61 protein-coding genes and 1 pseudogene (1 of these 62 cut by a window edge) are annotated in these 91,832 nt (G+C 36.5%); 23 read left to right on the forward strand and 39 right to left on the reverse strand.

What is annotated here, in order from left to right; genetic code table 11:
* The 3 genes from B2Z27_RS12225 to B2Z27_RS12235 form a co-directional block, all read right to left on the reverse strand.
* On the reverse strand, positions 1-151 hold the start of the coding sequence (locus B2Z27_RS12225; RefSeq protein ID WP_071340437.1) for a geranylgeranylglycerol-phosphate geranylgeranyltransferase. 755 nt of this gene lie to the left of the window's left edge; only the first 151 of its 906 coding nucleotides appear in the window; the start codon lies at positions 149-151; its stop codon lies beyond the left edge, outside the window.
* A gap of 12 nt (positions 152-163) precedes the next feature.
* Positions 164-1,102: a mevalonate kinase family protein gene (locus tag B2Z27_RS12230; protein WP_286813854.1), complete on the reverse strand. Its 939-nt coding sequence runs from the start codon at positions 1,100-1,102 to the stop codon at positions 164-166.
* 146 nt (positions 1,103-1,248) lie between these two features.
* Complete coding sequence (locus B2Z27_RS12235) at positions 1,249-2,331, reverse strand: diphosphomevalonate/mevalonate 3,5-bisphosphate decarboxylase family protein (RefSeq protein ID WP_286813855.1); 1,083 nt, start codon at positions 2,329-2,331, stop codon at positions 1,249-1,251.
* 81 nt (positions 2,332-2,412) lie between these two features.
* Between B2Z27_RS12235 and B2Z27_RS12240 the strand changes: the two genes are divergently transcribed.
* Positions 2,413-2,886, forward strand: coding sequence for a TspO/MBR family protein (locus B2Z27_RS12240; protein WP_286813857.1), 474 nt, complete (start codon positions 2,413-2,415; stop codon positions 2,884-2,886).
* On the opposite strand, the gene B2Z27_RS12245 is transcribed toward B2Z27_RS12240, so the two are convergent.
* The 7 genes from B2Z27_RS12245 to B2Z27_RS12275 are packed head-to-tail and all read right to left on the reverse strand — an operon-like array spanning position 2,883 to position 11,323.
* The gene (locus B2Z27_RS12245) at positions 2,883-3,422 is read right to left on the reverse strand and encodes a DUF1697 domain-containing protein (protein ID WP_286813859.1); all 540 of its coding nucleotides are present in this window, start codon (positions 3,420-3,422) and stop codon (positions 2,883-2,885) included. The genes B2Z27_RS12240 and B2Z27_RS12245 overlap by 4 nt on opposite strands.
* Position 3,423: 1 nt before the next feature.
* Positions 3,424-4,704 (reverse strand): NAD(P)/FAD-dependent oxidoreductase, encoded by a 1,281-nt coding sequence (locus B2Z27_RS12250; protein WP_286813860.1) that lies wholly within the window; start codon positions 4,702-4,704, stop codon positions 3,424-3,426.
* Positions 4,704-5,396, reverse strand: a complete 693-nt coding sequence (locus B2Z27_RS12255) for a glycerophosphodiester phosphodiesterase (RefSeq protein ID WP_286813861.1) — start codon at positions 5,394-5,396, stop codon at positions 4,704-4,706. Before B2Z27_RS12255 ends, B2Z27_RS12250 begins: the two co-directional genes overlap by 1 nt.
* 58 nt (positions 5,397-5,454) lie before the next feature.
* Positions 5,455-7,230, reverse strand: a complete 1,776-nt coding sequence (locus tag B2Z27_RS12260; protein ID WP_286813862.1) for an alpha-amylase family protein — start codon at positions 7,228-7,230, stop codon at positions 5,455-5,457.
* A gap of 38 nt (positions 7,231-7,268) precedes the next feature.
* A complete protein-coding gene (locus B2Z27_RS12265) occupies positions 7,269-9,572 on the reverse strand; it encodes a glycoside hydrolase family 65 protein (RefSeq protein WP_286813863.1) in 2,304 nt (767 codons plus the stop codon).
* 52 nt (positions 9,573-9,624) lie between these two features.
* Positions 9,625-10,287, reverse strand: a complete 663-nt coding sequence (gene pgmB, locus B2Z27_RS12270) for a beta-phosphoglucomutase (protein ID WP_286813864.1) — start codon at positions 10,285-10,287, stop codon at positions 9,625-9,627.
* 13 nt (positions 10,288-10,300) lie between these two features.
* A complete protein-coding gene (locus B2Z27_RS12275) occupies positions 10,301-11,323 on the reverse strand; it encodes a LacI family DNA-binding transcriptional regulator (RefSeq protein WP_286813865.1) in 1,023 nt (340 codons plus the stop codon).
* Between the two features lie 323 nt (positions 11,324-11,646).
* Between B2Z27_RS12275 and B2Z27_RS12280 the strand changes: the two genes are divergently transcribed.
* Both B2Z27_RS12280 and B2Z27_RS12285 read left to right on the forward strand, forming a co-directional pair.
* On the forward strand, positions 11,647-14,769 hold the full coding sequence (locus tag B2Z27_RS12280) for a SusC/RagA family TonB-linked outer membrane protein (RefSeq protein WP_286813866.1): 3,123 nt from the start codon (positions 11,647-11,649) through the stop codon (positions 14,767-14,769).
* Between the two features lie 19 nt (positions 14,770-14,788).
* A complete protein-coding gene (locus B2Z27_RS12285; protein WP_286813867.1) occupies positions 14,789-16,399 on the forward strand; it encodes a RagB/SusD family nutrient uptake outer membrane protein in 1,611 nt (536 codons plus the stop codon).
* A 503-nt stretch (positions 16,400-16,902) separates the two neighbouring features.
* Here the strand turns inward: B2Z27_RS12285 and B2Z27_RS12290 are convergent.
* Positions 16,903-18,555, reverse strand: coding sequence for a solute:sodium symporter family transporter (locus tag B2Z27_RS12290; protein WP_286813868.1), 1,653 nt, complete (start codon positions 18,553-18,555; stop codon positions 16,903-16,905).
* 275 nt (positions 18,556-18,830) lie between these two features.
* Between B2Z27_RS12290 and B2Z27_RS12295 the strand changes: the two genes are divergently transcribed.
* The 5 genes from B2Z27_RS12295 to B2Z27_RS12315 are packed head-to-tail and all read left to right on the forward strand — an operon-like array spanning position 18,831 to position 28,537.
* On the forward strand, positions 18,831-22,187 hold the full coding sequence (locus B2Z27_RS12295; RefSeq protein WP_286813869.1) for a VCBS repeat-containing protein: 3,357 nt from the start codon (positions 18,831-18,833) through the stop codon (positions 22,185-22,187).
* Positions 22,177-25,428, forward strand: coding sequence for a VCBS repeat-containing protein (locus B2Z27_RS12300; protein WP_286813870.1), 3,252 nt, complete (start codon positions 22,177-22,179; stop codon positions 25,426-25,428). Before B2Z27_RS12295 ends, B2Z27_RS12300 begins: the two co-directional genes overlap by 11 nt.
* 4 nt (positions 25,429-25,432) lie before the next feature.
* Positions 25,433-26,782 carry a vanadium-dependent haloperoxidase gene (locus B2Z27_RS12305; RefSeq protein ID WP_286813871.1) on the forward strand — a complete coding sequence of 450 codons (1,350 nt, stop codon included), beginning with the start codon at positions 25,433-25,435 and terminating at the stop codon, positions 26,780-26,782.
* Between the two features lie 5 nt (positions 26,783-26,787).
* On the forward strand, positions 26,788-27,687 hold the full coding sequence (locus tag B2Z27_RS12310; RefSeq protein WP_286813872.1) for an AraC family transcriptional regulator: 900 nt from the start codon (positions 26,788-26,790) through the stop codon (positions 27,685-27,687).
* A complete protein-coding gene (locus B2Z27_RS12315) occupies positions 27,680-28,537 on the forward strand; it encodes a hypothetical protein (protein ID WP_286813873.1) in 858 nt (285 codons plus the stop codon). Before B2Z27_RS12310 ends, B2Z27_RS12315 begins: the two co-directional genes overlap by 8 nt.
* A gap of 9 nt (positions 28,538-28,546) precedes the next feature.
* Here B2Z27_RS12315 and B2Z27_RS12320 read toward each other — a convergent pair whose 3' ends face one another.
* A complete protein-coding gene (locus B2Z27_RS12320) occupies positions 28,547-32,269 on the reverse strand; it encodes a metallophosphoesterase (protein WP_286813874.1) in 3,723 nt (1,240 codons plus the stop codon).
* 55 nt (positions 32,270-32,324) lie between these two features.
* On the opposite strand from B2Z27_RS12320, the gene B2Z27_RS12325 reads away from it, so the two are divergent.
* Positions 32,325-33,542, forward strand: a complete 1,218-nt coding sequence (locus B2Z27_RS12325) for a Pycsar system effector family protein (RefSeq protein ID WP_074670166.1) — start codon at positions 32,325-32,327, stop codon at positions 33,540-33,542.
* Here B2Z27_RS12325 and B2Z27_RS12330 read toward each other — a convergent pair.
* Complete coding sequence (locus B2Z27_RS12330) at positions 33,531-35,903, reverse strand: GAF domain-containing protein (RefSeq protein WP_286813875.1); 2,373 nt, start codon at positions 35,901-35,903, stop codon at positions 33,531-33,533. The genes B2Z27_RS12325 and B2Z27_RS12330 overlap by 12 nt on opposite strands.
* A gap of 111 nt (positions 35,904-36,014) precedes the next feature.
* Here B2Z27_RS12330 and B2Z27_RS12335 point away from each other — a divergent pair, with 111 nt between their 5' ends.
* The 9 genes from B2Z27_RS12335 to B2Z27_RS12375 all read left to right on the forward strand — a co-directional run bounded on the left by B2Z27_RS12335 (position 36,015) and on the right by B2Z27_RS12375 (position 44,939).
* The gene (locus B2Z27_RS12335) at positions 36,015-36,914 is read left to right on the forward strand and encodes a metallophosphoesterase (RefSeq protein ID WP_058104982.1); all 900 of its coding nucleotides are present in this window, start codon (positions 36,015-36,017) and stop codon (positions 36,912-36,914) included.
* 1 nt (position 36,915) lies between these two features.
* Positions 36,916-38,091 (forward strand): helix-turn-helix domain-containing protein, encoded by a 1,176-nt coding sequence (locus B2Z27_RS12340; RefSeq protein WP_286813876.1) that lies wholly within the window; start codon positions 36,916-36,918, stop codon positions 38,089-38,091.
* A 75-nt stretch (positions 38,092-38,166) separates the two neighbouring features.
* Positions 38,167-39,288: an acyltransferase family protein gene (locus tag B2Z27_RS12345; protein WP_058104980.1), complete on the forward strand. Its 1,122-nt coding sequence runs from the start codon at positions 38,167-38,169 to the stop codon at positions 39,286-39,288.
* A 122-nt stretch (positions 39,289-39,410) separates the two neighbouring features.
* Positions 39,411-40,106 carry an aquaporin Z gene (gene aqpZ, locus B2Z27_RS12350; RefSeq protein WP_286813877.1) on the forward strand — a complete coding sequence of 232 codons (696 nt, stop codon included), beginning with the start codon at positions 39,411-39,413 and terminating at the stop codon, positions 40,104-40,106.
* A gap of 97 nt (positions 40,107-40,203) precedes the next feature.
* Positions 40,204-41,520: a gluconate:H+ symporter gene (locus B2Z27_RS12355; RefSeq protein WP_286813878.1), complete on the forward strand. Its 1,317-nt coding sequence runs from the start codon at positions 40,204-40,206 to the stop codon at positions 41,518-41,520.
* A gap of 10 nt (positions 41,521-41,530) precedes the next feature.
* Positions 41,531-41,998: a RidA family protein gene (locus tag B2Z27_RS12360; protein ID WP_286813879.1), complete on the forward strand. Its 468-nt coding sequence runs from the start codon at positions 41,531-41,533 to the stop codon at positions 41,996-41,998.
* A gap of 5 nt (positions 41,999-42,003) precedes the next feature.
* Positions 42,004-43,116: a D-TA family PLP-dependent enzyme gene (locus tag B2Z27_RS12365; protein WP_286813880.1), complete on the forward strand. Its 1,113-nt coding sequence runs from the start codon at positions 42,004-42,006 to the stop codon at positions 43,114-43,116.
* A 2-nt stretch (positions 43,117-43,118) separates the two neighbouring features.
* Positions 43,119-44,183 carry a dipeptidase gene (locus tag B2Z27_RS12370; RefSeq protein ID WP_286813881.1) on the forward strand — a complete coding sequence of 355 codons (1,065 nt, stop codon included), beginning with the start codon at positions 43,119-43,121 and terminating at the stop codon, positions 44,181-44,183.
* Between the two features lie 108 nt (positions 44,184-44,291).
* Positions 44,292-44,939, forward strand: a complete 648-nt coding sequence (locus tag B2Z27_RS12375; RefSeq protein WP_058104974.1) for a hypothetical protein — start codon at positions 44,292-44,294, stop codon at positions 44,937-44,939.
* A 31-nt stretch (positions 44,940-44,970) separates the two neighbouring features.
* Here the strand turns inward: B2Z27_RS12375 and B2Z27_RS12380 are convergent, their stop codons facing one another.
* Genes B2Z27_RS12380 through B2Z27_RS12395 form a run of 4 tightly spaced genes read right to left on the reverse strand, consistent with a single transcriptional unit; the run spans position 44,971 to position 52,859 of the window.
* Positions 44,971-48,609 (reverse strand): ABC transporter permease/M1 family aminopeptidase, encoded by a 3,639-nt coding sequence (locus tag B2Z27_RS12380; RefSeq protein WP_286813882.1) that lies wholly within the window; start codon positions 48,607-48,609, stop codon positions 44,971-44,973.
* 32 nt (positions 48,610-48,641) lie between these two features.
* Positions 48,642-49,529 carry an ABC transporter ATP-binding protein gene (locus tag B2Z27_RS12385; RefSeq protein ID WP_286813883.1) on the reverse strand — a complete coding sequence of 296 codons (888 nt, stop codon included), beginning with the start codon at positions 49,527-49,529 and terminating at the stop codon, positions 48,642-48,644.
* A 57-nt stretch (positions 49,530-49,586) separates the two neighbouring features.
* Positions 49,587-51,767 carry an acylase gene (locus B2Z27_RS12390; protein ID WP_286813884.1) on the reverse strand — a complete coding sequence of 727 codons (2,181 nt, stop codon included), beginning with the start codon at positions 51,765-51,767 and terminating at the stop codon, positions 49,587-49,589.
* A gap of 48 nt (positions 51,768-51,815) precedes the next feature.
* On the reverse strand, positions 51,816-52,859 hold the full coding sequence (locus tag B2Z27_RS12395) for a TPM domain-containing protein (RefSeq protein ID WP_286813885.1): 1,044 nt from the start codon (positions 52,857-52,859) through the stop codon (positions 51,816-51,818).
* Positions 52,860-53,044: 185 nt separating this feature from the next.
* Here B2Z27_RS12395 and B2Z27_RS12400 point away from each other — a divergent pair, with 185 nt between their 5' ends.
* Positions 53,045-54,784: an ABC transporter ATP-binding protein gene (locus B2Z27_RS12400; protein ID WP_286813886.1), complete on the forward strand. Its 1,740-nt coding sequence runs from the start codon at positions 53,045-53,047 to the stop codon at positions 54,782-54,784.
* Between the two features lie 118 nt (positions 54,785-54,902).
* Here B2Z27_RS12400 and B2Z27_RS12405 read toward each other — a convergent pair whose 3' ends face one another.
* The 5 genes from B2Z27_RS12405 to B2Z27_RS12425 all read right to left on the reverse strand — a co-directional run bounded on the left by B2Z27_RS12405 (position 54,903) and on the right by B2Z27_RS12425 (position 58,173).
* The gene (locus tag B2Z27_RS12405) at positions 54,903-55,235 is read right to left on the reverse strand and encodes a 2Fe-2S iron-sulfur cluster-binding protein (protein ID WP_286813887.1); all 333 of its coding nucleotides are present in this window, start codon (positions 55,233-55,235) and stop codon (positions 54,903-54,905) included.
* A gap of 40 nt (positions 55,236-55,275) precedes the next feature.
* The gene (locus B2Z27_RS12410) at positions 55,276-55,623 is read right to left on the reverse strand and encodes a four helix bundle protein (RefSeq protein ID WP_058104968.1); all 348 of its coding nucleotides are present in this window, start codon (positions 55,621-55,623) and stop codon (positions 55,276-55,278) included.
* A 35-nt stretch (positions 55,624-55,658) separates the two neighbouring features.
* Positions 55,659-56,717 carry an NAD(P)/FAD-dependent oxidoreductase gene (locus tag B2Z27_RS12415; RefSeq protein ID WP_286813888.1) on the reverse strand — a complete coding sequence of 353 codons (1,059 nt, stop codon included), beginning with the start codon at positions 56,715-56,717 and terminating at the stop codon, positions 55,659-55,661.
* Positions 56,718-56,788: 71 nt separating this feature from the next.
* Positions 56,789-57,028, reverse strand: a complete 240-nt coding sequence (locus B2Z27_RS12420) for a NifU family protein (protein ID WP_058104966.1) — start codon at positions 57,026-57,028, stop codon at positions 56,789-56,791.
* A 2-nt stretch (positions 57,029-57,030) separates the two neighbouring features.
* Positions 57,031-58,173, reverse strand: a complete 1,143-nt coding sequence (locus B2Z27_RS12425) for an Mrp/NBP35 family ATP-binding protein (RefSeq protein WP_071340475.1) — start codon at positions 58,171-58,173, stop codon at positions 57,031-57,033.
* Positions 58,174-58,388: 215 nt separating this feature from the next.
* On the opposite strand from B2Z27_RS12425, the gene B2Z27_RS12430 reads away from it, so the two are divergent.
* Positions 58,389-60,065 carry an amidase gene (locus tag B2Z27_RS12430; RefSeq protein ID WP_286813889.1) on the forward strand — a complete coding sequence of 559 codons (1,677 nt, stop codon included), beginning with the start codon at positions 58,389-58,391 and terminating at the stop codon, positions 60,063-60,065.
* A 150-nt stretch (positions 60,066-60,215) separates the two neighbouring features.
* Here the strand turns inward: B2Z27_RS12430 and B2Z27_RS12435 are convergent, their stop codons facing one another.
* The 12 genes from B2Z27_RS12435 to B2Z27_RS12490 all read right to left on the reverse strand — a co-directional run bounded on the left by B2Z27_RS12435 (position 60,216) and on the right by B2Z27_RS12490 (position 84,590).
* Complete coding sequence (locus tag B2Z27_RS12435; protein WP_286813890.1) at positions 60,216-60,881, reverse strand: ABC transporter ATP-binding protein; 666 nt, start codon at positions 60,879-60,881, stop codon at positions 60,216-60,218.
* Between the two features lie 65 nt (positions 60,882-60,946).
* Positions 60,947-63,400, reverse strand: a complete 2,454-nt coding sequence (locus tag B2Z27_RS12440; protein WP_286813891.1) for an ABC transporter permease — start codon at positions 63,398-63,400, stop codon at positions 60,947-60,949.
* Between the two features lie 12 nt (positions 63,401-63,412).
* Entirely contained in the window at positions 63,413-65,830 is a 2,418-nt protein-coding gene (locus tag B2Z27_RS12445) for an ABC transporter permease (protein ID WP_286813892.1), read from the reverse strand.
* Between the two features lie 39 nt (positions 65,831-65,869).
* Positions 65,870-68,254: an ABC transporter permease gene (locus B2Z27_RS12450; RefSeq protein WP_286813893.1), complete on the reverse strand. Its 2,385-nt coding sequence runs from the start codon at positions 68,252-68,254 to the stop codon at positions 65,870-65,872.
* Positions 68,255-68,264: 10 nt separating this feature from the next.
* Positions 68,265-70,664, reverse strand: coding sequence for an ABC transporter permease (locus tag B2Z27_RS12455; RefSeq protein ID WP_286813894.1), 2,400 nt, complete (start codon positions 70,662-70,664; stop codon positions 68,265-68,267).
* 254 nt (positions 70,665-70,918) lie between these two features.
* On the reverse strand, positions 70,919-73,348 hold the full coding sequence (locus B2Z27_RS12460) for an ABC transporter permease (RefSeq protein ID WP_286813895.1): 2,430 nt from the start codon (positions 73,346-73,348) through the stop codon (positions 70,919-70,921).
* 36 nt (positions 73,349-73,384) lie between these two features.
* Positions 73,385-75,817, reverse strand: a complete 2,433-nt coding sequence (locus B2Z27_RS12465) for an ABC transporter permease (RefSeq protein WP_286813896.1) — start codon at positions 75,815-75,817, stop codon at positions 73,385-73,387.
* Between the two features lie 153 nt (positions 75,818-75,970).
* Positions 75,971-78,445 carry an ABC transporter permease gene (locus tag B2Z27_RS12470; RefSeq protein ID WP_286813897.1) on the reverse strand — a complete coding sequence of 825 codons (2,475 nt, stop codon included), beginning with the start codon at positions 78,443-78,445 and terminating at the stop codon, positions 75,971-75,973.
* A gap of 23 nt (positions 78,446-78,468) precedes the next feature.
* Complete coding sequence (locus B2Z27_RS12475; protein ID WP_286813898.1) at positions 78,469-80,886, reverse strand: ABC transporter permease; 2,418 nt, start codon at positions 80,884-80,886, stop codon at positions 78,469-78,471.
* Positions 80,887-81,033: 147 nt separating this feature from the next.
* On the reverse strand, positions 81,034-81,729 hold the full coding sequence (locus B2Z27_RS12480) for an ABC transporter ATP-binding protein (RefSeq protein ID WP_058104953.1): 696 nt from the start codon (positions 81,727-81,729) through the stop codon (positions 81,034-81,036).
* Between the two features lie 171 nt (positions 81,730-81,900).
* Positions 81,901-83,229, reverse strand: coding sequence for an efflux RND transporter periplasmic adaptor subunit (locus B2Z27_RS12485; protein WP_339630938.1), 1,329 nt, complete (start codon positions 83,227-83,229; stop codon positions 81,901-81,903).
* Between the two features lie 8 nt (positions 83,230-83,237).
* Positions 83,238-84,590: a TolC family protein gene (locus B2Z27_RS12490; RefSeq protein WP_286813899.1), complete on the reverse strand. Its 1,353-nt coding sequence runs from the start codon at positions 84,588-84,590 to the stop codon at positions 83,238-83,240.
* Between the two features lie 202 nt (positions 84,591-84,792).
* Here B2Z27_RS12490 and B2Z27_RS12495 point away from each other — a divergent pair, with 202 nt between their 5' ends.
* Together B2Z27_RS12495 and B2Z27_RS12500 are read left to right on the forward strand one after the other, a co-directional pair.
* A complete protein-coding gene (locus B2Z27_RS12495) occupies positions 84,793-86,157 on the forward strand; it encodes a sigma-54-dependent transcriptional regulator (RefSeq protein WP_286813900.1) in 1,365 nt (454 codons plus the stop codon).
* Positions 86,157-87,503, forward strand: coding sequence for a sensor histidine kinase (locus B2Z27_RS12500; protein ID WP_074670227.1), 1,347 nt, complete (start codon positions 86,157-86,159; stop codon positions 87,501-87,503). The genes B2Z27_RS12495 and B2Z27_RS12500 overlap by 1 nt, the downstream gene beginning before the upstream one ends.
* A 2-nt stretch (positions 87,504-87,505) precedes the next feature.
* On the opposite strand, the gene B2Z27_RS12505 is transcribed toward B2Z27_RS12500, so the two are convergent.
* The 5 genes from B2Z27_RS12505 to B2Z27_RS12525 form a co-directional block, all read right to left on the reverse strand.
* Complete coding sequence (locus tag B2Z27_RS12505) at positions 87,506-87,850, reverse strand: MGMT family protein (protein WP_058104949.1); 345 nt, start codon at positions 87,848-87,850, stop codon at positions 87,506-87,508.
* Positions 87,851-87,863: 13 nt separating this feature from the next.
* Positions 87,864-88,490 (reverse strand): LysE family transporter, encoded by a 627-nt coding sequence (locus B2Z27_RS12510; RefSeq protein ID WP_286813901.1) that lies wholly within the window; start codon positions 88,488-88,490, stop codon positions 87,864-87,866.
* 4 nt (positions 88,491-88,494) lie between these two features.
* Positions 88,495-89,163, reverse strand: coding sequence for a tRNA (guanosine(46)-N7)-methyltransferase TrmB (gene trmB, locus B2Z27_RS12515; RefSeq protein ID WP_286813902.1), 669 nt, complete (start codon positions 89,161-89,163; stop codon positions 88,495-88,497).
* Positions 89,164-89,215: 52 nt separating this feature from the next.
* Positions 89,216-90,154: a sensor histidine kinase gene (locus tag B2Z27_RS12520; protein WP_394332431.1), complete on the reverse strand. Its 939-nt coding sequence runs from the start codon at positions 90,152-90,154 to the stop codon at positions 89,216-89,218.
* Positions 90,155-90,286: 132 nt separating this feature from the next.
* Entirely contained in the window at positions 90,287-90,973 is a 687-nt protein-coding gene (locus B2Z27_RS12525) for a response regulator transcription factor (RefSeq protein ID WP_058104945.1), read from the reverse strand.
* A 217-nt stretch (positions 90,974-91,190) separates the two neighbouring features.
* Between B2Z27_RS12525 and B2Z27_RS12530 the strand changes: the two are divergent.
* Positions 91,191-91,832: pseudogene (locus B2Z27_RS12530) on the forward strand (hypothetical protein); the annotation flags it as partial.

The following is a 91,832-nucleotide window of genomic DNA, read 5'->3' on the forward strand; positions in this document are numbered from 1 at the left end:
ATACTACTCTACGTACCGGAAGTTCAGGAGCAAGTATATAAATAGATGCCAAATATTGAGCTAGAGCTATAACTAAGATATTATACCCCCTAACTACTGAAAACAGACTCAATACCTTTAACAGTAAGAGTTTATTTTTTCTATTAAGCATTATGGAAATTACCTAAAAATTATAAACTACTTCCAGTTTATAATCTTTTAACGCAGTTTTAGCTTTTTCCAAATCTTCTGTAAACCCTAATATGTAGCCACCACCACCTGAACCACACAATTTTAGGTAATAGTCATTGGTGTCTATACCCTTTTTCCATAAATCATGGAACTTTGCCGGTATCATTGGCTTAAAGTTATCCAATACTACGTGCGATAGCTGTTTTAAATTACCGAACAGGGATTTTATGTTGCCATTTACAAAGTCTTCTACACAAGCATCCGTATGCTTTATAAATTGGTTTTTCAACATACTTCTAAATCCATCATTCTTCATTTGCTCCATGAAAATCTGAATCATAGGAGCGGTCTCACCAATAATACCGCTATCCAATAAAAATACAGCTCCTTTACCTTCTGCATTCTGTGATGGAATACTTGTTGATTCAATATTATCCTTAGAGTTAATGAGAATGGGCAAACTTAAATAACTGTTCAAAGGATCAAGGCCAGAGGACTTACCATGGAAGAACGACTCCATTTTACCGAATATCGTTTTTAGTTTCAACAATTTCTCTCTGGTTAAATTTTCAAGAACGGTAATTTTATGTTTAGCATACTTATCATAGATTGCTGCAACCAAAGCACCACTACTACCTACGCCATACCCCTGTGGTATTGAACTATCAAAATACATACCCGCTGCAACATCCGACTTTAAAGTATCCAAATCAAATGATACCAATTTAGGCTCATCTATGGTCAACTTTTCCAAATACAGGGCAAAAGCCTCTAAACTCTTGTTAGATTTTGTTGCTTCTTTAGAAACACTTGCGTCAGATTTTAAGGCCCCTTTATAAAAATTATAAGGTATGGATAAGCCTTTGGAATCTTTAATAATGCCATACTCCCCGAAGAGAAGAATTTTTGAATAAAATAAAGGTCCTTTCATTTTTAATAACTAAGCAAGCATTGAACTTATATAAATATAGTCAAAGAAACACATAAAGTTGAACGTTTTACCCAAAAAGGTTAAACAAAATAGTAAAACCGTTCTTTTTACAAACGTAGGTTGCACACAAATAGTGTGCAAATCATTTACAACTTCTTAGCACCCAGACCAATTCGATCACAAATATACTGCCCATTTTGACAAAAAGAAATTAACTTCTCTTTAATAAACGGAAAAACGATATCTTTTTCATTTTCAGGGTATAGCACATGTACATTTGCCCCTGCATCTAATGTAAAACAAACATGGGTATTGGATGTTTGTCTAAACTTCCAAATTTCATTTATAATAGAAAGCGTATTGGGTTTCATTAAAATAAAATAAGGATGACTAGTCATCATCATAGCATGCAAAGTAAGTGCCTCGCTTTCTACTATACTAATAAAATCATTTAAGTTACCCTCTGCCAATATTGTACGCAGCTTATCTAAATTCTCATGAGCTTGTTCAAATCTTTGCGATGCAAACGGATGACCATGCATAAGCTCATGACCAACTGTACTACTTACTTGTTTCTCCCCTTTGTCTACCAACAAAATGGTATCATGAAAATTATTGAAAATATCATGTACTTTGTAGGGATATTTAACCCCAAACAAATTTGAACTACCTTCAACCGAAGAGGTTTCTCCCCACTGCACCAAAGGACCTTCAATACTTCGGCATGCACTTCCAGACCCTAAGCGTGATATAAAGGATACCTTATTGTTGAAAAAATCATCAGTAATTGGTGCCGAAAAAGTCCTTTCCATTTCCATAAAACATAAAGCTAAAGCAGACATTCCACTGGCAGATGAAGCAATACCACTACTATGCGGAAATGTATTTGATGTTTTTATGACCAAATGATATTCTTTTAAGAAAGGTAGATATTTTTCTATCCTTTTTAAGAATGTTTTAATCTTTGGTTTAAACTCTTCTTTTGGCTGATCTTCAAAAAATAGATCAAAAGAGAATTCGTTATCCTTTCTTATTTTTTTCTTGTATTCTACACTGGTTTTGGTCATACAAGCGGCCAGCGTAAAACTTATAGACGGATTGGCAGGTATTTGATTCTCCCTTTTTCCCCAATATTTAACCAATGCAATATTGCTAGGTGATGTATACCCAACAATACCTTCTTCTTTCAATGTAATGTATGATGATGGAATAAAATCTTTTTCTGACATTGAATTTTCAATTTGTGCAAATATAGTTTTTAGGGCTATCAATTAAAATAAATCCTTATTTTAGAGCTAAACACCAGCCAATTGAAAAGAAAGCTTACCTACATATTTATCGGCATTGTAATATGTTCTACTATAGGTTTCTTGAGTAGTGTAGTTACGCAGAGCTCTGTAAATTGCTGGTATTTAACACTGAACAAGCCAAGTTTTAATCCACCTAATTGGATTTTTGCCCCCGTTTGGAGTGTACTCTACATTATGATGGGTATTTCTGCTGGTTGGGTCTGGGCAAAAGGTTTTCACCATAAATGGGTTAAGACCGGACTTTATCATTTTGGATTTCAATTACTCTTAAACGGTTTATGGAGCATTGTTTTTTTTGGACTTAAACAGCCCTTATTGGCCCTATTGATCATTGTTGCGCTATTAATTGTTCTGGCACTTACTATAAAATGGTTTAAGGTAGTCAGTAAATTTGCAGCATATCTATTGACCCCATATTTCTTATGGGTATGCTTTGCTACGGCCCTAAATTTTAAAATATGGGAATTGAACTAATTGGACAGTTCTAACAGCTTATTCATTGTCCTGTAATTTCTAGTAGTTGCCTTAACTTTCAACTTACGCTCAACAAGATTATTATTCAATTTCGCTTTACCATAACCTGCTGTACATTTTAGATACATACAGTCATTGGTAACTAAAAAATCTTCAGTTTTAAATGTCTCTTTGCTTAACTTATCTACAGCTTCTACGTTTGGTATCTCATTCAGCAGAACAAAGTAATTTTGTTTTTGCAAATTCTCATCATCTGATTTAAACGGATTCCGATCTAATATTTCTTTTAATTTAGAAATGGTCATCACTATGACAGGAACGTTAAAATTAAAATAGCTGAGAATTGCCTTAGATATCAGATTTTCTAATTCTTTGGAATTTTCCAATCCACTTTTAAATACCACGTTACCACTTTGTATGTACGTTTTAACATCTTCCAATTTTTGCTTGGAGAGCAATTCTTTTAACTCGGCCATTTGAATCTTATGCTTGCCACTTACATTAATGCCTCTTAAAAATGCAATATAGGTGTTCATATTATTCAATATTTGTATTCAGATCGTTAACTACACCTTGGGCCGCAATATAACCTCCAGTCCACGCATTCTGAAAATTGAATCCGCCAGTAATAGCGTCCACATTTATAATTTCACCAGCAAAATAAAGATTAGTTAGTATTTTACTTTCGTAAGTCTTAAAGTTGATTTCCTTTAAATCTACACCACCTGCCGTTACAAATTCTTCTTTAAAAGTGCTTTTTCCATTTACTTGAAATATACCCGCTGTTAATTGTGCCGCCAAATTTGACAACTGTTGTTTTGAAACTTCGGGCCATGTTAAGGTATCACCTATATTAGAGGCTTTCACTAAATTAACCCACAGGCGCTTAGGTATATCCAGTACCTTGGTTCTTATAACGGTTTTCTTTTCTACCTGCTTTACCTTAAGAAATAATTCCAATAACCCATCATGATGATACTCCGGGGCCCAATTTACCTGTATTTTAAACTGATAATTGTACTGCTCTAAAATTCTTGCTCCCCAAGCGGATAATTTTAAAATAGCGGGTCCGCTCATACCCCAATGTGTTATTAACAAAGGTCCTTCTGAAGTTAAAACGGCAGTATCTAGTTTTAGTTTTCCTTTCTTTTTGCTAATATTCTTTTTAGGTATCACTTTGACCTCTGCATGTGTAGCCACACCAGGAATATCCAAAATACGCTCATCTTTAATATTAAAAGTGAATAACGAAGGAACCGGCTGAACAATACTATGCCCTAACGCTTGTACATAATTCCACATTTTTGGATTGCTCCCAGTAGCTAAAATGAGCTTTTTACAATACATATGACCATCACCAATGGTAACCTTCCATATTATTCCTTCCTCCTCTTTAATTTGCTCTATACCCGTTACAGAACAAAGTGTTTTTACCTGAACACCTAATCTATCCGCCTCTGAAAGAAAACAATCAATAATGGTTTGTGAGGAATTGGTGACCGGGAACATTCTACCATCTTCCTCAATTTTTAGGGCAACGCCACGTTTCTCAAAAAATCCGATAGTATCTCCACTTGCGTAGGTATGAAAAGGACCCAATAACTCTTTTTGGCCCCGTGGATAGTTTTTGCTTAGATCTACAGGATTAAATTCAGCATGGGTTACATTACAACGCCCACCACCAGAGACTTTTACCTTTGTGAGTACTTCCTTACCTCGCTCTAAAATTGCAATTTTGGTTTGCGGTCTACTCTCAGCTATATGAATGGCTGCATAAAAACCGGCTGCACCGCCACCAATGACCAGAACATCATGCATTAATTTACTCGTTCAGGAAAGTTGGTAATTATGCCATCTACACCTACATTTTTCATTGCTTCAATATCTGCAGGTTCATTTACCGTCCATGTATAAATTTTAAACCCGGCATCATGTATTGCTTCGGCCTTTTCCTTATCTAATTTCTTGAAATACGGATTAATGGCCACAGCATTCAACTCTTTTGCTACTGGTATTGCTTCTAAAGGGTCTTCTTCCGTTAATACAGCAATGGCAACATTAGAATTATATTTGCGCATATCTTTCAACTCATCCCAATTAAAGCTGGAAATAATAAAATTATCGGGCGACCAATTTTTCTGCTCAATGTAATACTTCATAATATGATTTACCCTATCTGCCGTACCAGCACCTTTTAGCTCTATGTTTAATGCCACTTTATTATCAATGAGTTTTAATACCTCTTGCAGCATGGGTATTTTATGCCCCCCATCAACAATTACCTGCATTAAATCTACTATATAATAATCTTCAATGTTGCCAGGTGCATTAGTAATTCGATCAAGCTTATCATCATGAAAAACTACTACTTCCCCACTTTTTATTTTAAAAACATCGATCTCTATCATATCAACCCCAAGATCCAATGCCTTTTGAATGGATGGCAAGGTATTTTCAGTTTCGTGGCCCATGGCTCCTCTATGACCAATGACTAAAGGTTCTTTTTTCATATGACATGATGCTAAGGTTAAACAAATAAAAGCCAGGATAGTTCTATGAAGCATGGGTTTATGATTTTAATTCAAAAATAAAGGATTCTAAAGGATTTAGGTTAATTGAAATATGACCTTCACCATTTTCTATACGTAAAGAATTCACATGACCATAAAGAGCATCGTGCAGTGGATAAATTCCTTCTTTTAATTTCCACAGATTCACCAAATCTACAGGTACTTTTAAGTCGAACGAAAAATGGTCGTTTACATCAAAATTTGAGACTATTATTAATTTTTGATTTTCCGACCAACGAACATAGGACAATACACGGTGATTATAATTTTCGGTAATTTCTTTATTGTAGAAATGAATCTCTCTGTACGCACCCATTAAAGCCTCACTATTGATGGTAAAGCTCAACAAACGTTTGTAAAAATCTCGCAAAGCGGCTTCTTTGGGGCTAGATTGGCCGCCATCAAATTTTTTATCATTGACCCACCTTTGGTGATGCGGCACACCTATATAATCAAAAATAGAAGTTCTTGACGGACTACCAAAACCTGCATGTTCTGCTGCCGGCTCACCTACTTCTTGACCAAAATAAATCATAGTAGGCGATGTACTTATGGTAGCGGAAACAACCATTGCCGGTCTCCCAATTTCTGCATTACCAACAAATTCTGGACTAGCAATACGTTGCTCATCATGGTTTTCTAAAAAGTGGAGCATATGATGCTCTATATCTCGTAAACCATTTTGTACAACCGGTAAGTGATCAGACCAACCATAGCCTTTCATAATATGTTTAAGTCCATCATAAAAATCCACTTTATCATATAGATAGTCCATTTTTCCCTTATGAATGTATGTTCTATACAAATCTGGATTATAGACTTCTGCCATTAAAAAAGCATCGGGATTTTTCATTTTAATAGATGAGTTCATATAACTCCAGAATTCTACAGGGACCATTTCTGCCATATCATACCTAAAACCGTCAACACCCATATGTAACCAATACAAAGCAATATCCTTAAATTTTCTCCAAGAACTTGGCACTACTTTTTTCTTCCAATACTCAAAATGTTCTTTATGGTCTTTTTCTCCATAATCGTTTGGCAGCATATCAAAATCCAGTCCACCATCTGGTCTTACCCCATAATTGATGCGTACAGTTTCATACCAATCGTTCATATCCGGTTGCGGACTACGAGAACCATTACCGGTCCACTTTGCAGGAATTTCTTTTAATTTTGGATAGGAAAAATTTGGAGCATCACCACCTAAGGGAATATAACCATCTTGCCATTGTGGGGTTTTAAATTCCGTCCCCGGGATGTAATAAAAGTTATTGTCCTTTTGATACTCTACGGATGTATCATCTCCAAATCCAAAATCAGAAACACCCTTTGGATTAGTTTTCCCCTCATACTTTCTAGCTACATGATTAGGCACAATATCTATAATCACCTTCATGCCGGCCTTATGTGTACGCTCAATAAGTGACTTGAACTCTTTTAACCTATTTGATGGATTTTTAGCCAAATCTGGGTTAACATTGTAATAGTCCTTAACAGCATAAGGAGAACCAGCCCTGCCCTTGACTACATCTGGATCATCATTTGATATTCCTATTTCAGTATAATCATTTATTACGGCATGATGCGGCACCCCGGTATACCAAATGTGGGTAACACCCAAATTCTTAATTTCCGTTAGTGCCTTTTTATTAAAATCAGCAAACTTGCCTACTCCATTCTCCTCAATAGTGCCCCAAGGCTTATTATTGGTATTCGTATTTCCGAACAACCTGGTAAATACATGGTAAATAACAATTTTATGATTCATGGGGCATTTTAATTTTTAGTACTAACTTCAACAAGAAATTATACGGTGATCAACTCATCTGGAAACAACTCTACTTTTTTACCATTGACACGAATAGAAACTTCTTTTGTTCCAATTAATTGAAAAGTGGTACAATCAGCGGTTACGTTCACTTTTATGATCCGATTTCTAAAATTAACCTTAAATGAATATGCATTCCACTGATTTGGAATCTGAGGTTTAAACGATAATTTATCGTTTACCACACGCATACCACCAAAACCTTCAACAATACTCATCCAAGTACCGGCCATAGACGTAATGTGCAAGCCTTCTTCTACCTCCTTATTATAATCATCTAAATCTAATCTAGATGTTCTTAAATAAAAATTATATGCTTGCTCCATTCTTCCCAATTTAGCTGCCTGAATACTGTGCACACAAGGGGACAAGGAAGATTCATGAACGGTAAAAGGTTCGTAGAAATCAAAATGTCTCTCCAGGTCCTCTGTAGAGAAATCCTCTTCAAAGAAATAAAAACCTTGCAGCACATCTGCCTGTTTTATATAAGGTGATCTTAAAATACGATCCCAACTCCATTTTTGGTTAATAGGTCTTTCAGATTTTGGCAAATCATCCACTTTAACCAATTCTTTATCCAAAAAGCCATCTTGTTGCAAGAAAACACCATATTCCTTTGAATAAGGGAAATACATTTTATTGGCAACCTTCTTCCACTTTTCACATTCCCTATCGGTAAGTTTGGTTTTGCCCACAACCCTATGGTAATCATCCGGATAACCGCTCTTAACCTTATCTAATTGGGTCAGCGTATAGTTTATACACCATTTTGCCAAATAGTTGGTATACCAGTTATTATTGACATTATTCTCATACTCATTAGGCCCCGTAACCCCTAACATTACATATTTATTCTTGTCTTTTGACAAATTAACACGCTGATGCCAAAACCTTGAAATGCCTATTAAAACCTCTAAGCCCATTTCTGGTATGTAGCTATAATCACCGGTATATCTAAAATAGTTGTGAATTGCAAAGGCTATGGCTCCATTTCTATGTATTTCCTCAAAGGTAATTTCCCATTCATTATGGCATTCCTCACCATTCATAGTCACCATTGGATATAATGCCGCACCGTTTGAAAAGCCTAATTTCTTAGCATTTTCAATAGCCTTTTCTAAATGATTGTAGCGATACTTTAATAGTTTTCTAGCCACTTTATCATCTTTGGTAGCCATATAGAAAGGAATACAATATGCCTCTGTATCCCAATACGTACTACCACCATATTTTTCACCGGTAAAACCTTTAGGTCCTATATTTAAGGTAGAATCGGTCCCCAAGTACGTTTGGTTCAATTGAAAAATATTAAAACGAATTCCTTGCTGCGCTTTTATATCACCTTCAATGACAATATCACTCATTTCCCAAATTGCCGCCCAAGCCTCTTTCTGTTTTTGTAAAAGCCCTTCAAAGCCAATTTCACTTACTTCACTGAGTTTATTATAAGCAACTTGCTTCAACGCGTCGTTTGGGTGATTTCGTGTAACGGTATAACCACCAAACTTTGTTAAAGTTACAGTTGTGTTAGAATCTACCTCTTGTTCAAATTTCAATGAAACGAAATTATCCGTCTTTTCCGATGCAACACCTACAACTGTGGCACCCTCATAATCTAAAGAAGCCTGCATAAAGGTGCAGGTCTTAAATTCCGTTTTCATAGTGTGCGCTTCAATAAACCCACGATTTTCCTCGATACTTACATTTGTGGTATTCCAAAATTTGTCGTCCCAATTACTGTCCTCATTGGTAATACCACTGTCAAGATATGGCTCAAACACCAAGGATGCATTGGCATTCAATACTTTGATTTGATATGAAATAGCACCTACTTCATCTATCTCCAAACTCAAAAATCGTTTTACCACCACTTCAATTTCCACATTATTTGAAGTTACCGCCAAAAAGCTACGTGTATACACGCCTTCTTTCATATTTAACTCCCGTCTAAAATTCGAAACTTTTTTGCAAGTGGCTAAATCTAATTCTTCGCCATTTATTTTAATGTTGATGCCAATCCAATTAGGTGCATTTAAAACCTTGGCAAAATACTCCGGGTAACCATTTTTCCACCAACCTACCCTGGTCTTATCTGGATAATAGACCCCGGCAATATAACTACCTTGAAAAGTATCTCCTGAATAGGTTTCCTCAAAATTGGCACGTTGCCCCATGGCGCCGTTACCGATGCTAAAAATACTTTCAGAGGATTTGACATTTTCCTTATCAAACCCTTCTTCAATAATGCACCATTTATCTGGTTTTATATAATCTTGATTCATTAGTTTCTTGTTGTGTTACGATCAAAAATAAAGCAACTAGCTATAGCTATCTTTATTTATTTTTATTTAATAATAATTCCAAAAACTGATTATCTATTTCTGTGAAATCCTTAAAATTATACTGTGCTTCCTTAAGAATATCTGGATCCCCAATTCCAATGCTGACCATATCTGCCGCATTAGCCGCTTGAATACCCGCTACGGCATCTTCAAAAACCACACATAATTCCGGTTTAACTTTTAGGTTGTCCGCGGCAATTAAAAACACTTCTGGGTCTGGTTTTGCTTTGGTAACGTTGTTACCATCTACAATGCTATCAAAATATGATAACAGACCTACTTTTTCCAATATAGGTTTCGCATTTTTACTGGCAGAACCCAAGGCAATAGGAATATTTCTTTCCTTTAAAAAATTTAATACCCTTGGTACGTCTGGTAGAATTTCACTAGCGTCCATCTTTTCAATATAGGCGAGGTAATCTACATTCTTCTCTATCATCCAAGTATCGAATTGTTTTTGTGTTGCCTTGACATTTCCTATATCCAAAAGAATTTCCAAACACCTTTTTCTACTTACGCCCTTAAAAAGTTCATTTTGTTCTTTGGTAAATTCAAAACCCAATTCGTTTGCCAGCTTACGCCATGCCAAATAATGATATTTAGCGGTATCCACAATAACACCGTCCAAATCAAATATAAAACCTACTTTACCCATTGTATTATAACTATTAATTAATTGTTGAACCCCGTTTTACCAAAGTTGCATTAATAACTTCTGTCTTAAATGGCTCCTCTACTAATTCTACAGATTCCATTCTTTGGATCAATAGTTTGGCCGCTAGTTCTCCCATTTTCTCACCATGCTGCGCCACAGTACTTAATTTAGGGGATGAAAACTTTGAAAGAATTCCGTCAGTAAACCCTATGATCGATATATCTTCAGGTATATTAAAACCAATTTGTTGAAGAATACTCATACATTGAATAGCAAATATCTCATTAACACATAATACTGCATCAACATCGTTATTCTGAAAAAATTCGGTTATTAAATTTGTATTATCCCGATCATGGGGAAGTGTTAAAATTAAACGATCATCTAATGCTATATTATTTAATTTCAAAGCTGCTAAATAACCTTCCTTTCTACTTTCGCTTACATTAAAATATTTTTCTGTGGTTATTAAAGCTATTTTTTTTGCACCAGCCTTAACAAAATGTGTTACGGAATCACCGGCAGCTTCAAAATCGTTTAAAATAACTTTATCACAATCTATTTCAGAAGTTATACGATCAAAAAGTACTATTGGGATCCCTTGATCAAGCAATTCTTTTAAATGGGTAAAATCGTTCTTTTTTTGTGTTTCAGCGCTTAATGAAAGAATAAAACCATCAATACTTCCATTTGCCAACATTTCCATATTTATGACCTCTTTATCATAAGACTCATCGGAAATGCATACTATGACATTATACCCCATAGCATTCGCATATTTCTCAATACCCCTAAAAACCGTAGTAAAAAAATGATGCACTATATCTGGAATAACAACACCAATATTCTTTGTTCTTTTATTCTTTAAACTAAGAGCAATATTATTTGGTCTATAATTATAGAATTTTGCAAAAGCCTTTATTTTATCCTTAGTTTCCTTACTGATTTCCTTGCTATTCTTTAACGCTTTGGAAACTGTAGAAATAGATACGTCTAGCTCTCTAGCAATGTCTTTTAAAGTAATTTTTGGTTTCAAGATAGAAGGTTTAAAAATTTAAGATAAGAACTTAATCTTTTCTAAAAGCTAAAGTTTACTACGGAGATGAAAACGGTAAATATATTCAAAAATCTATTTTTTATATATTTGCAGGATAATCATATTTTCACATTAATACAGATATATAATTATGAATATAATAAAAACCCCCCTTTGACATTCATTATACTCGCAAAAATTAAAAGTTATCAACACGAAACCGTTTTCGTAACTATTTAGCTTTACACTTTACATTAACAACACGCCTTTTTGCATATTTTTAACAATTGAAATTAAATTAACTCAACTTAAATTAACAATTTATGAAGATTACATTCCTAAAAAGTCTGTTGGTTCTTGGAGCATTTTTATGCTTCGGATTCTTGCAGGCACAAGAAGTATCTGGAACTGTTTCAGATGCAAGTGGACCTTTACCAGGAGCTAGTGTTCTTGTAAAGGGGACTACGAACGGTACACAAACCGATTTTGACGGTAATTATACTTTGACCGCTGAAGAAGGTGCAGTACTTATTGTAAGTTATATTGGCTACAAGACTCAAGAAGTAGCGGTAAACGGTAGAACTTCAATCAATTTTACTTTAGAAGAAGATGCTGAAGCATTGGAAGAGGTTGTAATTATTGGTTATGGTACAACTACCGTAAAAGATGCAACCGGATCCGTAACAGCGGTTACTGCGGAAGATTTTAACGGTGGTAACATTGCTTCACCAGAACAACTGATACAAGGTAAAACTGCAGGTGTCAACATTCAAGAAACAAGTGGTGAGCCTGGAGCCGGTATTCAAATTAACATTAGAGGTTCTAACTCTGTACGTGCCAATAACAACCCATTATTCGTGGTAGATGGTGTTCCATTGGGTGGAGGAGATACATCTCCACAAGGTGAGACCGGTTTTGGTCAAAGTGCCGTTAAAAACCCATTGAACTTTATTAACCCAAATGATATTGAAAGCATCAGTATTTTAAAAGATGCATCAGCAACGGCAATCTACGGTTCGCGTGGTGCTAACGGTGTTGTTATTATTACTACTAAGAGTGGTAAAGGAAGTAGCCAAGGCGTGTGGGACTTCTCTAGCTCTTTAAGCATATCTAAGGCTGCCAATACTTTTGATCTTTTAGATGCATCTGAATTTTTATCTGGTGTAACTTCTGTAGGTGGTGATGCGAGTGCGGTAAATTTTGGAGCTAATACAGATTGGCAACAAGTGGTATTGAGATCAACTGCTTCTCAAAACCAAAACCTTTCTTATTCTAAAAACTACGGTAGTGGTAACGTAAGGGCTACTTTTGGATACGGCAAGCAATTTGGTATCGTTGAAAATTCCGATTTAGAAAGAATTACAGGTAGATTAAATCTTAACCAAAGATTTTTAGAAGACAAATTAGTTTTAGGACTACAAATGTCTATTGCACGTATTAATGATTCTCAAGCACCAATTAGTGCACAGGCAGGTGCTGCAGGTGATGTTTTAGGTGGTGCTTATGCCGCTAACCCAACATGGCCAGCTAGCTCAAACTTTAATGCAGGTGGTTTAAATGTTAACCCGCAAAATGCACTTGACAATACTCAGAACATCACCAATACAAACAGATACCTTTTAAACGGTTCTGTTCAATACAATTTTACCCCTGAAATTTCTGCCAAATTAAATGCAGGTTTGGACATTTCTGAAGCTTCTAACACATCTGTTATCTCAAAGGACATCAACAACATTAATGGTGTTACGGATATAGGACGTGGAAACTATGGTGTTTTAGAAAGAAACAATAAAACTTTAGAGGCAACTGTGAACTACAACAAAGAATTTGAAAATTCTAGTTTAGAGGCATTAGTTGGTTTTGGCTACCAAGATTTCCAAACTTTTGGTTTTAATGCAGGCGGTAGAGGTTATTCTACTAGTGACTTAAATGCTATGGGAAGAGATTTAAGAAGTGCGGTTAACGACTTACAGAATGCAGTAACCGGATCTTACCAACAAGCGTATTATGCTCCCAACACTAATGGAGTTTTAATCAATAGATTATTACCAACGGTTGTAGCTCAAGAAGAATTAGGAAGAAGCCTTAACAGCGCTGTTACTTCTGTCTTTACAAATTCTTTTGACAATACCGATGAGCTACAGTCTTTCTTTGCAAGATTGAATTATACGTTGAACGATAAATATTTATTTACAGCAACAATGAGAGCTGATGGTTCTTCCAGATTTGGTCCTGAAAATCAATACGGATATTTCCCTTCCGGTGCATTTGCATGGAAAATGAACGAGGAAGATTTTGTTGGCGAAAACGTATCTACCCTTAAATTACGTTTAAGTGCAGGTATCACTGGTAACCAAGATGGTTTAGGTTACGGTAACTTCGTAGCAAGACAACGTTTCTCAGATTTAACAGTTCAACAAAATCTTGAAATTAACGCAAATGGTACAGCAATTGTTGCTACAGATAGACCAGACTTAAAATGGGAATCTTCTTTTAACTTAAATGCTGGTTTGGATTTTGGGTTCAACAATGATCGTTTAAGTGGTAGTATTGATATCTATAGAACTGAAACTACAGATGTTCTTTTACAGACTCCACCAGCCGCACCTGCAGTTGACCCGTTCCAGTTCCAGAATGTTGATGCCAGTATCATTAACCAAGGTATTGAATTTGCATTGGCTTACGATTTTGTAAGAACTGATGACGCTACTTTTTCCGCAGATTTTAATATTGCCTATAACGACAATGAGGTTCAAAATTTTGATGGACTTATTGACACGGGTGAAATTAACGGTCCTGGTTTAACAGGTGCATTTGCACAGCGTTTTGCTTCAGGACAATCATTGTATTCTTACTTTTTACCAATCTTCACTGGTTTTGATAGTGCAGGTACTCCAACATACCAAGACATAGATGGTAATGGTGTTGGTGATCCTTTCCAAGACAAGACCTTTGTTGGTGAAGATGCTTTACCAGATATTACTACAGGTTTAAGCTTAAACTTAAAAGTTAAGGATTTTGATGCTTCTGTATTCTTCCAAGGTCAGTTTGGATTCTCAGTATACAATAACACTGAAAACGCATACTTTACAGCCGGTGCACTTTCTAACTCTAGAAACGTAACACAAAATGTATTGACTAGTGGTGAAGACCCAGGAGCTTCTGCAGATGCTTCTACACGTTTCTTGGAAAAAGGTGATTTTGTACGTTTCCAAAATGCTAGCATAGGTTATAACGTACCATTATCTGGCGAAGGAGCATTAAATTCTTTACGTTTTTCAATTACCGGGCAAAACCTTTTCTTGATCACTGATTATAGTGGTTTAGACCCAGAGGTTACAGCTAATACTGGTGATTTAGGTTCTGGTGTACCATCAAGAGGAATTGATTATGGTTCTTACCCAAGACCAAGAACATTCACTTTTGGTATTAATGCATCATTTTAATTAAAAAAAATTGTATATCATGAAAAATAATTTTAAAATCTTAACACTTTCTATTCTATCGTTGGTAGGGGTTTCTTCCTGTACCGACCTAGAAATAGAAGAAACAGATTCGATCATTTCAGAAGGATTTCAAGGCTTGGCCGATCCTTCTTCTACGGTTACGAATCTATATGGATCACTTGCCGGACAGTATGCTGGTCAAGACAACTATTTTGCACTTCAAGAAGTAACTTCAGATGAGCATTTGATTCCTACGCGTGGAGGTGACTGGGGTGATAATGGACTTTGGAGAGTTCTACATACACATGATTGGAACGGTCAGCACTCTTTTATTGTAAACGTTTTTCAATTATGGAATGGAAACCAATTACAAGCTTCTCAGGTTTTAGATTCAAGAAGTAACCCATCTACCACCAACATTGGAGATGCTAGCTTCATAAGAGCGTATAGCATGTGGGTTATATTGGACAACTTTGGTCAAGTTCCTTATAGAGATACCGAATTACCATCTTCTTCTGTACCTGAAGTACTTGCGGGTCAAGCAGCATTGGATTTCATTCTTGCCGATATAGATACGGCTATTGCAAATGCCCCTGCTACACCTGCAGGTAGTGGCGAAGCTAACTTAAGAGCAAGTAAAGCCGCTGCAAGATATTTAAAAGCTAAAGTTCTTTTGAACAAGCATATTTATCTTGGCACAGCTCCAGAAGCTTCAGATATGGCAGAAGTAATCTCTTTAGTTGATGAAATTACAGCTGAAGGTTATGCACTGCAAGAAGGCTACTTTGACCTTTTCTTACCAGATGCAGACACTGAAACTATTTGGGCTTTAGAAGCAAATACCATTAACAAAATTGTTATGGGACTTCACTACAACAGTACAAGCATACAAGGTGGTGGCTGGAACGGTTTTAGTACACTTGCTGAGTTTTACGACCTATTTGAAGGTGATGCAGAATCAAATGAATTAGATGCAGATCAAAATCCTGTTGACGGACAAGAAGAACGTAGAGGTGGTGTACCAACTATAGGTACTCCTTTTGCAGGTCAACCATACGCATCTGATAACAACGGATTTGTAGATGGGTCAAATGTTGGATATGGTTTTCTTATCAACCAACAATATGACCTAGACGGAACTCCATTACAAGATAGACAAGGAGCTCCCCTTACTTTCAAAAGAGACTTTAAAGATGGTGCGGGTAACGTAAACTTTATTAACAATGATGAAACTACAGGTATACGTATTCAGAAGTATGCTGCTAGAAATGGAGAAGCTTCTATTAGTCACCAAATCGTATTTAGATATGCTGATGCTCATTTGATGAAAGCGGAAGCTATGTTTAGAAGTGGTGGTGACCCTACGGCAATGATCAATGAGTTAAGAACTATACGTAACACTCAAGAATTATTAGGTACTGTATCTGAGCAAGATATTTTAGATGAAAGAGGTAGAGAATTGTACCAAGAAGCTTGGAGACGTAATGACCTAATTCGCTTTGGTCAATTTGGTAGAGATTGGTTATTTAAAGCCGAAGGAACCATCAATAATGATGATTACAATGTGTTCCCAATACCACAAGCTCAATTGCTTGCAAACCCTAACTTAGTACAGAACCCAGGATACTAAGCAAACATAATTTTTAGTTTAAGTTGAAAAGGCCTCCAATTTCATATTGGAGGCTTTTTTTATTTATATAATACGCTATTTGAACAAATTGAGCTGTAAGATTTCTTTAGCTAATATCTAATTACAAACCAGGTTGGCTAAATTCAATGGAAATATTACTCACTACACCAAAAAAAAGATCTTTCCCTATTATTGCCTACAGTTATATTTGCTATTACATAGCATTCTATCTCGACAAATTATTTCTTTCTCATACCGATAACAATGGCTCACAAGAACTTATTGCAGAGAGGACTTGAATTTAGCACCAGCCATTTGCCACAAAATATGGTACGGTTTTTAAAGTATTTTCGCGTTATACAACCTATCATATCATTTACAAGAATACTTTCTATTCTACACTAATCAAGAAATAGAATGAAACATAGGTCAGCTACCAAATAAATCAAAATAGCCACATCAAATACTTGATGTGGCTATTTAACTCATGAGTTGTAAAATTCTTACTTTGCAAAGAACACGTAAATGCCGATTACAATACAACAAATAGCTATACCTGCCTGATTCACATACTTATACGGTGTAATGGATACTTGATCCGTATACTCCAAAACAAAAGGTGCTTTTCTTGGTTTAATAGCACCAATAATTAACATAATAACAATATTGGTCACAAACAATATCGCCATTATGTGTAAGAAATGAGGATACGCATCAGCCTCAATCAATTTCAATTGCATAGGGTCTGTAATACCTTTTGCATTAGCATCTGCCAATGCTGCATCTACAAATTTATTCTTCAACCAAAATTGACTAATTATATATAATGCAGAACCTGATAGAATACCTACTTTGGCGGCAATAGCCGGAACTCTTTTAGTCAAATATCCAACAACTATTATGGTGAAAATAGGTATGCTATAAATACCGTTGATTTCTTGCAAATAATTGAACAAGCTTCCTGCATTTGCTATAAGCGGAGCTATGAACATAGCCGCTAACGCCAAACATATCCCGAAAATCTTACCGTATTTTACCACCGTAGTTTCTGGTGCCTCTGGGTTAATATGTTGTTTGTAGATGTCAATACCAAATAGGGTTACAGAACTATTAAGTACACTATTAAAAGAACTTAAAATTGCACCGAACAATACAGCTGCAAAGAAGCCAACTAATGGCTTAGGTAAAACCGCTCTTACCAATTCTGGGTAAGCCAGATCACTTGAAGCTAAACCACCATCAAAATAATGATATGCGATCATGCCCGGTAAAACCAAAATTAATGGTCCTAATATTTTTAAAAATGAAGCCAACAATAATCCTTTTTGACCTTCGGCCAAGTTTTTTGCCCCTAATGCCCTTTGTATAATTTGTTGGTTGGTACCCCAATAAAACAACTGTACCAACATCATTCCTGTAAAAATAGTTGCAAAAGGTACTTCTTGACCTGGATTTCCCGTAGAATCAAATCTTTCAGGATTCGCACTTACCAAAATATCAAGTCCGCCGAAAACACTTCCATCCCCAATGGCCATTAATCCGAATATCGGAATCAACAATCCACCTATCAATAAACCAACTGCGTTTATAGAATCTGAAACAGCCACAGCCTTCAATCCGCCAAAAACCGCATATACGGATCCTATCAATCCAATTCCCCATATACAAATTACTAATGCCGTACTATCAGAAACCCCCAATAATGTGGGCACATCAAACATACCGCTAATCGCCACCGACCCTGAATACAGTATTACAGGCAACAACACTACGACATACCCTGTTAAAAACAGACCAGAGGTAATGGTCTTTGTTGTAACATCAAACCTTTTGGCCAAGAATTGCGGTATGGTTGTCAACCCACCTTTTAAATATCTTGGCAACAGAAAAATGGCTGTTACTACAATTGCGATCGCCGCTAAGGTTTCCCATGCCATTACAGATAAACCATCTGTATATGCACTACCGTTTAGCCCTACAATTTGCTCTGTAGAAAGATTGGTCAATAATAATGAACCAGCTATTACGCCTGCCGTTAAACTTCGACCCCCTAGAAAATAACCATCTGAGGTTTGCTCATCTGTTGTTCTAGTTGCTAAATATGAAATTACGGCTACCAATATGGTGAAGCCTAAGAAAGAAAATATGCCTATCATCTGTTGAGTTGTTTGTTACTTAGTCAAGGTTAAATATATTGGATTATTTTCATTACTTCTAAAAAGATGCGGCAAAATCTCATTATTCGCATTTTACAACGAACACTATAACGATTTCTTTAAATTTTAACGTCTACTTTTGGCAAATAAACCTAACAAATATTAGGTATTTGGCTATATTGCAAATCATTTTTGAATAACCTATTACACAGGTGACTAACTCAATTTTTACAGCGCATATTATTACTCAAAAATCCATTTCAAACATAAAAAGAATGAACTTCAATTTTCTTAAGCTATGCTTGCTTGGCTTATTTTTTTTACTAATACAATCCTGCGGTTCAAAAGAAGACGGTAACACTCTTGAAAATAATAGTGAACCTACACTTTTTACACTTTTAAGACCTGAAGAAACGGGTATATCTTTTATAAATAAAGTTGCGAACTCAAAAGAATTCAACATTTTCAAATACCGCAATTTTTATAACGGAGGCGGTGTTGCCATTGGAGACATTAATAATGATGGGCTATCCGATGTTTTTTTCACAGGTAATATGGAACCCAATAAACTCTTTTTAAATAAAGGAGATTTAAAATTTGAAGACATATCGGAAAAGGCAGGTGTAAAAGGAAACAAACCTTGGTCAACAGGTGTGGTTATGGCAGATATCAATAATGATGGTTACCTAGACATTTATGTTAGTAACGCTGGTAATATGGAGGGGAACAATCATGACAATGATCTTTATATCAACAACGGTGATGGCACTTTTACAGAAAAAGCCCATGAGTATAATTTGGCGGAAACAGGTTTTTCAACCCATGCTTCTTTCTTTGATTATGATAAAGATGGTGATTTAGATGCCTATATTCTAAACAACAGTAATATACCAGTAAGTAGCTTAGGGTATGCCGAACAAAGAGAAGTAAGAGCCCAAGATTGGGAAGGGGTTCCAAAAATTTTTAGAGGTGTTGGCGATATGCTTTTAAGAAATGACAACGGTAAATTTGTAGATGTTAGTGAAGACGCCGGTATTTATGGTAGTCTAATTGGTTTCGGATTAGGGGTAATGGTAGTAGACATCAATAATGACCTATACCCAGATATTTACGTTTCCAACGATTTTTACGAAAGGGATTATTTATACATTAACAACCAAGACGGGACCTTTAGTGAGGAGATTCAAAAATGGACCAATCACCTAAGTTTATCCGCCATGGGGATTGATATGGCAGATATTAACAATGACGGCCTTACTGATATCTTTATTACAGATATGCTACCTGAACCGGATCAACGTGTAAAATCGGTGATGGAATTTGAAGGTTATAATATTTTTAAGTTAAAACAGAGCAAAGACTTCCACCAGCAATATATTCAGAACACGCTGCAGCTTAATAATGGTAATGGCTCTTTTTCTGAAATTGCATATTATAGTGGCGTAGAAGCTACAGATTGGAGCTGGTCTGGACTCATGTTCGATATGGATAATGACGGACTAAAAGATATTTACGTCACTAACGGCATTAACCATGATTTGACAGACCTTGATTTCGTGGATTTCTTTGCCAATGAAATCATTCAAAAAATGGCATTGACCGGAAGAAAGGAGTCTATTGATTCTATTATAAACAAAATGCCGGTTACCCAATTACCAAATTACGCGTACAGAAATAATGGTGATATCACGTTCAGTAATTACAATAAACAATGGGGTTTTGAACTGCCAAGTAAATCAAACGGTTCTGCTTATGGTGACCTAGATAATGATGGCGATTTAGACTTGGTAGTCAACAACGTAAACATGGAAGCCTTTGTATACCGTAACAATTCTGAAACGCAGTCTAACAACAACCATATCACTTTAAAATTCAGAGGTGGAGAAGGTAATAAATTTGGAATAGGCACCGTGGCCCGTTTATATTACACAGATAACATTATAGAGCAAACATTAATGCCTTCTAGAGGTTTTCAATCTTCTGTAGATTACCCTATGACCATTGGTTTGGGCACTACTGAAACTATAGATTCTGTCCGTATCATATGGCCAAACGACACTACAATAAAACTTGAAAACGTAAAGGCAAACCAGACCATTACCTTTAACCAAGAAGAGGCTACAGATATATACAAAGTCAAAAACACCAAAGCCTCTACCCTGTTGAAATCTATAGAAAACAATACTTTCTTGGCCCATAAAGAAAACAATTATATGGATTTTGATAATGAAGGATTAATATCAAAATCATTGGCAGAAGAAGGTCCTGGTTTAGCGGTTGGCGATGTAAACGGAGACGGCAATGATGATATTTTTATTGGTGGTGCAAAAAACCAAACTGGCGCACTATATCTTCATAATGGCAATGGTTCACTTTCTAAACCCATAACAAATTTCTTTGTTGAAGAAGCTCAATTAGAAGATACAACAGCATCATTTTTTGATGCCGACCAAGATGGTGATCTTGACCTTATGGTTGGTACCGGTGGTAATGAAATAGGCAATCAAGGTTCTTATGGAATTAGACTTTACATAAATGACGGCAAAGGAAATTTCTCTTTAAGCACCAACAAACTTCCAAGCATCAATAAAAATGTTGCGGTAATTTCTCCCTCAGATTTTGATGGCGATGGCGATGTAGATGTCTTTGTAGGCTCAAGAAGTATTGTAGGAACTTACGGTGTAAACCCAGACCACTTATTCTTATCAAATAACGGTGATGGAACTTTTACCGATATTACTGAACGTTCCGCATACGACCTTAAAGATGCCGGTATGGTTACGGATGCCAGCTGGGTAGATATGGACGGTGATGGTAAGGATGACCTGATTACAGTATCTGATTGGGGAAGCCCAAAAATTTATAAAAACTCTGGCAGAAGGCTTAGTAAATTTACAAGTTCGTTAGATAGTTTAAATGGATGGTGGGGAACTGTTGAGGCCTATGATTTAGACAATGATGGCGATCAAGATTTAATTCTTGGTAATATGGGTAGTAATATCCATTACAAACCAGCTCCTGGCAAGCCTATGAAAATGTGGGTGAACGATTTTGACAATGATGGTACCATTGAGCAAATTACCACCCAAAACTATGACAATGGCGATTACCCGTTACACCAGAAAAAAGAATTGACCACACAAATATTAGCACTGAAGAAGAAGAATATTAAAGCTTCAGAATATGCAACGAAGACTATTCAAGACCTATTTTCAAAAGATATTCTAGATAATACCATACAAAAGCAGGTAAACATATCAGAATCTGTTATTGCTATTAACGAAGGTAATGGTAATTTCAACATTAAAATTTTACCACCACAAGTACAATTCTCATGTATTTGTGGCATTCAATGTTTAGATGTAAATAAAGATGGAAACTTAGACCTTGTCATGGCAGGTAATAATTTTGAATTTAAGCCTCAATACTCTAGACTAGATGCCAACTATGGAAATGTCCTTCTTGGTGACGGTAAATTAAATTTTAAATGGCAAAATTATTCTGACAGTGGTTTCTTTATACGTAATGAAGTAAAGCAATTAAAAACCATAAAAGATAAAAACGGAAACGAATTTATTATTGCCGCAATTAATGACCACACTCCAAAACTGTATAGATTAAATGAGGAATAAGTTATTGTACATATCTGTTTTGGTTTTTGCGTTAGGATGCAAACAAAATTCCGGTGAATTATTTACAAAACGCCCTGCTAATGAGACAGGCATCACCTTTGAAAATACACTTACCGAAACCAAAGACCTAAGCATATTAGATTACCTCTACTTTTATAACGGTGGTGGTGTTGCCATTGGTGACATCAATAATGACAGTTTACCTGACATCTATTTTTCCGGAAATCAGGTAAAGAATAAGTTATACCTCAACAAAGGCAATTTACAGTTTGAAGATATTACTGAAAAGGCAGGCGTTGAGGGTAATAGTTCTTGGAATACCGGAGCCATAATGGGAGATGTAAACGGTGATGGTCTTTTGGACATTTATGTTTGTGCAGTTGTTGGTCTAAACGGATTCAATGGATATAATGAGCTGTTCATAAATCAAGGAGATGCTACTTTTAAAGAAAGCGCAGCTGAATTTGATCTTGATTTTGAATCTTATAGCTCATCTGCCGCATTTTTGGATTATGATTTAGATGGTGATTTAGATATGTATCTCCTTAACCATGCCATACACACCCAAGATTCTTACGGTAATGCGCAAATAAGACATAATCGTATTTACGAAACTGGCGACAAATTGCTACGTAATGACAATGGTAAATTCGTTGACGTCAGCGAAGAAGCCGGTATTTATGGCGGAGTAAATGGATACGGACTAGGAATAGCCGTTTCTGATTTTAATCAGGATGGTTACCCTGATCTTTATATTGGGAATGATTTTCATGAGGACGACTATTACTACCTAAATAATGGTGATGGTACTTTTAAAGAGAGTATTAAAGAGGCTTTTGGACATACCACACGATTTTCTATGGGAAGTGATGTGGCAGACATTAACCATGACGGTTTACCAGATTTAATTTCTTTGGATATGTTGGGCAGAGATGAAGTTGTTCTCAAATCATCGGAGGGTGATGATGATATCCAAATTCAAAAAATGAAAACCGAAACTTTTGGATACCATAATCAGTATACAAGAAATATGCTTTCTGTAAATCAACCCGATGGTAAATTCATAGAAACCGCATTACAAAGTGGCGTTGCGGCAACAGATTGGAGCTGGAGCGCGTTATTCGGGGATTTTAACCAAGACGGTGAGCAAGATCTATATATTAGTAACGGCATACCTAAACGACCTAATGATCTAGATTATATTAACTATATTTCTAATGATAACATAAGATCAAAAATCAATAATACCAACCTTGTTGATCAAAAGGCACTGAAAATGATGCCATCGGGTTTTATAGGGAATATGATTTTTAAGGGCTCAAAAGACCTTCAATTTATCGATGAATCAAAAAACTGGATTGCCCAAGACACTATAATAACCGGTGCTACAGCCTATAGTGACCTAGATAATGATGGCGACTTAGATTTAGTCACTAACAATCTTTATAGCCCTGCGGAAATACAAGAGAACACTACTAATGATAAAGCCCACTGGCTTAAGATTAAATTAGACTATACGGCAAAAAACAAATTTGGTATAGGCACTAAAATTTTCTCTTACGCAAACGGTGTTCAGCAATTTAAAGAAATGTATACGGTTCGTGGGTTCCAGGCTTCCTCAGAACCTATAATTCATTTTGGGTACGGTGACCTTACTACTATTGACTCCTTAAAAATCATATGGCCGGACAAAAGCTATCAGACTTTAAAAAATATAGCAGTAAATCAAACATTGAATATTAGTCCAAGTCAAAACAAACCTTTTGATTATAATAGCCTACACTTTCAAAAGCAATTACTGTTCAAAAAAACATTGAACAACCTAGGCATTGACTATATTCATAATGAAGATGCTTATAGCGATTATTTACGTCAAAAATTGATTCCTTATCAAATGTCAGACAGAGGTCCGGCAGTAAGTGTAGGCGATTTAAACGCTGATGGTAAAGAGGATATTTTCTTTGGTGGCTCAAAATACATTCCTTCTCAAGTTTATATTCAAGGTGACACTGTCTTTCAAAAAACGGATTATCCAGAGATAAACAAGGATAGTATTAAAGAGGATATCACTTCGATAATTGCAGATTTTAACAATGATGGAAAAAACGATTTGATTGTAGGGACAGGTGGTGCAGATTTTTACAACGAAATGAAGCCTCTTACAAATTCCTACTACGTATCAAATAATCAAACTTATTCTAAAAAAGAATTTCCAGAAATGTTCGAGAACACATCCGTGCTCTTAAAACTTGATTACGACCATGACGATGACTTGGACCTTTTAGTCTGCAACCAATCTATAAGTGCAGATTATGGAAATAAACCTAACAGTTATTTATTAAAAAATGAAAACGGCAACTTTAGCTTAGCCGACAATACATTTGAGAATCTAGGTATGATTACCGATGCTTTGGTCACAGATTTCAATAATGACGGATGGGAAGATCTTTTATTTGTAGGTGAATGGATGTCCCCTAGGTTTTTTGAAAATAATGAAGGTACTTTCAAAGAAATATATCCTTTAGAAAACGATAAGTTAAACGGTTTATGGCAGGCTGTCACAAGTTTTGATATTGATGGTGATGGTGACCAAGATTATCTTTTAGGCAATTGGGGTTTGAATACGAAGTTCTCCACATCAGAAGAACATCCTATGAAAATGTATTATGGAGACCTTGATAAAAATGGCGCAACAGAAACCATTGTAAGTACATACAAAGACGGTAAAGATTACCCTGTAGACGGATTAAAAGAATTAGCCAGCCAAATGGTTTCGCTTCGTAAAAAATTCAACAACTACCATTCTTTCGCTGGCAAATCCATAGATGAAATACTAGGTGAGAATATGTTAGCAAATGCGGAAATTTTAGAAGTGCACACTTTAAATTCTGGCTATCTTAAAAATAACAATGGTAAATTCTCTTTTGTCCCTTTTAGTTATGAACTGCAATTGGCACCTATAATGTCTTTCTTGGAGTTTGACTTTAACGGAGATCTTAAAACAGAGGTACTCGCAGCCGGAAATTATTTTGGAGTTAAACCATACCATGGCCGTTTTGATTCTTTTCCCGGGGCGTTGATAAGTAGCGACAGCAATATTACCTTAGCAAATAAAATTGGTCTCGATTTAACGGGAAAATCGATTCGTAATATGAACATAATCAATTTCAATAACAACAATTATATATTGCTCACCTTTAATGACAAAGCAGCAGAGGTGTACCAAATACTCAAACCTTAGTACAATGAAAAAATATGTATTTATACTTTTAGCAGTTGTCTTATTTGCAAACTGTACAGAGAAAAAACAAGAACCAATTAAGATTTCTCCAGACGATCTACATAATTCCATTGACCATGTTATAGATATCATGATCCATGATATTTTCTCTCCGCCAGTAGCCAGTAGAATATTTGCATACCCAAACATTGCGGCATATGAGATTGTTGCTCAAACAAATCCTGACTACCAATCTTTGTCCGGTCAACTAAAAGATTTAAATCCAATACCGGCGATAGATACCGCATCTGCTATTAATCCACAATTATCCGCATTAATTGCCCATATGAACATCAGTAGACAGCTCATCTTTTCTGAAGATAAGTTTGATGTACTGCAAGATAGTTTGTTCACAAAATGGAAACATATGAACGAACCGGAATTTGAAGCCTCTAAAACCTACGGCTTAAAAGTGGCAGAACATATTAAAGAATGGATGAGCAAGGACAATTACAGTCAAACCAGAACAATGCCTAAATTTACGGTCAACACAGACAACCCGGCGAGATGGCAACCTACCCCACCTGCTTATATGGATGGTATAGAACCACACTGGAATAAAATTCGCCCATTTATTATTGATTCGGCATCGCAGTTTAAACCAGTACCACCTCCCCCATTCTCATTAGAAAAAGACTCCGACTTCTATAAAGAACTTATTGAGGTTTATAATATTAGTAATGATATCACCAAAACCGGAGATGAATCTGAAGAAGTGGCCATTGCTAAATTCTGGGATTGCAACCCTTATGTTTCGGTAACTAGAGGTCATTTGATGTTCGCTACCAAAAAAATTACTCCAGGGGCACATTGGATCGGTATTACAAAAATAGCGGCAAAAAAGACCAATAGTAATTTTGATGATACCGTATTTGCATACACCAAGACATCTATGGCCATTGCTGACGGTTTCATTAGCTGTTGGGATGAAAAATACCGAAGCAACCTTATTAGACCCGAAACATTGATCAACCAACATATAGATGAAAACTGGAAACCTATTTTGCAAACCCCTCCATTTCCGGAATATACCAGCGGACACAGTGTAGTATCAGGTGCGGCCTCTACAGCATTGACCAGTATTTTTGGCGATGATTTTAGCTTTGAAGATGATACCGAAACTCCTTATGGCTTACCTATAAGAAAATTCAATTCTTTTAACGAAGCTGCCGATGAAGCTGCCATTAGTAGAATGTACGGCGGAATTCACTACCGAGCTGCGGTAGAAGTAGGTGTTGGCCAAGGTAGAAAAATTGGCGATCTTTTAAACTCTAAAATTAAAATGAAGAAAAATTCAAGTTTAGCACATAATTAATACGCATGAAAAAAGGCTTAACTATAACCATTGCCATATTAATGGTTGCATTGCTTTGGTATTTTCTTATTAAACCACAAGATTATCAAATAAGGGTTGTAGCCAAATCTAATACTGGTACTATAAATCAAGCTTTAAAAGCTTGGAACAATACCTTACCAAATGCCACTGTAAGACAGCTTAATAACTTGGGTAATTTAGAACAAAAAGTTGTTACCGGAGATTCTACCCATATCTATAATTGGAACATAACCCCCATTACGGATTCTACTTCACAATTAATCGTGAATGTAAAAGATGAAGACCATAGTATGGGCAATAAACTTGTAATCCCATTTTACGATACCGATTTTGAAAAACAATCAAGAAAAACGGTGACCGATTTCATTGAGAGCCTCAATGCCCATAGAAAGGAATTTAAAGTTACTTTTATGGGAGAAGATAACCTACCTTCTACTTACTGTGCCTGCGTTGAACACAAAACCACACAGATAACCAAGGCTTTTGGCATGATGGAGAGTTATCCTTTTCTCAATTCCGTAATAGCAAGTAATGGCATTCAGGTAAACGGTATTCCATTTATTGAAACCACAGATTGGAATATGCAAAATGATAGCATAAGCTTTAATTTTTGCTACCCCATTATTAAAAGCGATACCTTGCCTCAAATAAAAGATATTATTTATAAAGAGTTCATTGGCAAAAAATCACTTAAGGCTGTTTACAATGGTAACTACATGACCTCTGATAGAGCTTGGTACACTTTATTGGACTATGCTGAAGAAAAGAACATTGCCATAGAAAAAAATCCAATAGAATTCTTTTTTAACAACCCAAATATGGGTGGCGATGCTTTGCGTTGGAAAGCTGAAGTATTTATGCCATTAGCTGATCAAGATGAATAAAATAGTATTAAGCACATTTTTAGTTTTATCTGTATTCACCTCGTGCTCTAATTACGGTCAATTAAAAGTAATTGCAGATTTGCCAGGCAGTTTGGATGAAAACTCTGGATTGGCCACTTATGGCGATTCTACAGTTTGGGTCATTGAAGATGGTGGCAACAAAGATGAAATATATCAAATAAACCTTAGGGGGGATATTCTTAAAAGTCTTAAAGTTAAAAATGGTGACAATCAAGATTGGGAAGACCTAACCACTGATAAAGCCGGCAATCTCTACATTGGTGATATTGGAAACAATGCAAACAAAAGAAAAGATTTGATCATCTATAAACTACCCAACCCTACTATTGAACCAGGAGACAAAATTGACGCTGTTAAAATTAAGCTCCACTATCCGGACCAAAAAGATTTTCCACCTAAAAAAGAGGGTTTATTTTACGATTCAGAAGCTATTTTTCACCACGATGGCAAAATATTCATAGTAACCAAAAACAGGTCTAAAGCATTTACAGGAGAAGCCCATATTTACTCAGTACCAGATACCAAGGGTACTTATGAGGCAACCCTTATAGGTTCGTTCACCCCATGTAAAGATTGGAAAATATGCCAAATTACATCAATTGACATATCTCCAAAAGGGGACAGAATCGTTGCGCTTAGCTATGGTAAGCTGTTCATTTTTACAGATTTTACCTGGGATGATTTTACAACGGGCAACATGCAAGAAATTGATCTAGGTGCCCGTTCTCAATTAGAATCGGTTTGTTTCCTTAATGATGACACCCTACTCATTTCCGATGAAAAAGCACATAGTGAAGGTGGTAACCTATATACCTATTCTATCAAATAATTTACTTTTCTAAAAACCGAAACCTAGTCCAAAAGTAAATCTTGGTCCGTCTTCACTGGCAAATATTGCCGTATTCACCGAGATAATATCTGATGCATTTAAGAAAAAACCTCCACCGTAAGAGGTATGCCAACGACCAGAACTCATTTCAGGCATCCACACCCTTCCATAATCAAAACCACCAAAAAGCCCCATTGCAGTAGGTAGTAGTCTTGTGCGTTTTTTAGCAAGACTAAATCTAATATCCGTATTTTGATAGTAGGAAGTTTTTCCTGTAAAACGCTGATTTCTAAAGCCACGTAGACCATCAATACCACCTATACTAGCAGCTTGATAAAATTCGTATTCATCACCTAAGTTAAAATGTGCCTTCCATTTTGTAGCAAGCACCAGCCTTCCGCTTGGTATTATTTTATAATCAAAACTTAAGCTTGGTATTATATACCCAAAACTACCTCCTTCTTTAGAAAGATTTTCTTTATACCCTGCTTCTAACGAAGTTCCCATTCCTAAGGTTGGGAATGCTTCATTATCCCTGTTTTCGTAAGTATAAGTGGCATGAGCTCCAACAAAATCACTATTGGTTTCTTCTCCATTTTGTTGATAAAAAGTGTTTATGAACCTATCATTGGTTTCTTCTACACTAATGTTCTCATAGGACAACCCCAGTTTCACCTTAGCGCCCAACTGTCCTCTCCAAACCAATGATGGTGAAAAGTCTATTTGTCTAAGTTTTACCCTATTGAAATCCAACCCTAAGTCATCATCAAAATTTTCTGTATCGTTACCAAAACCAAAGAAATTCACCGCAAAATTAGGACTTGTAAAACGGGCTTTCAATTCTGCGTTCCAATTCTCAAAAACATGGGCAAATTCTCCCTGATATTTTACGTCAAAACCGCTTGTGGCAAAATAATAAGATGCACCTATCGTATGTTGTTGCGTAAAAGGATTTTGTCTAAACCCATTATAGGTGTATGTATTTAAGAAACCTATTCTAACCCCATCATCTGGATTAAAACCAATAGTAGGTATAATTTGATTGAAACTATTTCTCAATTTAAGTGGTTGATAGGTATTTAGTTCATAGTCATCTGATAATTTAACTTTTGCCCCACTTGTCTTTTCAAACGTGTTTTTCTTGCTCTTAAAATCATACAATGCCACGTTCTTACCATTATCCACTCGATATATATCATTGTTGTGCCCCCCAATAATTCTCACCTTTACTCCCGTAAAATTGGAAGGATTCTTAACCTCAAAAATATCATCGTCATCCAAACCAAACACCCAAAGTTCTTTGGTATCATCACTTGAAAAAATCTTATAATAAAAAAGACGTTTTTTCTTATCTCCTATATTTCTAAAAACCTTTACCTCAGTTTCCGTATCATTAAGTCTATTGATTTCAAACCAATCATCTTTGTCGGTACCCGCTACAACAGCATACTTATTTAAAATCTTGTAGTATTCATTTGCCGTTTCTTGAATGTGGCTTAGGCGTGCCAAAAGTGTTTGCTTAATTTCATTGACCGTTTCATCCCTTACCTCTTCTGGGAAAGCTTTAAACGCCTCATCAATATCATTTTCCTTTAAATTCTCTTGCAAGTATTTTGCCTGAGCCAACCATTGACTTTTTTCTGTTTCTCCTAACAAGGTAAGATCCAAAACATAGGTCATAGGAGAAGAGTTAAAGCCCTTTACGCTTCTAATTTCTTCATTAAAACCTTCCATTAACCTTAAGCCTGGTATTATACGCGTGGCAATATTCATTAAAGCACCATCGCCCATTTTGGAGTATACTTGGTCACGATCCCTAGGTACAGGTCTATATACTACCTTATCCTTTTTCTCGTCTTTAAACTCTGCCCATCTCCACTGATCAACATGCCTGTCCCAATCACCTAATACCATATCAAAAAGCCGAGCTCTTAAATAAAGATCCTTGTCCACTTCATACTTTTCATCATCACGCAAGTCTTCTAGCATGCCATCAGTACTCTTTAAATCATTTGAATATCCAAAGCTTGCCAAATCGCCATGACCATCTCCAGTGTGTTCCTCAATCATATACAATTCATCTCCAAAAGAATCATTATACTCCTTTAAAGCTGGTTGTTTTGGCACATAATACAATACAGGATTTGTATGGTAAATACCAACAGCATCTGATAATCGCGCTGTGGTAAAAGGAGCATACGGGTGTGAGCCCGTATAAAAATCCTGCAAAAGTTCTTGGGTATAGGTCTCCTTTAAATCATCCAATACATACTGATCTTGAAAAGCCATGGACTGCAAGTATAGCTCGGCGCTCTTTTTTAAAGCTCGCATGACATACTCCCTACCATCCTTTGCGCGAAGACGAAGTGATTTAGATTGATGACCTCCGCCTTTCTTAACAGGTTCAAGACCACCCATAAGGGAATCTAAACGTACCGTAGGCACCTTTACCTTTGTCCCATAATACTTACGATAGCGTTCACCCCAAATTCCTTTATAAAACCTACTTTTTTCAATCTCATTATCTGTGTATACTGACGCCTCTACAGAATCCGGGAAACTGACTGTAAGTTCAGCTTCAAACGTTACTTGCGTAGGTGGCAACACTTCATTTGTAAACAAAAATTCTTCATTATTGTTTTCGCCAACACCATAAAATCTAACTCTTGACGACCCATCTTTATATACTTCTAAAGTAGCATAACCCATTTTTCCCGTACTGAACTGAGAACCGTTCAGCAACTTTGTAAAACCTTCTTTTGCACCTGAACCACTAACAATTTGCGGCGTATTATTTTCAAGGATATACTGTAATGTGTGTTCATGTCCTGATGCGAATATTACCCGATCGGAATATTGTGCCAAGGTCGTTACCCTTTTCATCAATTCTCTATATCGCTTGTTATTGTTATCTTCAATGGATGCACCAGATGTAGTTCTTAATACATTGATAAAAGTGCCTAAAACAGGTACCGGCACTGCCATTTTTTTTGGGTAGAATTGTTTTCTTAACGAATAGTGCCCTCCATGCTCGCCATAACTGTTTGATGGATGGTGCATGGCTATTACCGTGGTGCGATCCCTATAATCTTTTATGGCATCTTCCAATTCCAGAAAAAACTTGTCCCTACTCTTGATCTCGCATTTATCATTGATATCGGGGCGTTTGTCCCAATTGGTCAAGTACCATTCTGTATCTATTGTAATGATGGCAACATCTTCCCCAATTTCTATGACATCTATTGGGCAACCGTTCTCAGGTAAAAAAGGGTCTTTTTCCTTCTCTTTTAAAGCTCTTTTTATATAATTTTCTTCCCGTTCCAGACCAATTAAACCTTCAGTGTACCAATCATGATTACCAGGTATAAATAGTGGTCTGCCCTTAAAATTCTCCAAAGTTTTTATTTGGGCATCTAAATGATTTTTTGCCTCTATATAGGCTTGTGTAGAATCTTTTGGATCCGGTAGCCCAGCAGGATAAATATTATCACCCAAAAATATGGCAGTACTGTTCTTATCTGCCTTATCCAACTTATTCTTGAAAATTTTGAGTGCAGGATTCATACCCCCAATAGGAGACAAACCTGCATCACCAATTAAATAAAACGTATGTGAAACTTCTTTAGAACTATCAACATCTACAGCATATTTATCATCTACATATTTTGTACTATAGGTTGCACAACTTGTAATAAATATAAAAACCGATAGATATGCATAAATCTTTTTCATAGTAGCCTTGCCCTCTTTAAATTTTCGTAATTTGGGTTATTATTATTCAATTTCCATGTCAGACATCTTAGATAACACACAACAATTTGTAACAGACTTACTAACCAACCAATTGGATCATAAGTTTTTATATCACAATCTAAGACATACACAAAGAGTCGTTAAAAGTACTAAACAATTACTTGAATCTTGTTCTCTATCGGATCAGGATCGAGAAATTTTGCTGTTAGTAGCTTGGCTACACGATACTGGTTACACAAAAGGTACTAAAAACCACGAAGAAAGTAGTTGTGAAATTGCCGAAGAGTTTCTATCAAAAGAAGGTTATGCAAAAGAATTAATAGCAAAAGTGAAGTCCTGTATTCTTGCTACTAAATGGAATGCAACCCCAAGTAATGAAATGGACATGATTATTCGCGATGCGGATTCTTCTCATTTTGCACAAAGCAGTTATCTTGAAACGTCTGACCTTTTGCGCGAAGAACTTAAATTACTTGGCTTAAAAAATTACTCTCAAAAAGAATGGTTAGACCTAAATATTCAAGTATTTAGAACTGACCATCAATTCTATACGGATTACGCCAAGGAGAATTGGCTGGAAAAAAAAGACAAGAATTTAAGAAAGCTAGTTAAGGACAAAAAGTCACAAAAAAAACTAGCAAAGAAAGAACGACTAAAAGCGCAATTTAAGAGCGAAAGTCCTGATCGTGGTATTCAAACACTCTATAGGGTTACCTTAAAAAACCATATTACCCTTAGTGATATTGCAGATACCAAAGCCAATATTTTATTATCGGTCAATGCCATAATAATTTCTTTGGCGCTCTCCAATCTAATTCCAAAATTGGATAACCCATCTAACGATTACTTAATCTACCCTACCGTAATCTTTGTATTCTTTAGTGTGGTATCTATGATTTTGGCAGTATTGGCAACAAGACCTAACGTTACTAGTGGCGAATTCACTAAAGACGATGTAAAAAACAAAAATGTAAACCTGTTATTTTTCGGTAATTTTCATAAAATGGCACTGAGCGAGTATGAATGGGCCATACAAGAAATGCTAAAGGACAAAGATTACATTTATACCTCTCTGACCAAAGATCTTTACTTTCTTGGAATTGTATTAAATAGAAAATACGCTCTTTTACGATGGACATATACCATATTCATGATCGGCATGATCCTTTCGGTCATAGCATTTGCCGTTTCATTTAAATTCTTTGGTCCGGATCGTAAACTTGAATTATTAAGCCAGGTACTATTCTTTTAATGCATCCATTAAATCCTGGTAAGTATAGGTTTTTTCTGGTTCTTGCTCTCTTTTATATAAAATTTGAGCACGTATTGCCTTTAAACCAGACACGCCTTGAAGACCTTCTAACTCAACAATTTCTATTTGATTGGTAAAGTATCCTTTAGATTTCAAGAATTTGATATACCTTAAATATTCTAGCTCATCTTTTTTCTGTGAATACACAATTGACAATACTCCTTTTTGGGTCAATCTTTGCTCTGTACCCTTAATGTAAGATTTATCTATTCTCTTTTTAATTACCTCATAACGGGCATTGTACGTGCCATCTACATCAAATTGTTTTTCATCCATTCTAAAACGAATAGATAAAGATGTATTATATACCAATATTAATGATGCCGCATCCAACGGTACAGGTAATTTGGGTTTTAACGAGTAATGTGCATTTTCCATTTCGCACATTACCTGTAATTGCCATAATCTTAAATTATTTAGGTATAACGGATTGTACTCTTTACTCTCTGAAATAGAAGATCCAATGTACATATTATGCTCCACACCATCTGTCTTATAACGCTCATAGTAATGTGGAAACATATTTTGGGCACTTTCCTGTCTTTTATCAATAACCGACGATAAGGTTTTATTGACCAAGGTTACGCTTTCATCGTAATTTTTTCTATGATCATAATAAGACCCGGTACCCATATCTATTTTGGACTCATATGCCAGTATATGATTTTCTATCTCCTTATCCGCTTTTTTAAGATGTTCAAAAACCGGTGAAATTTCATCTTGAACAAAATCGAAAATAGCTTGTTCACTATTGGTGTAGAGCATTTCCTTAATACTATCCAAGTGATTGTTCACCCTAAATATCAACTCTTCATAGATAGGTAAATTCCATTTTTTCAAAGCAATATTCAATACACTATCTATTTCAGAAAGCTGTATCATCAAATCTCTTTGTATAGCCAAATTCCTTGCTTGGGAAGAATCCTTTATATCTATTTGCCCAAATAATGGGTATACATCTTTAAAAACAATTTCCTTAAAAGAAGGTGATCTACCTTCTATTTCATCTTGTATAAACCTTTTAGCTTCTTCCTGAAACCTCCAATAGACGGAAGAATGAACAGAAGTACATTCATTTTGAATAATAGCATCTATTCTATTGTTCTCTTCGTTTTTGGTACGTACTACGGCAGAAACAATGAACGGCATTACATCATCTAACTTTTGTGCGTTAACGCCATTGAGCACACCTTTTTTCTGAGAAACTATTTCCAAGATACCCAATAGCTTGCCTTCATAAGCTATTGGTGCAAATATGGCACTTTGCACACCTTGATCCTGTAACCCTTTATATGGTTGCATTTCACCAGATTGCTCTACCATTCGATCCATATCCGTAATGGTGAAATAAGAATTGAAATCTATTAACTTATGATAAGATTCTTCACACAGTGCTACTTTACAGTCAATAGCATGCCTACCTCGTAAAAGAAAGCTATCAAAACCAATACCTACAACTTCTTCAAACTGATCTTTTTTGGCATCAAAAGAAGCAAAACCTACTTTAATATTAGGTAATCGAAAGAATGATTTAAAGGTCTCCTGCAAATCATTCATAAACTTTACAGGTTGTAAAGTGTCCTTAGAGATCAATTTCGACTTAATATTTGAAATTGCCTGCTCCATGGTAACATCGAACAAATTGGCAATTACAAATCCCTTAGAAATAAAACTTTCTGGCGGAATCTTCTCCTTCCAAAGCTTAATATCAGTTGGGTTTGCCAATAACTCGTCCACATCTTCTTGGGTTACTTCCTTTGCCTTGTCCGTAGGGATAACATCAATAAAGTCTGCATTATATAAAATACGATAATGACGCATTACGCCATTGGCATCTGGAATATCATAAAAATATGGTCTACTAAAATCTAGCTTATAGCCATAATAGTAATTTAATACTACCACACAGCTCATGATATAATCCATATCATCCCCAACGTTTCTTATCTCGGGTTCATAACCGTCACCGGCTTCATGAATTATACTTTGAAAACGTTTAGATGATTTTATAATAACACCTTGGTAGGGCAAAGTAGCTACCTTTATTTCGTTACTGCTCAAAGCCTCTGTAAACGTATCTTGTAAAATACGATCGATCAAGTCTTTATTTTTCTCCAATAAAGAAAAATCAGAAAAACCATTCCGTAATTCAGGAAATCCTTTTTCCACAGCCAAAATACGCTCGGCGGTAGCTGCCAAAAAAGGGTCGTCACCTTTCAAATGTTCATCGTACTTCGTAAGAAGTTTTTCAAAACTTATGAGGTGCTTAAACGGCATTTTCATTCTATCGTGCTTTCCCATGTTCTGGTTAGTCTACTAATTTTGTGTAAAGTTACAAAACCAACCCTATTTTTTGACCAACTATAGCATTATGGTTAACGGGATTTTCGGATATTTAGCGAAAATTACAGTATGTCATCGGAAAACAGACTTAATAGAGCTTATGAAAACGCTAAAACTATTCCGTTTGACGACACTTCAAAATTTATTCTATTTAGCGACTGTCATAGGGGCGATAACAGTTTTGCAGACGATTTTGCAAACAATAGAAACATTTACTACCACGCCTTAAAATTCTATTATTCAGAAGGTTTTGATTACTGTGAACTAGGCGATGGAGATGAGCTTTGGGAGAACATTCATTTTGAATCTATTTTTGAAGCCCATAAAAATGTTTTTAAATTATTGAAGCAATTTCATTTAGAACAAAGACTTCACATGATTTGGGGAAATCATGATATGGTCTACAAGGATGAAGCTTATGTAAAAAAGCATTTATCTAGCTATTTTGAACCTATAGATGATAAAGATAAATCACTATTTGAAGGCATAAAGTACCATGAAGCACTTATACTAAAACATAAAGAAACCCAACAAGAAGTTTTTCTTACCCATGGTCACCAAGCAGATTGGTGGAATTACACTTTTTGGCGTTGGGGCAGATTTTTGGTAAGGGTACTGTGGAAACCCCTACAAGTATGGGGCATAGCAGACCCTACTTCACCCGCAAAAAACTACACTGAACTCATAAAAGTAGAGCGCCGTATTAAAAGATGGATTTTAAAGAACAGATTAAAAGTTACTGTTGTAGGTCATACCCACAGACCTCGTTTTCCAGAGCCTGGAGATATACCTCTCTTTAACGATGGTAGCTGCGTTCACCCAAGAAGTATTACTGGAATAGAAATTGAAAAAGGATCTATTTCCCTAATCAAATGGCAAATTAATACCACGGATGACGGTACATTACGCGTGGTTAGAATACTGTTGGAAGGACCACAGAAGTTGAAAGATTATTTAGATAATAAATAAGATGGATACGCTTCAAGACCTCATAGCGCAAATTCCTATTAGACATAACTTTACTTCTACCATAATGCTATTAGGAGTGGCGCAAAATCTATTTTTAAGTATCCTACTTTTTGTAAAAAGCATGAATAATAGATTACTACTCTATTTTGCATTTTTATTATTATTTGGAACACTGGTTTTTTTGGATACTTATTTGTGTTACACCGGACTCATAAAACACCTTCTTGAATGGAATGATTCTTCTGAAGTTTTTGTTTTGCTTATAGGTCCTTTTCTATACTTTACTATTTATGCATTTTTGAAAAGAAAACCTATTTCTATACGTAAAGGTTGGTGGCACTTAATTTTACCGCTAGGTTATCTTTTATCACAGATTCCGTTTTACACAGCTCCAGTTTCGGTTAAACTAAACGCTTATTTAGGTGCGTATTATAGTAATTTAGGTACCGCCTCGGTTCCAGACACATTTAACTATTCATACCATCACATTAAAGATATATTTGATTGGTTAATTTTATTTAGTTTACTGTTATATACGCTATTATCACTAAAACTAGTTAAAGAAGAACGCTATAGAAATGACACAGATAAAGCAAACCTTAAGTCTGCCAAATACATTTTTACACGTAATTCTGCCATTATACTCTGTACTTTTTTCATTCTTCTATTTGTAGTTTTCTACATATATGACGACGATGGCGGAGACCATTTTATTGCCATTTTCCAAACTTTAGTAGCATTTGCCACCACATACATTATTATTTCCAAATCTAAGTTCTTTGAAAAATCATGGGTTGCAGATAAGTATGAAACGCTTTCGAATGCAGCAGATGAAGTTACATTTAAAGAAATTGAAACATTCGTGGACAATAACTTGTTTTATACAAATACCCAAGCCAGTTTAAAAAATCTTGCCACCCAGTTAGCTATTCATCCAAATCAAATTTCAAAAACTATAAATTCAGATTTTGGTTCTAATTTTAATCACTATATCAATAGCAAAAGAATTGATCTAGCTAAAGAGAGATTAGTAGACCCTCAATTTAGTCATCTTACCATTGAAGCTATTGGCGAGACGGTAGGATTTAAGTCAAAGTCTGCATTTTACAATGCTTTCAAGAAGATTTCGGGTATATCTCCCTCTAAATTTGCAAAGTCAATTTCTCCAAAATTGTAATTCAGGACATATGGTAATGTCCAAAATTTATCATTCCTGATTTTAAAATTCAACTTTGATGAAAATCACTAGATTATGGAAAAAAAGTTTAGAAGGTATGATATCGATTGGTTGCGAGTATTCGTTTTTTCACTCTTAATCATTTATCATTCAGGTATGTTCTTTGTGCCTTGGGGTTGGCATATAAAAAATAACAACATCTATGATTGGTTGAAGTGGCCCATGCTTTTTTTAAATCAATGGAGACTGCCAATATTATTTCTAATTTCTGGTATGGGTACGTTCTATGCCTTATCAAAAAGAAATATATGGCAATTTAATAAGGAGCGATTTTTGCGTTTAGGGATCCCCCTTGTTTTCGGTATGCTCGTTATTGTTCCTCCACAGGTATATTTTGAAAGATTGGCACAAGGTCAATTTCAAGGTTCGTATTGGAGCTACTTGAGCACTATAGCCTATGACGGCATTTACCCAGAAGGCAATTTAAGTTGGCACCACTTGTGGTTTCTTCCGTATCTACTAGTTTTTTCCGTATTGCTTTCTCCTTTTTTCCTTTATATGAAAAATAATAAAAACAGGTATATACGTTGGATTAGCAAGGTAATTCAAAAACCATACGGACTATACATTTTTACGATTCCTTTATATTTATTGGAGTCTTTGTTAGAACCTTTTTATGACATAACCCATGACCTAATTAATGATTGGTTTAATTTTTTCTCTTCCATGACTTTATTCTTCTTCGGATTTGTCATGGTCGCTTGCGGACCTATTCTTTGGAATGCAATCGAAAGGATACGCACAAAAGCTTTTTACTTAGGAATTATATGTTTTATAGGAATGCTTATTACTTGGCAATTTGAAGACGGATACACCCGTCACTTTACCGAAGCTTTTCTGAAAATCGTAAATCTTTGGTCATGGATATTAGTGCTATTAGGATATGCCGCTAAGTATCAGAACAAACCTAGTCCACTTTTGAGCTATGCCAATCGAGCTGTTTACCCATTCTACATTCTTCATCAAACCGTAACCGTAGGAATTGCATATTACATAAAAGATTTGCAATGGAGTTTGCTTTTAAAAGCTACAATTTTAATCGTAGGTACATTTTTAATATGTTGGTTAATTTATCATTTAATCATATTAAAAATAAAACCTCTGCACCCTCTATTCGGATTAAAAAAAGGTATTTAACTATATTTTATGTAAAAAATTAAATATCTAACCATTAACAGTATCAATAAAACTCATAAAAAATTGTGACTTCATTAAACTTTTGGTTTCTAAATACATACAATCAATTAAACCTTAAGAAAATGAAAAAGTTTATTGCAGAATTTATAGGCACTTTATGGTTAGTTTTAGGTGGGTGTGGTAGTGCCGTACTTGCCGCAGGATATCCAGAATTAGGAATCGGTTTTGTTGGGGTCTCCTTGGCCTTCGGTTTAACCGTGGTAACTATGGCCTACGCCATTGGTCATATTTCCGGTTGTCATTTAAACCCCGCCGTAACCATCGGTGTTTGGGTAGGTGGTCGTTTTGAGGGTAAAGACGTTTTTCCTTACATCGTAGCTCAAGTAATGGGCGGTATTGCCGGAGCAGCCATTCTATTTCTAATTGCTTCCGGCAAAGCTGGTTTTGAACTTGGTGGATTTGCTTCTAACGGGTATAATGAACATTCACCTGGAGGGTATGATTTAACAACAGCTTTTACTATAGAACTTGTGATGACCTTTATTTTCTTATTCGTTATACTGGGATCTACTTACACCAAGGCACCACGAGGTTTTGCCGGGTTGGCTATAGGGCTTTGTCTAACCTTAATTCACCTAATTAGTATTCCTGTTACCAATACATCTGTAAATCCTGCAAGAAGTACCAGTCAGGCATTATTTGTTGGTGACTGGGCGCTAGATCAACTTTGGCTATTTTGGTTGGCGCCAATGATCGGAGCCATTTTAGCGGGATTGATCTATAAGACCATCTCACCCGAGATGACTGATAAATTATAGAATTATAATGTTTAAGCTCATCATAATTAGATAATATATGATGGGCTTTTTTTTTATGGTATATTTAGATGATCAACTTAACTAACTCATTTTTAATATGCCATTATTTATTGTTATTCTAGGAATTTTACTCCTATTCATTCTCATTGCAAAATTTAAACTCAATGCTTTTATCACCTTTATTATCGTATCACTTTTTGTGGGTATTGCCGAAGGTATGGAACCCATTAGCGTGGTCGATTCCATTCAAAAAGGTATTGGTAATATTCTAGGTTTTCTCGTTATTATCTTAGGGCTTGGTGCCATGTTGGGCAAGTTGGTTGCCGACAGTGGTGCCGCTCAACGAATCACCACCCATTTAGTAGAAAAATTTGGTAAAAAGAACATTCAATGGGCCGTTGTCTTAACCGGCTTCATTGTAGGTATACCCATGTTTTATTCCGTAGGTTTCGTAATCCTAGTTCCATTGGTATTCACTATTGCAGCAGCCACCGGCTTACCACTACTTTATGTAGGTCTACCCATGCTGGCATCGCTGTCTGTCACCCATGGATATTTACCTCCGCATCCTGCTCCAACTGCACTGGCGTCCATGTTCAATGCTGATATTGGCAAAACACTGTTATACGGTATTATAGTTGCCATACCCGCAATTATTGTTGCCGGTCCTATCTTTTCAAGAACTTTAAAAAACATTAATGCAACTCCCTTAAAGGAATTTCTAAACCCCATCATCCTAAAAGAAGAAGAAATGCCCAGCATGGCAAACAGTATTATCAGCGCACTTTTACCAGTAATTCTTATTGCCATTGCCGCACTAGCCCAACTTTTGCTACCGGCAGATTTCTTTCTCACCAAGATTTTGGTTTTTATAGGCAACCCTGCCATTGCCATGCTTATTGCAGTTTTGGTAGCTATCTATACTTTAGGTTTGGGTCGCGGTAAAAGTATGAAAGAAGTTATGGATTCTGTTGGTAGTGCCATTACGGGCATAACTATGGTACTACTAATTATTGCTGGCTCTGGCGCACTAAAGCAAGTTTTGATCGATAGCGGTGTAAGTGAATATATTGGCGGAATATTAGAGCAATCTTCCATTTCTCCATTAATTTTAGCTTGGCTGATCGCTACCGTAATTCGCGTTTGCGTGGGTTCTGCCACTGTCGCCGGTTTAACAGCTGCAGGTATTGTACTGCCATTGGTGCAAGGTACCGGTGTTAGCCCAGAATTAATGGTGCTAGCCATTGGATCGGGCAGTTTAATGTTGTCCCATGTAAACGATAGTGGTTTTTGGTTATTCAAAGAATACTTCAACCTATCCGTAAACGACACTTTAAAAAGCTGGACAGTTATGGAAACCACCGTAGGTGTTATGGGACTAGTAGGTGTTCTAATAATAAATATGTTCATTTAAACAATTAAATATGCAAAAGAAACCTTCAGAAAGGATTAAGGAATTAGGACTCATATTACCCCCTGCCCCACCTCCGGCAGGTTTATACAAGCCCGTTTTGGTGGTGGATCATTTTCTTTACATTTCAGGGCAAGGACCAATGCGAAATGACGGCTCATTAATAGTAGGCAGAGCCGGTCATGATATGACAATGGAAGAGGCTAAAATTGCAGCAAGGCAAGTTGCATTGACCATGCTATCTACCATACAGACCCATTTTGGCGACATTGATAAAATAAAAAGAATCGTAAAAACCTTGGGCATGGTCAACTCTACCCCAGATTTTGGGCAACAACCTTTGGTCATTAATGGTTTCAGCGAACTTATGGCAGATATTTTTGGACCAGATAACGGGGTGGGTGTTCGTAGTGCGGTTGGTATGATTTTACCTGGCGGTATTCCTGTAGAGATAGAGGCACATTTTGAACTACATCATTAAAAGATATGGAAGACAACAATTGGTATTCATTGACCCATCCGGAAGACGTAATTTCTCCGTCCCTATTGATCTATCCCAATAGAATTCAACATAATATTGAATTAATGATTTCTATGAGGGGCGATGTAAATTTCTTGCGTCCGCATGTAAAAACATACAAAAACGCCAATATCATTGTTATGCAAATGGATGCCGGTATTCAAAAATTTAAAAGCGCTACCATTGCAGAAGCCGAATTACTTGGTAATTGCAAGGCAAAAGATGTACTGTTGGCCATGCAACCGATAGGACCTAATACCAAACGTTTTGTTGAACTTATAAAAGCATACGGCAATACCAAGTTTTCCACTCTTGTTGACAACTCTAAATCTTTACAACTTTTAGGTGACCTTGCTAAAGCCAACAACATTAAAATCCCGCTGTGGATAGATATTAATAACGGCATGAACAGAACGGGTATAGCTCCTGATCAAAAGGCATTGGCCCTATATAGAGAGTTAAGCGAACATGAGCATTTAATTGCTGAAGGCTTACATGTGTATGATGGTCATTTACGCCATACAGATCCCACTATTCGTGAGGCAGAATGCAATACTGCATTTGAACCTGTGTTGAGCTTAAAAGCCAACATTGAGAAACTTGACATACCAAGTCCCAAAATAGTGGCCGGTGGCTCACCGACTTTTCCCTTTCACTGTAAACGAGATGGTGTGGAGACCAGCCCGGGCACTACTTTACTTTGGGATGCCGGTTATGGCAATCTCTTTCCCGAGATGCATTTTTTGCCTGCAGCTGTACTAATGACACGTATTCTAAGTAAACCAACTACGGGAATTCTTTGTTTTGACCTTGGTCATAAATCTTTAGCACCTGAAATGCCTTTTCCCAGAATAGCATTTTTAGACCTAAAGCACAGTAAGCAAATTAGTCAGTCAGAAGAGCATCTGGTCGTTGAGTACGACGACCTTACCATACCTGAGGTAGGGGATATACATTACGCAGTTCCTAAACATATATGCCCTACCGTAGCCAAATACGATACCCTAACGGTTGTTAAGGATAATAAAGTTATAGATCATTGGCCGGTAACTGCAAGAACCCAAAAATCTACGATATAAGTATGTTCATTTTCGATGCCCATTTAGACTTGTCCATGAACGCCATGGAGTGGAACCGTGACCTTACCCGGTCTGTTGAAGATATCAGAAAAGGTGAGCAAGGCATGACCGATAAACCAGATAGAGGTAACAATACAGTATCGTTAGATGCTATGCGAAAAGGTAATATCGGGCTCTGCATGGCAACGCAAATTGCCCGTTATGTCCATAAAGACAATGCATTACCGGGATGGAAGTCACCTCAACAGGCTTGGGCACAAACACAAGGGCAGTTGGCATGGTACAAAAGCATGGAAGATGCTAAAGAAATGGTTCAAATCACCAACAAAACTCAACTTGATGCGCACCTAGAACTTTGGAAAACCGATAAAGAAAAGAAACCTATTGGGTATTTATTAAGTTTAGAAGGTGCAGATTCTATCATAGACGTTTCATACCTACAACGTTCATATGATCAGGGGTTACGTGCCATTGGACCTGCACATTACGGTCCTGGCACATACGCACATGGTACCAACTCATCTGGTGGTATTGGTGCCAAGGGAAGAAATTTATTAAAGGAAATTCAACGTTTAGGAATAATCTTAGATGTAACCCATTTATGTGATATCAGTTTTTGGGAAACCATGGTGAATTATGACGGTCCTCTTTGGGCCAGCCATAATAATTGCAGGGCCCTAGTTAACCACCATAGGCAGTTTACAGATGAACAAATTAAGGAAATTATAGCGCGTAAAGGTATTATAGGTGTTGTGCTTGATGCTTGGATGATGGTTCCAAATTGGGAAAGAGGGGCTTCTACACCGCAATCTGCAGGCGTAAGTCTACAGCAAATGCTCGATAATATTGACCATATTTGCCAACTTGCAGGTAATGCCAATCATGTAGGTATAGGTTCTGACCTGGACGGCGGATTTGGAAAAGAACAAGGTCCTGCCGATGTAGATACCATTGCAGATTTGCAAAAATGTGTTCATTTACTGGAAAACAGAGGTTATTCACCTCAAGACATTGAGAAAATAATGAACGGAAATTTTATTTCGTTCTTAAGGGAAAATTTGAAATAGACTAGTTCGTTTTATCGAAAATACACTATCCTATACTTATTTTAACGTCGCCTTAAGTGCCCATGGCAGAGTATTTGTTATCTTTATTTCAACCAATGTAAAGATTAAATGAGAAACCTTTATTATCTTTTTATTGTTTTGTTCTCCCTTTCCATGGCACAGGTTTCTGCACAAACAGATTTACCTACTGCCAAACCATTGAAAATTGAGAAAGCAAACCCTATAAATTCTAGTGGAACCGCTAGCCCTGTTCTTAAGATGCCCTCATTGATCAAAGAACAGCCAAGTCTAGACATGAACAGCAAGAACCCTGTAAAAATGTTACCCGATGAAGAATTGGTACAAGCAGGAACCGGTATGAAAATTGACCCAAAAGTAGCTCCTGGAGAACGCTTAAATGGATCTGGTCAATATTTTCCTGATCAATATCTTGGGGATGTAAAAAGTAGCGGAAAATTTATTGGTATTGTTTGCAGAGATCATGAATATGTAGATGGAGACCGTGTTAAGATTTATATGAACGATATGGTCGTAGAACAAAACCTGCTATTAACCGGAGCGTTCAAAGGAATCAATGTCGATTTACAAGATGGTTTTAACCGTTTGGATTTTGAAGCACTTAACCATGGATCATCTGCCCCAAATACTGCTCAAGTAGATGTGTATAACGATAAAGGGGAATTGATCTACTCTAACAAATGGTTGTTATCAGCAGGTTCCAAGGCTACTTTGATCGTTACCAAAGAATCTATGTAAAGTGCTTTAAAGTATTATTTTGTTTTTTCTATTATTCCATTTCTTCCAGACTAATTAAATTATCATCGGGAATTCTATCAATCATTTTATTATACGGGTCTATACCAGCTTTAAACGGTTTTTTACTGGTGATAAACGTAAAAGTACTCGTACCAGGCTTAATCCATTTTTTCTCTAGAATAAGTGGAACTTTTTTTGTTTTACCGTTTATAATGGTGTCATTTTGAAATACAGCAATATCCAATAAATTTGGTTGATCAGGAGCTCCTAAATCTTTACCGTTACCGTCATAATAGTTCTTTTCACTTTCTACGGTAAGCTTAATTTCATAGGAATCATTATCTAATTTTTTAAACGTTGCTTCATTGACCTTATTTGTATATAAGGTAATTTTTTCAAAGCTATCCTCTAAAAAATACTGTAAAGAATCTGGAGTAACCTCTTTGATATAGCCATACCATTCGTTTGACGTAGCAAAAGGTGCATGAGGTCTAAATGCCGCACTATCTATAAACTTCTTAAACCCTAAATTGAGCTGATTTTCACCTATGTAATCTTGTAAAGCATATAAAACAGATCCGCCTTTTCTATACCAAACATAGGCTTGAGTGTCATTGTCCAATAAGGTTTTTTCAAATTTATTTTCACCGGCACGACCTCGCAAATAACTATCCAACTCTCTTTTCAAAAAATCTTGCATTGCATCTACGCCATATTCTTTTTTCATGACCATAAGCGATGAATATTCTGCCATAGATTCTGAAATTTGATTAGCTCCACGTGTGGCAGAGGGTGTAATTTGATGACCCCACCATTGGTGTGCTACTTCATGAGATGTAACCATATAAGCATAATCCAAATCTTCCGGATCACTAAAATCTCCGGTCCATCCAAAACTTTCAGCATAGGGTACCGTATTTGGAAAAGACTGGGCAAAAGACTGGTATCTTGGAAATTCAATTATTCGCATCTGACGATATTGATATGGTCCGTAATTTTCTGAGAAATAGTCTAAAGAATGGCGAACAGCTTTTGCAAATCGTTTAACATTATAAGGGTGATCTGGATGATGAAATATCTCAATTACAACTTTTTCCCCATTTTTACCTGTCCAATCTTCTTTGTGAATATCATAGCGTGCAGAGGAAACATTAAAAAAATAATCCATTTCGCCTTCCATTTTATAATGGTAATATTTTCTGCCATTTTCTTCCCATTCTTTTTGCAAATAACCGGGCATTATGGCAATCTGGTCAGGAGCCGTACTCACAGTACCTTCGAAAGTTACGTAGTCTGCATCATCATTGAATAATAAATTACGTAATCCCCATTTATCATTTTGAGGAGGAGCCGTATATTCCTTTACCGGCAAATCATATTCTTTTCTATACTTATCGCTTGTAAGCTCGTATTGTAAATTATAGCCGAAAGTCGGAAAAAAATCATTGTTCAAAAATGTACCGTTATAGACAATATCCGACCCAGAACCCTCATTTGGGAAACCCTTATAACCACGTTTTATTGCAAGATTCATGACCAAGGTATCACCAGGCATCATTGTATTTGGTAATTTATAAAGTTTATAATTGGATTTGCTATATACTTTACCCTCTTTTAAGTCAATATCTCCTACAGAAAACCTTAATAATTCAGTATGCAGCAATTGATTATCGCCCCAGTTTAAGTGTAACGAATCTATAGGTGTTTCTCCTTTATTCACCATAGTGAATGTACCGGACATTGTTGCGTATCTTTCTTCAGGAACTAAATCTACCTCTACCTTTACGTCCGTAAATTTTGGTTGATTTATGTAGTTGTATTTACTAATATCTTTCTCATAATTAGCAGCTAATTCCCTTCCTTGTTTTACTGTTCTATAAGAATTTAATTCACTAACATTATAATGAACATACCATCCTGCACCAGCACAAACCAGTACCCCAGCAATCATAGCCACCTTCTCCTTTATGCCAAAACGGTGTCCTGCCTCCTTCCATCTGGCCTTTATCCCAGAATCAGTTCCTCTTTTCCAAAACAATAATCCAACTATCGCCAACACAAAACCAAAACCTAACCAATATAAACGAAACCAATTTTGTCCGGATAAGAAATGGCCGAATCCATTCATATCTGAAATGGTATAGCGCGGTGCATAACCATACAAATACATATTATAATCAATATCCGCCAGACTACTAATGGCAAATAACGCTGCCCAGATAGCTATGGTAATAACATGACCTAAAAACTTTTTGGCAATTACGGCATGTACAAAGAAAGCCAACATAACATAAGAAATATATTTGGGAAATTCTATTAAGTAGAGGTCGGTAAAATACATATCAAACTGAAAATTGTAGTACCCCTGTAATATTTGATTTAGCAATCCACTTACTAAAATCATATTTACCAATACAAAACAAATAAAAACCAAGGCCAGAAACTTAGAACCGTAAACTACCCAATTAGGTAATGGTAGGGCACCGTATATTTGATCGTATTTTACACTACGCTCCCTATGTAAAACCTCACCTGTCATAAAAACAATAAGTATAAAAATGAGTACTACATAGTTATAATCTTTAATCTCTAACATATAGTAGGTCATGGGCAACATTGGTGTACCGTAGGTTGGGTTACCAAACCATCCATCAAAAAACAGGAATCCAACGGCCGCAATTAAAATAGCCTTAAAAAATAAATCCTTAGTTATATTTCTAAATTCCATCCATGCCAAATTACCTAGCATTTTCACGTTATGAGACCTACTAAAAATCTGAGAAACTACCGGTATTTTTGTTAGAACTGCAGCTGATGAACCATCTACCTCACCTGCCACTTTCTTTTTAGAACCTAGCTTCTTAGTTAAAAATCGTTGAAAATCAAATCTAAAAACTGTAAACAAACAGATTAAAAGACCTATGCCCACCCATAATATTCTATTCCACATTACAGTATCCTTAAAAGGTACCGTTAAGGTATTTTGCTCTTCTGGAGTCCAGTATTGTATAGTATTATTCAATGCTCCAAAGCCAAAAGGATCCAATAGACTAACCAACTCCTTATTTTCGATATCCTGAGTAAGCGTTAAGGTCACTAAATAAACAATGAACAATATTGCACCACCGGCATAAGCTAACATAATACGTTTGGTCAAAGCAACCAAGGCAAAGAAAATACAACCTGAAAAGAAAAAATTAGACCAATAAAAAACCAGAGAAGGCTGTAAATAGTGCCAGAAATTAAAATCAGCATAACGCTCTGCCGGTTCAAAACCTGCATAAGGACCTATGGCGTAACCAATTATGAAGCCCAAAATTAACCCTAAACTTACTAAAAATAGTGTTAGCATTGATCCCGCAAACCTACCCGAAACATATCCTTTCTCACTTATAGGATAACTGAATAAATAATTTTGTGTACCATGTTCAATATCTCGATAAATTGGAACGCCCATAATGGCACTTGCCAACATAATTCCGAAAATACTGACGACATTCAAAGTTGAAGCTATATTGGTTGGCGCATTTAAAAACACTTTCTCCGACCCCCCTTCGAAACCTCCAATGGAAATAATCATTCCATATAAAAAAAGTATTCCGAAATAGGCCCAAGTTGCAGGACGTTTTAAACGATAATTTAATTCAAATAAGAATATTTCAGTAAACATGATAGTTGGCTTTAGGTGGATGGAAAGAAAATCTATACGGTAACAGCGTTTGATCTAGCTGTAATTTCTGTGAAATAAACATCCTCCAAATTCGCAGGGCTTGTTTCAAAAGTTTCATCTGGCCTCATTTCACTATAAACATGGATAATAGTTCTACCCGCTTTTAAATGAGTTGAAATAACCTGGTGTTCCGCTTTATAGGCATCAAGATCTTTTTTATCAATCATTTTTTTCCAGATTTTACCTTGTATCCTAGAAGTTATCTCTGTTGGGTTGCCTTGAGCCACAACCTCACCAAGACAAATAATTGCCATGTTCTTACACAAATTAGCCACATCTTCAACTATATGGGTCGAAAGAATTATAATGGTATTTTCCCCAATTTCACTCAACAAATTATGAAAACGCACACGTTCCGCTGGGTCCAAACCGGCAGTAGGTTCATCCACTATTATTAATTTAGGAGATCCAATTAAAGCTTGAGCGATACCAAAACGCTGTTTCATTCCACCAGAATATGTACCCAAACTCTTGTTACGTACATGCCAAAGATTGGTTTTGTTTAAAAGTGCCTCTACTAAATCTTTCCGTTCTCCCTTATTTGAAACACCTTTCAATGAAGCTATATGATCTAACATTTTATAAGAAGTCACCTTTGGGTACACCCCAAACTCTTGTGGTAAATAACCCAAAACTTCCCTAACCCTGTCCGTATCATTTAAAATATCTATATCTCCCATGGTAATACTCCCAGAGTCTGGTTGTTGCAGCGTAGCCATGGTACGCATTAGAGAAGATTTACCGGCACCATTTGGTCCTAAAAGACCAAACATACCTTGTGGAATTGTTAAAGTAATATTCTTTAAAGCATGTACTCCATTAGAATATGTTTTACTCAGGTTTTCAATTTTTAGCTCCATGTACAGTTAGGTATTTAGTGTCAATTTTATTAACACACTGATTATTACCTAAATATACTAATTTCTTTCACCGGGCCTGTAAGTTTCTTCTGCTCTTTTTAAAACATCTTTCTTATAAAAAGGTACTTCTTTCCAATCTACATATCTATACCTCTCAATTTGGTCATTAAAATATGGAGAATCAGGATCACCACTTTGCCCACCTGCCAAAATACTTTTGGCCTTAACGGTTTCACCAAATTCAACCACTGCTGCAAAACTGTTGCCCCTTGTACCGTATATCTTTTTTGCGCCTTCGGTGGTGTATCGCGCACCGTATGCAGCCAAGGCTCCCCACCTACCGGAAGCAAACCCTATTGGAATACTTGGTTTAGCATCATCAAAATGCTGCACGATATCTCCTGTAGTTCGCTGATATCTATTTACTTCTCCCCATGGCATTTTCCATGTACCAAAATCTGACTCAATTTGGTTGATCACTTCTTCAAAAATAGGCAATACGGCTTCTGTGTTGTTCCCAAAATAAATCATGCGCTCCATATCACTTATTCCTTTTGGTTGGTCTGCGTGTTTGCCTATTGCGGTACCATAAAAATGTGCCAATGTCATGGCTACTTGATCTTCTCCCGTTGTATAGTCCCATTCCTCAAGCATCTTAATCGGCTCTTTTAATTTCGGATTCTTATCGTTATGAGAATTATAAGCTTTTACCAAGCCAGGTATCAAAGCTTTGAATGCCGGTAAATACGGATCATGCGCTAACCGGATAAGACTATCAATTGTGTACCCTTTTCTGTCTTTCAATAATTCTATGGCATGAACGCCTCTAAAGTTCTCTTGATCTCTAGACATGTAATACGGGTAGTCTTCTTTCTTTGGACTAAATTCTAGAGCTGATGTAAACGGAGTAGAATTACAATTCTGGATCCATCCGTTTTCTGGGTTTAACACCAAAATATTTTCATCTACCGTATGCAAACCTTGCCAATCTGTTTTCGGGTTGCTACCATCTACAGATTTTGCATAATTAAATTGAACATCTCTTTTTGGAACGTAATTACCATGAAAATAAGCAATGTTTCCTTCCGCATCTGCATACACCGTATTGTTACTAGAATTGGTACGAATATCCATCATATCCCTAAAACCTTTGTACCCGTTTTGTTTTGTTCGGATGAATGATTGCTCTAACGCTTTCACCGGTTCCCACATCATGGCAGATGCCGTCCATTGCGCATCTGCAACATGGGTTATTGGTCCGTGGTGGGTTCTGTATGCTGGATACTTTTTCTCTTTCAATTCCTCTCCATCCAAATATTTCAATAGTATTTCAGACGATTCTACAGGACGCAATTCTTCTCCGTATTGATAGAATAAATTATCATCGTTCTTAACTATTGTCTCCTTGAATTCATCCATAACATCGGTATAAGTGGATGTATGCATCCATCCGGTTTTTTCATTAAAACCTTGATAAACGAAAAACTGACCCCAAGTTACCGCACCATAGGCGTTTAATCCCTCCTCTGAAACTACATGAACTTCTCCCCTAAAATAAAACGAGGTATGCGGATTGATCAATAACAGCGGATTACCGGACTGTGTCAATTTACCTGAAATAGCAATACCGTTAGAACCTTGTGGCTCCTCTGCTTCTTTTTCCTTTTCTAATTGCAACAATTCCATTTCTGGTAATGCCATATCACTTTCATAGAAGGCAGCAATCTTCTTTGTTGAAATCCGCTCAATATCACCACCAATGGACCCTTCACTAAAATACATGGGCATCCATGGCTCAAAATGCGTCAACAATCTAGGTTTTACTTTTGGGTGCGTATATAGGTAGTAATTGATACCGTCGGCAAAGGCATTACACAACTCTTTTAACCAAACGGGACTCTTTTCGTAATTCGCTTTAGCCTCATCTTCGGTCATGAAGAGTTTTGCACGTAAATCGCTGTACAAAGCCTCTTCACCATCTACTTCTGCCAACCTACCTGTTGCCCAAATGTAGTTTTGCTCCACACGGTTAAAATCATCTTCACATTGGGCATACAATAACCCAAACACTGCATCGGCATCTGTCTTACCATAAATATGGGGTACTCCAAAGTCATCTCTTATTATTTCAACATTAGCAGCTTGGGCTTCCCATTTTTCAACTTCAGGGCTTTTTGGTTTTTCTGTCTTACATGATAAAACCAAGACAAATGCTAACAAGTAAATTATTCTGTTCATGGATGCTAATTATTTTGAATATTTTAGATACATAAAAGTACTTGAATTTTACCAACTTCCGCTTGCTCCACCACCACCTGAACTGCCGCCACCGCCAGAAAATGAACTACCACCACTTGATGAGCTACCGCCAGAACCAAAAGAGTGGGAACCTGATGAAGAAAATGTTTTTCGGTAATATGTTTTATCGTTCTTTAGCCACGAAATACTGAAATCTTTGTTATCAAATAGTTTAAGTTTAATAAGAGCGATTATAGCGGCTATGCCAAAAAACGGTAGTAATAACCACAACAGAACTTTAGGATGATCAAAAATTCGCATGGCAAGATCTTGGTCTGCGGTATAAATACTATACCCCACAAATAGAGGCACCACCATAAAGACCATACCAAAAATAGTAGAGATAGAACCTCCTAAAAGCATAAAAATACCAGGTAATACGCCTAATTTACCCATAAATATTCCTCTAAAAACCTCTATAATATTTCTATAGCTTTTAAGAAAGAAAAAACCACCTACCCCAATAAATATTGATAGAAAAACACCAAGAAAAATGTTCATATAAAGCCTTTCCTTCCCTTTTTTATCTTCAATTTCTTGTTTAAACTCATCTAAGGCTTCTGGGTTATTGAGAAACGCTATAAGCTGATCAGTAGCCTCATCAACACCATCAAAATATGCCTCCTCCTTAAATTTGGGAATCATCGTATTTCTAATAATTCTTGAAGCAACGGCATCTGTAATGTACGGTTCCAATCCATAACCTACCTCTATTCTTACTTCTCGGTCCAATTCTGAAAACAGAATCAATAACCCGTTATCCTTTCCTTCTTGACCAATTTTATTTTGATTGAATAGTCCGTTCGCATAAGACTCAATGGTATCAAAACCCAACTCTTCTATCGTGACTATTACTAGTTGATTGGTAGTATTCTCCTCAAACGCTACCAAACGCTGATTTAAATCTGCTGTTTGACTTGCTGTGAAAATGCCTGCACTATCGGTTACGAAATCACGCAATTCATAGTATTGCTCTTGTGCATTCGTATAAAAAGTAATTAATAAAAAAAGAAAAATGGTTTTTTTAAGCATCGGTCGGTAATCAGGATACTCAAATATAAAAACCTTTATCCATACTCTTAGCCAATATCAAAACCTATTCTAGATTCGGTAAAACTTTAGAATTGAAGTAACTTGCAACTCATTGCCGATCGGTCTCGACTGCGCTCGAACGGACAATGGAATAATTAAACAGTAATTAGTTAGAGCAAACACCTATGGCAGAAAAAAAAGTAAGCATACTAACCGCTTTTAAAACAATTATATGGCCACGCAGAAAACTGGTTTTGTTGGGTTTATTGCTTATCGTAATCAGTAAAGCTGCTAGTTTTGTGGCACCGGTTTCTTTACGATACTTTTTAGATGATATCATCCCTAATAAAAACTATGACCTATTAAAAATATTGGTTGCCGTTGTTATTTTTGCATTTTTGGTACAAGCGGTCATGTCTTTCCTACTTACCAAAGTGCTTAGCATTCAGGCACAATACATGATTTCCGAACTTCGTGCACAGGTACAAAAGCAAGTACTTTCATTACCTATTCGATTTTTTGACAACACCAAATCCGGCTCATTGGTTTCTAGAATCATGAGCGATGTGGAAGGGGTTAGAAATTTAATTGGTACCGGACTTGTACAACTTGTTGGTGGTACCATTACCGCTGTAGTGTCTCTTGTATTGTTATTGAGAATTAGCCCAATAATGACCTTATTGACTTTTGTACCCTTAATATTATTTGCATTCATTGCTCTAAAGGCATTTAAGATTATAAGACCTGTTTTTAGGGAGCGTGGTAAAATTAATGCAGAAGTAAAAGGAAGACTAACGGAAACCCTTGGTGGAATTCGCGTTATTAAAGGCTTTAACGCAGAGGTGCAAGAAAGTAAGGTTTTTGAAGAAGGGGTTGACAAACTATACCAAAATGTAAAAAAGAGCTTAACAGCTACCGCTTTTATGACCAGTGCTTCTACCTTTTTATTGGGATTGGCCACTACAGGGATTATGATGGGATATGGTGGATACCAAATGATGCAGGGCGAATTGACTACGGGCGAGTATTTTGAGTTTACTTTTCTTCTTGCCCTAATGGTAGCGCCCATTGTACAAATGAGCAATATTGGAAGCCAGCTGACCGAAGCTTTGGCCGGTTTAGATCGTACCGAAGAATTGATGAACAAGGTTTCAGAGTCTGATGAAAAAGACCGAACTATTGTGCTTTCCCAATTAAAAGGAAATATGGCTTTTAAGGACGTAAGCTTTGCGTACGAGGAAGATAAAGATGTCTTGCACAACATTAGCTTTGAAGCTAAATCTGGTGATGTTATTGCGCTAGTGGGTAGTTCTGGATCCGGGAAGTCTACCATTGCTGGTTTGGCGGCTAGTTTTTTAAACCCTGACTCCGGTGAAATTACCATTGATGGCACGGACCTTTCAAAAGTTGACCTAACCAGTTTTAGACAATTTTTAGGCGTGGTTTTACAGGATGATTTTCTATTTGAAGGCACAATTAGAGAGAACATTCTTTTCCCTAGACCAAATGCTCCTGAAGAGGAATTACAAGCAGCGATCAAAGCAGCGTACGTAGATGAATTTACAGATAGATTTGAAGAGGGATTGAATACCGTTATAGGGGAACGTGGGGTAAAATTATCTGGTGGTCAACGCCAACGCATTGCCATTGCCAGAGCTGTGTTGGCAAATCCAAGAATCTTGATTTTAGATGAAGCCACCTCTAACCTCGATACGGAAAGCGAAGCTTTAATTCAAAAGAGCTTGGCTGAACTAACGAAAGGAAGAACCACTTTTGTCATTGCGCACCGTTTAAGCACTATCAGAAAAGCAAATCAAATTTTAGTGATTGAAAACGGACGTATTGCTGAGCAGGGAACCCATGAAGAGCTGATTGCCAAAGAAGGCAGATACCATAATCTGTTTACGTATCAGGCTAGGATATAAGTTGGTTGTTGGAAAATTAAAATAACAGTTATTTTTGCGCAGTGCAAAAACTTAGGAACAAGAATTCAGCAGATTGCTTCGTCAATCTCGATTACATCTCGTTTTCTCGCAATGACATTTATAGATCTTCTGGAGCCAACTCTACTTTGAGTCCGTCCATGTCTTCAGAAATATGCAATTGACAGCCTAAACGTGAATTATCCTTAACATTAAAAGCTTCGGACAACATAGCTTCTTCGTCATCACTCATTTCCGGCAATTCGTGGTCAGATTCCACATAACACTGACAAGATGCACACATTGCCATACCTCCACAAATACCTATGGTTCCTTCTGGCGCCAGTTCATACGAACGTACGACTTCCATAAGGTTCATATTCATGTCTGTTGGGGCATCAATTTCATGAGATACTCCATCACGGTCTACTATTGTAATTTTTATATCGGTCATAAATTAGTGGGTTAGTGGGTTAGTGGGTTAGTGAAAAATATTACTTCATTGATTTAATAAAGGCATATAACATTTTTGATACTTGATTAGTTTCATTTATCAATTCTAGTGCCATTTCTTTTTCAACATATGCTAATCTTTGCGCAAGATAAAGCATGGATCTTAGTTCACTGTTGGAAGCTAAAGAAAAATATAAAAAGCGTTTAAAGTCCGCATTAGAACTTCTTTCAAAACCTTCTGCTATGTTATTAGAAATAGATACTGAAGCCCTAGTAATCTGATCCCGAAAACCAAAGTCTTTTAAATCCCTAAATTGTTTATAGATAAGAACCGCTAAATCCTGAGATTTCTGCCAAACCTTTAGGTCTTCAAATCGTTGTATAGTCATCTTCACTAATTCACTATTTCACTAATTCACTTACTTTATTCAATCTTCTTCACCACTGCTTTAGGCGCTTCTTTTTTTGTTCCATCAAAACCGCTTACTCCACCTACGGTAGTGTATTTCATTACATACTTCTTATCTGGATGGATTTTTTGAAAGGCGCTTTGGCACATTAGCGTTGCTTCATGAAAACCACATAGAATCAGTTTTAGTTTACCCGGATAGGTATTGACATCTCCAATGGCGTATATACCCGGAATATTGGTTTGGTAATCAAAGGTACCCACCTTTATGGCATTTTTTTCAATCTCCAATCCCCAATCTCCAATAGGTCCTAATTTGGGAGATAGCCCGAATAAAGGAATAAAATCATCGACCTCCAAAACAAGCTCTTCCTTAGCATCTGATATTTTTCTGATTAGAACAGATTCTAATGCTTCATCGCCATTTAAGGCAATAATTTCAGCGGGGGTAATCAGAATAAGCTTGCCTTGATTCTTCAGTTCCTGAACCTTTTCTACAGAATCCAAAGCGCCCCTAAACTCATTTCTTCTGTGCACCAATGTCACCTGAGCAGCTACATCTGCCAAAAATATACTCCAGTCCAATGCCGAGTCTCCACCACCTGCAATAACCACTTTCTTATCACGATACACTTCTGGATTCTTAATCATGTAAGCAACACCGTTATCTTCAAATTTTGCTAAATTATCCAACAAAGGTTTTCTAGGTTCAAAACTTCCTAACCCACCTGCTATGGCTACAACCGGGGCATTGTGCTTTGTTCCCTTATTGGTAGTAACCACAAAACTACCATCTTCTAACTTTTCAATAGTTTCGGCTCGTTCGCCCAAAGTAAAACCAGGTTGAAAAGATTTGATCTGCTCCATTAGATTATCCACCAAATCGCCCGCCAAAACTTCTGGAAAGCCCGGAATATCATAAATGGGTTTTTTTGGATAAATCTCTGCACACTGACCACCAGCCTGTGGCAAGGCATCTATCAAATGGCACTTAAGTTTAAGGAGTCCGGCTTCAAAAACGGCAAAAAGACCCGTAGGTCCCGCGCCAATTATTAATATATCGGTCTTAATCATTACTGAGATGGTTTGTAATATTTCTCAAAATTATCATTCTATTGTTTTAATATCATGACAATTATCAAGATCTAAGCTTCTATATTAATTACATTTTGAATTTGTGGTGCGTATTTCTTAATGGTCATCTCTACACCGCTCTTTAAGGTCATTTGATTGACACTGCAACCAACACAAGCACCTTCTAAACGCACTGTAACCGTTTCTTCTTCAATAGAAATAAGACTAATGTCCCCACCATCGCTCTGTAAGAAAGGTCTAATCTCTTCCAATGCTTTTTCCACATTCACTTTTAGCTCTGTTGCAGTCATATCTATTTTTTATTAACCGGCGAACAACCCGCCATTGTAGTAATTTTTATTGCTTCTGTAGGTGGCATTGTCTTGTTTCTAGCAACCACCTCACTAACCACCTGCTTTGTCAATTCTTCAAATGCTTTTTCTACAGGTGTAGCGGTTTGCAAAGCCGCAGGCCTACCAACATCACCAGCTTCACGTATACTTTGTACCAATGGCATTTCACCTAAGAAAGGTACATTTAAATCTTCTGCCAGGTTCTTAGCGCCTTCTTTACCAAAAATATAATATTTATTTTCTGGCAGCTCTGCAGGTGTAAAATATGCCATATTCTCTACGATTCCTAAAACAGGAACATTTATAGAATCTTGCTGAAACATGGCCACACCTTTTCTAGCATCTGCCAAGGCAACCTCTTGTGGTGTACTTACTACAACAGCGCCTGTAACTGGCAAAGATTGCATGATACTCAAATGAATATCACCGGTACCCGGTGGCAAATCGATCAGCATAAAATCCAACTCGCCCCAATGTGCATCAAAAATCATTTGGTTCAATGCTTTTGACGCCATAGGCCCTCTCCAAATAACCGCTTGGTCACGTTGGGTAAAAAACCCAATAGACAATAATTTTACTCCGTAATTCTCTACAGGCTTCATTTTAGATTTACCCTCTACGTTTACCGCCAATGGTTTCTCATTGGCAACGTCGAACATAATAGGCATTGAAGGTCCATATATATCAGCATCTAAAAGACCTACTTTAAAGCCCATTTTTGCCAAGGTAACCGCAAGGTTGGCCGTTACTGTAGATTTACCCACACCCCCTTTACCAGAAGCTACGGCTATAATATTATTAATACCCGGTATAGGCTTACCTTTAATTTCATTCACCTTTGGTTTTGCCGCAGGTGCTTCAACCTTAATATTGATCTTAATCTTAGCTTTTTCATACACCTCTCTGTGGATGACTTTTAAAATCTCCACTTCGGTCTTTTTGCGTGCTTGTAAACTTGGATTGGCAATGGTAATATCTACCTCTACCTCATCACCAAAAATTTGAATATTGGTTACCGCACCACTTTCTACCATGTTTTTGCCTTCCCCGGGAACCGTAATATGCTCCAAAGCCTTTAAAACATCCTTCTTATCTATCTTCATTATATAAATTCATTCAAAACCTGCCCATTGACAAGTAGGTTACAAAGATAATCCTTAGTTATCAGATTAGGAAGCTAGCGTATTGAAAATGAAGATGCCATTATAAACAGATCCTCTTATTCATAGATATTCAATTCACATTTTTTTATGATTTGGCAATTCACATAAATTTTTCAAAAGACGTACATTAGAATCTTCTTAAAAAACCAACATACATGTACCAACCTATCAGAAGATTATCCCAACTCTTATTTTTTAGTCTACTTACCACTTTATTAATTACATCTTGTTCTAGCTCTAAGAACGATTTCTCCAAAAAAGACGTTAAGCGCTCTCAAAAAATAATAGGGCTGGATTTTGATAAGAAATATATAGACACCTTATACCCCTATTTACAGCGAAATAAAGAAGGATTTGACTCTCTTAGAAAATACACTCTGGATTACGATATGGTACCTGCGGTTAGATTTGACCCATTACCAATGAATTTTACGCCAAAACCACAATCTGGGTTTCCAGAATGGGAAATTCCAAATAACATTGACGTACCAGAAAATAAAGCTGATCTAGCTTTTTATTCAATACCTCAACTAGCATCCCTTATTAAAAACAAAAAAATTAGCTCGCTAGAATTGACCCAATTTTTCATTGAACGCTTAAAAAAATATAACGACATCTTGCAGTGTACCATAACCATAACCGAAGAGATGGCACTGGAACAAGCGAAAAAGATGGATGCCGAACTTGCTGAGGGGAAATATCGTGGAATTCTTCATGGCATTCCTTATGGCGTTAAAGATTTAATGGCAGTAGAAGGTTACAAAACTACGTGGGGAGCAGCACCGTACCGCGACCAAAAAATTGATATGACCGCAACCGTGGTGCAAAAATTACAGGATGCAGGTGGCATTTTAGTAGCCAAATTAGTTTCTGGTTCATTGGCACGTGGTGATGTTTGGTTCGACGGAAAAACAAAAAATCCTTGGGATACCACACAAGGAGCATCGGGTTCTTCCGCGGGCTCAGGATCGGCAACCTCAGCAGGATTAGTACCTTATTCTTTAGGAACTGAAACCCTTGGCTCAATATTATCACCAAGTACCAGAAACGGAATTACAGGATTACGCCCTACTTACGGTAGAGTAAGCAGACACGGTGTAATGAGTTTAAGCTGGTCTATGGACAAGGTTGGTCCTATGACCAGAAGTGCTGAGGACTGCGCAATTGTTTACAGCGTAATTACAGGCAAGGACCCTAAAGATGGTATGACCACGGATTTCCCTGACGGATTTGAACCCAACAAAGACTACAAGTCTCTTAAAGTTGCCTATTTAAAAAATGACATTGAAAAAGACTCTTCACTTAGTAAAGAAAATTTAGATAATGCCGTGAAGAAATTTGAAGATATGGGCATTACCTTACACGCTGTAGAATTACCTAAAGATGTGCCCTACAATAGTTTTGATATTATTTTAAGAGCAGAAGCGGGTGCATTTTTCGATGATATGGTCAGAGCTGAAGAAGTGGATAAAATGGTAGAACAACACCAGCGTTCAAGAGCAAATTCATTACGCCAGGCACGCTTTATTCCCGCAGTGGAATATATACAAGCCAACAGACAAAGACAGGTACTTATTGAAAAAATGCAGGCCGTTATGAAAGATTATGATGTGCTTATTTCACCAAGTTCCGGCAACAGACTTTCAATTATTACAAACCTTACCGGTCATCCGGCAATTTCCATTCCTACTGGGTTAGATGAAAAAAAGCACCCTACCAGTATCACGCTAATTAGCAACTTGTATGATGAAGCCAGTATTCTTTTATTAGCAAAAGCATTTCAAGACCAAACGGATTTTGATGAAATGCATCCTGAAGGGTATACGGATTAGTGGTTGTTGGTTGTTAGTTGTTAGTTGTTAGTTGTTAGTTGTTAGTTGTTAGTTGTTAGAAAGCTATAATTTTAATTAACTCGAAAAGCTATTTACTTGTGATGGTTTATCCTAATTTTTTAAAAATTAGGATAAACCATCATTTCAAGACTAAATCTGTCTGCCGTCTAAAAGATTGATGATTCTTGAACCATACTCGGCGTTCTTTTCCGAATGCGTTACTTGAATAATGGTGACGCCTTCTTCTTCATTAAGCTTCTTAAAAAGCTGCATGATCTCTTCGCTTTGTTGAGAGTTTAGGTTGCCTGTTGGCTCATCTGCCAATATCAATTTTGGGTTTGCAATTAATGCTCTTGCCACACCAACCAATTGTTGCTGTCCACCACTTAACTGTGTTGGGAACAGATTTTTTTTACCTACAATATTGAACCTATCCAACATATCGGCTACGAGTGCCTTTCTTTCAGAACCTTTTATTTTCTTGTACAATAAGGGCATTTCTAAATTTTCCTCTACCGTAAGATCATCTAACAAATGGTATGACTGAAACACAAAACCTATATATTCTTTATACAGATTAGAACGGTATTTTTCTTTTAAGGTATGTACCGATTCGTTCAAGAAATCATACTCTCCTTCATCAAACGTATCTAGCATACCTATAACATTCAATAATGTAGATTTACCTGAACCGGACGGACCCATAATTGAAATGAATTCGCCTTCCTGTACTTCTAAATTAATATCCTTTAGCAAAAACACGCGTTGACCGCCTTGCTGTACCCATTTGAAAATATTTCTTAATTGTAATAACATCTCTTTATAGTGAATTAGTTGGTTAGTGAAATAGTGTATTAGTGGTTGTTGGTTAAATGTTCTTATTATTCTGTTCTCAGGCTTTTTATAGGATTGGTATTCGCTGAATTCAAAGTTTTAATTGTCATAATCAATAATGATATTACCACCATAAGAATACCGCTTAAAGCAAAAACCCACCAGCTCAATTCGGTTTTGTTTGCAAATTCCTCCAACCAACTATGTAATCCATACCATGCAATTGGCGCAGCAATAACAAAAGCGATCAATACCAGTTTTAAAAAGTCTTTGGACAAAAGTATATTAAGTTGAAAAATATTGGCTCCAAGAATTTTTCGAATCCCTATTTCTTTTGTCCTACGTTCAGTGGTGTGAATAACCAACCCAAATAATCCCAAACAACTTATTAAAATTGCCAAGCCTGTTGCCCACTTTAAAAGTGTCGCTGTTTTTTGTTCGCTTTCATAAAATTGTTTTACAGTATCATCCATAAAAGCATATTTAAAATCGGACTCAGGATAAGTTTCTTTCCATATACTTTCTATTGATGATATAGTTTCTGACCAATTAGAAACTTCATTAGAATTTAATTTAAAATGAATTGTTTTAAATTGTGTCCACTTGCCTGTATATGAACTTCCAGTAAATGCCATTGGAGATACTCCATATTTTAGCGAATGCTGATTAAAATCATCCATTACACCAACTATAGGCAAATTATCACCATCAACTACTAAATTCTTACCTATTATATCTACAGCATTTTCTACACCTATAACTTTCAAATACGATGTATTCACTACAAATTCATTGATAGAATCATTTAAAGGCATTCTACCGGCTAATAATTTTAAATTATATAAATCAAAATAGTTAGCAGTACCATACATGAGCTGCAAATCTGAATTAACTTCCTTGCTGTCATCTATAAATTTTACCCCCATACTCATGGTAGTAAATGAAGCCGGAGGATTTCCTGCTAATACAGCACTTGATATACCCGGCAAATCTTGCACTCTATTAACAATCCTTGTTCTTTTTACTGCTGATGTATCTTGCCATGGAGTTTTAAAATATGCGATTGCATCTGTATTAAAACCCATATCTTTTTTCATAATATAGTTTAACTGTTTACCTACCATTAATGTAGCTATGATAAATATCTGTGCAATTACAAATTGAAATACGGTTAAATACTTTCTTAACAACCCCTTATCTGAACTGGGTGTTATTTGTTGTTTTAAAACCGAAACCGGTTTATATTTTGACAACACGAGGGCGGGATAAAATCCGGACAAAATAGTCACTGCACCAAGTAAAAGGAAGACACCCAATACCAACCAAGGACTTAAAAAAATATCAAAACTCAACCCGGCAGGAATAAAATCTGAAAATAAAAGAAGTAACCATTTTGAAAGAAAGAATGAAACTACGGCTGCAGATAAGGTCAAAAGAAATGTTTCTCCCAAATATTGAGAAATTAATTGAAATCTTGAACTCCCTAAGGTTTTTCTAATACCTATTTCTTTCGCTCTTTTAATTGCTTGCGCCGTATTTAAATTAATGAAGTTTATACAACCTAAAATCAATAAAATTAAAGCCAAAAACATTAGACTTTTTAATGCTGACATTGTTGTACGGCTATCATTGAAATCAAAAGTACCGTAGTTAGGATTTAAGTGTAAATCATTTAATGGTTGCAAATTGAACTTACTCGTACTCCTACCTTGGTAGGTATCTTCTGGTTCATTATGATCATCTGCAATTTGAGTAAGTGTTTTTTGAACATTATCTGCACTGTTATTCTCAGAAAGTTTTATAAAAAGTTGCGAGGCAGAATTTGTATTGTTCCAATCCGCTTCATTAATCGCATTGGTCATATCTTGTGTATCCGCTGTTTTTAAAGATATAAATTCTTCAAAAACAATATCTGTACGACCATTAAACCCTGCTATAACACCAGAAACCGAAGTGTGTATACTGTCATTATAAACCAGGGTCTTACCTATAACATTTTCTATATCTTGATTTGGAAAATATTTTCTTGCACGTTCTTGCGATAGCACTACCTTATTTGGTTCTTCTAAAGCAGTTTTTGAATTTCCAGCTAACCAATTATATTCAAATGTCTGGAAATATGAAGGTTCTGTATATATTACAAATTCGGGATCTTTAAACCTATTACCGGTTGCCGAATTTTCTACATGTAAAGGATAGATCGTAAAAAATGGAGCAACGGTTTCAATTTCCTCCATTTTTAAATCTTTGAGCTCTTGTGCCAATGGAACGGCAACACCTGCGTTATGAAACACTCCAGACGCACCTTCAAACGAAGTAGTGACTCTATAAATCCTTTCACCATCTTGATGAAAATTATCGAATGTGAGGTCATAAAAAACCATTGCCCCAATTACAAATGCAGCGCTAAGACCAATAGAAAGCCCTAAAATGTTTATTATAGAAAACACCTTATTTTTCCAAACATTACGAAAAGCTATCTTTAAATAATTACGAAGCATACTAATTAAATTTTATTCCGTTCTTAAGCTTTTAACAGGGTTTGCCGCCGCTGCTTTCATAGTTCTTGCCCCTACGGTCAATAATGCAATTAAAGCAGCCAGCATTCCTGCACCAATAAAGAACCAAATACTCAATGGCACCCTAAAAGCATATTCCTGCAACCACTTATCTAAAGCAAACCATGCTATGGGCGCTCCTATCAGGAATGCCAAGCCTACCAACTTTAAAAAATCTTTGGTCAACAGTATGGTTATTGATGATGTACTTGCCCCTATAACTTTACGAACACCTATTTCTTTTGTACGCTGTGCAACGACTAATAACGACATAGCAAACAATCCTATGCAACTAAGAACAATACCAAGTACCGAGCCTGCTGTAATAATAGTTGCCATCGTTTTTTCACGTCTAAAGGTTCTGTCTATATTTTCATCTAAAAACGAGCCTAAAAATTCTGCGTTTGGCTCAACCTTTTGCCAAGCATCTTTAATAGCATCAAAAGAATTTGCCATATCTGCCGGTGCTACTTTTACATAGGCATAATACAAATCAAAATTATCATCAAGAAATAAAGTCAATGGCTCTATACTTCTACTGATATCTTGATGATTATAGTTCTTTAATACCCCTATGACATTATAAGCTACGGAATCTTCATCAAAATATATTCTTGTGGCCAAAGGATTATCCTCTTCGTTCAGCTCTTTTACCATGGCTTCATTGATGACCATGCTTAAGCTATCCGCACTATATTCCTTACTGAACATACGCCCTTGCAACAATTGTAGATCTAAGGTTTTTGCATAATCATAGTCTACATTAAGTACATTACTCTGCACTACCCTACCTTTATGTTCAAACCCGAATTTACTGATGGACATGCTGCCGTCTTTTCCTCGCCCTAGGTTATTGTCCGACCCGGTTACACTTAAAATATTTCTATTTCCACTAAGTTCATTTCGCAACAACTCTACCACTCGGTAACTATCTTTTTTTCCGTTCAACGGTATGGACACTACCTGTTCTTTATTAAAACCAAGATTTTTGCTTCTCATAAACTCTAACTGTCCTTGAAAAACCAAAGTACCGGTAATCAATACAATAGCAATTACGAACTGTACGACAATCAATGCATTTCTTACTCCGTTTTTGCCCAGTTCCCATTTACCTTTTAAAGCCTTCAACGTATTTAGCTTGCTCAATAGTAATGCTGGGTAGCCACCCGTAATCAATGTCACCAATAAAACCCCAAAGAAACAACCCGCTAAAGTTGTAGGTGTCATCATATTTGAAAAAGTAGCCTGGGTATTAAATAAGGTCTTAAATGGGTCTATTAACACATTGGCAAGAATTAATGCCAACACAATAGCAATAGCAAATACCAACAAACTTTCTAACCAAAACTGTCCAAATAGCTGTCCTTTTACCGCACCTAACGTTTTTCTCATGCCTATTTCCTTCAGACGTTTTTCACCCAAGGCAATGTTCATGTTCACAAAATTGGCACAAGCAATAAAAACAATCAAGAATGCTATACCCAGTACCAAATACGGAAATGTTCTTTTTACCTGTAAGGTTTCTGCATTGAAATTAGCGAAATGCATATCTGTACTAGGCAATAATTTAAGTTGTGCATAATTGCCGTTGACATCCGGTTGAGCGCCATCGCGTTTCATGTTATTGATCTGCTCCTCATTATGCAATAGCGTAAAATCTACCGTGCTTTTTTCAAATTGCGAAGTAGTTACCCCTTCCTCTAATTGCACATACACTGGGTGATTTCTAGAATCCCAAGCATCAACATATTCTTTATAGTCCCAATGAGTGGTGAACGGTATAGCTATTTCAAAATTTATACTACTATTGTTTGGTATGTTCTTTAAAATCCCAGAAACTGTAAAAGGCTTTTCCTCTTTTCCTATTTGAAGTCTAACTATTTTACCCAAACCATTGGTAGTCCCAAATAACTTTTTAGAAACTTCTTCGGTTATGGCAACCGAATTTTGATCTGGCATAGGCTTGGCACTATCCCCTATAAAGGTTGGAAAACTGAATATGGAGAAATAGTCCGTATCAACAAATTCTGCATCTAAATTATAATCGTTCTCCCCAAAAGAAACCAATACATTTTCACTTAAAGCTCTTGTTATATGCTTTATGCCGGGCACTTCATCCTTTAAAGCCGGAGCAAAGGGAACGGGATTAGCAGTTGAAAGTTCTGACCCTTTTGGAGTTTGAACATTGTAATACACTTGATAGACCGACTCTTTGTTCTCATGAAACTGATCATAAGATAACTCGAACAAAACGGTGATGGTCAACAATAGTGCAATGGCAAATGCTAAGGTTAAACCCAAAATATTAGCCGTGGTAAACACGCGGTTCTTCACCAAATTTCGCCAAGCGATTTTAAAATAATTCTTTATCATGATTACATTATTTTGATTGATTGATTGATGACGTATAAATTATTCCGTTCGTAAACTTTTCACTGGGTTTGCCCTTGCTGCCTTAATAGCCTGAGCACCTAATGTAAATGCCGTTATGCACAAGGCAATACAACCTGCCAAGGCAAACATCCACCATTGAATTGATATACTATATGCAAAACCGCCCAGCCATGCATTCATCATATACCAGGCAACAGGGAATGCAACAAAAGCCGCAATGCCCACTAAAATCATATAATCCTTGGAAAGCAATACCACAATTTTCAGCACACTTGCACCTAGAACTTTACGAATACCAATTTCTTTTATTCTTCTTTTTGCCATAAAAGAAATAAGGCCGAACATACCTAAACATGAAATAAATATGGTCAATAAGGCTACTACGTTTACCGTTTTCAGCATACCGTCCATTAAACGATATTGTCCACTAACTTTTTCGCTAAGATCACTTTGAGAATAGTTTTTTCTAGAATCTATTTTAGAGAATGCAGAAGCTATCATATCCTTAACCTCTTTTTCCTTACCGTCTACTACCCTAACAGTTAAATAACGATGCTTATCCAAATCATCTTCACTTCTATAATAATGTACCAAGGGCTCAACAGCATTTTGCAAGTCTTGATAATGAAAATCTTCCATGACACCAACTACAGGATTGCCGATAAAATCGTCGTTTTTAAATTTTAATCGCTTACCCTCTAGTGTTGTCCAGCCAAAAGCGGCCATAGCAGTTCTATTAATTATTACGGGTCTTTCCTCTACATCATCCATTTCTTTACTGAAATTTCTACCTTTTATTATTGGAATTTTTAATGTGCTTAAATAACCCGCATCAGTAAATGAACGACGCAAACGCACATCCCTATCGGTATTTGCATCATAAAATCGGGTATAATTAAAGTAGTAATCTGATGGTATTGCCTGACTTGTAGCAACATTAGTGACATACGGATTTGCCTCTAGGTCATTTAAAAGCGCCTTGAAACTAGAAGTAGCAGCGTCTAAATTTTTATAATCAAGATCAATATTGCCCACTATCACGTGTTCTCTTTCAAAACCTAAATCAGCCTTTTTCATAAAACTGATTTGACTGTTCAGAATAACGGCAACACAAATAAATAGAATAGCTATGGAAAACTGAATAATTATAAATGTATTTCGCAATATAAAACTGCCTTTTGCGCTATCTATTTTTCCTTTAATGCCTTGTGAAACTGGTAAAGAAATAAATCTTAATGTTGGCAAAACACCAACTATTAAAGTCACCAAAACACCTAATAAAATAGCACCTATTACTACTGGATAATCATTTGCCAGACTAAAATTTATCTCACCAAATTCAGCACCAAAAATATCGTTCAATTTCGGCAATAAAAAGCCAAAGAAAAGACCGCCGGAAATCAATATAGAGAGTAACACCAAAATTCCGTTTTCCAGGCAAAACTGAGTAATTACTCCCTTTTTACCACCACCTAAAACTTTACGTACAGCAATATCTTTTGTTCTACGGTACATGGTAGAGGTATTTAAATTTAAAAGATTCACAAGTACAAGAAGCAGTACAAAAATTGATGTAGCAATATTACCCGCTATAATTATTTCTACTACGGGTATAGAATCAATACGCACATTATTATGTGGTATCACTTCCATTCTTGAAATTACAGTTGGGTCTTCATAATTTTCTTTCACCAATTGACCTACACGGTTCTCAAATTGCTGAATGTTGGTATCTGGACGAAGTTTCATAAACACCGGAGAAAAACTACTATCCCAATTGTTTTGATTTTTAAATGCTATGTTATCTTTTAATAGCGTATTCGGCATTAAAACATCTAAACGAAATGAAGAATAAGGACTTATGGGCTCTAACACACCAGTTACAGTAAGATTTAAGGTGTCTGCCGCTATTAAACTTTTCCCTACAGGATTCTCTTCCCCAAACAATTGCTTACTTACCTTATCGGTCAAAACAATAGAATACTTTTCATTTAGGGCAGAATTATGATTACCATATTTTAATGGCAAGGCAAAAACATTAAAAAATTCAGGATCGGCATAGGTAGATGTTTTCTGAAACTCATTATCCCCTACCTCTAACCAAATATTGCCCCAACCGTGTAAATGTGTGCCGGCAACTACTTCTGGGGAAGTGCTTTTTATTTTATCCAATAACGGATATACCGCTTCATTATAATCATTGCCGTCTGCCAAATGTGTCTTTAGATAATAAATATGTTCCTGATCCGGTATCATATTATCCGCCACGTAATAAGCGTACACTGAAAACATAAGTGTTAACACACCACCAATACCTATACTTAAACCTAAAAGATTTAATGAGGATAGCAATCTATTTTTCCAAAGATTCCTAAAGGATAGTTTTAGATGATTTCTTAACATTTTTTTTAAATTATTCCGTTCGTAAACTTTTCACCGGGTTTGCCCTTGCTGCCTTAATAGCTTGAAAACTTACCGTGGCAATGGTCACTAACATTGCGCCCAACATGGCTACCGCAAAAATCCACCATTTGAGTACTACTCTATACGGATACTCCTGCAACCATCCGTTCATAATGAAATAAGCTATAGGTACAGCAATAAAACAAGAGATAACCACCAGTTTTAAAAAGTCTTTGGACAACATATTCCATACATTAAAAATAGACGCTCCCAATACCTTACGCACCCCTATTTCTTTCTTTCTTTGCTCGGCTACAAATGATGTCAACCCAAATAACCCCAAACAACTAATTAAAATTGCCAATGCCGTAAATACTCCCGAGAGTGTACCAATACGTTCTTCCGATGCAAACTTTTGACCATATTCACTATCTATAAATTCATATTCAAAAGGAATATCCGGAAAATGCTTCTTAAACACATTCTCTACGGTGGCAATACTCTTAGATGCATTGTTATTAGGGTTCAACCTTAGGTTATAGTAACTGGCATTATTGAACCTATCATACACATAAACACCTTGTTTTACCGGTTCATAAGGTGATTGGGTGATCATGTCTTGAACAACACCTATAATTTTTAATGGCGGATTAGGGTCTTCTTCATCATCGTCTCGTAATAACTGCCCTACAGGATTCTCCATACCCAGATATTTCTTTGCAGTTTCATTGATTAACACCCCTAATGAATCGGTTGCAAAATCTCTTGAAAAATCGCGCCCTTCTAAAATTTTAAGATTCAATGATTTTGCGTACTCCGGTGAAACTTCTGTCCACGCTAGATCTTCTTGAAAACCTTCTGGTTTGCCTTCCCATGTAAATCCGCCTCTATTAGACCATATTTGGGTAGTTGGACTACTGGAAGTGGACATTTCCACTACCGCTCCGGACCCTATGAATTCGGTTCGCATTAAATCATATTTCCCCACAAAATCTTGACTGAACGTCGGTATTTGGATCAATCCTTCCTTATCATACCCAACAGGTCTATTTTTTGCAAAATTGATTTGCTGCATTACAATCACCGTACCTATAATAAAAGCTACCGAGACCGTAAACTGAACTACAACCAATACCTTTCTTGGCAACCCTGCGTACTTTCCGGTCTTGAACGTACCCTTAAGCACATCTACCGGTCTAAAAGATGATAGGTATAACGCCGGATAGCTACCTGCCAACAAGGAAGTGAACACTATAAACACCAATGACACCATCCAAAACATACCATTATCCCACGGAAAGGATATTTCTTTTCTAGATAGCTCATTAAATCCGTTCAAGGAAAGTAATACCAACAATATGGCTACTACAAATGCAAAAACAACCACAAGAAACGATTCGCTCAAAAATTGATAGATCAATTGCCCTCTTTGAGAACCAATAGATTTACGTATGCCAACTTCCTTGCCCCTTTTCTCTGAACGGGCGGTACTCAAATTCATAAAATTGATACATGCCAACAGTAATACAAAAGCTCCAATGACACCAAATAACCACACGTACTTTATGCGCCCACCTTCTTGTTTTCCATTTTCAAAACTGCTACGCAAATACCAATCTTTCATTGGAAACAAAAAGATCTGCGGATTAAACTGAGCTGTATCTTCGTTTAAATCTTTCTTTACGTTTTTAATATTTTTGGTTACCTGCTCAATGGTTGTATTATCTGCCAATTGTACGAACATTTGAAATGAATTGTTGCCCCATTGATCTTCGGCATTTTTTATCCATTCGTTCACTGCCAAATACTTCTCCCAAGGAATAATATAATCGGTATCGTTAAATGAATTATTGACAGGTATATCACTGTACACCGCGCTTACATTCAACTTGTGCTCATTACTTACGGTAACCGTTTTACCTATGGGGTCTTCATTACCGAACAAGGCATCTGCCGTTGATGCTGATAACATAATGGAATTGATCTCCCGTAGCGCATCTTGCTCTCCTTTAATAATTTCCAGACCAAAAAGCTCAGGTCCATTTTGTTGCATGTAATTACCTGGTCTAGATATGCTCTTTTCACCATATTTTAAGTAATGGTCATTGGTCCAAGAACACATGACCAAATGCTTAAAATTATCACCGTAACCATCTCTTAGGGCTTTCTCCAAAGGTCTTGGTATGGCAGGTCCTGTTCCTGTTTCGCCATTAAAGGTTTGCGATTGAAAAACTTGAGCTATACTTTCTTTATTCTTGAAGTAGCTATTATAGGACAGCTCATCTTGGATCCAAAGCCCAATAATTAAAGTTACCGCCATACCAAGGGCAAGTCCGCCCACATTTATAACGGTATACCCCTTATTCTTAAGTAGATTTCGCCAAGCAACTTTTAAATAGTTCTTAAACATGATCGTTCGTTTTTTGATTGATGATTAGTTGATGCTAAACATTGATTGATTGATTGATGATACAAAATATGAAACTAATTCCGTGCCACTATATTAAACATCTAATTATCAATTACTTAAAATGACAGTGCATTTTCGTGTGTAAAATATTTTGACAAAAGATGTACAATATATTTACAATGACTACTTAAAAATTAGAATGTTACACCATTGTCATCAATGCTAAACCAAGTTTTGACCATACATTTCAAAAATTACTCTGAACGCAAGCTTTTTACGGGATTTGCAGCTGCTGATTTTAATGATTGCAGTCCCACGGTCAAAAATGTGATTACCATAACAAGTACACCACTTGCCAAAAATACCCACCACTTAATTTCAATACGATACGTAAAACCCTCTAACCATCTAGAGATAAAGTAATAGGCTATTGGTGATGCCAATACAAAAGCAATGAGTACCAATTTAATAAAGTCTTTAGTTAGTAATTTAACTACTGACTGTACACTTGCGCCCAACACTTTGCGCACACCTATTTCTTTTTTCTTTTGCTCCGCTACATAGGAGATAAGTCCAAATAAGCCCAAGCAGCTTATGAATATTGCTAAAATGGTAAATCCTACAGAGATAAACCCTAAACGCTTTTCTTCTTGGTATAACTTTTCTACTTCTTTATCTACAAATCTATAATCAAAAGGGATGTTACTTAACGTAGATTTCCATTGTTGTTCCAAACCTTGTAGCAACTGACCATAATTTTCTGTGTTTGCCTTAATAAACAGCCAATTAGGCTCCGTTTCCTTATGTAAGAACAAAGGCTGAATCTCTTCTTTTAAGGAAGCAAAATGATAGTTTTTTACCACACCTATAATTCGTAATTCGTCAATTTCATCGCCATAACTTTGCATTAAAGTGGCACTTAACGCGTTTTCAATATCAATATTAAAAGCCTTTAACGTAGCCTCGTTCACTATGATCTGGTCTACGGTATCCGCAGCATTGAAATCCCTACCTTTCAACAATTCTATACCCATGGTGTTAAAATAGCCATCGCTAACGCCGTTACGTTTTACCACTGTTTTATTTTCCTTATTTCCGCCAGGCAAGTAAAATCCATTATCTGCCAATATAATTTCCGACGGCGAATAATTTCCACTTGACACTTGTAATACGCCCGGTACTTTTAAAAATGATGCTTTTAAAGATTCAAACTTATTAGATGATTCTTCGGTCCCTACCCGCAATGCCAAAAGGTTATCTTTTTTATAACCTAAGTCTTTGGTTTGGGCATATTTAAACTGTTGACCTATAATAATTACCGTACTTATTAAACATATAGAAATTACAAATTGAAATACTACCAAAGCCTTTCTAAAGGTACCGCTACCAGATTGTAAAATGGCCGAACTTTTTAATGCTCTCACCGGTTTTATAGAAGATAGGACTATAGCAGGATAAACACCTGAAGCCAAACCTGTAATTACGCCTATAGCCAATAATATTACCAAAATCTGCCATTGGTACAAACTTGTATAGGTCAATGATTCCTGTGTTACTTCATTTACAAATGGCAAAAGCAAAATAACTATAGGAATACTGATTAACATAGCGAATATGGACAGTAACAAAGACTCGCCCAAAAATTGCCGCATTAATGCATTTTTACCTGCGCCAACTACTTTTCTAACCCCAATTTCACGCGCCCTTTTACTAGCCCTAGCCGTACTAAGATTTATAAAATTAATACATGCCACCAATTGTATAAAAAATGCCAAACTCAGTAAAAAATAAAGGTAGGTACTATTAGATACGCGATCCAGCTGATTTTTTCTGCCATTGGAGTACAAGTGAATATCAGTAACCTTTGTAAGCTCTAGTGTCTTACTGCTCATACCGGCATCTTTTAAATCTTGCGCTCCTCTATCTTCCATAAACTGGGGCAATTTCCGTTGAAGACCTAAGCCACTACCATTTGAGGTCAATTTTACATAACTATACGCAAAATTATTGGTGGCAAAGCTTTGGAAGTTCTGTACAAAGGTTCCCATTCCCGGGGTACTCATGCTTACAATGTAACTAGGATTAAAATGCGTTTTATAAGCCTTTTCATCATAAACTCCTTTTACGGTAAGGGTTAATGCACTTTCCCCACTGCCCCAAACTACAGTTTTGTCCAAAGGACTGGTGTTGCCGAATAACTTATCGGACAGGTATGATGACAGCATTACGGTATTGGGTTCATCTAAAGCCGTTTTTACATCACCTTCAAGTATTTTGAATTTGAATACTTTAAAAAAAGTTGAATCTGCCAAATAGACCCTTGGTTCATAGTAAGCATCTTTACTATTTGTCGCTCTTATTAGTGGACTGTAGAATGCATCGGTCAATACAACTCTTGTTGCTTCTTCTACCTCGGCAAAATCTTCTTTTAATGCAAAGGCTATTGGTGGCGACGAGGTGGCGGAGTCAAAAGATTCTTGACCATCACGATCTATAATTGTCTCCACCCTATAAATTGATGACGCCTCGGTATGGTGCTGATCATAACCCAACTGCGCAAATACATATAACAATATTACTAAACAGCTTACGGTACCAAGCGTAAGACCCAATAAGTTGATGATAGTTTGCTGCTTGTTCTTTATTAAATTACGCCAAGCTATTTTGATATAATTCTTTAACATGATGTTCTTTTTGATTGATGAAGTTTGATGCTTTACTTACTCTGACCGTAAACTCTTAACAGGATTTACAATTGCCGCTTTTATACTTTGGTAGCTTACCGTTAGTATTGCTACGATAATGGCGAGCACGGCCGCCAACAGGAATACCCCAACACCAATCTCAATTCTGTATGAGAAATCTTCAAGCCATTTATTCATGACAAACCAGCCTATGGGCAAAGAAATCAATATGGCTACGCCCACTAATTTTAGGAAATCTACCGTAAGTCGGTAAGAAATTTGACTTACAGTAGCTCCCAACACTTTTCTAACACCGATTTCTTTTGTTCGTTTTTCGGCATTAAAGGCAGCTAATCCAAATAATCCCAAACAAGCAATAAAAATGGACAGCATAGTAAAAATGAAAAATATCTGACTCAGTTTTTGTTCGGCTTCGTAGGTGGTATTAAAGGCTTCATCCATAAACCGATAATCAAAAGGTTGACCAGGCGCCATGGTGTTCCACGTATTTTCTATCGCAGCAATATTATTGGCATAATTTCCACCACTCATTCTTACCGCCATGTTCTGTGCATTTGAATTCAAATGCATTCCCAAAGCGCCTATATTCGTTCTTAACGTTCTATAATGAAAGTCTTTAACCACTCCAATTATGGTATAGTAGGCAGGATTTTCTTGATCCATTTCCTCGGATATACGCATGCCTAAAGCTTCTTCTGCCGTAACATTTAAAATAGGCAGCGTAGCTTCATTGATAATAATTGCTGTAGAGTCTGATGCATAGGCGGAATTAAAATCACGACCGGCAACCAGTTCCATTTCCATAGTTTTTAGATAATCTGTATCTACATCCCACTCTTGCATTTGAATAGCACTTTCTTGATCTCTAGAACCTTCTTCAAAGAACGAAGTATCTGACCGCCAAGATGGCGTTGGATAATAATTGCTCAACGTAGCACTCTCTACAAAACCCATATTAGCAATCTGTTCTTTAAAAGCCTTGGTTTTGGACCCTAATGCACCCAATTCATTTATTAGCAATACTTGGTCCTTGGAGAAGCCCAAATCTTTATTCTGTATGTAATTCAATTGCTGAAATACTACCAAGGTGCTGATAATAAGAAATACCGAAATTGAAAATTGAAAAATTACCAAGGCATTACGTACCCTACCATTGCCCACACTTTCAGAACTGTTACCTTTTAACGTTTTAACAGGTGTAAACCTCGACATAAAAAATGCAGGATAACTTCCTGACAACAGCCCAAGTAACATAGTTGCCCCCAATAACGCCAACCAGAATAAGGGCCGCGTAAACGGAATTTCAATTGATTTACCTGTAAAGCCATTGAAAAACGGCAAAGCTACCAGTGTAATCAATAGTGCCGCTAACAAAGACACAAATGCAATTAATCCTGATTCGGTTAAAAATTGAAAGACCAAATTCAGTTTATTTGAGCCCAAGGTTTTTCGCACCCCTACTTCTTTAGCTCTCTTTAACGAATGAGCCGTAGACAAATTCATAAAATTAACACTTGCCAATATGATCAAGAACAGCCCAATAAAAGAAAGAATGTAGATATTCTGAATACTGCTCGTTGCACTCATTTCCGAGCTTTTATCTGAATGCAAATGAATATCGGTCAAGGGCATGGTGTGGTACCGAATGTAATTACCGGATGCCGCAAACGACTCTGCCGTCATACCAGGAAAATACTTTTGCGCCCATGGCAACATATAACGCTCTAACATACCTTGTAAAGGCTCTTGAAAATCTTCAGCCTTGGCTCCGGGAATTAACTTTATAAATGTAAAATAATTATTACCGCCCCAATTATCTTCTCTTGATGCCACGTTGCCCGCCATTGCCAAAAACACACTGTAATCATTGAAATAAGAATTTTTGGGCATATCTTCTATGACACCGGTTACCGTATAGGTATCGGTATTATCCAACAATAAATTTTGACCTATAACGTCAGTAGAACCAAAATGTTTTTCTGCTGCAGTTTTAGTAAGCACTAATGAGTTAGTCCCCGTTAATGCTGTTTTGGCATCACCCGCAAGTAAGTCTATCCCAAAAAATTCAAAAACAGTGGAATCGGCATAGGTGATATGGTTTTCTTTGGCACTTCTGTTTCCCCCAACTTTCTTTACATAAGCACTACCTATGGTCCTAAAACGCACTGAAGCTTCTACCTGTGGATAGTCTCTTTTTAAGGTTTCCGCCATTGGTGCGGCAGATTCCCCCGCCTTAATTTCCGCTCCACCAAATTTAATATCAGAGTCTATACGATAAATCCTATCGGCATCGGCAAACATTTTATCATAGCTAAGCTCATCGTAGATATAAAGTGATATAATTAATGCCCCCGCCATACCTATGGCTAGACCGAAGGTATTTAGAAAAGTGAAAAAGGCTTGCTTTTTTAGACTCCTCCAGGCGATTTTTAGATAGTTTTTAAACATGGTTCTCGTTTTTTGATGCTTTATTACGGAGTATTAAATTCTATTTCTATGCCAAGAATACAAAATATTGATTTTCAATTATTTATGTAAACCCACAAAAACCTAGGTGTCAAATATTTAGACAGATTATGTCCAATATATTTACAGCTGATTTTATTCCGTTCGTAAACTCTTTATAGGATTTACAAGTGCCGCTTTTATCGCTTGAAACCCCATCGTTATCATTGCAATAACTAACGCTATACTACCAGATAATATAAACACCCACCAAGGTATTTCTATTTTATAGGCGAAATCTTGCAGCCATTTATTCATAAAATACCATGCAACCGGTGTCGCTATCAACATGGCTATTACAATTACCATCACAAAATCGCGAGCAAGCATCTGTACAATTTCACTAATGCTTGCACCCAAAACTTTCCTAATCCCAATTTCTTTTGTTTTCTGTTGGGCTATGAACGCTATTAACCCCAATAACCCCATACAGGCAATAAATATGGTCAAGAAAGAAAACACCCCAAACAAATTTGCCTGTCTTTGGTCTGATATATATGCTGTATTTAAATCATCATCCAAAAAAGAATATTCAAAAGGCACATTTGGTTGATAGTCATTCCATTTCTTTTCTATAGAAGACATCAATTTTCCAATATTTTCCGAACCCACCTTTAAAGTGATGTAGGAAACGCCAGTTTCATAACTCTCTGAGGTATTCGAAAACAATGCGAATGGTGTAATATGACTATGCAACGATTCTAAATTAAAGTCCTTTAAAACTCCCACCACTTTGTATAATTCCATTTTACCGCCAGGATACTGAATCATTCTTCCAATAGGGTTTTCCCATCCTATTTGCTTTGCTGCTGCTTCATTGATCACAACTGACAACGAATCATTGAAGTTATTATCAAACGCTCTACCTTTTATTAACTTCAAATCTAGGGTCTTCATAAAATGTTCGTCAACCAGGTAAGATTGTAATATAATATCCTTAGCGACCTTTTCGTCAGAATTAGATGCTTCTGGAAAGTAAAAATCACCAAAACTACCTCTGGTAAGCATACCCGAAGAAACGGCGGCATTTTTTACTTCTGATAGCGCCTCTAGTTCCGATCTAAAGGTTTTTTCGCGACCGTCCAATTTTTCTGCATTACGAATTACAAGCAAGTTTTCTTTATCATAACCTAAATCACGGTTTTGTGTATAGTTCAATTGCAGATACACAACACTAGTTGCTATAATCATGATTATGGCAACGGTAAATTGAAAAATCACTAATCCGTTTCTAATAATACCGTCTTTACTGTTAGCTACTTTAGAAACCCCTTTTAAAATATTTGCCGCTTTAAAAGAAGTTAGATAAAACGCTGGATAAATGCCCGCCAGAAGAGCGGTAAATAAACTAAGGCAAATAATAAATAACCAAATACCATTATCATATATAGAATTGAAATTAATGGTTTTACCAGCTAACTGATTAAATAACGGCAAAAACACCCATACCAACGCTACAGCTAAAAACGTGGATACTACGGTATAAAAAATGGCTTCCGCCAAAAACTGTTTTATAAGTTGAATTCTGGGAGAACCCAGCACTTTTCTAATACCAATTTCCTTACTTCTCTTAGAGGCCTGCGCTGTAGCTAAATTGACAAAATTAACCGAGGCCAGTATTATAATAAAAAACGCAATTATTGCAAAAATGTATAAATTCTTAACACTGTTCTGTTCAGTAATTGCAGATTCAATATCATTAGAATGTAGATGAATATCGGTTAGTGCCTGCAAGTGTAAATCCCATTTGTTCCCATTTTCCAAAAACTCTTCATAAGGCTGCCCTATTCTGTCAAAAGCATTTGCTGCATGTAACCTAATCAATTCTGGAAACTGTGATTCTAAATGATTAATCACTTCTGGGTTTTCCGCCGCTTTTTCAGTCAATTTCACATAAGTAGCCATTTGTAACCATACCCAACTCCAATTAAATCGTTTTACATTTGAAAAATTTGAAACAGGAACTAGTATATCAAATTCTACAGAGGTTTGTAGATTGTCCATATCTTCTAAAACACCCGTAACCTTCAACGGTGTTCTTTCCTTTCCATAAAAAAGAATTTTACCAAGCGGATCTGCATCTCCAAAATATTTCTCTGCAATACTATTGGTTATAACTACACTGTTCCCTTCTTGCAAACTTTTTATGGGATCACCCTTTAACATAGGATAGCTTAAAACCTCTAAAAAATTGGCATCTACCGCAAATACGTTTTCTTCGTTGAAGATTTGTTTTTCAGAACCATTGGAATATTCAAGAACATCAACCCCGGGTCTGTATATACGAGTATAACTTTCAATTTCAGGAAAATTGGCAACCAAAGTCTCACCTGCTGGCGGAGGTGTATAACCCGCATAGAACTCATCATCGCCCATTTTACCATTTAAATTGACCCTATACACTTGGTCCGCATCATTAAAAAAACGATCATAGCTTAATTCATCGTTTATAAAAAGGGCTATCAAAATAACACAGGTTAAACCAATTGCAAGTCCAGCTATATTAATGATACTATTGCCCTTATATCTAAATGCATTTCTAAAGGCGATTTTTAAATAGATCTTGAACATGATTTTTGTTTTTTGATGATGAATTATTCCTTACGCAAGCTTTTTAAAGGCTCTATCAGCGCAGCGCCTATAGATTGATAGCTTATGGTCAAAATAGCTATGGTCAATGCAATGAATCCTGCGATAAAGAATATGCCCCAACCAATAGTGATGTGGTAGGCAAAATCCTCTAACCAACGGCTCATTAAATACCACCCTACAGGTATGGCAATGGCGATAGAAATTATAATCAGTTTCATAAAATCTACGGTAAGCAATTTATAGATGCTTTTAAACGGAGCCCCTAAAACCAAGCGGATGCTGATCTCTTTTTTACGTTGTTCTACCATAAAGGCAGATAGTGCAAACAAGCCTAAACAAGCAACTAAAATGGCGAACAGGGCAAAACTGTTGAATATTTTACCCATACGTTCCACATCATCATGCATATGGCTGAACTCTTGATCTAAAAAACTATAATTAATGGACTGACTGGGCACATTTTTATCCCAAACCGAAGTAATTGAAGCCAAGGCTTCATTCACATTTCCTTTTTCCAACTTTAGCGATATAGACCCTAAATCCTTACCGATTACGAGCGATAGCGAAGAAATATCTTCTTTTAAGGACTTAAAATGAAAATCATCTATTACACCTATGACCTTAAACTGTTGACCGTTATTGTTTAGTTCTTTGCCAATAGCGTTTTCCAAGCCCAATTCACGTTGCATATTGGCGTTTATAATAATTGAGTTCAAAGCATCAGACGCAAATTGCTTAGAAAAATCTCTTCCTGTTTTAACCGTAATACCAAGCGTTTTAATGTAATCATAATCTACTCTCCAGATTTGGGCAGGTATACCTCTACCTTCATTTCCTTCATCTTCCCTTCTAAATGTATTACCGTTTCTACTACCACCATCTACCGGCAAATAATTAGAAATGGTAGCCGATTTCACTTGTGGCAATTGAAGTAGTTGTTCTTTAAAATTTTCAGCACTTTCCCCTAAGATTCCCGTACCTTCTAGAACAATAACCTGTTCCTTATCATACCCCAATTCTTTTTGAAGAATAAAGTCCATTTGTTTGTAAATAATCAAAGTGGCAATGATCAGCACTACCGATGTGGTAAATTGAAAAATAACGAGTCCGCTCCTTAATTTGCCACTTTTACTGCCAATACTAAGACTTCCCTTTAAAACATTTACCGGTTTAAATGCCGACAAATAAAATGCCGGATATAAGCCCGCCAAAGCACCTACCAAAAGAGCAGCAACTATTATTACCGGAACAAACCACCAAGCAGACCAAGGCATTTCTATAGTTTTAGATGCCATGTTGTTAAATGTTGGCAGTAATGCCCATGCCAATAGCACGCCTAGAAGAAAAGACACAAAACTAAACATCATAGATTCGGTCAAAAATTGCGTTATCAAATTGCTTTTAAAAGCACCAATGGTTTTTCTTAAGCCAACTTCTTTAGCCCTATTGGCAGACTTTGCGGTAGAAAGATTAATAAAGTTGATTACCGCCAATAATAGCACAAAACCGGCTACAGCGGCAAAAAGCCAAACAAAACGAATATCGCCATGTTTAAGTCCGTCTGACATTTTAATATCCGAATACAGATGAATATCGGTTATGGGCTGTAGTTTGTACTTCATGGTTCTAAGCACCTCAATAAAGTCTGGAGCACGCCCTCGTTCGCGCTGTGCAGGTATAATATAGTCTTCAACAATAGAAACCATTTTTTGTTCCAATTCCCGCACGTTCGTATGGTCATCTACCAACACATAGGTAAAGTAATTCTGGTTGGTCCAGTTTGCATTGGTATCTTCTATTGGTAGAAGAAAGTCATAGGCTAGATGTGAGTTTTTTGGAGCATCTTCCATGACCCCGGTTACCGTATACGGAGTACTCTCATCATTATCTAAAATGATGGTTTCGCCCAAAATTTTATCCCCATTAAAATACTTTGCCGCTTTGGTTTCCGATATGACAATACTTTTTGGATTTGCCAATGCGGTTTTAGGATTACCTTGTTGCAACTTCACCTCCAAAAGTTCAAATGCTTCTTGATCCGCAAGCACAAAGCCGGTTTCCAAGTTATTTTGAGCTGCCCCAGCTAAGCGAATACCGCGTTTACCTGCCCCAAAAATTTCAATTGTATTTATTTTCCCTGCCTTTTTTATTTCTGGAAAATCGTTTTGCAAGGCTTCTGCAAAGGGTAATTGAAAGTGAGTGCTTTTCATGACTTCACCTTTGTACATGCCTTCTAACACTACCCTATATAACTGATCTTTTTTGGTATAGTGCTGATCATAACCCACTTCATTGTGAATGAACAAGGCTATTAAAAGACAAGCCGCTATACCAACAGCAAAGCCACCAATTTTAATGGTGGCAAATAGCGTATCCTTCTTAATACTTCTCCAGGCTATTTTAAGATGGTTTCTGAACATGGCTCTCGTTTTTATTGATCGATGATTAAATTATTATCCGTGATTAAGGGATAAGTTTGGTTGGTTTGGTTTGTTGGTCAATTAGTAATCTTCACTTCGGCTCTGTTCAGTGAACAGAATTAATGATTGATTGATGAATAAACTCCCCTACATCATGGCACCTATAGCCCTATTCTGACTTTCAGTTACGATTTGACCGTCGAATAGATTTACAACTCTATGCGCGTAATGTGAGTCTCTGTCCGAGTGTGTTACCATTACTATTGTGGTTCCTTCTTGGTTTAATTCTGTCAACAAGTTCATTACCTCAATTCCGTTTTTAGAATCCAAGTTCCCCGTTGGCTCATCGGCAAGTATTAATTTCGGATTGGTAACCACCGCTCTTGATATTGCCACACGTTGCTGCTGACCACCTGATAATTGCTGCGGAAAATGTTTTTCCCTATGTGCTATTTTCATTCGCTCAAGCACTTTCATTACTTTCTCCTTACGTTCTGCCTTTCCCATTTTTAAATAGATCAATGGTAGCTCTACGTTTTCAAAAACGGTAAGCTCATCTATTAAATTAAAGCTCTGAAATACAAAACCTAAATTACCCTTACGCAATTGGGTACGCTCGCTCTCCTTTAAGCCACCCACTTCATTACCTGCAAAATTGTAGCTACCCTCGGTAGGGTTATCCAGCATACCAATGATGTTCAATAATGTAGACTTACCACAACCAGATGGTCCCATAATGGCAACAAACTCGCCATCTTCTACTTTTAGGTTGACACTGTTCAATGCCAAGGTTTCTACTTCTTCTGTTCTAAAACTCTTTTTTAGGTTTGTAATGGTGATCATTTTCCTTTGTTTTTGATTATTATAATGACATCGAAAATTCTCTGATGTGACAGTTTTTATTTTAAGACAATTCTTTCTTCCTTTCTACCCTTCGACTACGCTCAGGGTTCGAAACCAAACACTTAAGGTAGCTGAGAATTTCGACTACGCTCAATTTAAACTTAGCCGAAGCTATTTTAAGACAATTCTTTCCGCTTCCCCGAAGTTATCGTAGTTACTGGTAATTACTTTTTCCCCTGGTTCCAAGCCTTCCAATACCTCATAGTATCTAGAATTCTGTTTTCCTATTCTTATATTTCTTTTTATGGCTTCTCCTCCATCTGGGTTTAGTACAAATATCCATTGACCGCCGGTACTCTGAAAAAAGCTTCCTTTTGGTAATAAAAGCGCATCGTTAGATTCTCCCAATTGTAATTTAATATTGTAGCTCTGTCCTGAACGTATGGTCTCTGGTTTATTATCGGTAAATACCAAATCTACCTTGAACCTACCATTTCTAACTTCTGGATATACTTTGCGTAAACGCAATGGAAATTCTGCGCCATTACGCTCTAAAACCGCAGTAAGGTCTCTTTTTACACGATCAATATAATGCTCGTCTATATCTGCCTCTATTTTATAATCTGTTAACACGTTGATTTGCCCAATACGCTGCCCTTGGGCAATACTTTGACCAATTTCAGCATCTAAAAATCCTAATTGACCATCTGCAGGAGCCCGTACATTTAAATGATCCAGCCTTTGGTACACCATACCCAATGTTTTTTGCATACGTGCCAAATCTGTATCCAGACCTCTTAATGAAGTTTCGCGTAACTCATCATCCTGCTCGGTCTGTAGCTTTACAATTTCATGCTGCTTTTGAGAAAGTTCATAGTTTTCTTTTGATAGTTGATAGGCTTCCCTAGATATTAATTCCTCATCGAACAACGCTTTGTTCTGTTCGTAATTTCTCTTTAACCGCTGCAGATCTGTACTTGCCGTTGCCAATGACTTTCTACCTTCTACTTGTCTAGAATCGAAATTCAATTTTGTGGATCTTAAATCGTTTTGCTTTAATGCCAGGTTACTTTCACTCGCCAAAATCTGTTCGTACAGATTCATGTTTTCCAGCTTTAAGATGATATCGCCTTTTTTGACCATAGCACCTTCTTCTATTAACTTTTCGCTTACACGACCACCTTCATAGGCATCCATATAAATAGTTGCAATAGGCGCAACGTTACCGTTAATGGTAATATAATCATCGAACTTTCCTGCAGACACCTCAGCAACCGATAGTTTATCCTTCTCGGTTCTAAATGTGGATACCGAACTGGCAAATAACAGTTGGTAACCTACAAATAGTAGCAATACACCCAGAGCAATGTAACCGTAGTGTTTTGGTTTTAATCCTTTTTTCTTTTCTAATTTTATATCCATGGTAATCGTTTGTTCGTTCTTCGTTCTTCGTTCTTCGTTCTTCGTTGTTCTTTGTTCGTTTTTGGTTGCTGGTTCCAAATAAAAATTTAGTTGGCTTCAATATTAAATACTGGTAGTCCTCGGTAAAAGTCCAATGTGCTTTTATTGATCTCTGAACGTAATTTTACCTGTAAATTCTCATTTTGTGCACTAGCATATAAATTTTTGGCGGTAAAAAGCTCTAAAGCATTTATCAGTCCTTTTTCATATCTTTTTTGAGCAATGGTAAAGGCTAAATTCTGCGCTTCCATTTTTTGGTTGCTCTGCACCAATTCTACCAATAATGAATTATAATCTTGCACTAATTGCTGAATGGTTTGAAACAACTCTTGCTCTTGTGTCTTTAAATTATTCTCTGCACGAAGCTTTTCTATTTTAGATTGCTTCACCTGTGATCGTGCAGACCAACCGTTACTAATGGGCACACTTAAATTTACTCCAATATACTGCGAAGTATTGTCCCTAAATTGTTGCCTAAACGGTAAGGTTTTGCCAAGCGTGTCTCTCGTAGTTTCAAAATACCCAGTACCAATTCCTGCAAAGAAAGAAAGTGACGGGTACAATCTTCCCCTGGAGACCGCAACCTGTTTTCTTGCTGCTTTAGCTCTTAATTCCTGTGCCTTTATCAATGGTAAAAACTCGCGAGCTTCGGTGTAAACAGCATCAGATTTTATTTCGTTAACCATTGCACCTGTTACCACTTGCGGCAATTCTTTTGTAATTTCAATTTCAGAGGTGTTCTCCAAATTCATTTCTTGGATCAAGGTTAATTTTGCCGTCGCCAATTGATTGGCACTTTGTGTTACGTTCAATTTATCGGTCAATAGTAACGACTCTGCCTCATAAAGATCGGCACCGGCTTTTAAGCCTAATTCTACCTGCTTTTCTACCAAGTTGTAATTGGTTTGCGATACCGTTAACTGTTCTTTTGAGATTTCTACCAATCCTTCAAAAAACTGAATATCATAAAACGCTTGCATTACCCTAAATGCCAGTAAATATTTTTGTTGCAATACATCTTCTTTGGTTGCTTTAAACAACAATTTAGATGCTTTAATGGCATTTATTTTTTGAAATCCCTGAAAAAAATCAATGGAGGACTCCAACGAATAATTATTAGAGTAGAAATCCTGATTTACAAATGTTCCCGTATTAGGATCTTCTGCCCTACCATAATTAACAAGATAACTAGATGATGCGTTTACCGATGGCAACAAGTTACGAACCGATTGTCTATAGGTTTCTTTATTAGATTGATTGGTATACTTAAAATCATTCAACTGTAAATTATGCGCTAAGGCATATGAAACACATTCATCTAATGTCCAACTTTCTTGGGCAAATACAGATGCCCAAATGGTCAGCAGTAAAAGTGTCGTTATTTTAAATTTTTTGTTCATTTCTTTATTGGTATGCCATTCTCTATACTATATGCGTGCCATAATTTTAAATTATTGATTTACAGATATTTAACTTGTAATAAAATTTGACAATATTTTATCAGTGTAAAAATGTTGTACAGATATTGTCAAAATTTTTTACAGTGATATGAAAATACAAACTTCTATGTGTAGATTTAAATGAGTTAAAAAGAATGTAATCATGATTGATGCCAAGATTCTTGTAATAGATGATACCAAAAGCGTGCTCAGCGCATTAGAAATACTATTACAATTTGAATATAAAAGTGTACAAACCATTTCTAATCCTAATTTACTTTCATCTTTTCCCAACCTTAAGGAAATAGATATCATATTATTGGATATGAATTTTTCTGCCGGAGTAAATACCGGTAACGAAGGATTGTATTGGCTGCGAGAAATTAAGAAAAAGGCTCCGCACATATCGGTTATTATGATGACGGCTTATGGTGCCGTTGAGCTTGCAGTAGAAGCCATTAAAGAAGGGGCAACAGATTTTGTATTGAAACCTTGGAACAACGAACGACTTTTAACTACGGTTAAATCTGCCTACAAGCTTAGAAAATCACAGAAAGAAGTACAACACTTAAAACAGAAAGAAAGCAACCTTAAGCAGGTCATCAATCAGAATTCCAATTACATCATTGGTAATTCAAAAGCACTTAATAGTGTACTGAGCCTTGTGCAGAAAGTTGCCAAAACCGATGTAAATATTTTAGTAACCGGGGAGAACGGTACTGGAAAGGAACTTATAGCCAGAGAACTTCATAAATCATCTGCCCGAAATAATGAGGTTTTTATTTCTGTGGATATGGGGTCTATTTCCGAAAATTTATTTGAGAGCGAACTTTTTGGCCACGTAAAAGGCTCCTTTACAGATGCCAAAGATGACCGTGCCGGTAAGTTTGAAGCTGCTAATGGAGGTACTTTGTTCTTAGATGAAATAGGGAATCTTTCTTTGCAGATGCAAGCCAAATTATTATCGGTCATACAAAACAGAGTGGTGGTACGGGTAGGATCAAACAAACCCATACCTGTAGATATAAGATTGGTATGTGCAACCAATTGTAATTTAGAGCAAATGGTGGCAGACGGACTTTTTAGAGAAGATCTGTTATATAGAATAAATACTATTCAAGTACAGGTGCCTGCATTGCGCGATCGTGATAATGACGTTTTGGTTCTGGCAGATTATTTTTTAAAAAAATATGCCCACAAATATGGTAAACCAAGTTTAAAAATAAACCAAACTGCACAAGAAAAACTAATAACCTACCCATGGCCTGGAAACGTACGAGAACTTCTACATACTATGGAACGTGCCGTAATTTTATCTGAAGGAAATGTACTAAAACCAACTGATTTTTTATTGGACGCAAAACCAGCCGTTGCCATGGAAGCCGGACCAAAAACCCTTGAAGAAATGGAATTGTTGATGATAACCAAAGCCCTTAACGACAATGACGGTAATTACAGTGCCGCAGCGGACCAATTGGGTATTTCCAGACAAACACTTTACAATAAACTTAAAAAATCAGGGAAATAATGGTCAGCAAAAGCATATACTACCAACTTGTATTTCGCATTGTTCTCATTGCTATTTGTGCGCTTTGTACCGCTTTTCTTTTTTCTAAAGAACAGTATTTACTCGGTGTTATTTTAACCGTTGTATTTATAGGACTGGTGTACGCTCTTATACATTACGTAAACCAGACGAATAGAAAAATAGCCTATTTTTTTGATGCTATAAAAAATGAGGATTTTACCCTACGATTTCCCGAAAAACTAAGCGTAAAGTCTATTGAAGAATTGAACCATAGTTTGAATATGTTGAACAACATGATTCAAGATATTCACCTTAAAAAACAGGCGCAAGAACAATACTACCAAGAGATTTTACGACAAGCGGATATAGGCATTTTTACCGTCAATGATAAAGGACACATTCTCTATGCCAACCCTACCGTACAAGATTTGCTCAATTACAGACCTTTAAACCATGTAAAGCAATTAAAGCAAATAGACCCTGGTCTTTATGGCTTGTTTGAAAATCTACAACCGTTTGAAAGTACCATACACTCACTTGGCAATGAACGAGGAAAAAAAGAGCTAACGTTAAAATGCACCCCAATTTCCATTGAAGGACAGCAACTACTATTAGTCGTAGTTCATGATATACAAAAAGAATTGGATGACAGAGAAACAGATTCTTGGGCAAAGCTTATACGTGTACTTACGCATGAAATTATGAATACCATTACACCAATAACCTCTATTTCTGAATCTATTTTAAAATACTTTAAGAAAGGAAATGAACTGACTACCCCAGAAGAATTTGGAGAACTACAAATAAAGAATTCCGCCAAAGGTCTTGAGGTCATTAAAGAACAGGGCAATGACCTTATGAGTTTTGTACAGTCTTACCGTACTTTTTTAAGTGTACCTGAACCTGACAGGGAGCTAATACCAGCGACCAAAATTTTAGAAAAAGTACGCCTCCTACTACAAGAATATACCAATGCACACGACATCACTCTTGAGGTAATCGCAGAACCTGAAGATCTAGAACTGTATATTGATGAAAAACAACTTACCCAAATACTCCTAAATCTGGGAAAAAATGCACAACAAGCGTTAGAAGGTCAAGAAGAAGGAAAAATAGTGATCACGGCAGGTGAATCTCCACAAGGCAAGAAATATATTACCGTTACGGATAATGGTCCTGGTATTTCTCCTGAAATGTTAGATGAAGTTTTTGTTCCATTTTTTACGACCAAAAGTACTGGTACCGGAATAGGGCTTAGTTTAAGCAAACAGATTATGCGTTTACATGGTGGATCAATACGTGTAACATCAAATGAAACAACGACGTTTACGTTAACCTTTCAATAGCATTACAATTCTGCTTTAAGCTCAGTAAACGGATCCCAGAAATGTTTATCCAAATCCACTATTTGCAGATCTTTAATTTGAACACCTTCTGCCTCTAACAATTGCTGCATAAGGTTGGTACCGTCAAAATGGTGTTTTCCGGTTAATATCCCAGCCTTATTGACGACCCTATGTGCAGGTATATCATCCATAGTGTGAGATGCGTTCATTGCCCAACCTACCATTCTTGCACTACGTGCCGCACCCAAATATTTGGCAATGGCACCGTAGGAAGTTACCCTACCTTCAGGAATTAACCGTGCCACCTGATATACTCTTTCAAAGAAATTCTCATTTTCAGGTTTCATGGCATCCTATCGTTTAATTAAATAATCGAAAAGCAGTGATGATAAAAAGCAATACCATTAATCCGCTTAAAATATAATTACTGTTCTTAGAGAATGAAGCCGCTCTATGCTCCCATCTATTGAAATAAATAACATATAAATACATTGCCAAAAAGGTACCACTACCCGTTGCCAATATAAAAAGCACCTCATCTATAATTTCATAGGTCATAATACCCTGAGAGTGAAACACAGTATTAAGTCCGCTGTAATAAGGTATGGCCAGTAGGTTAATGAGTGCCAAGAACACCCCTTTTGAAAAACTGTTTCGTTTTTTGGTCTCCACCAACATTAAGGGTTTACTTTTCTGATTTCTCCCTTTGATAAAAAACACGATCGCCAATACAAAAAAGATGCCCAATGCCAATTGTAGCAACACCTCTATAACATGTTGATTTCTTGATATTAGTTTGGCGATACGTACAGCAATATAGGTCTGTAGCATTACGGCCAGTGCTACTCCCAATCCAAAAATAATCCCATTTGCCTTACCTTTCTCCACACTGGTCTTGGCTGCATTTAAGTTGAGCAGGCCTGGTGGCAATGATGCAATAAAAGCTGCACCAAAAGTAAAAACAAACAAGGTTGGTAGTTGTTGCATTGATTTAGTTTACCCTGAACCTAACAAAGGTTATAGGCTTTCCCTTTTCAAGATACTGATTTTCATAGAAAGTCTGTATTTCTAAAACCTCTTTAGGACTGCCTTCATTTTTGTAAACATCATGGTTAGCATACAGTACCTCTAAACCAAGACCATGCAATAAGCCCAAAGTATACCCGTGCATAAACTCGCTATCTGTCTTTAAATTAACCGTTCCTTCTGGTTTTAAAACTTGTTTATAGCGCTCCAAAAATGTAGCATTGGTCATACGGTGCTTTGTACGCTTATATTTTATTTGCGGATCAGGAAAGGTAATCCAGATTTCAGAAACTTCGGCCGCACCAAAAATATGATCGATCAGTTCTATTTGTGTTCGTATAAAGCAAACATTGGGTAGATCACCTTCAATAGCTTCTTTGGCTCCTTTCCAAAAACGGGCACCTTTGATATCTATACCAATAAAATTCTTGTTTGGAAATTTCTTTGCCAAACCAACGGTATACTCACCCTTACCACAACCCAATTCCAAAACAATAGGATTGTCATTTTTAAAGTGTGTATTCCATTTTCCCTTTAATAGAAAACCACCTACCACCTCTTCTCTGGTTGGCTGAATTACATTTGAAAACGTCTCGTTTTCCTGAAATCTTTTTAACTTATTCTTACTTCCCACAATGATTACATCTAAACTGGGGCAAATCTAAGAAAAAAGCAAGGGTTAGCGATTATTGTACTTCTTCTATTTGAACGATACTTTTCTCTAATGTAAAAGAAAACTCAGATCCTACCTCTACAGCACTTTCTACGTAGATTTTTTCGCCATGTGCCTCTATAACATGTTTTACTATGGCAAGCCCTAAGCCAGAACCTCCTTCACGACGGCTACCACTTTGATCTACCCTGTAAAAACGTTCAAAAAGTCTTGGTATATGTACTGCCGGTATACCTTCTCCATTATCGGTCACCCTTACAATAACCTTATTCTTGACAAGATTTTCTACGCTCACTTCTGTAGTACCGTTAAAGTTGCCGTATTTAATGGAATTCACCAACAAATTGGTAAGAACCTGTTGAATCTTTTCTTTATCGGCAAAGACAAATATGGGATCAATATATTCCATATCAAAAGTAAGGGTAATGTTCTTCTTTGCCGCTTTCATTTCCAATAGATCAAAAACACTCTGTATTAAATCTATAATATCAAAAGAACGTTTTTCAAGATTAAGATCCCCCACTTCTAACTTTGTAATAAGGTCTAGATCTTTTACGATATAAATTAAACGATCTACTGCTTTATTTGCCCGTATTAAATATTTCTTGCGTACGTTCTTATCATCAATGGCACCATCTAACAAGGTCTCTATATAACCTTGCACCGTAAATAATGGTGTTTTTAGCTCGTGGGAAACATTGCCCAAAAAATCTTTACGGTATTCTTCACGAATCTTTAAGGTATCAATTTCAATTCTTTTGTCCTTGGCAAACTTTTCTATTTCTGCGGTTAGGGTTCTCATATCCGTTGTTACAGGATACGAGGGTATGGTACTGGACTCTAACAATTCAACATCATCGTATATTTTCTTAATACGTTTATAAATGAATTTTTCTATCCTTAACTGCAATGTTATAAAAGAGATAACAAAGAAAAACAGTGCCGCAAACATCAAAATACCCCAGTTTATGGTACTAAACCTCCATTGTAATACGGCCAATATAGAAATGCCGATTATTACAATATAGAGCGATGATCGAAATGCAAAGCGATATGATTTTTTTGAACGTAAAGGCGCTGCCATTTAGAGTACAAACTTATATCCTACTCCCTTTACGGTTTTAAAATGGTCTTCACCTATTTTCTCACGGAGCTTTCTAATATGTACGTCTATTGTTCTACCACCAACAACCACTTCATTACCCCAAACTTTATCAAGAATGACTTCTCGTTTAAACACTTTACTAGGTTTAGACGTTAACAAGGCCAACAATTCAAATTCTTTTCTTGGCAAAATAATCTCTTTACCTTTTTTGATGATCTTATATTCTTCCCTGTTAATGACAATATCACCCACCTTGGTAATATCTTCTTGAACGTTCTCCTCATTTTTAATTCTTCGAAGAAGTGCGTTTACCTTACTTACCAAAACTTTGGGCTTAATAGGTTTGGTAATGTAATCATCTGCCCCGGCATCAAAACCGGCTACTTGAGAATAATCTTCTCCCCTAGCGGTCAAAAAGGTTATTATGGTACTTTCCATACCCGGTGTTCTTCTTAAGATTTCACAGGCCTCTATACCGTCCATCTCTGGCATCATTACATCTAACATAATAAGATGTGGCAGTTTTTTCTTAGCCTTCGCAACACCGTCCGTACCGTTCTTAGCAGTATAAACGTCGTATCCTTCTGCGGATAGATTATAACCTATAATCTCTAGGATGTCTGGTTCATCGTCAACTAAAAGTATCCTAATATCCTTCTTTTTCATGGTTTTTAAAATGGATTGATTCGCTCAAAAGTAAAGATAATACTATTACTGATAAGGTAGTTAACATTCATTTAATGTAGTAACGTTTAGATAACATTAACAAAATAAATGTTTAACATGGATCTAACCCGAACATTACAACCCATCTCTTTCTTTGCCGTGTTTAATAAACAGCATATTCAACGTGCTCATAACATTAATGAAAATAAAAGACAAAATGAAAAAATTAATTTTCTCTCTATTGACAATTACGTCATTTGCTCTTACCTCTTGTAGCAGCGACGATGACACTCCAACTACAACTGATGACGATCCAATAGTTGAAGAAGGTGAAGTAATTACTTTAACCGGTGTTTTAACTGAAGATCAAACATGGGAATCAGAAAACATATACATATTAGATGGTAGAGTTATTGTTGATGAAGGTGTAACCCTTACTATTGAGGCTGGTACTATTATTAAAGGTGAAGAAGGATTGGAAACTCTTGCTTCTGCACTTGTTGTAGATCAAGGCGCTACATTAATAGCTGAAGGTACAGCTAGCGAGCCTATCATCTTTACTTCTGTATTGGACGGTATTTCACAAGGCGAGACTACAGGTACTTTAGATATCGCAGATACAGGTCTTTGGGGTGGTATTATCGTTTTAGGTAACGCTCCTATCTCTGTAAACGGTGATCTTGAAACTGCACAGATCGAAGGTTTACCTGCTGATGAGTCTTACGGACAGTACGGTGGTACGGATCCTGCAGACAACTCTGGTATCCTTAAATATATCTCTATCCGTCACGGTGGTATTACCATAGGTCAGGATAACGAAATCAACGGGTTGACACTTGGTGGTGTTGGTTCTGGTACG

The organism is Maribacter sp. UBA3344 (assembly GCF_002362375.1).
GTDB classification, from domain to species: domain Bacteria; phylum Bacteroidota; class Bacteroidia; order Flavobacteriales; family Flavobacteriaceae; genus Maribacter; species Maribacter dokdonensis.

Excerpts from the sequence above, each read along its gene's own strand:
- B2Z27_RS12250 (WP_286813860.1), bottom strand. The coding sequence starts at position 4,704 with ATGCATGATGTTCTGGTCATTGGTGGCGGTGCAGCCGGTTTTTATGCA.
- B2Z27_RS12285 (WP_286813867.1), top strand. The coding sequence starts at position 14,789 with ATGAAAAATAATTTTAAAATCTTAACACTTTCTATTCTATCGTTGGTA.
- B2Z27_RS12440 (WP_286813891.1), bottom strand. The coding sequence starts at position 63,400 with ATGCTTCGTAATTATTTAAAGATAGCTTTTCGTAATGTTTGGAAAAAT.
- B2Z27_RS12355 (WP_286813878.1), top strand. The coding sequence starts at position 40,204 with ATGCCATTATTTATTGTTATTCTAGGAATTTTACTCCTATTCATTCTC.
- B2Z27_RS12340 (WP_286813876.1), top strand. The coding sequence starts at position 36,916 with ATGGATACGCTTCAAGACCTCATAGCGCAAATTCCTATTAGACATAAC.
- B2Z27_RS12365 (WP_286813880.1), top strand. The coding sequence starts at position 42,004 with ATGGAAGACAACAATTGGTATTCATTGACCCATCCGGAAGACGTAATT.
- B2Z27_RS12455 (WP_286813894.1), bottom strand. The coding sequence starts at position 70,664 with ATGTTTAAGAACTATTTAAAAGTTGCTTGGCGAAATCTACTTAAGAAT.
- B2Z27_RS12360 (WP_286813879.1), top strand. The coding sequence starts at position 41,531 with ATGCAAAAGAAACCTTCAGAAAGGATTAAGGAATTAGGACTCATATTA.
- B2Z27_RS12400 (WP_286813886.1), top strand. The coding sequence starts at position 53,045 with ATGGCAGAAAAAAAAGTAAGCATACTAACCGCTTTTAAAACAATTATA.
- B2Z27_RS12420 (WP_058104966.1), bottom strand. The coding sequence starts at position 57,028 with ATGACTGCAACAGAGCTAAAAGTGAATGTGGAAAAAGCATTGGAAGAG.
- B2Z27_RS12500 (WP_074670227.1), top strand. The coding sequence starts at position 86,157 with ATGGTCAGCAAAAGCATATACTACCAACTTGTATTTCGCATTGTTCTC.
- B2Z27_RS12280 (WP_286813866.1), top strand. The coding sequence starts at position 11,647 with ATGAAGATTACATTCCTAAAAAGTCTGTTGGTTCTTGGAGCATTTTTA.
- B2Z27_RS12415 (WP_286813888.1), bottom strand. The coding sequence starts at position 56,717 with ATGATTAAGACCGATATATTAATAATTGGCGCGGGACCTACGGGTCTT.
- B2Z27_RS12295 (WP_286813869.1), top strand. The coding sequence starts at position 18,831 with ATGAACTTCAATTTTCTTAAGCTATGCTTGCTTGGCTTATTTTTTTTA.
- B2Z27_RS12370 (WP_286813881.1), top strand. The coding sequence starts at position 43,119 with ATGTTCATTTTCGATGCCCATTTAGACTTGTCCATGAACGCCATGGAG.
- B2Z27_RS12475 (WP_286813898.1), bottom strand. The coding sequence starts at position 80,886 with ATGTTCAGAAACCATCTTAAAATAGCCTGGAGAAGTATTAAGAAGGAT.
- B2Z27_RS12265 (WP_286813863.1), bottom strand. The coding sequence starts at position 9,572 with ATGAATCAAGATTATATAAAACCAGATAAATGGTGCATTATTGAAGAA.
- B2Z27_RS12385 (WP_286813883.1), bottom strand. The coding sequence starts at position 49,529 with ATGGAGCTAAAAATTGAAAACCTGAGTAAAACATATTCTAATGGAGTA.
- B2Z27_RS12235 (WP_286813855.1), bottom strand. The coding sequence starts at position 2,331 with ATGTCAGAAAAAGATTTTATTCCATCATCATACATTACATTGAAAGAA.
- B2Z27_RS12335 (WP_058104982.1), top strand. The coding sequence starts at position 36,015 with ATGTCATCGGAAAACAGACTTAATAGAGCTTATGAAAACGCTAAAACT.
- B2Z27_RS12255 (WP_286813861.1), bottom strand. The coding sequence starts at position 5,396 with ATGAAAAAAGAACCTTTAGTCATTGGTCATAGAGGAGCCATGGGCCAC.
- B2Z27_RS12300 (WP_286813870.1), top strand. The coding sequence starts at position 22,177 with ATGAGGAATAAGTTATTGTACATATCTGTTTTGGTTTTTGCGTTAGGA.
- B2Z27_RS12310 (WP_286813872.1), top strand. The coding sequence starts at position 26,788 with ATGAAAAAAGGCTTAACTATAACCATTGCCATATTAATGGTTGCATTG.
- B2Z27_RS12230 (WP_286813854.1), bottom strand. The coding sequence starts at position 1,102 with ATGAAAGGACCTTTATTTTATTCAAAAATTCTTCTCTTCGGGGAGTAT.
- B2Z27_RS12380 (WP_286813882.1), bottom strand. The coding sequence starts at position 48,609 with ATGTTTACTGAAATATTCTTATTTGAATTAAATTATCGTTTAAAACGT.
- B2Z27_RS12375 (WP_058104974.1), top strand. The coding sequence starts at position 44,292 with ATGAGAAACCTTTATTATCTTTTTATTGTTTTGTTCTCCCTTTCCATG.
- B2Z27_RS12260 (WP_286813862.1), bottom strand. The coding sequence starts at position 7,230 with ATGAATCATAAAATTGTTATTTACCATGTATTTACCAGGTTGTTCGGA.
- B2Z27_RS12290 (WP_286813868.1), bottom strand. The coding sequence starts at position 18,555 with ATGATAGGCATATTTTCTTTCTTAGGCTTCACCATATTGGTAGCCGTA.
- B2Z27_RS12245 (WP_286813859.1), bottom strand. The coding sequence starts at position 3,422 with ATGAACACCTATATTGCATTTTTAAGAGGCATTAATGTAAGTGGCAAG.
- B2Z27_RS12435 (WP_286813890.1), bottom strand. The coding sequence starts at position 60,881 with ATGTTATTACAATTAAGAAATATTTTCAAATGGGTACAGCAAGGCGGT.
- B2Z27_RS12320 (WP_286813874.1), bottom strand. The coding sequence starts at position 32,269 with ATGAAAAAGATTTATGCATATCTATCGGTTTTTATATTTATTACAAGT.
- B2Z27_RS12390 (WP_286813884.1), bottom strand. The coding sequence starts at position 51,767 with ATGAACAGAATAATTTACTTGTTAGCATTTGTCTTGGTTTTATCATGT.
- B2Z27_RS12445 (WP_286813892.1), bottom strand. The coding sequence starts at position 65,830 with ATGATAAAGAATTATTTTAAAATCGCTTGGCGAAATTTGGTGAAGAAC.
- B2Z27_RS12480 (WP_058104953.1), bottom strand. The coding sequence starts at position 81,729 with ATGATCACCATTACAAACCTAAAAAAGAGTTTTAGAACAGAAGAAGTA.
- B2Z27_RS12405 (WP_286813887.1), bottom strand. The coding sequence starts at position 55,235 with ATGACCGATATAAAAATTACAATAGTAGACCGTGATGGAGTATCTCAT.
- B2Z27_RS12490 (WP_286813899.1), bottom strand. The coding sequence starts at position 84,590 with ATGAACAAAAAATTTAAAATAACGACACTTTTACTGCTGACCATTTGG.
- B2Z27_RS12520 (WP_394332431.1), bottom strand. The coding sequence starts at position 90,154 with ATGTTTGCGGCACTGTTTTTCTTTGTTATCTCTTTTATAACATTGCAG.
- B2Z27_RS12305 (WP_286813871.1), top strand. The coding sequence starts at position 25,433 with ATGAAAAAATATGTATTTATACTTTTAGCAGTTGTCTTATTTGCAAAC.
- B2Z27_RS12410 (WP_058104968.1), bottom strand. The coding sequence starts at position 55,623 with ATGACTATACAACGATTTGAAGACCTAAAGGTTTGGCAGAAATCTCAG.
- B2Z27_RS12505 (WP_058104949.1), bottom strand. The coding sequence starts at position 87,850 with ATGAAACCTGAAAATGAGAATTTCTTTGAAAGAGTATATCAGGTGGCA.
- B2Z27_RS12430 (WP_286813889.1), top strand. The coding sequence starts at position 58,389 with ATGTACCAACCTATCAGAAGATTATCCCAACTCTTATTTTTTAGTCTA.
- B2Z27_RS12450 (WP_286813893.1), bottom strand. The coding sequence starts at position 68,254 with ATGTTAAGAAATCATCTAAAACTATCCTTTAGGAATCTTTGGAAAAAT.
- B2Z27_RS12315 (WP_286813873.1), top strand. The coding sequence starts at position 27,680 with ATGAATAAAATAGTATTAAGCACATTTTTAGTTTTATCTGTATTCACC.
- pgmB (WP_286813864.1), bottom strand. The coding sequence starts at position 10,287 with ATGGGTAAAGTAGGTTTTATATTTGATTTGGACGGTGTTATTGTGGAT.
- aqpZ (WP_286813877.1), top strand. The coding sequence starts at position 39,411 with ATGAAAAAGTTTATTGCAGAATTTATAGGCACTTTATGGTTAGTTTTA.
- B2Z27_RS12460 (WP_286813895.1), bottom strand. The coding sequence starts at position 73,348 with ATGTTAAAGAATTATATCAAAATAGCTTGGCGTAATTTAATAAAGAAC.
- B2Z27_RS12465 (WP_286813896.1), bottom strand. The coding sequence starts at position 75,817 with ATGTTTAAAAACTATCTAAAAATCGCCTGGAGGAGTCTAAAAAAGCAA.
- B2Z27_RS12470 (WP_286813897.1), bottom strand. The coding sequence starts at position 78,445 with ATGTTCAAGATCTATTTAAAAATCGCCTTTAGAAATGCATTTAGATAT.
- B2Z27_RS12495 (WP_286813900.1), top strand. The coding sequence starts at position 84,793 with ATGATTGATGCCAAGATTCTTGTAATAGATGATACCAAAAGCGTGCTC.
- B2Z27_RS12395 (WP_286813885.1), bottom strand. The coding sequence starts at position 52,859 with ATGCTTAAAAAAACCATTTTTCTTTTTTTATTAATTACTTTTTATACG.
- B2Z27_RS12345 (WP_058104980.1), top strand. The coding sequence starts at position 38,167 with ATGGAAAAAAAGTTTAGAAGGTATGATATCGATTGGTTGCGAGTATTC.
- B2Z27_RS12330 (WP_286813875.1), bottom strand. The coding sequence starts at position 35,903 with ATGGGAAAGCACGATAGAATGAAAATGCCGTTTAAGCACCTCATAAGT.
- B2Z27_RS12510 (WP_286813901.1), bottom strand. The coding sequence starts at position 88,490 with ATGCAACAACTACCAACCTTGTTTGTTTTTACTTTTGGTGCAGCTTTT.
- B2Z27_RS12425 (WP_071340475.1), bottom strand. The coding sequence starts at position 58,173 with ATGAAGATAGATAAGAAGGATGTTTTAAAGGCTTTGGAGCATATTACG.
- B2Z27_RS12325 (WP_074670166.1), top strand. The coding sequence starts at position 32,325 with ATGTCAGACATCTTAGATAACACACAACAATTTGTAACAGACTTACTA.
- B2Z27_RS12525 (WP_058104945.1), bottom strand. The coding sequence starts at position 90,973 with ATGAAAAAGAAGGATATTAGGATACTTTTAGTTGACGATGAACCAGAC.